At 67.1% G+C, this 109,240-nt stretch carries 98 protein-coding genes (1 of these 98 only partly in view); 55 read left to right on the forward strand and 43 right to left on the reverse strand.

The features are described 5' to 3' along the window. Positions 1 to 742 carry the 3' portion of a type I glyceraldehyde-3-phosphate dehydrogenase gene (locus tag MLE42_RS02645; RefSeq protein ID WP_243286321.1) on the forward strand. It extends 269 nt beyond the left edge of the window, so the window shows 742 of its 1,011 coding nt (coding positions 270-1,011); its start codon lies beyond the left edge, outside the window; the stop codon is at positions 740 to 742. Between the two features lie 40 nt (positions 743 to 782). Here the strand turns inward: MLE42_RS02645 and MLE42_RS02650 are convergent, their stop codons facing one another. Beyond that, positions 783 to 2,033: a BaiN/RdsA family NAD(P)/FAD-dependent oxidoreductase gene (locus MLE42_RS02650; RefSeq protein ID WP_243286322.1), complete on the reverse strand. Its 1,251-nt coding sequence runs from the start codon at positions 2,031 to 2,033 to the stop codon at positions 783 to 785. A 23-nt stretch (positions 2,034 to 2,056) separates the two neighbouring features. Beyond that, complete coding sequence (locus MLE42_RS02655) at positions 2,057 to 3,508, reverse strand: serine/threonine-protein kinase (RefSeq protein ID WP_243286323.1); 1,452 nt, start codon at positions 3,506 to 3,508, stop codon at positions 2,057 to 2,059. A 58-nt stretch (positions 3,509 to 3,566) separates the two neighbouring features. Here MLE42_RS02655 and lipB point away from each other — a divergent pair, with 58 nt between their 5' ends. From lipB to MLE42_RS02670, 3 genes are all read left to right on the forward strand, one after another. After that, a complete protein-coding gene (lipB, locus tag MLE42_RS02660; RefSeq protein ID WP_243286324.1) occupies positions 3,567 to 4,694 on the forward strand; it encodes a lipoyl(octanoyl) transferase LipB in 1,128 nt (375 codons plus the stop codon). 181 nt (positions 4,695 to 4,875) lie between these two features. Continuing rightward, the gene (locus tag MLE42_RS02665) at positions 4,876 to 6,015 is read left to right on the forward strand and encodes an acyl-CoA dehydrogenase family protein (protein ID WP_243286325.1); all 1,140 of its coding nucleotides are present in this window, start codon (positions 4,876 to 4,878) and stop codon (positions 6,013 to 6,015) included. 151 nt (positions 6,016 to 6,166) lie between these two features. Then, entirely contained in the window at positions 6,167 to 7,684 is a 1,518-nt protein-coding gene (locus MLE42_RS02670; protein ID WP_243286326.1) for a TolC family protein, read from the forward strand. 142 nt (positions 7,685 to 7,826) lie between these two features. Here the strand turns inward: MLE42_RS02670 and nadC are convergent, their stop codons facing one another. Then, positions 7,827 to 8,675 (reverse strand): carboxylating nicotinate-nucleotide diphosphorylase, encoded by an 849-nt coding sequence (gene nadC, locus MLE42_RS02675; RefSeq protein WP_243286327.1) that lies wholly within the window; start codon positions 8,673 to 8,675, stop codon positions 7,827 to 7,829. 58 nt (positions 8,676 to 8,733) lie between these two features. On the opposite strand from nadC, the gene MLE42_RS02680 reads away from it, so the two are divergent. Further along, on the forward strand, positions 8,734 to 9,510 hold the full coding sequence (locus tag MLE42_RS02680; RefSeq protein WP_243286328.1) for an enoyl-CoA hydratase-related protein: 777 nt from the start codon (positions 8,734 to 8,736) through the stop codon (positions 9,508 to 9,510). 60 nt (positions 9,511 to 9,570) lie between these two features. Here the strand turns inward: MLE42_RS02680 and MLE42_RS02685 are convergent, their stop codons facing one another. Both MLE42_RS02685 and MLE42_RS02690 read right to left on the reverse strand, forming a co-directional pair. Further along, positions 9,571 to 11,679, reverse strand: a complete 2,109-nt coding sequence (locus MLE42_RS02685; RefSeq protein WP_243286329.1) for a hypothetical protein — start codon at positions 11,677 to 11,679, stop codon at positions 9,571 to 9,573. 23 nt (positions 11,680 to 11,702) lie between these two features. Beyond that, on the reverse strand, positions 11,703 to 13,445 hold the full coding sequence (locus tag MLE42_RS02690; RefSeq protein ID WP_243286330.1) for a SpoIVB peptidase S55 domain-containing protein: 1,743 nt from the start codon (positions 13,443 to 13,445) through the stop codon (positions 11,703 to 11,705). 180 nt (positions 13,446 to 13,625) lie between these two features. Here MLE42_RS02690 and MLE42_RS02695 point away from each other — a divergent pair, with 180 nt between their 5' ends. Further along, positions 13,626 to 16,607 carry a TonB-dependent receptor gene (locus MLE42_RS02695; RefSeq protein ID WP_243286331.1) on the forward strand — a complete coding sequence of 994 codons (2,982 nt, stop codon included), beginning with the start codon at positions 13,626 to 13,628 and terminating at the stop codon, positions 16,605 to 16,607. A gap of 62 nt (positions 16,608 to 16,669) precedes the next feature. Continuing rightward, on the forward strand, positions 16,670 to 17,440 hold the full coding sequence (locus MLE42_RS02700; RefSeq protein WP_243286332.1) for a TIGR00282 family metallophosphoesterase: 771 nt from the start codon (positions 16,670 to 16,672) through the stop codon (positions 17,438 to 17,440). Positions 17,441 to 17,455: 15 nt separating this feature from the next. On the opposite strand, the gene aqpZ is transcribed toward MLE42_RS02700, so the two are convergent. From aqpZ to MLE42_RS02715, 3 genes are all read right to left on the reverse strand, one after another. Continuing rightward, positions 17,456 to 18,133 carry an aquaporin Z gene (gene aqpZ, locus MLE42_RS02705; RefSeq protein ID WP_243286333.1) on the reverse strand — a complete coding sequence of 226 codons (678 nt, stop codon included), beginning with the start codon at positions 18,131 to 18,133 and terminating at the stop codon, positions 17,456 to 17,458. A gap of 80 nt (positions 18,134 to 18,213) precedes the next feature. Further along, positions 18,214 to 19,029, reverse strand: coding sequence for a 3'-5' exonuclease (locus MLE42_RS02710; protein WP_243286334.1), 816 nt, complete (start codon positions 19,027 to 19,029; stop codon positions 18,214 to 18,216). Positions 19,030 to 19,031: 2 nt separating this feature from the next. Beyond that, positions 19,032 to 19,388 carry a hypothetical protein gene (locus tag MLE42_RS02715; protein ID WP_243286335.1) on the reverse strand — a complete coding sequence of 119 codons (357 nt, stop codon included), beginning with the start codon at positions 19,386 to 19,388 and terminating at the stop codon, positions 19,032 to 19,034. Between the two features lie 53 nt (positions 19,389 to 19,441). Here MLE42_RS02715 and MLE42_RS02720 point away from each other — a divergent pair, with 53 nt between their 5' ends. The 4 genes from MLE42_RS02720 to MLE42_RS02735 all read left to right on the forward strand — a co-directional run bounded on the left by MLE42_RS02720 (position 19,442) and on the right by MLE42_RS02735 (position 23,164). Beyond that, positions 19,442 to 20,128, forward strand: a complete 687-nt coding sequence (locus MLE42_RS02720; RefSeq protein WP_243286336.1) for an HAD family hydrolase — start codon at positions 19,442 to 19,444, stop codon at positions 20,126 to 20,128. A 139-nt stretch (positions 20,129 to 20,267) separates the two neighbouring features. Further along, positions 20,268 to 21,125 (forward strand): 3-hydroxybutyryl-CoA dehydrogenase, encoded by an 858-nt coding sequence (locus MLE42_RS02725; protein WP_243286337.1) that lies wholly within the window; start codon positions 20,268 to 20,270, stop codon positions 21,123 to 21,125. A 12-nt stretch (positions 21,126 to 21,137) separates the two neighbouring features. Further along, positions 21,138 to 22,208: a DUF3187 family protein gene (locus tag MLE42_RS02730; protein ID WP_243286338.1), complete on the forward strand. Its 1,071-nt coding sequence runs from the start codon at positions 21,138 to 21,140 to the stop codon at positions 22,206 to 22,208. 35 nt (positions 22,209 to 22,243) lie between these two features. After that, entirely contained in the window at positions 22,244 to 23,164 is a 921-nt protein-coding gene (locus MLE42_RS02735) for a class I fructose-bisphosphate aldolase (RefSeq protein ID WP_243286339.1), read from the forward strand. 84 nt (positions 23,165 to 23,248) lie between these two features. On the opposite strand, the gene MLE42_RS02740 is transcribed toward MLE42_RS02735, so the two are convergent. From MLE42_RS02740 to MLE42_RS02760, 5 genes are all read right to left on the reverse strand, one after another. Continuing rightward, positions 23,249 to 24,421, reverse strand: a complete 1,173-nt coding sequence (locus MLE42_RS02740) for a serine hydrolase domain-containing protein (protein ID WP_243286340.1) — start codon at positions 24,419 to 24,421, stop codon at positions 23,249 to 23,251. 85 nt (positions 24,422 to 24,506) lie between these two features. Continuing rightward, positions 24,507 to 26,084, reverse strand: coding sequence for a peptide chain release factor 3 (locus tag MLE42_RS02745; protein WP_243286341.1), 1,578 nt, complete (start codon positions 26,082 to 26,084; stop codon positions 24,507 to 24,509). A 70-nt stretch (positions 26,085 to 26,154) separates the two neighbouring features. Beyond that, entirely contained in the window at positions 26,155 to 26,586 is a 432-nt protein-coding gene (locus MLE42_RS02750) for a VOC family protein (RefSeq protein ID WP_243286342.1), read from the reverse strand. A gap of 62 nt (positions 26,587 to 26,648) precedes the next feature. After that, positions 26,649 to 28,721: a S9 family peptidase gene (locus MLE42_RS02755; RefSeq protein ID WP_243286343.1), complete on the reverse strand. Its 2,073-nt coding sequence runs from the start codon at positions 28,719 to 28,721 to the stop codon at positions 26,649 to 26,651. A gap of 139 nt (positions 28,722 to 28,860) precedes the next feature. After that, positions 28,861 to 31,299, reverse strand: coding sequence for a sodium-translocating pyrophosphatase (locus MLE42_RS02760; protein WP_243286344.1), 2,439 nt, complete (start codon positions 31,297 to 31,299; stop codon positions 28,861 to 28,863). A gap of 443 nt (positions 31,300 to 31,742) precedes the next feature. Here MLE42_RS02760 and MLE42_RS02765 point away from each other — a divergent pair, with 443 nt between their 5' ends. The 9 genes from MLE42_RS02765 (at position 31,743) to MLE42_RS16345 (ending at position 40,317) form a co-directional block, all read left to right on the forward strand. Continuing rightward, on the forward strand, positions 31,743 to 32,438 hold the full coding sequence (locus MLE42_RS02765) for a succinate dehydrogenase cytochrome b subunit (RefSeq protein WP_243286345.1): 696 nt from the start codon (positions 31,743 to 31,745) through the stop codon (positions 32,436 to 32,438). 16 nt (positions 32,439 to 32,454) lie between these two features. Further along, on the forward strand, positions 32,455 to 34,374 hold the full coding sequence (locus tag MLE42_RS02770) for a fumarate reductase/succinate dehydrogenase flavoprotein subunit (RefSeq protein WP_243286346.1): 1,920 nt from the start codon (positions 32,455 to 32,457) through the stop codon (positions 34,372 to 34,374). Between the two features lie 11 nt (positions 34,375 to 34,385). After that, positions 34,386 to 35,171 carry a succinate dehydrogenase/fumarate reductase iron-sulfur subunit gene (locus tag MLE42_RS02775; RefSeq protein WP_243286347.1) on the forward strand — a complete coding sequence of 262 codons (786 nt, stop codon included), beginning with the start codon at positions 34,386 to 34,388 and terminating at the stop codon, positions 35,169 to 35,171. A gap of 153 nt (positions 35,172 to 35,324) precedes the next feature. Next, entirely contained in the window at positions 35,325 to 36,002 is a 678-nt protein-coding gene (locus tag MLE42_RS02780) for a response regulator (protein WP_243286348.1), read from the forward strand. Next, the gene (locus tag MLE42_RS02785; protein WP_243286349.1) at positions 35,995 to 37,350 is read left to right on the forward strand and encodes an ATP-binding protein; all 1,356 of its coding nucleotides are present in this window, start codon (positions 35,995 to 35,997) and stop codon (positions 37,348 to 37,350) included. The genes MLE42_RS02780 and MLE42_RS02785 overlap by 8 nt, the downstream gene beginning before the upstream one ends. A 116-nt stretch (positions 37,351 to 37,466) precedes the next feature. Further along, complete coding sequence (locus MLE42_RS02790) at positions 37,467 to 39,023, forward strand: hypothetical protein (RefSeq protein WP_243286350.1); 1,557 nt, start codon at positions 37,467 to 37,469, stop codon at positions 39,021 to 39,023. A gap of 23 nt (positions 39,024 to 39,046) precedes the next feature. Next, complete coding sequence (locus MLE42_RS02795; protein ID WP_243286351.1) at positions 39,047 to 39,361, forward strand: hypothetical protein; 315 nt, start codon at positions 39,047 to 39,049, stop codon at positions 39,359 to 39,361. Positions 39,362 to 39,474: 113 nt separating this feature from the next. Then, positions 39,475 to 40,107 (forward strand): hypothetical protein, encoded by a 633-nt coding sequence (locus MLE42_RS02800; RefSeq protein WP_243286352.1) that lies wholly within the window; start codon positions 39,475 to 39,477, stop codon positions 40,105 to 40,107. Between the two features lie 21 nt (positions 40,108 to 40,128). Then, positions 40,129 to 40,317, forward strand: coding sequence for a 4Fe-4S binding protein (locus MLE42_RS16345; protein WP_420843066.1), 189 nt, complete (start codon positions 40,129 to 40,131; stop codon positions 40,315 to 40,317). Between the two features lie 47 nt (positions 40,318 to 40,364). On the opposite strand, the gene gnd is transcribed toward MLE42_RS16345, so the two are convergent. After that, the gene (gene gnd / locus MLE42_RS02805; RefSeq protein WP_420843058.1) at positions 40,365 to 41,390 is read right to left on the reverse strand and encodes a phosphogluconate dehydrogenase (NAD(+)-dependent, decarboxylating); all 1,026 of its coding nucleotides are present in this window, start codon (positions 41,388 to 41,390) and stop codon (positions 40,365 to 40,367) included. Between the two features lie 41 nt (positions 41,391 to 41,431). On the opposite strand from gnd, the gene MLE42_RS02810 reads away from it, so the two are divergent. Next, entirely contained in the window at positions 41,432 to 41,881 is a 450-nt protein-coding gene (locus MLE42_RS02810; protein WP_243286354.1) for a MarR family winged helix-turn-helix transcriptional regulator, read from the forward strand. Then, positions 41,878 to 43,713: a chloride channel protein gene (locus MLE42_RS02815; protein WP_243286355.1), complete on the forward strand. Its 1,836-nt coding sequence runs from the start codon at positions 41,878 to 41,880 to the stop codon at positions 43,711 to 43,713. Before MLE42_RS02810 ends, MLE42_RS02815 begins: the two co-directional genes overlap by 4 nt. Here the strand turns inward: MLE42_RS02815 and MLE42_RS02820 are convergent, their stop codons facing one another. Further along, complete coding sequence (locus MLE42_RS02820) at positions 43,714 to 45,606, reverse strand: APC family permease (protein WP_243286356.1); 1,893 nt, start codon at positions 45,604 to 45,606, stop codon at positions 43,714 to 43,716. Positions 45,607 to 46,053: 447 nt separating this feature from the next. Between MLE42_RS02820 and kdpF the strand changes: the two genes are divergently transcribed. Genes kdpF through kdpC form a run of 4 tightly spaced genes read left to right on the forward strand, consistent with a single transcriptional unit; the run spans position 46,054 to position 50,526 of the window. Then, positions 46,054 to 46,146, forward strand: a complete 93-nt coding sequence (kdpF, locus tag MLE42_RS02825; protein ID WP_243286357.1) for a K(+)-transporting ATPase subunit F — start codon at positions 46,054 to 46,056, stop codon at positions 46,144 to 46,146. Continuing rightward, positions 46,143 to 47,849 (forward strand): potassium-transporting ATPase subunit KdpA, encoded by a 1,707-nt coding sequence (gene kdpA, locus MLE42_RS02830; RefSeq protein ID WP_243286358.1) that lies wholly within the window; start codon positions 46,143 to 46,145, stop codon positions 47,847 to 47,849. Before kdpF ends, kdpA begins: the two co-directional genes overlap by 4 nt. After that, the gene (gene kdpB, locus MLE42_RS02835; RefSeq protein WP_243286359.1) at positions 47,846 to 49,924 is read left to right on the forward strand and encodes a potassium-transporting ATPase subunit KdpB; all 2,079 of its coding nucleotides are present in this window, start codon (positions 47,846 to 47,848) and stop codon (positions 49,922 to 49,924) included. Before kdpA ends, kdpB begins: the two co-directional genes overlap by 4 nt. A gap of 8 nt (positions 49,925 to 49,932) precedes the next feature. Next, a complete protein-coding gene (gene kdpC, locus MLE42_RS02840) occupies positions 49,933 to 50,526 on the forward strand; it encodes a potassium-transporting ATPase subunit KdpC (protein ID WP_243286360.1) in 594 nt (197 codons plus the stop codon). 129 nt (positions 50,527 to 50,655) lie between these two features. On the opposite strand, the gene MLE42_RS02845 is transcribed toward kdpC, so the two are convergent. Further along, on the reverse strand, positions 50,656 to 52,023 hold the full coding sequence (locus tag MLE42_RS02845; protein ID WP_243286361.1) for an outer membrane beta-barrel protein: 1,368 nt from the start codon (positions 52,021 to 52,023) through the stop codon (positions 50,656 to 50,658). Between the two features lie 484 nt (positions 52,024 to 52,507). On the opposite strand from MLE42_RS02845, the gene MLE42_RS02850 reads away from it, so the two are divergent. From MLE42_RS02850 to MLE42_RS02870, 5 genes are read left to right on the forward strand one after another with little or no spacing between them, the layout of a single operon-like run. Further along, the gene (locus MLE42_RS02850; protein ID WP_243286362.1) at positions 52,508 to 55,192 is read left to right on the forward strand and encodes a sensor histidine kinase; all 2,685 of its coding nucleotides are present in this window, start codon (positions 52,508 to 52,510) and stop codon (positions 55,190 to 55,192) included. Beyond that, positions 55,189 to 55,887, forward strand: coding sequence for a response regulator (locus tag MLE42_RS02855; protein WP_243286363.1), 699 nt, complete (start codon positions 55,189 to 55,191; stop codon positions 55,885 to 55,887). The genes MLE42_RS02850 and MLE42_RS02855 overlap by 4 nt, the downstream gene beginning before the upstream one ends. A gap of 58 nt (positions 55,888 to 55,945) precedes the next feature. After that, positions 55,946 to 56,938 carry a UbiA-like polyprenyltransferase gene (locus MLE42_RS02860; protein ID WP_243286364.1) on the forward strand — a complete coding sequence of 331 codons (993 nt, stop codon included), beginning with the start codon at positions 55,946 to 55,948 and terminating at the stop codon, positions 56,936 to 56,938. Positions 56,939 to 56,998: 60 nt separating this feature from the next. Beyond that, the gene (locus tag MLE42_RS02865) at positions 56,999 to 57,976 is read left to right on the forward strand and encodes a M23 family metallopeptidase (protein ID WP_243286365.1); all 978 of its coding nucleotides are present in this window, start codon (positions 56,999 to 57,001) and stop codon (positions 57,974 to 57,976) included. Between the two features lie 17 nt (positions 57,977 to 57,993). Continuing rightward, entirely contained in the window at positions 57,994 to 58,455 is a 462-nt protein-coding gene (locus tag MLE42_RS02870) for a bactofilin family protein (RefSeq protein WP_243286366.1), read from the forward strand. Positions 58,456 to 58,626: 171 nt separating this feature from the next. Here the strand turns inward: MLE42_RS02870 and ruvB are convergent, their stop codons facing one another. After that, complete coding sequence (gene ruvB / locus MLE42_RS02875; protein ID WP_243286367.1) at positions 58,627 to 59,640, reverse strand: Holliday junction branch migration DNA helicase RuvB; 1,014 nt, start codon at positions 59,638 to 59,640, stop codon at positions 58,627 to 58,629. A 111-nt stretch (positions 59,641 to 59,751) separates the two neighbouring features. On the opposite strand from ruvB, the gene MLE42_RS02880 reads away from it, so the two are divergent. Both MLE42_RS02880 and ispF read left to right on the forward strand, forming a co-directional pair. Next, positions 59,752 to 61,281, forward strand: a complete 1,530-nt coding sequence (locus MLE42_RS02880; RefSeq protein WP_243286368.1) for an ATP-binding protein — start codon at positions 59,752 to 59,754, stop codon at positions 61,279 to 61,281. After that, positions 61,278 to 61,769, forward strand: coding sequence for a 2-C-methyl-D-erythritol 2,4-cyclodiphosphate synthase (gene ispF / locus MLE42_RS02885; protein WP_243286369.1), 492 nt, complete (start codon positions 61,278 to 61,280; stop codon positions 61,767 to 61,769). Before MLE42_RS02880 ends, ispF begins: the two co-directional genes overlap by 4 nt. On the opposite strand, the gene MLE42_RS02890 is transcribed toward ispF, so the two are convergent. Beyond that, positions 61,766 to 63,115: a CCA tRNA nucleotidyltransferase gene (locus tag MLE42_RS02890; protein ID WP_275975645.1), complete on the reverse strand. Its 1,350-nt coding sequence runs from the start codon at positions 63,113 to 63,115 to the stop codon at positions 61,766 to 61,768. The genes ispF and MLE42_RS02890 overlap by 4 nt on opposite strands. Next, a complete protein-coding gene (locus MLE42_RS02895; RefSeq protein ID WP_243286370.1) occupies positions 63,115 to 63,597 on the reverse strand; it encodes a GNAT family N-acetyltransferase in 483 nt (160 codons plus the stop codon). The genes MLE42_RS02890 and MLE42_RS02895 overlap by 1 nt, the downstream gene beginning before the upstream one ends. A gap of 53 nt (positions 63,598 to 63,650) precedes the next feature. On the opposite strand from MLE42_RS02895, the gene MLE42_RS02900 reads away from it, so the two are divergent. Together MLE42_RS02900 and MLE42_RS02905 are read left to right on the forward strand one after the other, a co-directional pair. Continuing rightward, positions 63,651 to 64,553: a thiamine pyrophosphate-dependent dehydrogenase E1 component subunit alpha gene (locus tag MLE42_RS02900; RefSeq protein WP_243286371.1), complete on the forward strand. Its 903-nt coding sequence runs from the start codon at positions 63,651 to 63,653 to the stop codon at positions 64,551 to 64,553. A 123-nt stretch (positions 64,554 to 64,676) separates the two neighbouring features. After that, positions 64,677 to 65,846, forward strand: a complete 1,170-nt coding sequence (locus MLE42_RS02905; RefSeq protein WP_243286372.1) for an acetate/propionate family kinase — start codon at positions 64,677 to 64,679, stop codon at positions 65,844 to 65,846. Positions 65,847 to 65,910: 64 nt separating this feature from the next. Here MLE42_RS02905 and MLE42_RS02910 read toward each other — a convergent pair whose 3' ends face one another. Then, a complete protein-coding gene (locus MLE42_RS02910) occupies positions 65,911 to 66,366 on the reverse strand; it encodes a hypothetical protein (protein WP_243286373.1) in 456 nt (151 codons plus the stop codon). Positions 66,367 to 66,681: 315 nt separating this feature from the next. Between MLE42_RS02910 and MLE42_RS02915 the strand changes: the two genes are divergently transcribed. From MLE42_RS02915 to MLE42_RS02940, 6 genes are all read left to right on the forward strand, one after another. Then, positions 66,682 to 67,902, forward strand: coding sequence for an efflux RND transporter periplasmic adaptor subunit (locus MLE42_RS02915; protein ID WP_243286374.1), 1,221 nt, complete (start codon positions 66,682 to 66,684; stop codon positions 67,900 to 67,902). 111 nt (positions 67,903 to 68,013) lie between these two features. Next, on the forward strand, positions 68,014 to 68,700 hold the full coding sequence (locus MLE42_RS02920; protein WP_243286375.1) for an ABC transporter ATP-binding protein: 687 nt from the start codon (positions 68,014 to 68,016) through the stop codon (positions 68,698 to 68,700). Further along, entirely contained in the window at positions 68,697 to 69,947 is a 1,251-nt protein-coding gene (locus tag MLE42_RS02925) for an ABC transporter permease (RefSeq protein ID WP_243286376.1), read from the forward strand. Before MLE42_RS02920 ends, MLE42_RS02925 begins: the two co-directional genes overlap by 4 nt. Continuing rightward, positions 69,940 to 71,253 (forward strand): ABC transporter permease, encoded by a 1,314-nt coding sequence (locus MLE42_RS02930; RefSeq protein WP_243286377.1) that lies wholly within the window; start codon positions 69,940 to 69,942, stop codon positions 71,251 to 71,253. The genes MLE42_RS02925 and MLE42_RS02930 overlap by 8 nt, the downstream gene beginning before the upstream one ends. Positions 71,254 to 71,274: 21 nt before the next feature. Beyond that, positions 71,275 to 71,700, forward strand: coding sequence for an alternative ribosome rescue aminoacyl-tRNA hydrolase ArfB (gene arfB / locus MLE42_RS02935; protein WP_243286378.1), 426 nt, complete (start codon positions 71,275 to 71,277; stop codon positions 71,698 to 71,700). Between the two features lie 24 nt (positions 71,701 to 71,724). Continuing rightward, a complete protein-coding gene (locus tag MLE42_RS02940) occupies positions 71,725 to 72,156 on the forward strand; it encodes a DUF6526 family protein (RefSeq protein WP_243286379.1) in 432 nt (143 codons plus the stop codon). Positions 72,157 to 72,188: 32 nt separating this feature from the next. Here the strand turns inward: MLE42_RS02940 and MLE42_RS02945 are convergent, their stop codons facing one another. Both MLE42_RS02945 and MLE42_RS02950 read right to left on the reverse strand, forming a co-directional pair. Then, the gene (locus MLE42_RS02945) at positions 72,189 to 72,392 is read right to left on the reverse strand and encodes a hypothetical protein (RefSeq protein WP_243286380.1); all 204 of its coding nucleotides are present in this window, start codon (positions 72,390 to 72,392) and stop codon (positions 72,189 to 72,191) included. 176 nt (positions 72,393 to 72,568) lie between these two features. Continuing rightward, the gene (locus tag MLE42_RS02950) at positions 72,569 to 73,453 is read right to left on the reverse strand and encodes a DUF1684 domain-containing protein (protein WP_243286381.1); all 885 of its coding nucleotides are present in this window, start codon (positions 73,451 to 73,453) and stop codon (positions 72,569 to 72,571) included. A 60-nt stretch (positions 73,454 to 73,513) separates the two neighbouring features. Between MLE42_RS02950 and MLE42_RS02955 the strand changes: the two genes are divergently transcribed. After that, entirely contained in the window at positions 73,514 to 74,485 is a 972-nt protein-coding gene (locus MLE42_RS02955; RefSeq protein WP_243286382.1) for a DUF1028 domain-containing protein, read from the forward strand. An 18-nt stretch (positions 74,486 to 74,503) separates the two neighbouring features. Here the strand turns inward: MLE42_RS02955 and lspA are convergent, their stop codons facing one another. From lspA to accC, 6 genes are all read right to left on the reverse strand, one after another. Then, complete coding sequence (lspA, locus tag MLE42_RS02960) at positions 74,504 to 74,995, reverse strand: signal peptidase II (protein WP_243286383.1); 492 nt, start codon at positions 74,993 to 74,995, stop codon at positions 74,504 to 74,506. Next, positions 74,995 to 77,790 (reverse strand): isoleucine--tRNA ligase, encoded by a 2,796-nt coding sequence (gene ileS, locus MLE42_RS02965; RefSeq protein WP_243286384.1) that lies wholly within the window; start codon positions 77,788 to 77,790, stop codon positions 74,995 to 74,997. Before ileS ends, lspA begins: the two co-directional genes overlap by 1 nt. 135 nt (positions 77,791 to 77,925) lie before the next feature. Continuing rightward, a complete protein-coding gene (mscL, locus tag MLE42_RS02970; protein ID WP_243286385.1) occupies positions 77,926 to 78,315 on the reverse strand; it encodes a large conductance mechanosensitive channel protein MscL in 390 nt (129 codons plus the stop codon). A 56-nt stretch (positions 78,316 to 78,371) separates the two neighbouring features. Beyond that, a complete protein-coding gene (locus MLE42_RS02975) occupies positions 78,372 to 79,466 on the reverse strand; it encodes an OmpA family protein (RefSeq protein WP_243286386.1) in 1,095 nt (364 codons plus the stop codon). A gap of 311 nt (positions 79,467 to 79,777) precedes the next feature. Next, positions 79,778 to 80,299, reverse strand: coding sequence for an acyl-CoA carboxylase biotin carboxyl carrier protein subunit (locus MLE42_RS02980; RefSeq protein ID WP_243286387.1), 522 nt, complete (start codon positions 80,297 to 80,299; stop codon positions 79,778 to 79,780). Positions 80,300 to 80,309: 10 nt separating this feature from the next. Further along, positions 80,310 to 81,797 carry an acetyl-CoA carboxylase biotin carboxylase subunit gene (accC, locus tag MLE42_RS02985; protein ID WP_243286388.1) on the reverse strand — a complete coding sequence of 496 codons (1,488 nt, stop codon included), beginning with the start codon at positions 81,795 to 81,797 and terminating at the stop codon, positions 80,310 to 80,312. 174 nt (positions 81,798 to 81,971) lie between these two features. Between accC and MLE42_RS02990 the strand changes: the two genes are divergently transcribed. Next, entirely contained in the window at positions 81,972 to 82,415 is a 444-nt protein-coding gene (locus MLE42_RS02990; RefSeq protein ID WP_243286389.1) for a hypothetical protein, read from the forward strand. Positions 82,416 to 82,434: 19 nt separating this feature from the next. On the opposite strand, the gene coaBC is transcribed toward MLE42_RS02990, so the two are convergent. Further along, positions 82,435 to 83,643, reverse strand: a complete 1,209-nt coding sequence (coaBC, locus tag MLE42_RS02995) for a bifunctional phosphopantothenoylcysteine decarboxylase/phosphopantothenate--cysteine ligase CoaBC (RefSeq protein ID WP_243286390.1) — start codon at positions 83,641 to 83,643, stop codon at positions 82,435 to 82,437. An 85-nt stretch (positions 83,644 to 83,728) separates the two neighbouring features. Here coaBC and MLE42_RS03000 point away from each other — a divergent pair, with 85 nt between their 5' ends. The 7 genes from MLE42_RS03000 (at position 83,729) to MLE42_RS03035 (ending at position 90,020) form a co-directional block, all read left to right on the forward strand. Beyond that, on the forward strand, positions 83,729 to 84,013 hold the full coding sequence (locus MLE42_RS03000; protein ID WP_243286391.1) for a DNA-directed RNA polymerase subunit omega: 285 nt from the start codon (positions 83,729 to 83,731) through the stop codon (positions 84,011 to 84,013). A gap of 182 nt (positions 84,014 to 84,195) precedes the next feature. Beyond that, on the forward strand, positions 84,196 to 84,861 hold the full coding sequence (locus MLE42_RS03005) for a TetR/AcrR family transcriptional regulator (protein WP_243286392.1): 666 nt from the start codon (positions 84,196 to 84,198) through the stop codon (positions 84,859 to 84,861). Next, the gene (locus tag MLE42_RS03015) at positions 84,858 to 85,850 is read left to right on the forward strand and encodes an HlyD family secretion protein (protein ID WP_275975647.1); all 993 of its coding nucleotides are present in this window, start codon (positions 84,858 to 84,860) and stop codon (positions 85,848 to 85,850) included. The genes MLE42_RS03005 and MLE42_RS03015 overlap by 4 nt, the downstream gene beginning before the upstream one ends. Continuing rightward, entirely contained in the window at positions 85,850 to 86,770 is a 921-nt protein-coding gene (locus MLE42_RS03020; RefSeq protein WP_243286393.1) for an ABC transporter ATP-binding protein, read from the forward strand. Before MLE42_RS03015 ends, MLE42_RS03020 begins: the two co-directional genes overlap by 1 nt. Continuing rightward, on the forward strand, positions 86,767 to 87,741 hold the full coding sequence (locus MLE42_RS03025; protein WP_243286394.1) for an ABC transporter ATP-binding protein: 975 nt from the start codon (positions 86,767 to 86,769) through the stop codon (positions 87,739 to 87,741). The genes MLE42_RS03020 and MLE42_RS03025 overlap by 4 nt, the downstream gene beginning before the upstream one ends. Beyond that, complete coding sequence (locus tag MLE42_RS03030; protein WP_243286395.1) at positions 87,738 to 88,880, forward strand: ABC transporter permease; 1,143 nt, start codon at positions 87,738 to 87,740, stop codon at positions 88,878 to 88,880. Before MLE42_RS03025 ends, MLE42_RS03030 begins: the two co-directional genes overlap by 4 nt. A 9-nt stretch (positions 88,881 to 88,889) precedes the next feature. Further along, on the forward strand, positions 88,890 to 90,020 hold the full coding sequence (locus tag MLE42_RS03035; RefSeq protein ID WP_243286396.1) for an ABC transporter permease: 1,131 nt from the start codon (positions 88,890 to 88,892) through the stop codon (positions 90,018 to 90,020). A gap of 26 nt (positions 90,021 to 90,046) precedes the next feature. Here the strand turns inward: MLE42_RS03035 and MLE42_RS03040 are convergent, their stop codons facing one another. Further along, positions 90,047 to 90,778 carry a DODA-type extradiol aromatic ring-opening family dioxygenase gene (locus MLE42_RS03040; RefSeq protein WP_243286397.1) on the reverse strand — a complete coding sequence of 244 codons (732 nt, stop codon included), beginning with the start codon at positions 90,776 to 90,778 and terminating at the stop codon, positions 90,047 to 90,049. Positions 90,779 to 90,945: 167 nt separating this feature from the next. Between MLE42_RS03040 and MLE42_RS03045 the strand changes: the two genes are divergently transcribed. Further along, on the forward strand, positions 90,946 to 91,674 hold the full coding sequence (locus MLE42_RS03045) for a pyridoxine 5'-phosphate synthase (protein ID WP_243286398.1): 729 nt from the start codon (positions 90,946 to 90,948) through the stop codon (positions 91,672 to 91,674). Continuing rightward, positions 91,671 to 92,489 carry a DUF4388 domain-containing protein gene (locus MLE42_RS03050; protein ID WP_243286399.1) on the forward strand — a complete coding sequence of 273 codons (819 nt, stop codon included), beginning with the start codon at positions 91,671 to 91,673 and terminating at the stop codon, positions 92,487 to 92,489. The genes MLE42_RS03045 and MLE42_RS03050 overlap by 4 nt, the downstream gene beginning before the upstream one ends. A gap of 7 nt (positions 92,490 to 92,496) precedes the next feature. On the opposite strand, the gene MLE42_RS03055 is transcribed toward MLE42_RS03050, so the two are convergent. Together MLE42_RS03055 and MLE42_RS03060 are read right to left on the reverse strand one after the other, a co-directional pair. Next, a complete protein-coding gene (locus tag MLE42_RS03055; RefSeq protein ID WP_243286400.1) occupies positions 92,497 to 93,183 on the reverse strand; it encodes a fumarylacetoacetate hydrolase family protein in 687 nt (228 codons plus the stop codon). 10 nt (positions 93,184 to 93,193) lie between these two features. Then, positions 93,194 to 94,114: a tyrosine recombinase XerC gene (locus tag MLE42_RS03060; protein WP_243286401.1), complete on the reverse strand. Its 921-nt coding sequence runs from the start codon at positions 94,112 to 94,114 to the stop codon at positions 93,194 to 93,196. 31 nt (positions 94,115 to 94,145) lie between these two features. On the opposite strand from MLE42_RS03060, the gene MLE42_RS03065 reads away from it, so the two are divergent. Further along, positions 94,146 to 95,972 (forward strand): AMP-dependent synthetase/ligase, encoded by a 1,827-nt coding sequence (locus MLE42_RS03065; protein WP_243286402.1) that lies wholly within the window; start codon positions 94,146 to 94,148, stop codon positions 95,970 to 95,972. Positions 95,973 to 95,978: 6 nt separating this feature from the next. Here MLE42_RS03065 and MLE42_RS03070 read toward each other — a convergent pair whose 3' ends face one another. From MLE42_RS03070 to aroC, 9 genes are all read right to left on the reverse strand, one after another. Then, positions 95,979 to 96,485, reverse strand: coding sequence for a protein-tyrosine phosphatase family protein (locus MLE42_RS03070; RefSeq protein WP_243286403.1), 507 nt, complete (start codon positions 96,483 to 96,485; stop codon positions 95,979 to 95,981). Between the two features lie 145 nt (positions 96,486 to 96,630). Further along, positions 96,631 to 98,001: an oxygen-independent coproporphyrinogen III oxidase gene (hemN, locus tag MLE42_RS03075; RefSeq protein WP_243286404.1), complete on the reverse strand. Its 1,371-nt coding sequence runs from the start codon at positions 97,999 to 98,001 to the stop codon at positions 96,631 to 96,633. After that, entirely contained in the window at positions 97,998 to 98,987 is a 990-nt protein-coding gene (gene hemE / locus MLE42_RS03080) for a uroporphyrinogen decarboxylase (RefSeq protein ID WP_243286405.1), read from the reverse strand. The genes hemN and hemE overlap by 4 nt, the downstream gene beginning before the upstream one ends. A gap of 71 nt (positions 98,988 to 99,058) precedes the next feature. Beyond that, positions 99,059 to 100,315, reverse strand: a complete 1,257-nt coding sequence (gene hemL / locus MLE42_RS03085; protein WP_243286406.1) for a glutamate-1-semialdehyde 2,1-aminomutase — start codon at positions 100,313 to 100,315, stop codon at positions 99,059 to 99,061. Beyond that, a complete protein-coding gene (gene hemB, locus MLE42_RS03090; RefSeq protein WP_243286407.1) occupies positions 100,312 to 101,289 on the reverse strand; it encodes a porphobilinogen synthase in 978 nt (325 codons plus the stop codon). The genes hemL and hemB overlap by 4 nt, the downstream gene beginning before the upstream one ends. Then, positions 101,283 to 101,972: a uroporphyrinogen-III synthase gene (locus MLE42_RS03095; RefSeq protein WP_243286408.1), complete on the reverse strand. Its 690-nt coding sequence runs from the start codon at positions 101,970 to 101,972 to the stop codon at positions 101,283 to 101,285. The genes hemB and MLE42_RS03095 overlap by 7 nt, the downstream gene beginning before the upstream one ends. After that, positions 101,969 to 102,847: a hydroxymethylbilane synthase gene (gene hemC, locus MLE42_RS03100; protein WP_243286409.1), complete on the reverse strand. Its 879-nt coding sequence runs from the start codon at positions 102,845 to 102,847 to the stop codon at positions 101,969 to 101,971. Before hemC ends, MLE42_RS03095 begins: the two co-directional genes overlap by 4 nt. Next, positions 102,844 to 104,007: an NAD(P)-binding domain-containing protein gene (locus MLE42_RS03105; RefSeq protein WP_243286410.1), complete on the reverse strand. Its 1,164-nt coding sequence runs from the start codon at positions 104,005 to 104,007 to the stop codon at positions 102,844 to 102,846. The genes hemC and MLE42_RS03105 overlap by 4 nt, the downstream gene beginning before the upstream one ends. An 84-nt stretch (positions 104,008 to 104,091) precedes the next feature. Next, positions 104,092 to 105,216, reverse strand: a complete 1,125-nt coding sequence (gene aroC / locus MLE42_RS03110) for a chorismate synthase (RefSeq protein ID WP_243286411.1) — start codon at positions 105,214 to 105,216, stop codon at positions 104,092 to 104,094. Positions 105,217 to 105,545: 329 nt separating this feature from the next. On the opposite strand from aroC, the gene MLE42_RS03115 reads away from it, so the two are divergent. Continuing rightward, the gene (locus tag MLE42_RS03115) at positions 105,546 to 106,991 is read left to right on the forward strand and encodes a capsule assembly Wzi family protein (RefSeq protein ID WP_243286412.1); all 1,446 of its coding nucleotides are present in this window, start codon (positions 105,546 to 105,548) and stop codon (positions 106,989 to 106,991) included. Here the strand turns inward: MLE42_RS03115 and MLE42_RS03120 are convergent. Continuing rightward, on the reverse strand, positions 106,988 to 107,968 hold the full coding sequence (locus tag MLE42_RS03120) for a glycosyltransferase (RefSeq protein WP_243286413.1): 981 nt from the start codon (positions 107,966 to 107,968) through the stop codon (positions 106,988 to 106,990). The two genes, MLE42_RS03115 and MLE42_RS03120, sit on opposite strands and share 4 nt — an antisense overlap. Positions 107,969 to 108,114: 146 nt before the next feature. Between MLE42_RS03120 and MLE42_RS03125 the strand changes: the two genes are divergently transcribed. Continuing rightward, entirely contained in the window at positions 108,115 to 108,780 is a 666-nt protein-coding gene (locus tag MLE42_RS03125; RefSeq protein ID WP_243286414.1) for a class I SAM-dependent methyltransferase, read from the forward strand. Positions 108,781 to 108,857: 77 nt separating this feature from the next. Here MLE42_RS03125 and MLE42_RS03130 read toward each other — a convergent pair. Then, positions 108,858 to 109,240, reverse strand: a 383-nt coding sequence (locus MLE42_RS03130) for a GDP-mannose 4,6-dehydratase (RefSeq protein WP_243286415.1), incomplete at its 5' end; no start/stop codon positions are given.

Consider the following 109,240-nt stretch of genomic DNA (forward strand, 5'->3'; position numbering starts at 1 on the left):
GGGCACGCGCCTTGTGGTGGAGGCCAGCGGCCGCTTCACCCGGAACGTCGACGCCACCCGGCACCTCAAAAACGGTGTGTCGCACGTGGTGATCAGCGCCCCCAGCCCCGACGCGGACTACACCGTCATCGCCCCGGTGAACGGATCCGGGCTCGACCTGGCCCGCCACCGGGTGATCTCCAACGCGAGCTGCACCGCCCACGCCACGGCCCCCATGCTGAAGATCCTGGACGACGCCTTCGGCCTCGACCATGCGGGCATGAGCACCGTGCACGTGGTCACCAACGACCAGCGCCTCCTGGACCTGCCCCACAAGGATATGCGCCGCGCCCGGGCGGCGTTCCTGAGCATCATCCCCACCACCTCGAGCGCCTTCGGGGCCCTGCACCGGGTCATGCCGGATCTGCCCCCCGCCTTCGACGGTGTGGCCCTCCGGGTTCCCACCCTGAACGTCAACCTGGTGGACGTGGTGGCCACCCTCCACCGCGAGGCCGATGCCGCCGCCCTGAATGCCGCCTATGCCTCCGCCGTGGCCGGTTCATGGAGGGGCCTCGTGGACCTGGCCCCACCCCACGCGGTCAGCAGCGACGTCACCGGCCGGGCGGAAAGCGTGCTCATGGACCTGGAGCTCACCATGACCCTCGGTCCGCGCTTCGTGAAGGTCTTCGGCTGGCACGACAACGAGACGGGCTACGCGGCCCGGCTCTGCGAGCTGGTCCTGGATCTGGCGGGAAGGATTTAGATTGCCCGACCAACCCTCGACGGGGTCTTGTTAGGCGCTCTCAGATCGTCCCCGCCGCGTAGCCGGTGCTGAAGGCGGCCTGGAGGTTGTAGCCGCCCACGGGGCCGTCGAGGTCCAGCAGCTCGCCGCAGACCCGCAGGTTCTCCCAATCGCGCAGGGCCATGGTGCGCGGATCCACGGCGGCCAGATCCACGCCTCCCGCCGCCACCTCGCCCCGGGCCAGGGGAACAGGCTGGGGCGCGCCGAGCGGCAGGGCCGTGACGAGGCCCACCAGCGTCCTTCGCCCGCCCCTGGAGAGATCCTTGAGCATGAGGTCGCGGCCGATCCCCGCCTCCGCCAGAAGATCCTCCACCAGCCGCTCCGGCAGGCGCCGCTGAAGCCACGTGGCCGCCCGCAGGCGCGGGTTGGCGTGGGTCTCCGCCTGGAGTGCAGCGTCCACCGCCTCCGGCGCCTCGAGGAGGCTTGCGTGCGCCAGCCAGGCCGCGCCCTCGCGGCGGGCACGCTCCACGGCCTGACTCAGTTCCAGGGCGGCGGGGCCGCTGATGCCGGGCCTCGTGAAGAGGACGTCCCCCGCGAAGGCGGCAAGCCGGCGTCCGGCGGGCCCCGCGCACAGGCGCAGCTCTCCGTTTCTCAGGGCCACGCCCTCCCAGGCGGGACGTGGCCGCGCCAACGGGATGGGCGCCAGCGCCGGAAACCAGGGCTTCACGGGGACGCCCAGCTCCCTCAGCCACCCCAGCACCTCCCCCCGCGTGCCGGTCTCGGGATAGCTCGCCCCTCCGGTGGCGAGGATGACGTGATCCGCCTCCAACCGCGCCTCGCCCACGCGCAGGGCAGCCAGGCGCGACGGACCTCCTTCCGGCGCGGTCGTGCGAGCCTCCAGCGCAGTCACGCGGGCCCCTGTGCGCACGTCCACACCCAACCGGCGCACGAGGGTCTCGAAAGCGGCCACCACGGCCGCGGCGCTGCCGGGGCGGTCCAGAGGGAACACCCGGCCGTTCTCCCGGGTGTAGGTCTCCACGCCCTCCCGGCGCAGCAGGTCCAGCACGGCCCCATTGCCGAAGGCATGCAGGGAGGGGCGCAGGAAGCGGGCCTGGTCCGTGGAGAAGGCCGCCAGCAGGGCCTTCGGCGAACCCTCGTGGGTGATGTTGCACTTGCCGCCGCCGCTGATGCGGAGCTTCACGCCCAGCCGCCCGTTGGCCTCCAGCAGCGTCACTGCATGTCCCTGCGAGGCGGCCCGCCAGGCCGCCACCAGCCCCGCCGCACCGCCTCCCACCACGATCACCTTCGCCATGGGTCCATCATGACGGAGCGCGCCTACTGGAAGATCCCCTTGAAGAACTTCCGGATCTTTCCGTCACCGGCGCCCTTCTTCCCCCGGTGCTTCTGGAGCTGGATGGGATCCGGCAGGGTCCGGTGCCGCTCGGGAACCGCCATCCAGGGCTGGTACCCCTCCAGCTCGAGCCGAAGCTGGTGGCTGCCTTCCCCGGGAATCTCGATGGCGGCAGGGGTCTTCCCCTTGGGTTCTCCGTCCAGCAGGATCGCGGCGCCCGCCGGCTCCGTGGTCACCTGGACCTGGAAAGGCGCTGGCTGAAGCCGGAGAGCCAGGTCCTTGTCCTCCGCCTTCAGGTGATAGGCCAGGGGCAGATAGTCCGGCTTCTCCAGGCGCAGCAGGTCCGCCTTCCCCTTCACCACCACCTGGCGCAGCGGGGTCCGCCCCAGGGACGTTCCATCGAGGAACACCTCGGCGCCCCCGGGCTTCGATTCGATGGACAGCACCCGGCTGGGCTCGGGCCGAAGCACCAGGAACCCAAGCGCGAGGGCCGCCAGGAGGGCGCCCCCAGCCCAGAGCCACCGGCGCTGTGGAGGGGCGGCGGCCGGGTGTTCGAGCCTCAGCGTGCCCGTGGCCTTCACTGGAGCTGTGGAGGCCAGCTGGGCCAGGTGGGCCGCGCGGCGCTCCGAAGGCATGGGCAGCGCCTCGATGAGGGCCGCCAGGAAGGAGGAAAGGTCCGGGTACCGCTTCTCCGGGTTCTTGTCCAGGGCCTTCCCGAAGACCTCGGCCAGGCCGGAAGGGAAATCCGGCGGCCAGACCGGGGCCTCGTGCACGATCCGGTAGAGGGTCGCCCCCACACTGTCTCCCGCGAACGGGAGCGTGCCTGTCAGCATCTCGAAGGCCGTGAGCGCCAGGGCCCAGCGGTCGGCGGCCGGGGTGGCCCTCTCGCCGTTCAGCACCTCCGGGGCGGCGTAGGCCGGCGTGCCCAGGAAGGTCGACGTGGTGGTCAGCCGTCCCGTCTGGTCGCCCCGGGCGATGCCGAAGTCCATGAGTTTCAGGCGTCCGTCCCTGGCCACCATGAAGTTGTCGGGCTTGATGTCCCGGTGGAGGATCCCCAGGGCATGCACAGCGGCCAGGGCATCCGCGGCCTGGATCAGCAGACCTGCCGTCTCGTCGGGGTCCAGCGGACCGCGCCGGATCCGGTCCGACAGCGATTCTCCCTCCACGTACTCCATGACGAGATAGGGCCCGAGGTCCTGCGCCTCGCCCACGTCGTAGACCGTGATGGCGTTGGGATGGTTCAGCCGGGCTGAGATCTCCGCCTCGCGCTTGAAGCGGAGCAGCACCTCCGCGTCGCCGGTGCCTTCCCGGACAACCTTGATGGCCAGGGCCCGCTTGAGCAGGGGGTCCTCCGCCAGATACACCATTCCCATCGCGCCAGAACCAAGCGTGCCGAGGACCTTGAAGCGGCCAATGGTGGAAGGATCCAGACTCATCCTTCCAACGATCATGCCAGAGGCGGAGCCGGCCCGTCGCCCCGGCTACACTCGAGGCATGTCCGAAGTCGGCTTCTCCAATCCACGTCCCGCCCAGCTCCGCCGCTTCGGACGGGTGTTCTACCCCGCGGGCCTCCGCATGCAGAAGGCCCTGGCCGCCCATGTGAGCCAGCCGGGAAATCCCGACCAGCTCGTGCTTCTGGAACACGATCCCGTCTTCACGCTGGGCAGAAACGCCACGCCAGCCGACATCCACATGAGCGACGATTTCCTGACCGCCCAGGGTGTGAGCGTCCACCGCACCGATCGGGGCGGCGAGGTCACCTACCATGGTCCCGGCCAGATCGTGGCCTACCCCATCTGCAACCTCCGGGGCGGCCGCGAGGACGTGGGCCGCCTGGTGCGCGGGCTGGAGGAGGCCATGATCCGCACCGCGGCGGACTTCGGCGTGGTGGCGGACCGGCTCAAGGGCGCACCTGGCATCTGGGTGGAGACCCCGCGGGGCCTCGAGAAGCTGGGCGCCATCGGCCTCCACCTGAGCCGCTGGATCACCACTCACGGCATCGCCTTCAACGTGCGCCCCAACCTGGACCACTTCCGCTGGATCACGCCCTGCGGCTTCACCGACAAGGGCGTCTGCAGCCTCCAGTCGCTGCTGGGCGAGGACGCGCCCACCTGGGAGGTCGCGGCGGACCGCCTCCAGGGCCACCTCCTCACCTTCCTCGCCATGGACCTGCAGCCGGTCCGCGAACCCAGCCGCAGCGTCTCCGCCATGACCTGGCGCCGCGGCGCGGCGGGCCCCGAGATCCTGATGATGCTCCGCGTCCCGGCGCACGGGCTCTGGTGGCAGAGTGTCACCGGCATGATGGAGCCTGGCGAGACGCCCGAGCAGACCGCCCACCGGGAGCTGATGGAGGAGACGGGCCTCACCGGCACGCTGCGCCCTTTGGGCCTCTCCCACAGCTTCTGGGTGGACCCCGCCATCGTGCGCTTTCCGGATGCGGAGCCCAGGTTCAACACGGAGACCTGCTTCTCCATGGAGGTGTCCGCCGAAACCCCCGTCCGCCTGGAACCCCTGGAGCACAGCGAGTTCAAGTGGTGCGCGCCCGATGAGGCCCTGGAACTCATGAAGTGGGAGGGCTCCAAGGCCGCGCTGGGGCTTCTGAGGAAGACCCTCGGCTGCTGAACGGATCCCGTTTCGGGAAGGAAGCGGCCTCCTGCGGCCGTCCACCGCATCCCCCTCCCGGAAAGCTGGAGGTTCCCCAAGCCCGGGCATGGGCGGTCTGTGATTCCACCGCCCGTAGGGCGCGGCGCCAAGGGCACCCGTTCCTGCCTTGCTAACCTGGGATGTTCAACCGGAGCCTCCCATGTTCCCCCAGTTCACCGAGGACCAGACCGCCATCCGCGACGCCGCGCGGGACTTCGCGATGTCCGAGATCGAACCCGGAGCTTCGGCGCGGGACGCCAGCGGCGAGTTCCCCGGTGACATCGTGAAGCAGCTCGGGGAGATGGGCTTCATGGGCATGACCGTGCCCGAGGCCTACGGCGGCGCCGGCGTGGACTTCCTCAGCTACATCCTGGCCCTGGAGCAGGTGGCCTACGCCGACGCCTCCGTGGCCGTGACCATGAGCGTGAACAACTCCGTGGCCTGCGGGCCGATCCTGGCCTTCGGCACCGAAGCCCAGAAGCAGAAGTACCTCAAGCCCATGGCGAACGGCGAGATGATCGGCGGCTTCATGCTCACGGAGCCCGACGCGGGTTCCGACGCCGCGGCCCTCAAGACCCGCGCCACCCGGGTGGACGGCGGCTGGAAGCTGAACGGCGCGAAGGCCTGGATCACCAACGGCGGCGTGGGCCGCTACTTCATCACCATGGCGCGCACCGACCCGGACAAGGGCAAGAAGGGCATCAGCGCCTTCATCCTCGACGCGGATCAGCCGGGCGTGGTCATGGGTCGGCCCGAGGCCAAGATGGGCCTCCGCTCCAGCAAGACCGTGATGGTGGCCCTGGAAGACGCCTTCGTGTCCGAGGACGCCATGCTGGGCAAGCCCGGCGATGGCCTGAAGGTGGCCTTCGGGGGCCTCGACGGCGGGCGCGTGGGCATCGCGGCCCAGGCCCTGGGCATCGCCCAGCGGGCCATGGACGAGAGCGTGGCCTACGCCAAGGCCCGCATGTCCTTCGGGAAGCCCATCGGCGAGCACCAGATGATCCAGACCTACCTGGCGGAGATGGAGGCGCGCCTCCAGGCCGCCCGCCTGCTGGTCTACCGTGCCGCCGCCCTCAAGGGGGCCGGCAAGCCCTGCACCGTGGAGGCCGCCACCGCCAAACTCTTCACCACGGAAAGCGCCGTGTGGATCTGTGACCGGGCCGTGCAGATCCATGGTGGCTATGGGTACTCCCGGGAATACACCGTCGAGCGGCTCTACCGGGATGTCCGTGTGACCACCATCTACGAAGGCACCAGCGAGATCCAGCGCATGGTCATCGCCCGCGAGATTCTGAAGTAGGCGATCTTTTCAACGCACGATGAAATAACACTTGCCCTCATCTTGCGAGGGAGGCATCCTGCTTGTGCGGGGCTACCTAAACGGGCCTGCAGGCTGGTCCGTAGGCACCTTGTCCCCGTGGCGGCTCTTTTTGTTCCTCTAAGGAGTGGTGATGACGCGTCCCCTGATCCTCCCGGCCCTGTTGGTGGCCTTCTCCCTGGTGGCGCAAGAAGCTCCCAAGGCGGATGCGGGCGCGCCCGCCGCCGCGAAGCTGACCCTTCAGGCCGCCATCGAGACCTCCCTGAAGAACAACCTGCAGGTGCAGATCGCCGTCGAGACGCGCGACTTCACGCGAGCTGGCCTGATGATCGAGCAGGGCGCCTTCGACTGGAACCTCACCAGCGGCCTGAGCGTGAGCAAGACTCAGGACGGCTTCCGCTATCCCAACGGAGACGGCACTTTCGGAACCCTGGAGGGCACGGCGTTCAACCGGAGCCTGACCGTGGGGTCCACCAAGGCCTTCGGCTGGGGCGGCAACCTGAGCCTCAGCTACGCGCCTCTGTACAGCTTCCACACCGGCAGCCTCTACACCGGCTCCACGACCAATCCCTACGACGGAAGCTTCTCGGCCACCTACTCCCAGAGCCTGCTCCGCAACTTCGGGCGCGCGACCACCGAGAGCCGCCTGATCGTGGCGCGCAAGAGCGCCCAGGCCGCGGATCTCAATTTCCAGCTCTCCATCATCAGCCTGGTGGCCAGCACCGAGTCCCTCTACTGGGACGTGGTCTTCGCCCAGCGCAATCTGGAGAACAAGCAGCAGGCCCTGGCCCTGGCCCAGAAGCAGCTCAACGAAAACCAGATCCGCGTGCAGGTGGGCACCCTGGCCCCGATCGAGGTGACCTCCTCCGAAGCCTCGGTCGCCCAGGCCCAGCAGGACATCATCTCGGCCGAAGCCCAGCTTCTTAATGCCAAGGACGCCTTGATCCGCGCGCTCTATCCCTCCTCCGAGCGCCCCCTGAACCTGGAACCGGCCGATGCCCCCAGCATCAAACCCCTGGAGCTGAATGAGGCCGCGGCCGAGAAGCAGGCCCTGGCCAACCGCATCGAACTCAGGACCGCCCGCCTCGACCTGGAATCCAAGCAGGCCCTGGAGACCGCGGCCAACAACCGCATCCTGCCCCAGCTGGACGCCTTCGCCACTTACACCGGCAACGCCGCCTCCCAGATCCCGTCGGAAGGCCTGGCCGCGGTCAACAAGGACCTCACGAAGGGCACCTACCCCGGCTACACGGTGGGCCTCCAGTTCTCCATGCCCATCCAGAACCGGGCAGCCCGGGGCAATCAGGCCCAGGCCCGCGCCAACCGGCGCCAGAGCGAGCTGACCCTCCGCGACCTGGAGCTGGGCATCACGCTTGAAGTGCGCCAGGCCTTCCGCAACCTGGACGCCTCCGGCAAGGGCGTGGTGGCCGCCGAGAAGACGCGCATCTTCCGAGAAAAGGACCTCGAGGCCGAGCAGAAGAAGTTCGAGAACGGCATGAGCACAAACTTCCTCGTGCTCTCCAAGCTCAACGACCTGAACACCGCCAAGGGCAATGAGCTGCAGGCCCAGATCACCTACGCCAAGGCCGTGACCGCCCTGGAGAAGGCCCTGGGCCATCTGCTGGAAGCGCGGAAGCTTGAGGTGAAATAATCCTGCCCGGGGGCCCCCTTGCAGCACATGCGCTGCAAGGATCTAAGGGCGCACTGCGCGCACACCCCCGGACCCTCGCGAAGAAGCCCGGCAAAGCCGGGCTTCTTCTTGTCCCTTGTTTCCGAGGGGTGGAGGCTGCTGCTCAGTCCATCCGCAGGCTGAGGTCCACGGCCGGAGCGCTGTGGGTGAGCGCCCCCACGCTGAGGAAGTCCACGCCGGTCTCCGCGACGAGGCGGGCCCGCTCCAGGGTGATGTTTCCGCTGGCCTCCAGGAAGATCCGCCGGCCGCTGCGGTCCCGCAGGGCCACCGCCTCGCGCATCTGGTCGGTGGGCATGTTGTCCAGCAGCACGCCGTCCACGTCCGGCAGGTCCAGGCACGCCTTGAGCTGCCCCAGGTTCTCGACCTCCACTTCGATCTTCAACAGGTTCGGGGCCGCCCGGCGGGCGGCCTCCACGGCGGCGCGGACCCCGCCGGCCGCGGCCAGGTGGTTCTCCTTCAGGAGCACACCGTCACCCAGGGTCAGCCGGAGGTTCACGCCCCCGCCGCAGCGCACGGCGTACTTCTCGAGCAGCTTGAGGCCGGGCGTGGTCTTGCGGGTATCGAGGATGCGCGCGCCGGTGCCTTCCACCGCTTCCACGAACTTCCGGGTGAGGGTCGCCGTGCCGGACAGCCGCTGGAGGAGGTTCAGCATCACCCGCTCCGCCAGGAGGATGCCGTGGCTGGAACCGCGCAGACGCATCACCTCGGTGCCCGGGCCGACCCGCTGGCCGTCGTTTCGTGCCAGATCCGCGTTGAGGTTCGGACAGGTGAGCCGGAAGGTCTCCACCGCCATGGGAAGTCCCGCCAGCACCAGGTCGCCCTTGGCCACCACCCGGGCGGTCATGGGCCGGTCGGGCACGGCAGCCGTGGTCCAGTCCTGGGTGCCCCAGTCCTCCCGCAGGAAGGCGCGCAGCTGGTCGCGGTAGGCTTCGGGGTGCGGGGGATGGAACATCGGTCACTCCGGCCCCAGCTTACAATGCTCGACACCGATCCCAAACCAGGAGCCTCCCATGTCCTTCGTCCTCGTCGAGAAAACCGACCGCATCGCCTGGGTCACCCTCAACCGGCCCGAGAAGCTCAATGCCCTCAACAACGAGGTGCTGAAGGAGCTGGAGCTGGTCTTCGCAGACCTGGAACAGGATGCCGAGGTGGGCGCCGTGGTGGTCACGGGCGCCGGGGAGAAGGCCTTCGTGGCCGGGGCCGATATCGCCGAGCTGAAGACCCTCGACACCGCCAGCGCCCGGGTCCAGGCCCTGCGCGGGCAGGCCGTGTTCCAGCGGATCGAGTCCATGCCCAAGCCCGTCATCGCCGCCGTGAACGGCTTCGCGCTGGGTGGTGGCTGCGAGCTGGCCCTGGCCTGCCACATCCGCATCGCCAGCGAGAACGCCAAATTCGGCCTGCCCGAGGTGAGCCTGGGCATCATCCCCGGCTACGGCGGCACCCAGCGCCTGCCCCGCCTCGTGGGCAAGGGCGTGGCCCTCGACATGATCCTCAGCGCCGAGATGACCCCCGCCGCCGACGCCCTGCGCATGGGCCTCGTGAGCCGTGTGGTCGCGCTGGCGGACCTCAAGGCCACGGCGGAGAAGCTGGCCAAGACCATCCTCTCCCGGGGGCCCCTGGCCCTCCGCAGCGCCCTGGCCGCCGTCAACGAAGGCATCGAGATGCCCCAGGACCAGGGCCTTCAGTACGAGGCCGCCCTCTTCGGCCTTCTCGCCTCCTCCCAGGACATGCAGGAAGGCATGGGCGCCTTCCTGGAGAAGCGCGCGGCTCAGTTCAAGGGCTTGTAGTCTTTTTTTCACCGCAGAAAAGCGGGGCCGGGTGGCCCCGCTTTTCTGCGGTGAAAACGGTTAACGCTTGGCGCCCACCGCGCCAAGCGTGACCGCGGCTGTCTGCTCGTTGTTGTTCTGGTCCGCGACCTTCACGAGGACGCGGTCGCCGCGGACGGCATCCCGGGGCACAACCACGTCGAAACGCTCGTCTTTCTGGTCGAAGACCCGGTCCTCCGGCACGATCTGCAGCCAATGCTCCCCATCGGCGCTGACGGCGGCCTCCTTCAGGGTGGAGGTCTCGTCCCGGGCCACGAAGCGGATCCGGACGCCCTCACCCTCGGGCGTGGCGCTCAGCTCGGAGATGGTGGGCGGTGTGTGGTCGATGATGAAGGGGGCAGTCCGCCAGAGGCTGGTGAGGGCGACGTTGAAGGCTGCCGTCGGCGCGTCCGAAGCGGTCACTTCGAGGCGGTACCGGCCATCGGGCACGGGCAGGGTGTCGAAGCTGAAGAACTTCTCTTTCCAGGCCTTTTCCAGAAGGATCGGCGCGCCCCGCTCGGGCACGAGCCGGATGGCGAACTGGAGGGTGTCGGCGTTGGGGTCGTTCACGCGGAACACGAAGCTCTGGGCGCCGCGGCGGAAGCTGCGCTTCTCGGCGCCCATGTAGCCCATGGCTGGGATGAGCTTCTGCGTCTCCAGGGGCACCCGTTCAATGCCGATGTCATCCGGGGGCGCCGTGCGCGTGATGACCAGGCCTGGCGGCATCGTGTCCACGCCCTCCCAGATCGGGGCCAGGTTCCGGTGGGCCCAGTGGACGGTCACGGTCTCCACCACCGGGGTGGCGCCGCCCCGGGTGCTGCTGAGGCGCAGACGGAACTGGGCGAACCGAGAAGACGGCAGGGCCGGACGCTCGCCGCTGCGCAGGGGGGGCGTCCAGGGGCTCCAGGTGGCATCCGGCGTCTCCGTGCTCCCCGTGCGGAACTGGAATTCCACGTTGGTGCCCGATGGCGTGTCGGCATCAAGGTAGGCTCGGCCCCAATCCGCCAGGGGCGCTCCTTTGAGGATCCGGGATTCGACGGTGCCCTCGGTGGCCTGGGCTTCGGACAGCAGGTGCAGCTCGGCGGGGTTCGAGCCCACCACGAGAAGATCCCCGCCGGAGGGCAGGAAGGCCGTGGCCTGCGCCGTGCCCAGCTCCTGCACCACGGCGAAGGGATCCGTATCGCGCACCTTGCCGAGGGGCAGAGAGAAGAGGCGGGAACGGTTGCCCGTGCCCACCAGCAGCTGGCCCTTCCATGGGGTCAGGGCGTAGACCTGGCTCTGGGCGCTCTGCCACAGGGTCTCGGGCACCCGATCGCGGTCCAGGCGGATGACGGCCGACCGCGTGGCCGCCGCGGTATCCGCCTGGAGATAGCCTTCGCGCCGTTCCAATTGGCCAGTGCTGAACTTCGGCGTGAGCCCATTGTCCGCGCCGACGTAGAGCTGCCCATCGGCCACGGCCAGGGCGCGCACCTCTTCAAAGGGTGTATCCATCAGCGTCTCGAGGCGATCACCCTGGCGGCTGTAGCGGAGCACCAGACCTCGGCCATGGCTGCCGAGGTACCAGCCTCCCTGCCCGTCCGGCGTCAGGGCCGTGAACGCCGTCTCGTCCGCCAGTTCCGCCAGGCGGCGGCTCGATCCGCTCCGGGCCTGGACCAGCACGGCGCCCTTCTCGGAACCACCCGCGGCGATGACAGCATCTCCATCCACCGCCAGGGCCCAGACGATGCGGGCCTCGATGTCCGCGAAAGGCTTCACGTCGCCGGAAGGGGACACGCGGAAGAGCTTCCCCTCCCCCGTGGGCGCCACGATCAGATCCTGGCCCAGGCGCGCCAGGGCGAACACGATGCCGCCCTTCACCTGGCCCAGGGGCTTCACCTGGCCACCGGTGTAGTGGAAGAGCTTGCCGTCCGTGCCCGCGGACAGGTACGCACCCCCAGAACCATCCGGAACGGCTGCCCAGATCACGCCCTCGGGCAGCTGGCCCACGCGACGCAGGTTCGGCGCCAGGCGCAGCCGGCCGTCGGCCCCGATGCGAACGCCGTGGGTCTCGGACCCCAGCCAGTCGTTGAACCCGGAGAAGGTGGCCACGGGCTGATCCGCCAGAGCCGCCACGCCCACGACAGCGGAGAGAAGGAAAGTCATCCAGCGCATAGAGCCCTTTCGATTCATGTCCATCACTCGATTTCCACGTCCAGCTGGCTCAGCCCCCGCACCTCGCGGTCGAGCGGCAGGACGGCCCGGCCCACGATCCGCCGCTGGAGCTTGTTGTCGCTACTGGCCCCGTCGCCGCTGACCAGGGTCGCCACCGTGGGCGGAATGCCCTCGATGCGGCTGCCGCGAAGCCCGGCGCCGGGCTGACTCTGCACCAGCAGCGCGTAGGCGTGGTTGTTCCGGAGGGCCCCGTTCAGGAGGCGTACCACATCCCCCAGGTTGGCCACCTCGATCATGCGCTCATCCGGATCGGCCGCCATGAGGCTGAATCCATCGCCGACCATGAGGGTCGCCTTGCCCTTGGCCGCGGAGGAAGGCACCTGGATGTTGAAGGTGGCGGTCTCGCGCACGCCCTGGATGTTCTGAAGGGTGACCAGCACCGGAAGGATCTCTCCCCGCTTCGCCCGGGCCTTGAGGAGACGGACACCCGCGATGGCCGAGAGATCCAGCCGCTCCTCCGCCTTGATGGTGAGGGAGATCCCTTCGAACACCGGCTTCTCGAAGGGATTGAGCGTGATGGCCTGGAGCATGGCCCCGACGTACTGGGAGAGGCGCGAGGGGTTCAGGTCCGCGATGACGTTCTCGATCAGGATCGCCGGGTGCCCGGCCAGCTTGATGTTGCCCTGCATGGACAGGCTCTGGAGCCCGAGGCCCCGGGTGTGGGCGTCCAGGGTCTGCGCCACGGCCGTGGCCACCAGGGCCGGGGTGGCCACAGGGTGGTCCATCAGTTCGAACCGGAAATTCAGGGTGCGCTTGCCCCCCAGGTTCAGGCCGATCCGGAGGGGGACCATCCGCGCCTCGGCCCCCAGCAGCCCCGCGACACCGGAGCTGCGGTCCAGCCGCAGGGCGCCGATGGGCGCCACGGGCATGGCCATCTTGAAGGAGCTCTGGTAGCTGGCCACGGTGCTCGCCACCGTGGCGGACCAGAGGGGCAGGTCCACGGACCCGAGGTTGAACAGCTGGTGCCCGAAGAGCAGCACCCGCTTGCCCGAGATATAGGTGATGGTGCCCGCGGCGGCCAGGTCCAGATCGCCCTGCATGAGCGTGACGGCCGCCATGCCTCCCGGTTCGAGGGGGCTGGCCTCCTCCCGCGCGCCCCCGGATAGGACCGGCGCGGCGGCGAAGGCGACCGGGAACCCGGCCCAGAGGCGCCGGGCTTCGGGCCCGAGCGCGCTGCCGACGATGGACATGGGCACGGCCTGGGGATCCGGCTCGCCCATCAGCGTCCGGAAATCTAGCATCTGCCCAGAGAGGGCCGCCTTGAGGACCTTGGGTGGCTCCAGCTTGGGCAGGATCAGGGGCGTGCGGCTGGGCGGGGTTTCCGGGATGTCCCGGAGCTGGTCCAGCATCTCGGCGATGGGGGTGATGCCGCCGATGGCCTCCTTCTCGAAGAGGATGCCCGTGCTCAGCGCCCCGATGAGTTTCCCGTCGATGTAGCAGGGGCTGCCGCTCATGCCGGCCAGGATCCCCGTGTCGGTCAGCGGCCCTCCAGAGGCCCTGACCATGATGCGGCTTTTGCCTGGGGCGGCGTTCCGTTGCACCCCCAGCACTTCGAACTCGAAGCGCTCAATCTTGCCGCCCTGGAACACCGTCCGGCCGTACCCCTTCATGCCCGCCCGGATCTCTGCGACCGGAAGGGTGGCGGGCCCCTGGCCTGCCAGGGGTACCAGAGAAAAGAGGGCGAAGGCGAGGGCGACCAGTTTCATTGATATCTCAAGGAATGTATGAAGCCTAGCAGGACAGTCCCGATGACCGGGACGGCCGCCGGCCGGGCGCCCCTGTGAATTTCAGATGCTGCATGTGACTTTTTCGTTCCTTGACCAACAGATCCCTTTTAATGCGATGCCCCCCGTGGCTATTCTTTGGGGAACACGGAGGAACTTCTCATGCGATCAAGGCATTTCGCCGGCTCATCCCTTGTGGCCCTGCTCGTGGCGGCGGCCCCCATCATGGCCCAGGGTGTCTCCACCCAGCTGGGTGGTCGCGTGCTCGATAACCAGGGCGCTGGCGTCGCCGGAGCCACGGTGGTCATCCGGAACACCGAGACCGGCCTCACCCGCACCCTGCAGACCAGCGCCGAAGGCCGCTACCTGGCCACCCTTCTGCCGGTGGGCCCCTACACCGTCACCGTCACCAAGGCCGGTTTCCAGACCGCGAGCAACGTCAAGGTGAACCTGAACCTCGGCGATGCCGCCCCGCTGACCATCAAACTCGCTCCCGAGACCGGCGCCACCGTGGAAGTGATCGCCGCCACCGCTCAGGTGGACACGGAGCGCGCCAGCGCCGCCGCCATCATCTCCCCCGACAACCTCACCAACCTGCCGGTCTTCAACCGTAACTTCACGAACCTGGCGACCCTGGCTCCCCAGGTCGTGGTGGACAGCAGCCGCGGCAACCTCGCCATCGCCGGCCAGCGCGGCGTGAACACCTCCATCAACATCGATGGCGGCGACAACAACGAGCCCTTCTTCGGGGGCGCCACCGGCGCGGCCGAGGGCAAGACGCCCTTCACCATCTCCATCGAGGCCATCCGCGAGTACCAGGTGATCACCGACGGCGCCAGCGCCGAGTTCGGCCGCATGGGCGGCGGCTATGTGAACGCCATCACCAAGAACGGCACCAACGACCTGAGCGGCAGCCTCTTCTACTACCAGCGCCCCCGGGGCTGGGTGGAAGCCGGCCCGACCCTGCGTCAGCCCAATGGCACCACCACCACGAATCCGGTCGGGGACTTCCAGCAGGAGCAGTTCGGCTTCAGCGTGGGCGGCCCCATCCTCAAGGACAAGCTGTTCTACTTCGTGGCCTACGACGCCCAGCGCCGGAAGGATCCCATCCACCAGGTCTGGGGCGGCAGCCGGCCCGTGACCCTGGACCCCGCCACCTACCCCAATGATGCGGTGCTCCTGGCCAAGGCCGGCGACTACTCCGCCAAGGCGGATTCCGACGTCTACTTCCTCCGCTTCGACTGGAACCCCACCGTCGACCACAACATCCAGTTCCGGATCAACCACTCCAAGTTCAAGGGCGTCACCGGCGCCAGCACCATGGCCTCCTCCGAGAACCTGGCCTCGGATGACGTCACCACCGACGCCTACGTGCTGCAGTGGAACTGGGTGATCAGCGGGAACTGGATGAACGAGTTCCGGGTGAGCCATACCAAGGACGACATGCCCCGCTCGACCTACTCGCACCTCCCGGAGGTCAGCATCAGCAACGTGGGCTACTACGGCGCCTACCCCTTCGACCGGACCTACAACACCAAGCGCACCCAGATCCAGGAGAACATCAGCTACGTGACTCCCACCTTCCAGGTGAAGGCGGGCGTGGACTACAACGACATCAACGTGTCGGAGTTCTTCGCCGGCAACTGGCAGGGGGTCTACCAGTTCAACTCTCTTGCTGATTTTCGCAATGGCCTCTGGAGCTATTACCGTCAGAACTTCGGCCTGAACAGCCCCGTCCAGCAGGCTGGCCTCTTTGACACCAGCTACAAGCAGATGGCCGCCTTCATCCAGACCGAATGGCGCCTCACCGACACCTTCAAGCTCGGGGCCGGCATCCGCTGGGACCGCCAGGAGAACCCGGACTACCCGATCCTGAACATGGGCGACCCGCTCGCGAACCCCATGCCCATCACGGCCAAGATCCCCTCGGACAGCCAGTTCTCGCCCCGCGTGTCCTTCACCTGGACTCCGGCCTTCGACCAGGGCAAGACCGTGATCCGCGGCAGCGTCGGCCGCTACGTCAGCACCACGCCGGCCGTGTTCTTCTACCAAGCCTATGCTGCCAACGGCGTCCGCACGGGATCCAAGGATTTCCAGCCGGGTGATGCCGCCACCTATGGCATCCCCATCGGGGCCTCCTTCAACGCGGCGAACCCCTATTGGATTTCCTCCCTGCCGACGGGCGTGACCTTCACAGGATTCAACATCTGGACCTTCAACCCGGACTTCAAGAACCCCTACACCGACCGCGTGAACATCGGCGCCGAGCGTCCCTTCTTCAACGACTTGGTGCTCGGTCTATCCGCCACCTACGCTAGGGGCAAGCAGCTGGAGCGAACTGCAGATCTTAACCTCGGAACACCGACTCCCAACGCTTATGGGCGCCTGATGTACCCTTCCACTCTCACGACTACAACGGTCGGAGGACGGACCACCATCTCCTGGACGCCAATCCGGCCAAATGCCAACTACGGCACCATGGGAATGTATTTCTCGGATGCTACCAGCCTCTACCACGCCTACACGGCCAGTCTGAAGTACCACAAGGATGGCAGCGCTTTTGACGCCCAGCTGTACTACACCTACGCCATCAACAAGGACAGCGATTCCAACGAGCGCAACTACTCGGGCATCAGCATCCAGGATGCAGGCCTTCTGGGGAACCAGTGGGGCTATGCCGACACGGATCGCCGCCAGGTGTTGACCGGCTACTTCAGCTTCCTCGACAAGCAGGTTACCGGAATCCTCGCGTCCGTTTCTGTGCGCTACCAGACCGGGACCCCCTATACCTTGACGTACAGTGCCGATGTGAACGGTGACGGGAATACCACAAACGATCGTTACTTCCAGAATGGCGTCGACACGGGCCGTAATACCCAGCGAGCCGGATCCACATTGACTTTCGACCTTGGGCTTCGTCGAGACATCGAATTTACCAAGCGGATCAAATTGACCCTGTCGGCCGACGTATTCAACCTGTTCAACCGCCAGGACACCTACCTGTCAAACAGGACTCCCTCGGTGCCCAATACCACGACCTCGAATGTCTCCACGGTTGACGCGCAGCAGCTTGCACTCAACCCGCAGCAGAACTGGACCGGCTCCGCCCGCCAGATCCAGGTCGGCGCACGCTTCGCCTTCTAGTCCCACCCGCACTACGAAAGGGCGGCGCTCCGGCGCCGCCCTTTTTTCGCTAGGCTGGAAGCATGAAGATCCTGGCGCTGGGCGATGTGGTGGGGGAACCGGGGCGGCGGCTGGTGGAGGCCTTCGTGCCCGAGCTGCGCCGGGAGACCGGCGCTGACCTCGTGATCGTGAACGGCGAGAACGCCGCCCACGGCCACGGCATCACCGACACCATCGCCCGGGAGTGGTTCGACCGCTTCGGCGTGGACGTCATCACCACGGGCAACCATGCCTTCGACGTGAAGGGGATCGAGAGCTACTTCCGCCTGGAGCCCCGCCTGCTGCGACCCGCCAACCACCCCCCCGACACACCGGGGAACGGGTGGGTGAAGCTGCATACGCCCTCGGGAGCCGAGGTTCTCGTCATCAACCTCATGGGCCGGGTGCACATGCCCGCCTGCGACTGCCCCTTCCGGGGCGTGGACAGCATCCTCCAGAAGGAGCGGGCCGACCTGGTCATCGTGGACATGCACGCCGAAGCCACCAGCGAGGCCCAGGCCATGGGCTTCCACCTGGAGGGCCGCGCGGCGGCCGTCCTGGGAACCCACACCCACGTGCCCACCCTGGACGCCAAGGTGCTGCCCGGCGGCACGGCCTACATCACCGACATCGGCATGACCGGCCCCTACGACGGAGTCATCGGCATGAAGAAGGAGGCCAGCATCGGCCGCTTCCTCAAGGTCCAGCGCCCCAAGTACGAAGTGGCCGAAGCCGACCTCCAGCTCCACGCCGTGCTGGTCACCACCGAGGGCCGGAAGGCGATCAGCATCGAGCGGATCCTGAGGAAGCTGTAGAGATCTTCGAGGGGTTCAGTCCTCGAGCTTGGGGAAGAGCCAGCCCGCAATGGCCGCCCCCAGGAGGGGCGCCACCCAGAAGAGCCAGAGCTGGCCGAGGGCCCAGCCGCCGACAAACAGGGCCGGTCCCGTGCTGCGGGCGGGATTCACGGACGTGTTCGTCACCGGGATGCTGATGAGGTGGATGAGGGTGAGACAGAGGCCGATGGCGATGGGCGCGAAACCTGGCGCGGCCTTCTTGGCGGTGCTGCCCAGGATCACCATGAGGAAGAAGAAGGTCATCACCACTTCAGTCAAGAAAGCCGCGCCCAGCCCGTACTTGCCAGGCGAGTGGTCCGCATAGCCGTTGGCCGCGAAACCGCCGATGGCGGACCCGTTGCCCGTGGCGATGACGTAGAGGATGGCCGAGGCGACCACGGCCCCCAGCACCTGCGCCAGCCAATAGCCGGTCACATCCTTGTAGGGGAAGCGTCCGCCCACGGCCAGGCCCAAGGTCACGGCTGGGTTCAGGTGGCAGCCGGAGATGGGGCCAATGGCGAAGGCCATGGTCAGCACCGTGAGCCCAAAGGCTAGGGCGACACCGAGGAAGCCGATGCCCACGCCCGGGAAGGTTGCGGCCAGCACGGCGCTGCCACACCCACCCAGCACCAACCAGAGGGTCCCGAAGAATTCCGCCGCAAGCCTTTTGTTCACACATCCTCCATGGAAGAAAAGCGTGATGGCCGGAAAGCTGGGGCCAGTCTAGCCGTCTCTTCGAAGGATTCAAGCAGGAGTCAAGCGAGCCGAGTCCACCCCTCCAGGTAGAGGTTAAAGGCCGGATCCGCCTCGGCCTTCTGACGGACCAGGGCGCGGATCTGAGCCTCCTCGGCCTCCATCTGCTCGGGCGTCAGGTGGCCCGAGAGCGTCATGGCCCGCAACCACACCAGGAAGGTGGTGAGGGCGTCGAACTGGTTGTAGCGGACGATGCCGGTGATGTCCCCCGCCCGCCAGAGGTCGATGACGCTCTTGCCGTCGGTGCCCAGCTTGCCGGGAATCCCGCAGGCCGTGGCCAGCTCGTGCAGCGTGGACGAGGCCTTCCCCCAGGCGCCGGTGATCTCGCGGAGGTCGATGTGCTGGTTTCCGTAGCGATCGAAGAAGTCGCCCGGTGCCCACTTCTCCGCGCTGCGACCCAGGCCCGGGATGGACAGACGGTGCACCATGGCGCGCTGCACGAGGATGGGCATATCGGCATCCCGGGAGTTGAAGCCCACCAGCTGGGGCTTCTTGTCCCCCAGGGCCACCAGGAAACGGCGCAGCAGGTCGTCCTCGGCCAGGGCCTCCGGCCCCTCCGGGAGCGCGAAGAGCTTGTGCTGGACGTCACCGTGCCGCACTGTGCGGATCACCGCCGCGATGGACACCACGCGGCAGAGGATGGTCTTGAGGTAGGGCCGGGGCTCCGTCTCCGTGGCCCCGCCGTAGGCCCAGAGGCGCTCGGTCACCTCCTCGTCCGGCATCTCCTTCGGAAGGTCCAGCACCCGCCGTCCCGTGGCTGGGTCCGGCACCCACTCGGCATCGAAGGCGAAGATCTGGTGGTGCGGAGGGCGCAGCATGGCTACTTCTCCAGCGCCCATTTCCCGCCGCCGCCCACCGCGCAGGCCAGGCCCACGAGCAGGCGGAAGAGGGCGGGCAGGTTCGACAGGGGCCCGGCGCCGTGCATCCAGCCGTGCACCAGTGGCCAGCCCAGGACGGCCACGAGAATCCCGCCCGCCAGGGCCACCCACACGCCGAGCAGGATGAGGGCGCCGCACACCAGCTCGCCCAGGGCCAGGCCCCATGTGGAGGCCTGGGCGAAGCTGATGGCCCCGTGGGCGCGGCGGAGGATCTCGAAGCCGTGAAGCACCGCCATGCCGCCCACGGCGAGACGCAGCAGGAAGAGGGCCCAATCGGTGCGGGTCTTGGAAGCGGCCATGAATACCTCGGAAAACTTCCATTGTAGGCTGGGGATTCTCCACGGAAACCGCCATGCGCCCCACCCTCGCCTTCGACGCCGACGACACCCTCTGGCACAACGAGACCCTCTACGCCGAGACCCAGGAGGCCTTCCGGGCCCTCTTGCGCCCCTTCCACGACGACGCCTGGATCGATGCCCGCCTCCACGAGACGGAGATGCGCAACCTCCGCCGCTACGGCTATGGCATCAAGGGCTTCACGCTCTCCATGATCGAGACGGCCCTGGAGCTGACCGAGGACCGCCTCGACGGAGCGGGCGTCCGGAAGGTGCTGGAGCTGGGCCAGGCCATGCTGGACAAGCCCGTGGAGCCCCTCCCGGGCGTGGCCGAGGTCCTGGGACAGCTGGCCGGGGCTTTCGACCTGATGCTCATCACCAAGGGCGACCTCTTCGACCAGGAGACCAAGCTGGCGAAGTCCGGCCTCGGACATCACTTCTCGCGGGTGGAGATCGTCTCCGAGAAGGACGAGGCGACCTACGCGGCCCTCCTCGGGCGCCACGGCCTCCAACCCCAGGCCTTCACGATGGTGGGCAACTCGGTGAAGTCCGACATCCTGCCGGTATTGGCCCTGGGCGCGCGCGCGATCCACATCCCCTACCACCTGACCTGGGCTCATGAAGTGGTCGCCACCCCAGTGGAATCCCCCTTCCCCGTGCTCGATTCCATCCTCGACCTGCCCGCCCTGCTCGCAGGCTGGTGACCCTGTCCTCCGCTATGCTGGGGGAACGGAGGATTCCATCTCGGTATCCGCTCCGCGGATACGCGAGACCTCTCCTTGCAAGGTTGCGCAGTCTCCGTTCCTCAGCCCCTTCAGTCACCTTCCCAAACAAGAGGTCGTTATGAGCATCCAGAACATCGGCGTCATCGGTGCGGGCCAGATGGGCAACGGCATCGCCCACGTCTTCGCCCAGGCGGGCTTCAGCGTGCTGATGCAGGACATCAGCGACGCCTTCGCCGCCAAGGGCGTGGCCACCATCGACAAGAACCTCCAGCGGGGCGTGGACAAGGGCAAGATGAGCGCCGACGAGAAGGCCGCCGTCCTGGGCCGGATCCACACCACCACCAAGCTCGAGGACCTGGCTGCCTGCGACATCGTCATCGAGGCCGCCACCGAGAAGTGGGAGGTCAAGAAGCAGATCTTCGAGACTCTGGACAAGGTCTGCAAGCCCGGCGTCATCCTGGCCAGCAACACCAGCAGCATCTCCATCACCAAGCTGGCCGCGGTCACCAGGCGCCCCGAAGCCTTCATCGGCATGCACTTCATGAACCCGGTTCCGGTCATGCAGCTCATCGAGGTCATCCGCGGCCTGGCCACGGGCGATGCGACCTTCGACGCCGTGATGGAGCTGTCGAAGAAGCTGGGCAAGACCCCGATCCACTGCAACGACTTCCCTGGCTTCGTCAGCAACCGTGTGCTGCTGCCCATGATCAACGAAGCCATCTACGCGCTGTACGAGGGCGTGGCCTCGATGGAGAGCATCGACGGCATCATGAAGCTGGGCATGAACCATCCCATGGGCCCTCTCACCCTGGCGGACTTCATCGGCCTGGACACCTGCCTCTTCATCCTCAACGTGCTGCACGAGGGCCTGGGCGATCCCAAGTACCGCCCCTGCCCCCTGCTCATCAAGTACGTGGACGCCGGCTGGCTCGGCAAGAAGAGCGGGCGCGGCTTCTACGACTACAGCAAGGCCTGATCTCCGCGAGCCATGCCACGCCGCGCGGCTCTTGCCTTCGTGGCCTTCCTGGGACTGGCGGCGGAGGAGCCCCTCCACGAGATGGGCCCCTTCCCCACCCGGGAGATGTTCCCCCTCTACCTGCCCACCATGGCCTACCAGCCGGTGGACCCCGTTCCCCTGGGGCGGGGCCGCTGGCGGTGGGGCCTGCACTGGATCGAGGCCAACACCTTCCAGTTCTCGGACATCTTCGAGCAGTATGCCCCGCGGGACGCCTCCGGCCGCGTGGCCGTGACCGAGGCGGTGTTCGCCTCAGCCGCCGCCGCTTTTCCCGATCTCCCGACCCTGTACTACTTCGACGAGGAGATCGCCCGGTTCGAGCTGGAGGGAAGGTACGGGCTGTCGGACAAGACCGACCTGTGGTTCCGGCTGCCGGTCCAGAACCACACGGGGGGCTTCCTGGATCCCCTCATTGAGGGATTCCACAGGATCGGGTTCGAGCAGCCCGGACGGGATCGCGTCCTGAAGAACCAGGTGGCCCTCGCGGTGGCCCAGTACGGCAAGGTCGTCTTCTACAACGATGAACGCATCCTCGGGAAGACCCAGGATCCGGTCCTGGGGCTCACCCACCGTCTACTGGCGACGCCCACGTGGACGCTCTCCGCCGCGGTCAGCCTCAAGCCCCCCCTCACCCATACCTACGACGCCTTCCGGTCCGGGTGGGACCAGACCTACGGGATCACCGGTGCCTATAGGCCGGAGGGGCGGCATGCGTTCTACTTCGGCGGAGCCTTCGTCCGCCGGCCCCACGGGAGCCCGGAGTACACGGCCATCGGGTTCCGGAACGGGGTCGGCGCCCATGCCACCTGGGAATACCGGCGCTGGCGGCGGGTCCAGCCCTTTCTCCAGCTCTACTGGCAGAGCGGCTACCTGCCCCGGCGGCCCTCCCAGCACTTCGACCAGCCCAGCCTCCAGCACGATGCGGGAGTGCACTGGCACTGGACGCCCCATACCACCCTGACCTTCCGCTACCTGAACAACATCTCCCACTGGGGGAACACCGCGGACATGGGCCTTGGCGCGAGCCTGACGGCGCATTTCTAGGTAGAATGGGCGTTTGAATCCATGCGAGGTGCCCCATGGCCACGGCCAAAGTCCGCGAGATCCTGTCCTGGTACAGCTCCGAAAACCCCGGCGTGAAGGCCAACCTGGCCCGGATGATGAACACCGGCCGCCTGGCGGGCACCGGCAAGTTCGTGATCCTGCCCGTGGACCAGGGCTTCGAGCACGGCCCCGCCCGCAGCTTCGCGCCCAACCCGGCCGGCTACGATCCCCGCTACCACGTGGAGCTGGCCATCGAGGCCGGCTGCAACGCCTACGCGGCGCCCCTGGGCTTCATCGAGCACGTGGCCTCCGACTACGCCGGCGACATCCCCCTCATCCTCAAGCTCAACAACAGCGACATCCTCAGCAAGGGCCACGAGCCCTGCAGCGCCATCACGGGCAGCGTCGAGGACGCCCTGCGCCTGGGTTGCGCCGCCATCGGCTACACCATCTATCCCGGCAGCGGCGACCGCAACATCCAGTACGAGAGCCTGCGTGAGCTGATCCTCGAGGCCAAGGCCGTGGGCCTGCCCACCGTCGTCTGGTCCTATCCCCGGGGCGCCGGCCTGTCCAAGGAAGGCGAGACCGCCGTGGACGTGGCCGGCTACGCCGCTCAGATTGCGGCCCAGCTCGGTGCCCACATCATCAAGGTGAAGCCCCCCAAGCAGCACCTTGAGGTGAAGGAAGCCGCCGCCGCCTTCGAGAAAGCCCAGATCCCCGTCGAGACCCTGGCGGATCGGGTGAAGGAAGTGGTCCGTAGCGCCTTCAACGGTCGCCGCATCATCATCTTCAGCGGCGGCGAGGCCAAGGGCACCGAGGCGGTCCTCCAGGAAGTGGCTGAGCTGGCCAAGGGCGGTGCCTTCGGCAGCATCATGGGCCGCAACGCCTTCCAGCGGCCCAAGAAGGAAGCCATCGAGCTCCTGCATGCGGTGATGGATATCTTCGCGAAGGTGTAGCTGTCGCTCGGAACGCTGTACGTTCCTGGATGGAAAGAGCGGCGCATTCGCGCCGCTCTTTCGTTTGGCGTCATTCCTGGGTCATCAATCCGCGGTCGCGACGATCTCCCGGAAGAACGCGTTGACCTGGCGGGCCACCTTCAGGTCGCCGTAGGCACCAGCGGTGATGACCACACAGAGGTCCAGGTCAGGCGCGACGAAGATGCGCTGGCCGCCATTCCCGAAGGCCGCGGCCCAGGGCACGGCCCGGCCATGCCAGGCCGCGGAGCCAGTCCACCAGAGGTACCCGTAGCCTGTGTCGTCGAAGCCGGTGCGGAGCCGTGGTGTCAGAGAGGCGTCGATCCAGGCCGAGGGCACGATCTGGCGACCCCGCCATTGGCCTCGGTTCAGGACCAGGCGGCCGAGCTTCGCCATGTCCCTGGGCCGCATCCGCAACCCCGTGTAGGCCATGGGCCTCCCGAGGAAATCCCCCACCCATTCCACATCCCTGATCCCCAGGGGCTCGAACAAGGCCGTCCGCGCATACTCCGTCCACGGCATGCCCGTGGCACGCGAAAGGATGTCCGCCAACAGCAGGGCGCCCCCGCTGTTGTAGTTGAAGACTGTTCCGGGCGCCGCCGCCACGGGACGGCTCAGCGGATGGTAGGTCGGGGTCCACTTCCACATCAGCTTGTGCTCATCGTCAGGCCCGTCGCCACCTTCATGCCAGGCTAGGCCGCTGCTCATCCCGAGGAGGTGCTCCAGCGTGATGGTCCGCCGCTCCGGCGAGGCCAGCTCCGGGAATTCCGGATAGAACTCGAGCACCGGGGTGTCCACGCGCTTCAGCCTCCCCTGGGCCAGCGCCACCCCCACCAGTAGGTCGATGACGCTCTTGCCCACGGACCGCGCGTCGTGCCGCACCTCGGGACCGAAGGCCCGCGTGTGGGCGAAGAGGCTGTTCACGGTGCGGTCCCTGCCCGTCCGGTAGGCCTCTGCGACCAGCCGGCCGTGCCGCTCGACGACCACGCCATGGAGGTTGGCCTGGCTGCCCATCATCTCCATGAGAAGGGCGTGAAAGCGGGCGGGATCAAAGCCGGCCTCGGCAGGACTCAGCCGCTGCCAGCCGTCCCCCGCCAGAGCCGGCGTATCGAAGGGCGCGCTTGGCGATGGGGCCTCGGCATGGGCCAGCGCGGGCAGCAGAAAGAGGACCCACCCGAGGAACCACCTTCGACGCCGCCTTGCCACCTGGATGGAACCGCGTCCCCTGGATGGCGTCATGGCAGGCTCCTCTCCTCTCCACCGACGGGTGGGAACAGGATGGTATCTGTCACGTGTGCCGCCCGGACGACGGCGTGGTGACAGATCAAGGTCTTTTCTTCGCTGGGTGCTCCAGGAACACAAGGCCCGGCGACTTCTCCGCCGTGGTCCTTCGCTGCCAGTCGTTCTCGAAGAGGATGGCGGGGTTGCCCTCGGTGTCTTCCACCAGCTCGCCCCAGAACTTGCTGGGCTCGGGCCAGCCGCCTTCAAGCCAGCGGGCCATCTGGAAACCGCGGGGCTCCAGCAGCACAGGGCAGGCGTACTCGTCCTTGAGGCGGTGCTGGAGCACCTCGAACTGGAGGCGGCCGATGGCGCCGAGGATGGGCAGGGGCGCGCCGCCCTTGGGCCAGAAGACCTGCACCACGCCTTCTTCCGCGATCTGGCTCAGGCCCTTCAGGAAGCCCTTGCGGGCGCCGGGGTCCGCCAGGCGCACGGAGGCGAACTGCTCAGGCGAGAAGCGGGGCACGGCGTGGAACTCGATGGGACCGGCGGCGCTCAGGACGTCGCCGATGCGGAACAGGCCGGGGTTGATGAGGCCCAGGATGTCTCCGGGGTAGGCCTCATCCACGATCTGCCGCTCGCGACCGAAGAACATGTGGGGGTAGTTCAGCTTGATGGATTTCTTCTCGCGAACGTGAAGGGCGTCCATGCCCCGGTCGAACTTCCCGGACACGATGCGGGCGAAAGCCACGCGGTCCCGGTGGGCCTTGTTCATGTTGGCCTGCACCTTGAACACGAAGGCGGTGAAGGGTTGCTCCGGCCCCACTTCGCCGCCGTTCATCAGGGGCCGCGGGCCCGGCGCGGGGGCAAGCTCCAGGAACTCTTCCAAGAATTCCGCCACGCCGAAGTTGTTCACGGCCGACCCGAAGAACATCGGGGACTGCTCGCCGCGCAGGAAGGCTTCCCGGTCGAAGGACGGCAGCACGTGATCCATGAGATCCACGTCATCCTTGAGCTGCTGCAGCTCGGCGGGTGTCAACAGGGCGGCGATCTCGGGATCGTCCAGACCGCCCTTCCCGGCCACGCGCGCCTTCTGGCCCGCCTTGGCCCGCTCGAAGACCTGGATCTGGCCCGTGGCCCGGACGTAGACACCCTTGAAGTCCGTGCCAGAACCGATGGGCCAGGTCATGGGCACGGCGTGGAGACCGAACAGCTCCTCCACCTCGTCGATGAGCTCCACGGGCTCGCGGCCAGGGCGGTCCAGCTTGTTCACGAAGGTGAAGATGGGCAGCTTGCGTTCATTGGCCACGCGGAACAGCTTCTTGGTCTGCTCTTCCACGCCCTTGGCGCAGTCCAGGAGCATCACCACGGCGTCGGCGGCCGTAAGCGCCCGATAGGTGTCCTCGCTGAAGTCCTGGTGGCCCGGCGTATCCAGCAGGTTGATGGCCCGGCCGTGGTACTCGAACTGCATGGCCGCGGAGGTGACGCTGATGCCGCGTTCCTGCTCGATGCTCATCCAGTCCGAGTGGGCCGCCGCCCCGCCTTCGCGGGCCTTCACGCTGCCCGCCCGGTCGATGGCGCCGCCGTAGAGCAGCAGCTTCTCCGTCAGCGTGGTCTTGCCGGCGTCGGGGTGGCTGATGATGGCGAAGGTTCGCCGCCGCTGGATCTCATCGGAGAGGGACATGGGGTTCCGGAACAAAGAAAGGCGCGGCGGATGCCGCGCCTTTCCATTGTCCCCCGACCGGAGGGGAGACTCAACCCCGGGCCGCCATCCGGCGCTGGACCTCGGCCTCGCCCACATCCTCGATGTGGGTGGCGATCCACCACTGGTTGCCCCACGGGTCCTGCACGCCGGCATTGCGGTCGCCGTAGAACTGGTCGGCGGGTTCCGTGAGCGAGACCCCGCCGGCCGCCATGGCGGCCTGGTACACCGCATCGGTGTCGGGGACATAGAGGTAGAAGCCCGTGGGCATCGGCTTCCATGGCTCCCGGGCCTGGGCCAGCATCACCATGGAATCGCCGATGCACACTTCGGCATTGGCGATGGCCCCGTCCGGGCGTACCGCCCGGCTGCGTTCCTCCGCGAGGAAAGCGGCTCGGAGAAAGGCGATGAAGCCCTCCCCATCCGGCACGATCACGTAGGGCGTGACCGTGTGGTATCCAGCCGGAACAGGTGAAACAGCCATGGCCCACCTCATCTTTCCCAGGTTCCAGAGGGCGCTGATGCGCCCTCTGGAACGATGCGCGGCTATTTGGCGATGCCGACCTGCCGAAGCATCCACGCCGCCTCGAAGGCCTTGTCCTTCAGGGCGTCGTAGCGGCCCGAGGCGCCGCCATGACCCGCTGGGTCCATCTTGATCTTCAGCAGCAGCGGGTTGGCGTCGGTCTTGAGGGTGCGGAGTTTGGCCACGTACTTCGCGGGTTCCCAGTACATCACCTGGCTGTCGTTGAAGCTGGTGGTGACGAGGATGGCCGGGTAGGCCTTCTTCGCCAGGTTGTCGTAGGGGCTGTAGGCCCGCATGTAATCGAAGGCGGCCTTCTCGTTGGGATTCCCCCACTCCAGGTATTCGCCCACGGTGAGGGGCAGGCTGGCGTCCATCATGGTGTTCATCACATCCACGAAGGGCACGGCGCTGTGGACGGCCTTGAAGAGGTCGGGCCTCATGTTCGTGACCGCCCCCATGAGCAGGCCACCGGCGCTGCCGCCCTCGATCACCAGGCGGTCCTTGCTCGTCCACTTCTCCTTCACCAGGTAGTCGGCGGCATCGATGAAGTCGGTGAAGGTGTTCATCTTCTTCATGAGCATCCCATCGTCGTGCCAGGCCTCGCCCATCTCGTTCCCGCCCCGGATGTGGGCGATGACATAGACCATGCCCCGGTCCAGCAGGCTGAGGCGGGGGATGGAGAAGGTGGCGGACATGCCGAAGCCGTAGGAGCCATAGGCATACAGGAAGAGCGGTGCGGAGCCGTCGGGTTTCACGCCCTTCTTGTAGACCACGGACAGAGGCACCTTCGCCCCGTCCCGGGCCGTGGCCCAGAGGCGCTCCGTGGCGTACTGGGACTTGTCGTAGCCGCCCAGCACCTCCGTCTCCTTCAGGAGGGTCTGCTTCCCGGAAGCCATGTCGCAGTCATAGATGCTCTGGGGCGTGATCATGGACTGGTAGGCGAACCGGAAGGCCCTGGCGGTGTATTCAGGCGTCCCACCGGGGAAGGCCGCGTACACCCGCTCGGGGAAGGCCACCTCCTTCCAGTCGCCGGTCTTGACGTCCTGGATCCTGAAGCGGTCCAGGCCTTCGTGCTTCTCGGCCACCACCAGGAAGTCGCGGAAGGGTTCGAGGCCCTCGATCAGCACATCCGCCCGATGGGGGATGAAGGTCTTCCAGTGCTTGGGATCCGGCGTCGCCACCGGGGCCGTGACCAGACGGAAGTTCTTCGCGCCCTTGTTGGTGCGGATGTAGAAGGTCCCCTCCCGGTGCTCCACGTCGTACTTGTGGCCCTTCTCCCGGGGCAGGAGGACCTTGAAGGCACCGGTGGGCTTGGATGCGGCCAGGTACCGGGTCTCCCAGGTATCCGTGGACTGGCTTTCCATCAGGAGGAACTTCCGGTCCTTCGTCCGCCCCACCCCGATCCGGTACAGCTCGTCCTTCTCCTCGTAGATCAGTTCCGGCTTGCCACCCTTGAGGTCCAGCCGCCAGAGCTGGTTGGAGCGCTTGGTGACATCGTCCTCCGTGACGAAGAGGAGGTGCCGGGAATCCGCCGCCCAGGTGAAGGAGGTCACCCGCTCCGCGAGTGGGCTGCTGACCTTGCCCGAGGCCAGATCCTTCGTGAAGAGCTTGTACTGGCGGAAGCCCGTGGCATCAGTGCTGTACAGCAGGGTGCGGTCGTCGTCGCTCACGGACATGCCGCCCAGGCCGAGGAACTTGAGGCCCTTCGCCAGCTCGTTCTGATCCAGCAGGACCTCCTCGACGGCCTTCTCGTCATAGGCCCCGTCCTTTCCCGCCTTCCGGCGACACTGGATGGGGTACTGCTTCCCTTCTTCCGTGCGGGCGTAGTAGTAGAAGGCTCCGCGACGGACAGGGACGCTGAGATCCGTCTGCTTGATGCGCCCCAGCATCTCCTTGTAGAGGGCCTCGGAGAAGGGCTGGAGGTCCTTGGTCATGGCCTCGGTGTAGGCGTTCTCCGCATTCAGGTAGGCCACCACCTCCGGATTGGCCTTCTCCCTCAGCCAAAACCAGGGATCGTTCACCGCCTCCCCATGCCAGAGGCTCGCGTGGGCCTTCTGGGGGGCGACGGGGGGCTTGGGGGCAGGATCGGCAGCCATGAGCAGTCCGCAGGCGAGCAGGGTAACTGGAATATGAAATAATCGGTGCATGGATATACCCTCACGACACAAGGTATCACACAAGAAGGGGCCCTGCAGGGCCCCTTCTTGTATTCGTACGTCTTGACGGCGGCAGGTGCTACTTCGCCTCCACGACGGGGATGCGCATGCCATAGAAGGAGCGCCACACGAACACCGTCGAGATCAGGAAGAAGACCAGCGCGGCGACGTGAGCCGTGGCGGGGTTGAGGGTGATGGCCAGCTCCACGGCCAGGAGGCCGAAGAGGGTCGTGAACTTGATGACCGGGTTCATGGCCACCGAGGAGGTGTCCTTGAAGGGGTCGCCCACGGTGTCACCCACGACGCAGGCGTCGTGGAGCTCGGTGCCCTTGGCCTTCAGCTCGGTCTCCACCAGCTTCTTCGCGTTGTCCCAGGCGCCGCCGGCGTTGGCCATGAAGATGGCCTGGTAGAGGCCGAAGACGGCGATGGAGATCAGGTAGCCGATGAAGAAGTAGTGGTTCACGCAGGCGAAGGCCAGCGTGGAGAAGAACACGGCCAGGAAGATGTTGAACATGCCCTTCTGGGCGTACTGGGTGCAGATCTCCACGACCTTCTTGGAGTCCTCCACCGAGGCCTTCTCGGCGCCGGCGTCCAGGTTGATGTTCTGCTTGATGAATTCCACCGCGCGGTAGGCGCCCGTGGCCACGGCCTGGCAGGCCGCGCCGGAGAACCAGAAGATCACCGCGCCGCCGGTGATGAGGCCCAGCAGGAAGAGTGGGTTCAGCAGGGACAGACCCTCCTGGACCGCCATCTGGCCCGGCAGGTTCGGCAGGACGGAGCCGTACTTCGCGGACAGCACCTGGATGATCGAGAAGATCAGGGTGGTGGCGCCCACCACGGCAGTGCCGATGAGCACGGGCTTGGCAGTGGCCTTGAACGTGTTGCCGGCGCCATCGTTCTCCTCGAGGTACATCTTGGCTTCCTCGAAGTCGGGCTTGAAGCCGAAGTCCTTCTGGATCTCCGCCTCGATGCCGGGGAGCGTCTCGATGGTGGAGAGCTCATAGACGGACTGGGCGTTGTCGGTCACGGGACCATAGGAGTCCACAGCGATGGTCACCGGGCCCATGCCCAGGAAGCCGAAAGCCACGAGGCCGAAGGCGAAGATGGCGGGGGCGGCCATGAAGGCGCCCAGGCCGAAGGTGGACACGTAGTAGGCCGCGCCCATGAGGACGACGATCGTGAGGCCCATCCAGTAGGCGGAGAAATAGCCCGCCACCAGGCCACTGATGATGTTGAGCGAGGCGCCGCCTTCCTTGGAGGCCGTGACGACCTCCCGCACGTGGCCGGAGTTGGTGGAGGTGAAGACCTTCACGAGTTCGGGAATCAGCGCACCGGCCAGGGTGCCGCAGGTGATGATCGTGGAGAGCTTCCACCACATGCCCCCACCGAGAATGCCGTCGGGAAGATGGCTGATCAGCAGGAAGGACAGGACATAGGTCATGACGATCGACAGGATCGAGGTGAGCCAGACAAGGGAAGTCAGCGGGTGCTCGAAGTTGAACTTCTTGGACTCGCCATACGTGGCCTTGGCGATGATGCCGTTGATCCAGTAGGAGACGGCGGAGGTCACGATCATGCCCACGCGCATGACGAAGATCCACACGAGCAGGGCGACCTGGATGGCCTGGTATCCGGGACCGGCGGTCACCGGGTTGACGGCGAGCAGGATGAAGGTGATGAGCGCGACGCCCGTGACGCCGTAGGTCTCGAAGCCATCCGCCGTGGGGCCGACGGAATCTCCCGCGTTGTCGCCCGTGCAGTCGGCGATGACGCCGGGGTTGCGGGCATCGTCTTCCTTGATCTTGAAGACGATCTTCATGAGGTCGGAGCCGATGTCGGCGATCTTGGTGAAGATGCCGCCCGCGATGCGGAGGGCGGCGGCGCCAAGGGATTCGCCGATGGCGAAGCCGATGAAGCACGGACCGGCGGCGTCACCGGGGATGAAGAGCAGGATGGCCAGCATGAGGACCAGCTCCACCGAGATGAGCAGCATGCCGATGGACATGCCGGCCTTGAGGGGAATGGCCATGGTGGGGAAGGGCTTGCCGCCCAGGCTGGCGAAGGCCGTGCGGGAGTTGGCGAAGGTGTTGATGCGGATGCCGAACCAGGCCACCGCCACCGAGCCGAGGATGCCGACGATCGAGAACAGGAGGACCACGATCACCTGCGGCCAGCTCATGGCCGGGTGGGCCAGGAACCGGAAGTAGGCGACCATGATCACCGCGATGAAGGACCAGAGGATCGCGATGAACTTGATCTGGGTCAGCAGGTAGGTCTTGCAGGTCTCATAGATCAGCTCGGAGATCTCGAGCATGGACTTGTGGACCGGAAGGTTGCGGATCTGGGAGTACTGCACCAGGCCGAAACCGATGCCGAGCAGGCAGATGAAGAGGCCGATGAGCAGCAGGTTGTGGCCCGTCATGCCCATGAAGCTGCCCTGCAGCGCGGGGATCTTCAGTTCCGCCTCGCCACCCGCGAAGGCCGGGGTGGAGAGCAGAAGGGCGAAGAGCGCCGTCATCCCCCCCTTGAAGAGTCTGGTCGATGCCAGAGAGTCAAGGAGACGTTTCATCGTCGCCATGGTTATTCCTCCAGATGGGTTAAGGAGAGGGAGAATGGAAAGCTGGATCGGCTGGAAGCAGGACGGACATGGTGGCCTGTGCGGAAGCTGCACGAGCCCCACGCGGGGGCGATCCACCAAAGATCGTGTCTAGATCGGGCTTGATTTTAGCGGACCGGGGATTGCAAACGCAAGACTTCAGGCCGGCCTCCGACCAAGGTCCCAGCAGGGTGGGACAGGACGATGCCCATTGTCACAGCTTGCCTTGCTCCAGCATTAGCGCTTGGGAATCGAGGATCGTCCGAAGATAATCGGGTCAGATATGGCCCCGCCATTGAAAGAGGGCCCCGCCGCCAGACGCGGGCGCTCCGACCCACCTCCCCGTTTTTCAAAGGAGTCACCCTATGTCCGTTGCTGAACAGAGCATCGCGGGCGCGGAAGCACGCGGCCACGGCTTCCTGGCCTCGTCGGTCGGCCGCAAGGTCGTCATGGCGGCCACCGGCGTCATCCTCTTCGGATTCGTCACGGTCCACATGCTGGGCAACCTGACGTCCTACATGGGTGCCGAGGCGATGAACCACTACGCCGAGTTCCTGCACACCATGATCCACGGCATGGGCATCTGGGTGTTCCGAGCGGTGCTGCTCACCGCGGTCGGCCTCCACATCTGGGCCGCCACGACCCTCACGCTGGACAACATGGCCGCCCGCCCCGTCGGCTACCGGAACCAGAAGAACATCGCGTCCACCTGGGCTTCCCGCACCATGCGCTGGAGCGGCGTCATCCTCGCCGCGTTCATCGTCTACCACCTCCTGCACCTCACCACCGGCACCGTCCATCCCAACTTCGACCGCGCGAACCCCTACGCCAACTTCGTGAACGGCTTCAAGGTTCCTGCCGCGGCCGCCTTCTACATCGTGGCCCAGCTCTGCCTGGGCCTGCACATGTGGCACGGCGTGTGGAGCTGCACCCAGAGCTTCGGCCTGGCCCATCCCCGCTACGACAGCCTGCGGCGCAACTTCGCCACCGGTCTGACCGTCCTCGTGGTGGGTGTGAACATCTCCTATCCCATCGCCGTCCTGACCGGCTTCATCCACTGATCCCAGGGAGCGCTCCATGGAACTCAATGCCCGAATCCCAGACGGCCCGATCGACAAGAAATGGGAAAAGCACAAGTTTGATCTCAAGCTCGTGAACCCGGCCAACAAGCGCAAGTACAAGGTGCTCGTGGTGGGCTCCGGCCTGGCCGGTGGCGCCGCCGCGGCCTCCCTGGCCGAGCTCGGCTACGAGGTCGAGTGCTTCTGCTACCAGGACAGCCCCCGCCGGGCCCACTCTATCGCCGCCCAGGGCGGCATCAATGCCGCCAAGAACTACCAGAACGATGGCGACAGCGTGTACCGCCTGTTCTATGACACGGTGAAGGGCGGCGACTTCCGCGCCCGCGAGGCCAACGTGCATCGCCTGGCCGAGGTCAGCAACAACATCATCGACCAGTGCGTCGCCCAGGGCGTCCCCTTCGCCCGGGAATACGGCGGCCTGCTGGACAACCGCTCCTTCGGCGGCGCCCAGGTGAGCCGCACCTTCTACGCCCGCGGGCAGACCGGCCAGCAGCTGCTCATCGGCGCCTACCAGGCCCTGGAACGGCAGATCGGGCTGGGCAAGGTGAAGATGTTCCCCCGCCACGAGATGCTGGAAGTGATCGTGGTGGACGGCGTGGCCAAGGGCATCGTCGTGCGCGACATGGTGACCGGCGAGGTCACATCCCACGTCGCGGATGCGGTCTGTCTCGCGACGGGCGGCTACGGCAACGTGTTCTACCTGTCCACCAACGCCAAGGGCTGCAACGGCACGGCCGTCTGGCGCGCCTACAAGAAGGGGGCCGCCTTCGCGAACCCCTGCTTCACGCAGATCCACCCCACCTGCATCCCGGTCACCGGCGACCATCAGAGCAAGCTCACGCTCATGTCCGAGTCGCTGCGCAATGATGGCCGCATCTGGGTGCCCAAGCGCAAGGAGGACTGCGGCAAGCCCGCCTCTCAGATCCCCGAAGAGGACCGCGACTACTACTTGGAGCGCAAGTACCCCTCCTACGGCAACCTGGCTCCCCGCGACGTCTCCAGCCGCGCCGCCAAGCAGGTCTGCGACGAGGGCCGCGGCGTCGGGCCCACCCGCTTGGGTGTCTACCTCGACTTCAGCGACGCCATCAACCGTCTCGGCGCCAACAAGATCGAAGAGAAGTACGGCAACCTCTTCGAGATGTATGAGCGCATCACGGACGAGAATCCCTACAAGACGCCCATGCGCATCTTCCCGGCCAGCCACTACACCATGGGCGGCCTGTGGGTGGACTACGACCTCATGAGCACCATCCCCGGCCTCTTCGTGCTGGGCGAGGCCAACTTCTCCGACCACGGCGCCAACCGCCTGGGCGCCTCGGCGCTCATGCAGGGCCTCGCCGACGGCTACTTCGTGATCCCCTACACCATCGGCGGCTACCTGGCCGGCATCAAGCCCGGCACCCGCATCAAGGCCGACGATCCCGCGGTGAAGGCCGCGGAGCAGGCGGTCACCGACCGGACGGACAAGCTCATGTCCATCGGCGGGAAGGAGACCCCAACCCACTTCCACCGCGAGCTGGGCAAGGTCATGTGGGAGATGTGCGGCATGGGCCGCAACGAGGCCGGACTGAAGAAGGCCCTCGAGCTCATCCCCCAGATCCGCGAAGAGTTCTGGAAGAACCTCCGCATCCCCGGAACCGGGAACGACGTGAACCAGTCCCTCGAAGCCGCAGGCCGCGTGGCCGACTTCCTGGAGATCGGCGAGCTGATGTGCCTGGACGCCCTCGAGCGCCGCGAGTCCTGCGGCGGCCATTTCCGCGAGGAGTGGCAGACCGAGGAAGGAGAGGCCCTCCGCGACGACGAGAACTTCGCCCATGTGGCCGCCTGGGAGTACAAGGGCGAAGGCCAGGCTCCGGTGCGCCACACCGAGCAGCTCGCCTTCGAGAACGTCCACCTCGCGACCCGCAGCTACAAGTGAGGAACTGAGCCATGTCCAAGCACCTCAATCTCACCCTCCATGTGTGGCGGCAGAAGAACGCCAAGTGCGACGGCAAGTTCGTCGAGTACCCCGCCGAGAACATCAGCCCCGACATGTCCTTCCTGGAGATGCTCGACGTCGTGAACGAAGGCCTCATCCGCAAGGGCGAGGAGCCCATCACCTTCGACCACGACTGCCGCGAGGGCATCTGCGGCACCTGCAGCATGGTGATCAACGGGCGCCCCCACGGTCCCCGCGAGCGCACCACCACCTGCCAGCTGCACATGCGCAGCTTCAAGGACGGGGACAGCATCACCCTCGAGCCCTGGCGCGCCGAGGCCTTCCCGGTCATCAAGGACCTGATGGTGGACCGCGGCGCCTTCGACCGCATCATCGCGGCCGGCGGCTTCATCAGCGTGCCCACCGGCTCGCCCCAGGACGCCAACGCCCTGCCCATCCCCAAGCAGAGCGCCGACCTCTCCATGGATGCGGCCGCCTGCATCGGCTGCGGCGCCTGCGTGGCCGCCTGCCCCAACGCGAGCGCCATGCTCTTCGTGTCCGCGAAGATCAGCCACCTGGGCCACCTGCCCCAGGGCCAGCCCGAGCGCCACATCCGCGTCCGCGACATGATCGCCCAGATGGATGCCGAGGAGTTCGGCACCTGCACCAACCACGGCGAGTGCGAAGCCGCCTGCCCCAAGGGCATCAAGATGGAGAACATCGCGCGCATGAACCGCGACTTCATCAAGGCCAGCCTCACCTACCGTCCCGCCACCAGCGGCGGCGGCGTGGGCTGAACCAGCCCTGCCCCGAGAGGAACGCCCGGCAACTGCCGGGCGTTTCCTTATCGGGAAACTGTGCCATCCGGCCCACCGCTCCGGAGCACCCTTCAGGCGCTCGAAAAGGCCGTTTTCCCCTATCCTGGGCCCTTGGGACAGAGGTGAAGCGGCATGAGGCTCCTGTTGGTCGAGGATGATGAGCGGGCTGCGACGGCCCTGGAACGAAGCCTCCGGGAGCAGGGATTCTCCGTCGAAGTGGCACTGGATGGGGTGAACGGCTTGGCCGCCGGGAAGTCGTCCTCCTTCGACTGCCTCATCCTGGACGTGATGTTGCCTGGGATGGATGGCTTCTCCCTCCTCTGGGAACTGAGGGCGGCCGGCGTGCAGACACCCGTCATCTTCCTGACGGCCCGGGACGCCCTTCCCGACCGAGTCCGGGGCCTGGAGCTGGGTGGAGGGGACTACCTGGTCAAGCCGTTCGCCTTCTCGGAACTGCTGCTGCGGATCAACAACCTGCTCGCCCGCGGAACCTCCGCCACACCCAAACCCTGGGTCATCGGAGACCTCACGGTGAACCCCTTCCAGAGGAAGGTCTACCGTGGGGCGGACCGCCTCGACCTTAGCTCGCAGGAATACGCGCTGCTCGAGCTCCTCGTCCGGAATGCCGGGCACATCGTGACCCGGACCCGGATCGCCGAGGAGTTGTGGGACCTTTCCTATCAGGGCGATCCGAACCTGGTGGACGCCGCTGTCCGCCGGCTGAGGAAGAAAGTGGATGATCCCTACCCACGCAAGATCATCCAGACCCGGCGGGGCGTGGGCTATCTGGTCGAGCCTGGCCATGATTGAAACCCTGCGCCGGTCGATGCTCCTGCACCTGGCCCTGATCTTCGCCGCGGGGATGTCCTTGGTGGTGGGCGGCGCGGGGCTGTACCTGCATGCCTCCGTGACCCACGCGGTCTATGCCCAGGTGAACCGGGATCTGATTGATTCCGCCCGGCTGACCCTCCACCGGCTCGAAGAAGACAAGATGGGGCTGGACAAGGAACTTCTGGATCTCGGAGACAACGTCTACCTGCGCGTGATGAGGCCCTCGCGGGAGGTGGTCCTCGAAAGCAAGGACATGTCCCAGCTCCTGCCGAGGGAAGCCCCGGTGCCGCTGGGCTCATGGCTCTGGTGGGAGAGCCCCCGCAAGTCGCCTATCCGGGTCAAGGTCGTCTCCTTCCGCTACCAGGGCGGATGGATCCAGCTCGCCAGGGACATGCACCCGGAGGAAGGGGTCCTGAAGGACTTCAGGAGGTCCCTCCTCGTCCTCCTGTCCATCATCCCGTTCGCATCCGCAGCCCTGGGTTTCGGCCTGCTCAGCCTGGGCTTCCTGCCCCTCGAACGCCTCCGATCCAAGGCGGGGGACATCGGTCCCGAGACGCTGCAGTCCCGCATCGATCCCTCGCCCTTCCCGAAGGAGCTCGACCCGCTCGTCCAGACCGTGAACCAGGCCCTGGGCAAGCTGGAGTCTGGCTTCACGCGCCTTTCCGAGCTGAACAGCGACCTCGCGCACGAGCTGCGGACGCCCGTGCATGCCCTCCGGCTGGAGTGCGAGAGCCTGCTCTCCCGCGGGGATCTCACAGAGCAGGCGATGGATCAGCTCGAGTCCATGATGGAGACTCTGGTCCACATGGGAGCCGTGATCGAGCAGATGCTCGTCCTGGCCAGGTTCGAGGATCCCTCCACCAGCATCACCCCTGTCCTTCTCCAGGCGGGTGCCCTAATCCGGGAGGCCGTCGCGCCCTTCGAGCCCCTGGCCGAGGAGAAGGGGCTCGCCATCGAACTGGCCTCGTCGCGGGGGCTGTCGTTCATGGGCGATGCGACCCTGCTCAAGCGGGCCCTGCACAACCTGCTTGGGAATGCCATCCGGCACGCGCCCGAAGGCTCGCGGATCCGCCTTTCGGCGTTGCGGGAGGGCGATGCCGCGGTGCTCGCAGTGTCCGACCAGGGGGAGGGCATCCCGGCCGGTGTGTTGGGCCAGCTCGGCAGGCGCTTCGTCCGGGAGGACGCCTCGCGAAGCCGCCAAAGCGGGGGCGCCGGCCTAGGCCTCGCCATCGTCCACGGCATCGCCCGGCTCCACGGAGGAGCGCTATCCCTGCAGAGCACGGAGGGCCGTGGCACCGTGGCGAAGATCACAATCCCGACACCCTGACCGAATCGTCAGGTTCGCATCATCGGCCCATCAGGTTCGGGCTGTATTCCTGTGGACACAAGATGGGCCCGGATCCTCCGAGGTTCCTTCCCCCCCCACTCCACAGGAGGAAGACCATGCACGAACCCCGACGTTTAGCGTTGGCCAAGGCGGTCAGGAAGGCTCTGTCCTTCGCCGCCCTGGCTGCCCTGGCCATGCACCTCATGCCCGTGGCCAAGGCCGTTCCCTCGTTCTCCCGCCAGTACGGCCAGAAGTGCTCGGCCTGCCACAATCCCTGGGGTGGCCTCACGCCTGCGGGCGCAACCTTCAAGCTCAGCGGCTACCGGGCCATGAACGGCCGGGACCTCAAGCCCGTCAATCCTGAGATCGAGATCACGAAGGACTTCAGCCTGCCAGGTTCCCTGCCCTTGTCCATCATCACGGGCGTGGGCCTCGAGAGTCGCACCGAAAAGCGAGAAGCGGCCGTGGGACGGTCCCCCGAGGTCACGTCCAAGGGCACGTCACTCGCCCTGGAAGACCTGAGCATCTTCCTAACCTCCTCCATGGGCAAGCACTTCGCCTACTTCATCGAATTTCCCATGTACGAGACCAAGGCCTGGGAATTCACCCCCACCGGCAACTACGAAGCCCGCTACAACACGAACCCCGACCGGCAGATCAAGTTCGCCACGGAGATCCCCAGCTTCGAGGTGGCTAAGTTTTTCTGGAACAACCTCTTCGGCGATGCCGCGCCGCGTGACAGCGTGAACCTGCTCGCCGGCATCACGCACCCGCCCTTGGCCTACTCACCCGGCAAGGTCCGGCTCTCGGTCAATCAGTACCTGGTCTACGAGAGGACCGCGCTCGACCTGATCAGCCCCCGGAAGGTGGAGGACGTGGTGGGCGGTGAACCCAACGACTCCATATTCCGCTTGAGCGAACCCCAGGTCCTGGCGGAAGCCTTCGGCATGCTGACCTTCGGCAAGCCGGTCACCGACGTGGGCAAGAAGGAGACCTTCTGGGCCGAGTACCACGTCGGCATCTCGAACGGCGCGAACGGCAAGGCGGCGAACAATGCCACGCCCAGCTGGTATGGCCGCTGGGTCATGCGCTACTACGGCCAGTCCCTGGGTGTCTTCGGCTGGAAGAGCACGGACTCCTACAGCGACAAGATCCGCGCCACCGCGTCCCTGGCGAACCCCAGCGGCATCATGTCCGGCCTCAACAACCCGAACCAGGTGACCCGCTTCGGCCCCGACATGACCCTGAACCTGGCGCCCTGGGGCATCCCCGTCAACCTGGAGAACCAGTACATGGTCAACCGGGAAAGCAACCCCATGGGCTTCGGGAAGGCGTTCAAGTGGAAGGGCGGATTCCACCAGATCAACTACCGCCCCACAAGCACCCAGGCCCTGTACGCGCGCTACGACTACCTCAAGGGCGATCCCTATGACGACACCAGCGTGACCCTGAACGGCAACACCGGCATCACGCGCTCCACCCCGAAGGAGAGCGACTGGATCTTCGGCTACCAGCGCATGATCCAGGAGCACATCAAGTGGGTGTTCGAGTACCGGCACCACCAGTTCGATGACCTGGCCCTGGGCGGCGTCATCCCCACGCTCGGGGTTGCCACCAACCCGGCCCGGCTGACCGACGACGGGTTCACCGCGAAGTTCATGTTCGGCTTCTGATCCTGCGCCGAGAGGATGACACCATGCGTTCGACTTCCCTCCTCCCACTGATCTCCGTCGCGTTCCTTGCCACGGCTGCTCCCGCCTTCACGGCGGAAGACAAGACCGCGGATCCAGGTGCCCAGGTGTTCCAGGGCTCGTGCCTGACCTGCCATAAGGGGAACCAGTCCCTCGACCAGGTTCGCCTGACGCGGGACAAGTGGAAGGAGGCAGTCGATCGCATGGCGGATTCGGGCTTCCTGGATCCGGTCCCCTCCAAGGAAAAAGTGAACCTCCTCCTGGATTACCTGGCGAAAGAAAAGGGCCCAGTCGATCCTGGGAACGCCTCCAAGAAATAGCCGCCCCTTTCCTGGCACCGCCTGGGCGCCGGCCAGCCGGTGCCCAGGCAGGCCACGCCCTGCCCCGGCCAGGACCAGCACCCTCTTGGCGCCTTCCCGCAGAGGATGGATTCATGAACGAGCACGACATCGCGAAGGGCCTCGAGGTCTGGGGCCTCCAGACCCTCCTGGATGCTTCGATCCTCTTGGGGATCCTGGCCTCCGGCTTGCTCCTCGCCCAGGGCTACTATCGCGGGCTCAACCGCCACCTGAGCCTCCGAGTGTCCCGGGAACTCTGGGATCTGCTCACCGTGCTGCTGCCGGACCTGATCCTGGCGGCCCTCTTCCTGGTGGGCTACGCAGTCCTGAATCCCGACATCATGGCGGACATCAAGATGGCCGTGCCCTTCTACCCGCTCGCCACCCTGCTCTTCGCCTGGGCCTTCATCCTCCGGTTGTTCAAGGGGGGCCACGAGGCCGGATCTTCCGCGTTCCACCGAGCGCTCCGGCTGACCCTGATCGCCAACGCCATCAACATGGTGGGCTTCACGTTCATCGCAGAAGCGGCCAGCGAGGAATACCTCGTCCATCACGCCAGCCCTGTCTGGACCTACCTGAAGACCCACTTCCGCTCCAACGCGGACCCCGTTGGCCTCGAGGTCTCCCAGGGCACGTTCTATATCTGCTTCCCCATCCTCCTCCTTCTCGGCGCGTGGGGCGTGAAGTTGGCTCTGGCAGGCATGAAGGCCCGCCAGAGCCAGGACTGACCCGTAGGTTGGGCCTGGACCCTGGACGAGCAGGCCTGCGCAGGTTGCGGCATCTGCGTGGACCTGTGTCCCCACGGCGCTCTGGAGATGGCCCCAAGCCAGGTCCGCCCTGCGGCCGTCCTGGGCACCTGCACGGGGTGCATGGCCTGTGCGGAGGACTGCCCACTCGACACCATCATCCTCTGGCAGAGCGCCCTTCCCTGCCCCTAGGACACCCGGAGCACCCCACAGGGATCGCGCCTCGAAGACCGGCAGCTTCACTTTTCCTTGATCGGATGGCCACCAAATTCGTGGCGCATCGCCGCCACCAGCCGGTCCGAGAACGACTCGGCATCGCGCGAGCGCAGCCGCTGAATCAGCGCCTGGGTGATCACGGGCGCCGGTACGTCCAGATCGATCGCTTCGTCCACCGCCCAACGGCCTTCCCCGGAATCCGCCACGTAGGGGGCGATGCCGGCCAGGCCGCCCGGCTTCGCCAGCGCGCGGGCGGTCAGGTCCAGCAGCCAGGAGCGCACCACGCTCCCGTGCCGCCAGATCTCGGCGACCTGGCTCACATCCAATCCGAATGCCTCCTTGTGCTGGAGGATCGAGAAGCCTTCCGCGTACGCCTGCATCAGCCCGTACTCGATGCCGTTGTGAACCATCTTGGCGAAGTGGCCCGCGCCGCACGGGCCGACCCGGCCCCAGCCCTCACCTCCTTCGGGAGCCAGGCTCTCGAAGATCGGCCGCAGCCGCTCGATCACCGCCGGATCGCCCCCCACCATCAGGCAATAGCCCTCGGTGAGCCCCCAGACGCCCCCGCTCGTCCCGCAGTCCAGATAGTGGATCCGCCTTCCCGCCAACGTCGCCACCCGGCGCAGCGTGTCCTTGTAATGCGAGTTGCCCCCGTCGATGATCACATCCTCCACTGAGAGCAGCGGCAGCAGGGCGTCGATCGTCTGGTCCACCTTCTCCCCGGCGGGCACCATCAGCCAGAGGACCCGCGGCCCTGGCAGGCCGCCCGCCAGCGTCTCCAGGGACCCGGCGACGTCGAGCCCGTGGCCTTGCAGGCGCGCGCGGGCCCCGTAATCCGGGTCGAAGCCCACCACGCGGTGGCCGGCTCCCGCAAGGCGCCGGGCCATGCCCGCACCCATCCTGCCCAGCCCGATCATGCCGATGTCCATGGTGGCGCTCCTTAGGTGTCGATTCCGGCTCCATGAATGGTGAGCCCATGTGCAACGGTGTTGCCACAGCCTCTCCACTTGGGCTATTCTCGAATTGTATGGGATCCCAAACAAAAACACCTCCAGGCAGCGATCCGACCACCCGGCGGGTCTTCCAGGCCTTGCGAGCCATCGTCAGGGACCTGCGCCTGGCCTCGACCTCCTGTGAGAAACAGTTCGGTCTGAGCGCCGCCCAGCTGTTCGTCCTTCAGGCCCTCCGCGATCAGCCAGGCATGAGCCTGGGCGAGGTGGCGGCCCGTACGGTCACAGACCAGAGCTCCGTATCGGTCGTGGTCAGGAAGCTCCAGGAGAAGGACCTGGTCCAGAAGCATGTCTCCGCCGAAGATGGGCGCCGGCTGGAGCTGTCCCTGACGGCCGCCGGGCAGCGCCTGACCGGGCAGACGCCTCCCACAGTCCAGGACCTGCTGATCCGGCGCATCGCGGGCCTGGAGTCCGGGGACCGGACCCGGCTGGCCGAGCTGCTCGAGCACCTGGTACCCCCGAGCCTGGAGGCCCGGCCGATGTTCTTCGAGGATCCGCCGCGCCCGGCACGGGGAGGGAGGAAGCCATGACGGGCGCGCCATCACCGTTGCAGCAGCCTGGGGAAGGCCTCCCCGTGGCCCCGAGTCTCGCGCCGACCCTGGAGAATGCCCGGATCCCCCTCGAGCGGACCGTCGTTGATGGCCGGGTCGCCCTCATCAGCCTGCTCGCCCTCGCCCTGGGCGTGGCCGCGGGGTACCTCGCGGAGCTGCTCGTCCGGCTCATCGGGCTGGTCACCAACCTCGCCTACCACCACCGCTTCTCGACGGAGTTCGCCTCGCCGGCCGGGCACCACCTCGGCTGGCCGGCCATTTTCATCCCGGCCGCAGGAGGCATCCTCGTCGGCCTGATGGCCCGGTACGGATCCCGGGCGATCCGGGGGCACGGCATCCCCGAGGCGATGGAACAGGTCCTGCTCAACGAGAGCCGCATCCCGGCCCGCATCACCTTCCTCAAGCCCCTCTCCGCCGCCATCGCCATCGGCACCGGCGGCCCCTTCGGCGCGGAGGGCCCCATCATCGCCACCGGCGGCGCCCTCGGCTCCCTCCTCGGGCAGGTCCTCTCGACCACGGCGCTGGAGCGCAAGACCCTGCTGGCGGCTGGCGCGGCGGCCGGCATGGCGGCCACCTTCGGATCCCCGGTCTCCGCGGTGCTCCTCGCCGTGGAGCTGCTGCTCTTCGAGATGCGGCCGCGCTCCATCATCCCGGTGGCCCTGGCCAGCGTGGCCGCCACCGGCGTCCGTTTCTCGCTGGTCGGCATCCGACCGGTCTTCCCCATGCCCACGCTGGCCACCCCCGGCGGGTCCGCCCTGGCCATCTACATCGCCCTCGGCGCCTTGGTCGGCCTGGCCTCGGTCTACGTGACCCGGGCCATCTATTGGATCGAGGACGGCTTCGAGCATCTGCCCATCCACTGGATGTGGTGGCCCGCCCTCGGCGGACTGGCCGTCGGCGGCGTCGGCTACTTCGTCCCCCACACCATGGGCGTGGGCTACGACAACATCCAGGCCATCCTTTCGGCGAACCTCCTCGGGACCGGTCTTCTGGTCCTGTGCCTGGCCAAGTTCCTCTCCTGGTCCATCGCCCTCGGCAGCGGCACGTCCGGCGGAACGCTGGCTCCCCTCTTCACCCTCGGTGGCGCCCTGGGCGCCCTCCTGGGCGGCCTCATCGCCGCGGCATTCCCGGAGGCAGGCGTGGACCCCCGGATCTGCGCGCTGGTCGGCATGGCCGCCATCTTCGCGGGCGCTTCCCGGGCCATGCTCGCCTCCGCCGTGTTCGCCTTCGAGACGACCCTGCAGCCCCTGGGCCTCCTGCCCCTGCTGGGCGGATGCTCCGCCGCCTACCTGATCTCGGCCCTGATGATGCGGAACAGCATCATGACGGAGAAGCTTGCCCGACGCGGCATCCGGGTCCCCGAAGAATACTCGGCGGACTTCCTGGATCAGGTCCTGGTCCAGGATGCGGCCTCCAGCCCCGTGGTGACCCTGGAGGCGGACCAGTCGCTCGATTCGGTACGGTGCTGGATCGAAGCCGGAGCTGACGGTGCCTCCCACCACGGGTTTCCCGTGGTCGACGGAGATGGCTCTGTGATCGGAGTGCTCACGCGGCGGGACCTGCTGGAGGCCTCCCATCCTCCGGATGCGCCGGTCCGGGACCTGGTCCACCGGGAACTGGCCGTGGCCTTCGGGGGAAACTCGCTCCGCCAGGCGGCCGACCACATGGTCCGCGAGGCCGTGGGACGCCTTCCCGTCCTGGACGCGGAGTCCAGGCTGGTCGGCATCCTCACGCGGAGCGACCTGCTGGAGGCCCACACGGCGAGGCTGGCTTCCTCGGAGGTTCCGAAGCGCACTTTCCGGGCCGGATAGTCACTCCACCAGTGGCTCCACGTGGTAGGGGATGGAGATCACGATGGTCTTGGGCTTCAGGAGCAGGGTGCCCTTGATCCGCCAAGCTGTCTGGTTGTGCAGGAGGTTGGCCCACCAGTGGCCGGTGACGAACTCCGGCAGGATGACGGTGGTGGTGAACTCCGGTTCCGCTTTCCGCATGCGGTCCAGCTCATTCACGATGGGCTCGACGATCTTGCGGTAGGGGCTGCGGATGGACCGGAGGGGAATCCCCTCGCAGTACATTGGCCAGTCGGACCGCAGCTTCTCCAGAGCCGCGCTGTCACGACCATGCTCATCGGGGAAGTCGATGGTCAGGGCCTCTACCTCGCCATGTCCGGCGATGACCTTCGCATAGTTCAGGGCCTGCACCACGCCAGCGTGGATCCCGGAGACCAGCACGACCACCCGGTTGCGGCGGGGCCCGAGGAAGTCCACCCGGCTGGCCGCGAGGATGGATTTGACCCGGATGTAGTGCCGGTGGATGTTGAAGAAGGTCACGACCATCAGCGGCACGAGTACGATGACGATCCAGGCGCCGTGGGCGAAGCGCGTCACGGCGATCACCAGCATGACGATGAACGTGGTGATGGCGCCCAGGCCGTTGATAAGCGCCTTGATCTGCCAGCCGGCGCCCTTCAGCCGGAACCAGCGGCGCACCATGCCCGTCTGGCTGATGGTGAAGCCGAGGAAGACGCCCACCGCATAGAGGGGCAGCAAGTGGTCTTCCTTCGCGCCGAAGAGCAGGACCAGGAATCCAGCGGCCAGGGACAGGATGAAAATCCCGTTGGAGAAGACCAGGCGATCCCCCTGGCTGGTGAACTGGCGGGGCAGGAAGCCGTCCCGGGCATGCAGCGCGGCCAGGCGTGGAAAGTCCGCATAGGCTGTATTCGCCGCCAAGGCCAGGATGGCCATGGTGAAACCGGTGGTGGTGAGGTAGACGAGCTTCGCGAACCCGTGCTCCGCTCCGCCCAGGGTGATCCTGGTGAGCTGGGACAGCAGAGTCTCGGACGCATCCGGGTGGTAGGTCAGGCCATAGTGATTCGTCAGATAGGTGATCCCCAGGAACATCGTCCCGAGGAGCGCCACCATCCAGGTCATGGTCTTCGAGGCGTTGCGCGACACGGGGTCCTTGAAGGCCGTGACGCCATTGCTGATGGCCTCCACCCCTGTGAGGGCGGTGCAGCCCGCGCTGTAGGCCCTGGCCAGCAGCCAGACCGCGGCCAGCCGCGAAGTGCCTTCCAGATGGACTGACGCGACGTGGGTGGCGGCCACTTCATGGCCCGTGGCCACGTTCCAGAAACCCTTGATCAGCAGGCCCACGATGCAGATCACGAAGCCGTAGGTGGGCAGAGAGAAGACCAGGCCACTCTCCTTCACACCCCGCAGGTTCATGAGCGCGATGAAGGCGATGATGCCCTCGGCGAGGAATACGCGGTGGGCCTCCAGCCCGGGGAAGGCGGAGACGATGGCCGAGACGCCCGCGGACACGGACACGGCCACGGTCAGGATGTAGTCGATCAGAAGGGAGGCGCCGGCGGTCTGCGCCGCGGCCTCGCCGAGGTTGTCCTTGGCCACCAGGTAGGCGCCTCCACCACTGGGATAGGCGTGGATGGTCTGGCGGTAGCTCACGTTGAGGATCAGCAGCAGGCCGACAATGCCGAGGGACACCCACCAGGACCACCCGAGCACCCCTGCCCCGAACACCGCAATCGCGGCCGTGAGGGGCGCCATGATCTCCTGGGTGCCGTAGGCCACGGATGAAAGCGCGTCCGAACTGAACACGGCCAGGGCGATGGGGTTGCTGATCCGGGTCTCGTGGCTTTCTTCGCTGGCGAGGCGGCGGCCCAGGAGAATGGTTCTGTAATTGGGCATGACCGGGGTTCCTGGGATAGTGGGTCCAGACGGGATGACGATGGGACCGACCCGGTCCGCCTGCCCCGAGGTCGGGCCAACCGACAAGAATGGCCAGGAATGGCGTTAAGAATGCGTTAGGAATCCAAGCAGGAAAGGCTGCCCCGGCCGCAACTCGAAAAGTCCTCCTCGATTCCTAACAGCACCTTAACGGGGCTCAAACCATGCTGGCGGACCGGGTGGTTCCACGCAGCCCGGATCACCCGCAGGAGTATCTGTGCACCTCGTGATGCCATGGTTCCTCCCACTCGCCACGCTGGCCGCCTGGCTGGGCCTCCGGGCCGCGCGTACTCTGTGGAGCGAGGGAGAAGGCGGACGCGCGAGCGGCTGGTGGATGCTGATCCTGATGCTCCTTCCACTCCTCTTCTGGTTGATCGCCCAGATCCAACCCCGGGAAGGAATGCTCCGATGAACCCCACCCTTCTGCTCGCCTCCCTCCTGGCGCTAGGCCTTCTTGGCTACCTCACCTTCGCCCTGCTGAAGCCGGAGGCGTTCCAATGAGCCATGCCTGGTCCCAGAATCTGCTGTACCTGGCCCTGCTCCTGAGCCTGGCCTACCCCGTGGGAACCTATATGGCCAGGGTTCTGGAGGGCGAGCGCACCTTCCTCCACCCGATTCTGCGCCCCCTCGAACGAGGCCTCTATCGCCTCATGGGCATCCACGAGGGCGAGGACATGGGCTGGAAGGCCTACGCTTGGTCCATCACCCTCATCAAGCTCCTCGGCCTGGCGGCGGTGTTCCTCCTGATGAAGACCCAGGCCGCCCTGCCCCTGAATCCCGAGCACCAGGCCGATGTGGCCACGGGCCTCTCCATCAACACGGCCGTAAGTTTCATCACCAACACCAACTGGCAGGCCTACAGCGGTGAAACGACCCTCAGCTACCTCACCCAGATGCTGGGCCTGACAGTACAGAACTTCATCTCGGCAGCGACCGGCATCGCGGTGCTGGCTGCGCTGATCCGGGGAATCACCCGCCGCAGCGCCACAGGCCTCGGGAATGCCTGGGTCGACTTGGTGCGCAGCACCCTCTACATCTTCCTGCCCCTCTCCTTCGTCCTCGCCCTCTTCCTTGTCTCCCAGGGCGTCATCCAGAACCTGTCCTCCTATCTCCACACCTCAGGCGGACAGGTGCTCGCCATGGGCCCCGCGGCCTCCCAGGCCGCGATCAAGATGCTCGGCACCAACGGCGGCGGGTTCTTCGGCGCCAACGCCGCCCATCCCTTCGAGAACAGCTCGCCGCTCTCGAATTTCATCCAGATTCTGAGCATTCTCCTCATCCCCGCGGCTCTCTGCGTGACCTTCGGGCACATGGTGAAGGATCGCCGCCAGGGCTGGGCGTTGCTGGCTGCCATGACCGTGATGTTCGTCGGGGCCCTGGCCGTCTGCACGCAGGCCGAGGTGAATGGCAACCCCGCCCTGGACCGCCTGGGAGTGAACCAGGTGGCAAGTGTCGATCAGCCTGGCGGCAACATGGAGGGCAAGGAGCTGCGGTTCGGCCCCGGCGGATCTGCCCTATGGGCCACCGCCACCACGGCAGCTTCCAGCGGCTCCGTGAACGCCATGCACGACTCCTTCACGCCCCTGGGTGGCCTGGTTCCCATGTGGCTCATGCAGCTTGGCGAGGTGGTCTTCGGCGGCGTCGGGTCGGGGCTCTACGGCATGCTCATGTTCGCCCTGGTCGCCGTCTTCATCGGCGGCCTCATGGTGGGCCGCACCCCGGAATACCTGGGCAAGAAGGTGGAAGCCTTCGAGATGAAGATGGCCTCCATCGCCATCCTCCTGCCTTGCGCCGCCGCGCTGATCGGGACGGCCATCTCCGTGCTCGTTCCGGCGGCGGTGGCCTCCGTGAGCAATCCCGGGCCCCACGGCTTCAGCCAGATCCTCTACGCCTGGAGCAGCGCCTCCAACAACAACGGCAGCGCCTTCGCCGGCCTCAACGCCAACACGCCCTTCTACAACGATGGCCTGGCCGTCGCCATGCTCCTGGGCCGCTTCGGCGTGATCTGGCCTGTGCTGGCTGTCGCCGGCTCCCTGGTGAAGAAGAAGCACACACCCGAGGGCCTGGGCACCCTGCCCACCCACACCCCGCTCTTCGTCGGCGTGCTCATCGGGGTCGTGCTCCTGGTGGGCGCCCTCACTTTCATTCCCGCCCTGGCCCTCGGCCCCGTCGCCGAGCACCTGACCCTGAGGAGCATCCGATGACCTCCCATTCGCGGCAGGATAGGCCCCTCTTCGAATCCACCATCGTGCGGCGCGCGGTGCTGGACGCCTTCCGGAAGCTGAGCCCCCTTCACCAGCTCCGGAATCCCGTGATGTTCACCGTCTGGGTCTGCAGCGCCTTCGCCACGGGCCTCTGGATCCAGGCCCTGGCCGGCCAGGGAGAGGGACGGCCAGGCTTCATCCTGGCCATCTCCCTCTGGCTCTGGTTCACCCTCCTCTTCGCCAATTTCGCCGAAGCCATGGCGGAGGGCCGGGGCAAGGCCCAGGCGGATTCCCTGCGCCGGTCCAAGCGCGACGTGAAGGCCAGGCGGCTGCTCGGGCCCGACCGGAAGGGGCCGCACGAGGTGGTCGGTGCACCGGTCCTGCGCATCAACGATCTCGTGCTCGTGGAAGCTGGCGAGACCATCCCCGGTGATGGAGAAGTCGTCGAGGGCGTGGCTTCGGTGAACGAAAGCGCCATCACCGGCGAGAGCGCCCCGGTCATCCGAGAGAGCGGCGGCGACCGCTCCGCCGTCACCGGGGGAACCCTGGTGCTCTCCGATTGGCTGGTGATCCGCATTTCATCCAATCCTGGTGAGAGTTTCCTGGATCGCATGATCGCCATGGTGGAGGGTGCCAAGCGCCAGAAGACACCCAACGAGATCGCCCTCGACATCCTCCTGGCAGGGCTCACCATCGTCTTCCTGTTGGCCACGGCCACCCTGTTGCCTTACTCCGTCTTCTCCACCAAGGCCGCCGGACAAGGGCATCCCGTGACGCTGACTGTGCTGGTCTCGCTGCTCGTCTGCCTCATTCCCACCACCATCGGCGGTCTGCTCAGCGCCATCGGCATCGCCGGCATGGACCGCATGATCCAGGCCAATGTCATCGCCACCTCCGGCCGGGCCGTGGAGGCGGCGGGCGACGTGGATGTGCTGCTGCTGGACAAGACCGGCACCATCACCCTCGGCAACCGGCAGGCCGTGGCCTTCCTGCCCGCCGATGGTCTGGACTTGAAGAACCTGGCGGATGCGGCCCAGCTCTCCTCCCTGGCCGATGAAACACCCGAGGGACGCAGCATCGTGGTGCTGGCCAAGGAACAGCACGGCCTCCGCGAGCGTGACCTCCATGCCCTGGACGCCCACTTCGTGCCCTTCACGGCCCAGACCCGCATGAGCGGCGTGAACCTGGGCACGCGCCAGATCCGCAAGGGCGCCGCCTCGGCCATCGAAGCCTACGTCCAGTCCCATGGCGGCACCTTTCCGGACGACCTGCGCCGCACTGTCGACCAAATCTCCATGGCGGGCGGCACCCCGCTCGTGGTGGCCGAAGGCGCGCACGCCCTGGGCGTGATCCAGCTCAAGGACATCGTGAAGGGCGGTATCAAGGAGCGATTCGCGGAGTTGCGGGGGATGGGCATCAAGACGGTGATGATCACCGGCGACAATCCCCTCACCGCCGCTGCCATCGCCGCGGAAGCCGGGGTGGATGACTTCCTGGCCCAGGCCACGCCCGAGGCGAAGCTCAAGTTGATCCGCGAATACCAGGCCGGCGGGCGCCTCGTGGCCATGACGGGGGACGGCACCAACGACGCGCCGGCCCTGGCCCAGGCCGATGTGGCCGTGGCCATGAACAGCGGCACCCAGGCCGCGAAAGAGGCCGGGAACATGGTGGATCTGGACTCCAATCCCACCAAGCTCATCGAGATCGTGGAGATCGGCAAGCAGATGCTCATGACCCGCGGTTCGCTGACCACCTTCAGCATCGCCAACGATGTGGCTAAGTATTTCGCCATCCTGCCCGCGGCCTTCGTGGCCACTTACCCGGCCCTGGGCGCGCTGAACATCATGGGTCTGCACAGCCCCGAGAGCGCCATCCTCTCGGCCGTGATCTTCAACGCCCTCATCATCGTGGTGCTCATCCCCCTGGCGCTTCGTGGCGTGACGTACCGGCCCGTGGGGGCGGCCCAGCTGCTGCAGCGGAACCTGCTGCTCTACGGAGCCGGCGGCCTGGTGGTGCCCTTCATCGGCATCAAGGCCATCGACTGGCTGCTCGTCGCGCTTCACCTCGCCGCGTAGGAGATCCCATGAACCTCCAGCTCCGCCCCGCCCTCGTCGCCTTCATCGCGCTGTCCGCCATCACCGGCCTGGCCTATCCCCTGGGAGTCACCGGGCTGGCTCAAGCCGCCTTTCCCCATCAGGCCGGGGGCAGCCTGATCCGCAGGGATGGCCAGGTGATCGGCTCCGAGTGGATCGGCCAGTCCTTCACGGCTCCACGCGACTTCTGGGGCCGCCCTTCCGCCACCGTCGACGCCCAAGGCAGGCCCCTGCCCTACAACGGCGCCAATAGCGGCGGGTCCAACCTGGCGCCCAGCAGTCCGGATCTCCGCAAGGTGGTTCAGGACCGGATCGCCGCCCTCCGGGCTGCGGATCCGGATGCAGCGAACCCCATTCCCGTGGATCTCGTCACCGCATCAGGAAGTGGGCTGGATCCGCACATCAGCCCCGCGTCCGCCTCCTATCAGGCGCATCGCGTGGCCAAGGCGAGGGGCCTCGACGAGGCCAAAGTGCGCGAATTGATCGCGGCCCACACCGAGGGCCCCCAGCTGGGCATGCTGGGCGAGGCCCGGGTAAACGTGCTGAAGTTGAACCTCGCTCTGGACGAGGTTCCAGCGAAGTAGAGCGGGACTCCTGGCGAGCCCGCCCAGCTTCCAAAGCCGAGGCTGTTCGTGCCGCAGCCTCCATGGCCAAGCCGAGGCACAGGAATAGCTCGACGCAGGGCACGAATACCGGTGTCGTGTCCCCTGCGGTCAGAACTTCACGAGCATGGCCAGGGTGATCCGGCTTTCGGTCTTGCGAAGATCCGGAGCCCAGCCCGCGACCACGGATCCGGGGGCGCCCTGGTTGCCGCCCGGGGGGGTCACCCCGCCGGGGCCTGAGAAGTAGGGCACGTCGGCACCACGGCGATTGAACTCGCTGCGCATGGTGATGAACTGACTGGGCATGTAGTCGTAGGTGATCGAGTAGTCCCAGGAATGCCATCTGTCCCCGGGGTTCTCCGTGAAGTAGGGCGTACCCGAGGCGGCCGTGGCCCCGTTGATGGGCGGCATCAGCACCAGGTAGCGGCCCGGATTCGTGATTTCGCCTCCGCCGATGGTGAGGGCGTGGCGGTCTCTCAAAAACCAGAGGCGGTTGTAGAACATCCATCCCGAGAAGGTCTGCTTGGGGTTGCTGGGATCATTGCCGCTCCGGCTCACACCACCGCCCTGCTCATCGCCCAGGTCGAAGGTGAACGAGAAGGCGGCCTTATCGAGGAAGGAACCAGGCTCATCGTAGTACTTCACCTGGATGCTGTTGTCCGTGTGCCGGCGGGTGCGCTTCCGGTTCCCTGGCGCATCGGCGCCAAGGAAGTAGTTGTTGGAGACGACACTGAGGTTCCCGTTGGGGCGCCAGTTCAGGGAACCGCCGATGCCGGGCGTGTTGTTGAACATGTTGTAGGACTGCCAGCCGTTGGTGAGCCAGAGTTCCAGCTTCAGCCTGTCGCTGGGGAACAACTGGACGCGGACGCCATTGAAGAACCATGGGGTGTTGGAGGAGACGTAGGAGGGCTGGTAGGCCCAGTTGTCGAAGTTGTAGTAGCTGAAGAGGCCGATGTAGGACATGAAGATGCCCGCGTCGAGGTTGAGGCCGCCCATCACGTCCCAGTGGTAGCCGCCGTAGGCTTCGGAGACATAGCGGTAGGCGTTGTCCGTCTGCCACTGGCCCTTGGCGGTGCTGGCGTCGTTGCGGGGTGTCATGGTCGAGTACATCCCGAACTGGGTCATGATCCGGCCGCGGACGTTCTCCCAGTGGAAATCACCGCCGATGCCCAGCTGCTGCACCTGGACTTCATTAGTCCGGCCCAGTTCGCTGGAGCCCACCAAGGTGTGGTCCTGGGGATGATTGAAGTCGTAGACCGTGTTCACGTCGGCCCTGAACTCCCCCGTGAAGGCTTTGGTCTCGAGAACGGAGTCCTTGGTTCGGGGGGTTCCGTTCAGCCAGGCGAAGTCCGCGAAGGCGAAGGGCTCGGCCGCGTTGACCGGCCCAGCAGCAGGAACCGACCGGGCCTGAGGCGCATCCGGCGCCTGCGCCATTACCAGAGGAGCGGCAAGCAAGAGCATCAGCATGGGCGATTTCATTACGACTCCAGGGACTCGGCGCTGCACGCCAGTCCGACAGGATGGCCAGAGTCCGTGTTAAGGCGGCGCTAAGACCGGGTGAATCCCGCTGGGGAAGGGTGAGGGACCATCACGCGGGATACCCTAGCGCCCGGAATCACCCGGGCCTTCTCCGTCCGGGATTCGTTGATATTTACGCCTTCTTAATGCAAGCCGATGGCATCCTACCGCCGCTTTGACACCCGCCCATCAAGGCAGGCTGATTCGGTTTCCGTTAACAACCGCGTCTCCGCGGAACCGTCCCGGCACGGCATGGGACGATGCCCCGACCGATCATGGCCTCGGCAGGAGGCTCGACATGATTGAGGCGTCCATCTTCGACAATGGCGACGGGTTGGACCGCGGAAATGCCCGTATCCCTCGCGCGGAAGGCGACAGACGTGATCACGGTTGACACCCCCATTCGCGCCATGACAGGCGACTTGGTTCCGGATAGGTTTAGGTCATGAGCCCCGAGCGCCCCGATCCCGATGCCCTGCTGCGCAAGGTGCAGGATGAGGAGGAACGGGCCAGCCGGGCCAAGCTGAAGGTATTCTTCGGGGCCGCCCCGGGCGTCGGCAAGACCTACGCCATGCTTTCTGAGGCGCGGGAACGGAGCGTGGAGGGGGTCGACCTCGTCGTCGGGGTCGTCGAGACTCATGGCCGGAGTGAGACGGCCGCCCTGACAGAGGGGCTGGAGATCCTGCCCCGAAAGGAACTGGCCTACGCCGGTCAGTTCTTTCCCGAGTTCGACCTGGACGCTGCCCTGGCCCGCCGGCCAGCGCTGATTCTCGTGGACGAACTGGCCCACACCAACGTGATGGGCTCCCGGCACGCCAAGCGCTGGCAGGACGTCATGGAGTTGCTGGACGCAGGCATCGACGTTTACACCACGATGAACGTCCAGCACCTGGAAAGCCTCAAGGACGTCATAGCCCAGATCACCGGCGTCACAGTTCGAGAGAATGTCCCGGATACCGTCATGGAACGGGCAGACGAGGTCGAGCTGGTGGACCTGGCCCCGGAGGATCTGCTCGTCCGGCTCAAGGAGGGCAAGGTCTACCTTCCAGAGCAGGCCCGTCATGCCCGGGAGCACTTCTTCCGCAAAGGCAACCTTCTCGCCCTTCGCGAGCTGGCCCTGCGCCACACGGCGGAGAACGTCGACGCCCAGATGCGACGGTACATGGAATCGGAGGGCATCCGGAAGACCTGGGCCGCCGGAGACCGGCTCCTGGTCTGTGTCGGTCCGGACGGGCTCTCCGAGCGGCTCATCCGCGCCACACGCCGCATGGCGGGGTCCCTGGGGGCCTCTTGGGTGGCCCTCTACATCGAATCACCCCGGCACTTCAAATTCAGCGAGGAGGAGCGGAACCGCATCGAGGAGAACCTCCGGCTGGCCGAGAAGCTGGGTGGGGAAACGGTCGTCATCGAAGGCGGCGGCCGCACGGACGAGGACATCCTCGCCTTCGCTCAGGACCGCAACATCACCAAAATCGTGGTGGGCAAGCCTTCACGTCCAAGATGGCTTGAGGCCTTCGCCGGTTCCCCGGTGGATGACCTCATCCGCCACAGCGGGGACATCGACATCTACGTCATCACCGGCGAAACAGCGAAACAGATGGGCCCGTCGGGCCTCAGTCCCCGGATCACGAGCCCCCTGCGGAACTACCTGCTCAGCCTCATCACGGTGGCCCTCGCGACAGCCGTCGCCGGCCTGGTCTTCCGGCGCACGGAACTGGCGGACATCGTGATGGTCTACCTGCTGGGGATCCTCGTGGTCGCCACCCGCTTCGGCCGCGGCCCCTCGCTGCTGGCCTCGGTCCTGAGCGTCGCGGCCTTCGACTTCATCTTCGTGCCCCCTTATTTCACCTTCGTAGTATCCGACTTCCGCCACGTGGGGACCTTCTCCGTGATGCTTCTGGTGGGTGTGGTCATCGGCAACCTCACCGAGCGGATTCGGGCCCAGGCCCGCCTGGCTCGCGGCAGGGAACAACGGACGCAGGCCCTCTTCCGCCTGGGGCAGGGACTGGCCCACAGCGCCGGGTCCACGGCTCTGGTGGCCGCCGCAATCCAGACCGTCGCGGCCCAGTTCCAGAGCCATGCGGTGGTGCTGCTTCCTGATGGCTCCGGGCACCTGGAGGCGCCCGCGCATCACTTATCCTTCCCGCTGAACGACCAGGAACGGGGCGTGGCCCAGTGGGTCTTCGAGCATGACGAGCCTGCCGGACTGGGCACGGTCACCCTCCCCGGGGCCCGTGCCACCTACCTGCCACTCAAGGGATCCAAGGGCCCCCTGGGCGTGATGGGTGTGCTTCCGGATGGCGCCCCCCGCTGGGTGGAGCCGGACCAGCGCCAACTGCTGGAAGCCTTTGCCACCCAGACCGCCCTGGCCCTGGAGCGCTCCCTCCTGGCCGAGCAGAGCGCTGCAGATCGCCGGCGGGCCGAGGAGGAACGCCTGCGGAACGCCCTGCTCAGCTCGGTGTCGCACGACTTGCGGACCCCTCTGGGCGTCATCACCGGCGCCGTGAGCACGGTCCTGGAGACGCCCGACCTCTCCGACGCCACCCGGCGAGACCTCCTGACCTCGGCCCAGGAGGAGGCCCAGCGGCTGCACCGCCTCGTCAGCAACCTGCTGGACATCACACGCCTCGAGGCCGGCGCCCTGGAGCTCCGCACCGAGTGGATCCCCGTGGAGGAGGTGGTGGGCGCGGCCCTGGATCGCCACGAGCTGGGCGTGGAATCTGCACGGGTGAAAGTCCACCTTCCCGACGACCTGCCATTGGTGGCCATGGACCCTGTCCTCATGGAGCAGGTGCTGGTGAACCTCCTCGACAACGCACTGAAGTACTCGCCGCCGGGTTCGCAGGTGGACATCAAGGCCTGGGCCGCAGGGAAGTCCCTCACCTTCTCCGTGGCGGACCGGGGCCCTGGGATCGCCCCCGGGGAGGAAGTGCGGATCTTCGAGAAGCTGGCCCGGGGCGAAGCCGCCGCGGGCCGCCCGGGAGCGGGGCTTGGGCTGGCCATCTGCAAGGGCATCGTGGCAGCTCACGGGGGCCGGATCCAGGCGGTCAACCATCCCCAGGGCGGCGCCCAGTTCCTCGTGAGCCTTCCCCTGGGCACGCCTCCGTCCATGCCCGAGGAGGGCGCATGACAATCGCCCTCGGCCCGCAGGTCCTTCTGGTTGAGGATGAGCCCCAGATGCGCCGCTTCCTCCGGGTGGCCCTGGAGAGCGGTGGGTACCGCTACCTCGAGGCCGCCTCGGGCCAGGAGGGCCTGACCCTGGCCGTGCAGCACCGGCCGGACGTGATCCTGCTCGACCTCGGCCTTCCCGACATGGACGGCCTCGACCTCATGACGCGGCTTCGGGAATGGAGCCGCACTCCGGTCATCATCATCTCCGCCCGGGGGCGGGAAACCGACAAGATCGGCGCCCTGGACGTGGGGGCGGACGACTACCTCACCAAGCCCTTCGGCACCGGCGAGCTGCTGGCCCGCATCCGGGTCGCCCTGCGCCATGCGGATCCCGGGGCGGCCGAGGATCCCCTGTTCACCCTCGGGCGATGGCGGGTGGATCTGGCCCGGCGCCAAGTCCTGGTCGCAGGCCAGGAAGTCCACCTCACTCCGCTTGAGTACCGGCTCTTCACCACCCTGATCCGGCACGCGGGGCGGGTGGTCACCCACCGCCAGCTCCTGAAGGAGGTCTGGGGGAACGTGGCCGGGGCCCAGCCTCTGTACCTCCGGGTCTACATGGCCCAGCTCCGGCACAAGCTCGAAGAGGATCCCTCCCGGCCGCGCTACCTGCAGACGGAGCCAGGTGTTGGGTATCGGCTGAGGACGGAGGATTAGAGCACCTCCCGGAACCCGACGCGAGACACCGATCTCGATTCGCTGGATCATGTCTTCAATGGACAGCACGACGCGCCCCCCCGAACAGCCCACCGGATCCGCCCCGACCGGAACGGACCTGCCCGAGCCGGAGGCCGGGGAGCTGTCCGCGCAGCCGGTCGTACCGGGCCGCTCCTCCTTCAGGCACATGATGGAACTGCTCGACATGATCAAGTTCGAGCACACGGTCTTCGCCCTGCCCTTCGCCTTCCTGGGGGCCCTGGGGGCGGCCCAGGGAATCCCGCCCCTCCGCACGATCCTCTGGATCCTCGCGGCCATGGTGGGGGCGCGCACGGCGGCCATGACCTTCAACCGCCTGGTGGACGTGGACGTGGATGCGGAGAACCCCCGCACCGCCGGCCGGGCCCTGCCCGCGGGCCGAGTCTCCCGGGCCGGCGCCATGCTCCTGATGGGGGCGGGCATCGTCGTCTTCGGCCTGGCGGCCGGCGCCCTGGGACCCCTCACCTGGGCCCTCTCGCCGCTGGCCCTCGTCATCATCCTCGGGTACTCGCTCTGCAAGCGCTTCACCTCCTGGGCCCATGTGGTGCTGGGTCTGTCCCTCTCCGGGGCGCCGCTGGGGGCCTGGATCGCCGTGTCCGGCCGCATCGAGGCCCCTGCCCTGTGGCTTTCCGGAGGCGTCCTGGCCTGGACCGCGGGCTTCGACATCCTCTATTCCCTCCAGGACCAGGCCTATGACCGTGACAAGGGGCTGCATTCCATGCCCGTCTGGCTGGGCACTGGCGGCGCCCTGGCCCTCTCCCGCGCCTTCCACCTTCTGGCCCTGGCGGCCTGGGCCATGTTCAACGTCCACATGGGCAGCCATCTGATCTCCTGGGCCGGATGGGCCACCGTGGCGGTCATGCTCGCGAAGGAGCAGTGGCTGGTCCGGGGCGGCGACCTGTCACGCATCGACCAGGCTTTCTTCACGTTGAACAGCCTCGTGGGGCTCGTGTTTTTCCTCGGCCACGTCTTGGAATGGTGGCTATCGCGCTCGCTCCTGGCTCCGGTCTAGATCGTTCGTTGTAAGAAGACGAGTCGATCCATCGCGGATTCCCAGGTATGCTGAGGGGCCATGTCCACTCACCAGCCCGAACGCCGACTCGCCGTGCGCTCCAGCCGCCCCGATCCCGTGGGGTGGCTCACCGTGATGGTCGTCTTCAGCCACCGCACCCTCCGCTGGTCCCTCACCCGCCGGATGATGCTCTGGGGAATCGGCCTGGTGGCCGGGTTCTCGGCCCTGGCCATGATCGGCTCCGGCTACGGATTCTGGGCCACCAAGAAGATCATGAGCTTCAGCCGGCTCCAGAAGGAGACGGTGGAGCAGCAGGAGCAGCTCCGATCCTCCCTGGATCAGGCCCAGGCCCTCGAAGCTGAGGTGACGACCCTCCGGCAGCAGCAGACGGAGCTGCTGAAGCTCCTGGACCCGAAAGCCTCCACCGCTTCGCCCCTGCCCCCGCCACCCGGGCAGCCCGTGCAGTCCGCCACCCCGCCGCCGCCCGGCACCCAGGAGAAGCTGTCCCGCCTCAAGCAGGACCTCGACTACACCACCAAGCAGGCGGCCGTCGTGCGGGCCAGGATGGAGCCCGTGCTTCGGGCCTGGGCGCATACGCCCTCCATCCCGCCCACGGCCGGCTACCTGAGCTCGGGGTTCGGTGTGCGCGTCAATCCCTTCTCCCGCCCCAACGAGGAGGGGGATGGCCTGCTGGGCTACCACACGGGCATCGACATCAGCAACTCCCTCGACACGCCGATCCAAGTCACCGCTGACGGCGAGGTGGAAGAAGCCGGCTGGATGGACCGCTACGGCTGGGGCGTCCGCGTGCGGCACAACAACGAGCAGGAGACGCTGTACGCCCATATGAACCACGTGAACGTCAAAGCCGGGCAGAAAGTGTCCCGCGGAGATATCCTGGGCACCATGGGACGCTCGGGGAACGCCACCGGGGTCCACCTCCATTACGAAGTGCGGCTGAACGGCAAGCCCACGAATCCCCAGCCCTACCTGCGTCTCCAGCGCCAGTGGATCCGGGCGCTGCGAAAGTCGTCCTGACCGCGAAGGAGTAAACCATGTCTGTCTTCCGCAACACCAAGTCCAAGCCCGACTCCGCCCCCGCCATCCACTCCCTGCTGGGCAAGGATGTGGTGCTCACGGGAGAGATCCACACGGGCTCCCAGAGCCTGCGCATCGAAGGCACCGTGGAGGGGATCATCCAATCCACCGGCGAGATCTCCATCGCCCCGGGCGGCATGGTGAAGGGAACCATCTACGCCAAGCACCTCGTGGTGACCGGCCGCGCCGAAGGGACCATGAAGATCACGGAGTGCCTGGAGATCCATGGCACGGGCTACGTGGAGGGGGACGTCGAGGTCGGCTCCCTGGTCGTCGACGAGGGCGGCACCCTCCAGGGCGTCTGCGTCCGCAGGGACCAGACCCGCACCCTGGAGCTCGCGAACGCCGCCAAGGGCGGGACCCTCGCCATGTCCCCAACCGGGCCGCAGGTTCAGGACACGATCGACGCCAAGTTCTGATCAGCGGAACAGCGGCCCCGGATCGGACTTCACCCCCAGGTAGGCGTAGGCTGCATCGGTGGCCTTCCTTCCCTGGTGGAGGGACCCGTGTCCGCAAGCGCGGCCCGCAGGGCCAAGCGAGCGGGAGGACAGCGCGGTGCGCTGTCCGATCCACGGGAGCGGAGCACGCCCCTATCGGAACAGCGGCCCCGGATCGGACTTCACCCCCAGGTAGGCGTAGGCTGCATCGGTGGCCTTCCTGCCCTGGGGCGTGCGATCCAGGAAGCCCACCTGCATGAGGTAGGGCTCCACCAGGTCCTCGAGCGCCCCCTCATCCTCCCCCAGGGCCGCGGCCAGGGTCCGCAGGCCCACGGGGCCCCCCCGGTGCTTGTGGCAGATGGCCTGGAGATACTCCCGGTCCAGACCGTCCAGGCCAAGGTCGTCGACCTCGTGGAGCTTCAGGCAGGCCTCGGCGGATTCCACGGTGATGGTCCCGTCCCCCTTCACCTCGGCGTAGTCCCGGCAGCGCCGGAGCAGGCGGTTGCAGATGCGCGGCGTCCCCCGGCTCCGGCGGGCGATGGCCTCGGCGCCCTCCGGGGCCAGGTGGATGCCCAGGAGGTCCGCCGACCGGCGGGCGATGATGGCCAGATCCGCCCGGGTGTAGAACTCCAGGCGATGAACCATGCCGAAGCGGTCGTGCAGGGGTTTCGAGATGAGGCCGGCGCGCGTGGTGGCGCCCACCAGAGTGAAGGGCCGCAGATCCACCTTCAGAGTCTGGGCGCTGGGCCCCTGGCCGATGAGGATGTCCAGCTTGCGGTCCTCCATGGCCGAATAGAGCATCTCCTCGATGGGTGCCGACAGGCGGTGGACCTCGTCGATGAAGAGGAACTCCCCCGCCTCCAGGTTCGTGAGAATGGCCGCCAGGTCTCCCTTCTTCTCCAGCGCCGGGGCTTGGATGACCTTGCAGGGCGCGCCCATCTCGTTGGCGAGCACGTGCGCGAGGGTGGTCTTGCCCAGCCCCGGCGGGCCGAACAGGAGCACATGATCCAGCACCTCCCCGCGCTTCGAGGCGGCCTGGAGGGCGATCTCCAACCGGGCTTTCACCTTGGCCTGGCCGATATATTCCTGAAGGCGTTGCGGCCTCAACGAGTATTCAACGGGGTCCTCCAGGTTCGTGGAGGGATCGAGGTCGGGATGCCGGTGCATGACTTCTATTCCCTCACGGGACTTCCACTTGTGTCCAGCCGATGGCCGGATAATCTTGGGTTCGCAGTCCTATCCCCCCCTTTATCCCATGAAGCCTGCCCGGGAGATGCCGTGGCCCAGCGCTACCAGCTCCTGATTCGAGACCGGCACGGGTTCGAGCGTTCCGTGCCCCTGGCCCGCTCCGTCACGGTGGGACGGCAGAGCCTCTGCGACGTGGTGCTTTCCGACAACATGATCAGTCGCAACCACTTGCGCCTGGAGCTGCAGGACGACACCTGGTGGGTCGAGGATCTCAAGACCACCCATGGCAGCTTTTACATGGGCCAACCGCTGACAGAGCGCCGGGCCTGGGAACCCGGGACCCCCCTGCTCCTGGCGGACAGCGCCTACACGCTGACCCTGGTCCGCACGGACCACAGCAGCTCGGAGATCCATCTCCAGGCCATCCTCGATGCCGCCCAGCTCCTGGCCCAGGAATCCGATCTCGAGGACATGCTCGAGCAGTCCCTGGACCGTCTGCTCAGCATCTCCGGAACGGACCGGGGCTTCCTCATGCTCCTGGAGGATGGCGAGCTGGCCTGCCGGGTCCAGCGCAACCTGGGCCAGGAGCTAGAGGGCCAGATCCAGCTGTCCATGTCCAGCGTCCACAAGGTGTTCGAGACCGGCGACCCCATCTGGATCCTCAACGTCGCCGAGGACGGCCAGCTGCTCAGCCAGCACTCGATCCAGCGGCTGGAGCTGAAGACCATCCTCTGCCTCCCTTTGCTGCTCCAGGGGCGGCGCATCGGCGTGGTCTACCTCGACAGCCGCCGTCCCATCATCGAACCGCCGGACCGGCCGACCTTCGAAGCCATCGTCTCGCTCTGCGCCATCGCCATCGAGCGTTCGAGGCTGTCCGAGGAGAACCTGCGCAGCCACGTGCTCGCCACGGTGGGACAGGTGGCCAGCTCCATCGTCCATGACTTCAAGAACGGCCTCTTCGTGCTTCGCGGCCATGCGGACCTGCTGGAGCTGTCCACCGAGGACACCAAGGTCCGCCACCACTGCCGCAAGATCCTGGAATGCGTGGATCGCCTCACGCACCTGAGCCAGGACGTGCTCGATTTCGCCAAGGTGCGGGAGCCCCGGAGAGAGACGGTGGATCTCCGGCCTTTCCTGGAGGCCGTCATCGAGCCCCTGGTGCCCCGCGCCGCCGAGATGGGCGTGACCCTCCTGGCTGAGGGCCCGCCCTGCCTGATCAAGCTGGACCCCGCGCGGTTCACCCGGGTCATGGAGAACCTCCTGGCCAACGCCATGGACGCCACCGTCGGCATGAGCGGCGAGATCCACGTGCACTGGATCCAGACCACGGGCGGAGTTCAGATCCGGGTGAAGGATCAGGGCCGCGGCATCCCCAAGCGCGTGGTCAAACGGATCTTCGAGCCTTTCTTCAGCTACGGGAAGAAGAAGGGGACGGGTCTCGGCATGGCCACCGTGAAGAAGATCGTCGAGGAGCACGGGGGCACCCTGGAATTCCTCAGCGAGGAGGGCCAGGGGACCGAGGTCATCATCCTCCTGCCGGACCATCCCATCACGGAGGACCACCGGCTGCCGGACGAGTCCACAGGAGAGCACCGCAACCTGGGGGCAGAGCGGGTATGAACGCGTTCCGCACAGGCATGGGGTTCGACGTCCATCGCTTCGCGGCACCGGAGGAGGGCCGCCCGCTGATGCTCATGGGCTGCCACATTCCCCACGACCGGGGCTTGGCGGGCCACAGCGACGCGGATGTCATGCTGCACGCCCTCATGGACGCGCTCCTGGGCGCCGCGGGCCTGGGCGACATCGGCCAGCATTTCCCCGACACGGATCCCGCCTATCAGGGCGCCGACTCGGCAGGCCTGCTGGAGCGGGTGATGGGCGATCTCGCCGAGCGGGGCTGGCGGGTGGTGAACGCCGATGTCTGCCTCATCGGCGAGCGGCCCAAGATCGGCCCGCACCGCCAGGGCATGCGGGATCGCATCGCCCCTGTGCTGGGCATCCACAGCGAGGCCCTGAACGTGAAGGCCACCACCACGGAGAAGCTGGGCTTCACGGGGCGGGGCGAAGGCCTCGCGGCTCAGGCCGTGGTGCTGATCGAGAGGCGCTAGGGCTTCTCGAGCCTCCGGCGGACCAAGTCCGCGAGGGCCTCCGGCGTGTTGAGCGACGGGTCCTCCAGCACAGCCTCCAGCAGATTCCGCTGGAGCTCGCCCAGCCAGGGACCGCCTCCGCGTCCAGCCAACGCCATGAGCGCCGCCCCGTCCAGGACCAGGGCCTTCACCGAGAGGGGTGGGACAGCGGCGGCGATGGCTTCGAGGCGGGTCAGGATAGCGACGTGCTCCTGTTGCCGGGCCTCCACCTCCAGGCCCTTGGCCCGTTGATCGGCCAGGCGGAACGCCCCCCAGCGCGCCAGGGTCAGCCCATCCTCGTCGAGCCGACGCAGGAAGCGCCGGCAGGCCGCATCGCTCCAATCCGCGGTCGGATGAATGCCATGGTGCCGGACCAGGGCCAGGACGTCGCGCCGGAGCGCGTGGGAGGCCCTGAGCCGTTCCAGGATGGCGCCGGCGAGCTCCAGGGACTGGGCCTCGTGCCCATGGAACCTCGCCTCACCTCCCTCTCCGAGGGTGCGGGCCCCGGGCTTGCCAGCATCATGCAGCAGGCCGGCCCAACGCAGCCCAGGCTCGGCCGGAACCAGGCGCGCCACCTCGAGCGTGTGATGCCAGACATCCCATCGGTGGTGCCGGTTCTGCCCGCAGCCGATCATGGGACGCAGCTCCGCCATCCAGAGGTCCAGCAGCCCCGTCCGCGCCAGAAGATCCAGCCCCCGGTGGGGTTCGGCCCCGCAGAGCAGCTTGGTGAGCTCCGCAAGAACCCGCTCCGCGGCCACCTTGCGGGCCACCTCCAGCCGTTCGGGAATGGCCGCCAGGGTTCCGACTTCCACCTCGAAGCCCAGTTGGGCCGCGAACCGGCACGCCCGCAGGGTGCGGAGACCGTCCTCGGCGAAGCGGCGCAGCGGATCGCCCACGGCCCGGAGGGTCCGCGCCTGCAGGTCAGCCCTGCCGCCGAAAGGATCCACCAGGTCGCCGCCGCCCACGGGGAGGGCCATGGCATTGATGGTGAAGTCGCGACGGGACAGGTCTTCCTCCAGGCTGACGCCCAGTCGCACCGTCTCGGGATGCCGCCCGTCCAGATAATCCCCATCGCTCCGGAACGTGGTGATCTCGATGGGCCGGTCCTCCAGCAGGACGGTGACCGTGCCGTGCTGCAGCCCCGTGGGAATCGCCTTCAGGCCCGCGGTCCGGGCCCGGTCCATCACGGCCTTCGGCATCAGCTTCGTGGCCAGGTCCCAGTCCGCGTGGGGACGCCCCAGCAGCTCATCGCGGACGGCGCCGCCGACCACCACCAGCTCCGCCTCAGGCCCCAGGGCCTCCTCGAGGCGGCGCAGCGGGGCCCACATCAATCCGCGCCCCGCGCCAGCCGGGCCAGGGCTTCGCCCTCCACGCGGCAGGTGAGCCAGGGCCGCATGACCTTGGCGCCATGGGCCTCGTAGAACTCGATGGCCGGCGTGTTCCAATCCAGCACCTGCCAGACGAAGCGGGTCCAGCCCTCCTTCACCGCCAGGGCCGCCAGGTGCTGGAGCAGGGCCTTGCCGATGCCCTTGCCCCGGAAGACCGGGCGCACGAAGAGGTCCTCGAGGTAGATGCCCGGCTTGCCTTCCCAGGTGCTGAAGTTCAGGAACCAGAGCGCGAAGCCCGCAGGCTGGCCATCCCACTCCGCCATGGTCACCCTCACCAGAGGGTGCTCTGAGAAGGCGTACCGATGGATGTCCGCCTCCGTGGCGACTGCCGCTTCCGGCTCCCGCTCGTAGTCCGCCAGCTCGCGGATGTACTGCAGGATCAGCGGGGCGTCGGAAGGAACGGCAGGGCGCAGGTTCAGCATGGGTCTATGCTAACCGGATGGACCGCGACACCGCCCTCCGCCTTCATGAGGCCATGCTCCTGACCCGGCTCACGGAAGAACGGCTGGTGAAGCTTTTCCGCCAGGGCAGAACCCTCGGCAGCATCTATCGCAGCCTGGGCCAGGAGGCCACCTCTTGCGCCACGGCCCTGGCCCTCGGGCCTGATGACGTGATCGGCCCCATGATCCGCAACCTGGGTTCCATGCTGGTCCGGGGCGCCACGCCCCTCGAGATCTTCCTCCAGTACCTGGGCCGCGCCACCGGTCCCACCGCAGGCCGGGAGCACAACAACCACTTCGGCGCGGTGGAAAGAGGCATTCTGGCCCCCACCTCCATGCTGGGCGCCCTCATCCCCGTGATGGCGGGCGTGGCCCTCAGCTTCCGCCAGAAGGGCGAGCGGCGCGTGGCCATGACTTGGATCGGCGATGGCGGCAGCTCCACCGGGGCCTTCTACGAGGGCCTCAACTTCGCGGTGGTGCAGCAGCTTCCCCTGATCGTCGTCGGGGAGTCCAACGGCTACGCCTTCTCCACGCCTCCGGAGCGCCAGATGGCCGGGCGGATGTCGGCCCGGTCCCAGGGGGCCTTCACGCTCACGGTGGACGGCAACGACGCCGCGGAGGTGTATGCCGCCAGCCTGCAGGCTCGCCAGCACTGCCTCGAGGGCAAGGGTCCCGTCTTCCTCGTCTGCGAGACCTTCCGAATGAAGGGCCACGCCGAGCACGACGATCAGCGCTACGTGGATCCCCAGCTTCTGGCCCAGTGGGCCGCCAGGGACCCCCTGCCCCGCTTCGAGGCCTGGCTCGCCCGGAAGCGCTGGACCCCAGATCCCGACCTGCGCACCCGGCTGGAAAGCCAGCTTCTCGAAGACGCAGAGATCGCCCTGGCGGCCCCCTGGCCCGACCCCGCCACCTTGAATGCAGGGGTTTTCTCCACCTGAAGGTCGGCCTTCCCCTGATTCGCCCCCTCCTTCAGGCCCGACCGGCATGACGACCCATTCATCCACAATGAGCCTTTGGTCACGTGACTTGGGCGCTAGACTTTCCCTGTTATGGGGGATGACGTGTACGTTCTCGTTCTGAATGCAGGCTCTTCCAGCCTCAAATTCAATCTCTTCGACATGGTGAAGGAGGTCTCCATCGCCGAGGGCATGGCGGAGCGCATCGGGTTGGCTGAAGCCAACCTGATCAGCACCCTCGATGGAGAGAAGCGGAAGGAAACCCTTCCCCTTCCCAGCCACAAGGAGGCCCTCGAGGCCATCCTGGAGCGGCTCCACGCCAACGTGCTCCACGACACCCCTGTCCATGCCGTGGGCCACCGGGTCGTCCATGGGGGACCGAAGTACGGGGACTCGGTGCTCGTGACGGACGAGGTCCTCCAGGACATCGAAGCCTTCGCCATCTACGCGCCTCTGCACAACCCCGCCAACGCCCTGGGCATCCGCGTCGCCAGGACGGCTTTCCCGGACATCCCCCACGTGGCGGTCTTCGACACGGCCTTCCACCACAACATCCCGGATCACGCCCGCACCTACGGCATCCCCTACGAGCTGAGCCAGAAGTACGGCATCCGCCGCTACGGGTTCCACGGCACCAGCCATGCCTACGTGGCCGCCCGGACGGCCATCCTGCTCTGCCGGCCCCTGCGCTCCCTCAAGGTCATCACCTGCCACATCGGCAACGGCACCAGCATCTGCGCCGTAGGCCAGGGCAAGAGCATGGACACCAGCATGGGCATGACGCCGCTCCAGGGCGTGATCATGGGCACCCGCTGCGGCACCATCGACCCCAGCGTGGTGGAGATGCTCATGGAGCACGAGCACCTGGACTACTCGGCCATCACGGACCTGCTGAACAAGAAGTCCGGCCTGCTGGGCATCTCCGGCGTCTCCTCCGACTTCCGCGAGATCGAGCTGGCCGCTGACAGCGGCAACGACCGCGCCCGCCTGGCCCGGGATCTCCTGACCTACAACGTGCGCCAGTTCATCGGCTCCTACGCCACGGTCCTCGACGGCGTGGACGCCATCACCTTCACCGCCGGCATCGGCACGCACAGCACCTATGTCCGCGCCAAGGTGTGCAGCAAGCTGGGCTTCCTGGGCGTGAAGCTGGACCCCGAAGCCAACGAGCACGGCACCGGCGAGCGCATCATCAGCACCCCGGATTCCCGCGTGGTGGTCACGGTGGTACCCACCAACGAGGAACTGATGATCGCGCGGGAGACTGTGCGGTAACGTTCCTCCTGGCTCACGAAAGCGGCCCCCGTCCGGGGGCCGCTTTCGTGAGGAGAAGGAAGGCCTACTTACCCTTGGCCTCCATGCGCTCGCCCTTGCGCTCGAGGTGTTCGCCCCGGTGCTCCTTGCGCTCGCCCTTCCTCTCGTTCCTGGCCCCGCGCCGCTCCTGACGCTCGCCCTTGGCATCCTGGGCCGCGCCCACCGCCTCGCGGCGTTCGCCCTTGCGCTCCAGCGCCTGGCCGGCCTTCACGTCGCCTTTGGCCTCGAGGGCCTCCCCCCGCTTCTCCATCCGGGCCCCCTGGGCCATCTTGCGATCACCCTGGCGCTCGTTGCGGGCGCCTCGACGCTCCTGGCGCTCGCCCTTGCGCTCCTGCCTCTCACCCCGGCGCTCCACGCGCTCGCCCTGCTTCTCCACCTGCTGGCCGGTGGTGGGCGGGGGCACCGGAGCCTGGGCCATGAGGGAGGCGCCGATGAGTCCCGCCGCCACGATGAGGGCCACGCGCTTCTGGATGTTGGACATGGTTTGCTCCTGGTGCGGCCGGGCCGCGAAGGGGAATCGTCCCGGGATGGCCTGATGCCGTCCTCGTGCCAATTCACAACCTGGTTAGGCCCGAGCCATTTGGAGAAGGTTTAACCGGTCCGGTGTGGATCGTTGCCTCAAGCCCTGTGGCGGGGTGCCACAGGGAGGTTCCCCCTTCCGACCGGTCCGTTGACCGGTCCCGGTCCACCGGCCGCCGGTTCCCGAAGGAGATCCTCCCTAAACGACCCCAGACTCTGTTCCGTAGGCCATCCATCATTCCGGCAGGTCCGGCATCTTTCCCATCAAGGGGGTTCCATGCGAAAGCGATGGGTCATTGTCTCCGTGGCCGGAGTGGCTTTGGCGGCGGGCATGTTCTTCACCCTCAAGGGCGGCGACGGCAAGGGCAAGAAGGCGGAGGCCTCCACCCCCTTCCGGCTGGGCAAAGTCCAGGCCGAGGATCTCCAGGTGAGCGTCCGCGAGGTGGGCGTAGTGGACCCCCTGACCAAGGTGGACGTGAAGTCCACGGTCTCGGGCCGCATCGTAGGCCTCAAGGTGCGGGAAGGCGCCACGGTGAAGGCCGGGGAAGTGCTGGCCGAGGTGGAACCCGATGTGAACCAGGCCCAGACCCTCTCGGACGTGCAGGGCAGCGTGTCCCAGGCCCGGGTGAGCTTCCGGAACGCCGAGCGGGACTTCTCGCAGCAGTCCGAGCTCTACAAGTCCGGTCTGATTTCCGACCAGGCCTACCGCAGCGCCAAGACCACCCGGGACCTGGCCGAGGAGGCCTTCAAGAGCGCCCAGACTCGCTACCAGATCGTGGAGGACCGGGGCATCCCCATCAGCGGCAACGCCTCCACCCAGAAGGCCCGGGTCACCGCCCCCATGAACGGCGTGGTCATCAAGAAGGGCGTGGAGCTGGGCGACACCATCACTTCCGGCGTCAGTTCCTTCAATGCGGGCACGGTGGTGTTTACTGTGGCGGACCTCAAGTCCCTCATCGTGAGGGTGAACCTCAACGAGGTGGACATCGCCAAGGTGAAGGTGGGTCAGACCGTGCGCATCACCCTGGACGCCTATCCCCAGAAGGCCTTCACGGGCAAGGTGCGCTTCGTGGCTCCCGCCGCCGACCTGGTGGAGAAGATCAAGGTCTTCAAGGTGGAGGTGGCCCTGGATGAGCTCACGGAGGCCTTCAAGACCGGCATGAGCGCCAACGTGGAGATCCTGGGCGAGAAGCGCGACAAGGCCGTGAGCGTGCCGCTGGAGGCCCTCCAGCGCCGCGACGGCCGGACCGTGGTCTACCGGCTGAAGGAGAATCTCCCTCCCCAGGACCTCGCCAAGGCCAAGGAAGGCCTCAATGGCCGGGGCAAGTTCATCTGGCTCTCGGATCACTGGAAGGAGTACTTCGACGTGGTGCCCGTCCAGGCCGGCATCGCCACCCTCGAGCGGGTCGAGATCCTCTCCGGCCTCAAGGCCAACGATCAGGTGAGCCTGGAGGATCCCAGCAAGAAGAAGGTCGAGAAGGACGACGAGAACAACTAACGCTCCGCGCGGGGACCGCTTGCTCGCTCTGCTCGCGAAGTCCCCCCGCACCCCCGCCCCTCGGTCGGCATCCGCCTCCCTCCGGGCCTCAGCTACTCCTCAGGTGCCACCATGTCCAGCATCATCCAGACCCAGGGCCTGACGAAGGTCTACGGCGCCAATGGCACGGCGGTCCACGCGCTGCGAGGCATCGACCTGACCGTGGCCAAGGGCGAGTTCGTGGCCCTCATTGGGCCCTCGGGCTCGGGCAAGTCCACCCTCATGGCCATCCTCGGCTGCCTGGACCTGCCCACGGACGGCACCTACACGCTGGACGGCCGCCAGGTCCAGGGCCTTTCCGGAGGCGAGCTGGCGCGGATCCGCAACGAGAAGGTGGGCTTCGTCTTCCAGAGCTACAACCTGCTGCCCAAGGCCAGCATCGCCCGCAACGTGGAGCTGCCCATGCTCTACGCCGGCGTGGGCCGCAAGGAGCGGCGCGAGCGGGCCCTGGCCCTGCTGGAGAAGGTGGGCATCGCCGACAAGGCCGACAAGCTTCCGGGCACCCTGTCCGGCGGCCAGCGGCAGCGCGTGGCCGTGGCCCGGGCCCTGGCCAACGAACCAGCCCTGCTGCTGGCGGACGAGCCCACCGGCGCCCTCGACTCCAAGACCGGCGCCGAGGTGCTCGGCCTCTTCCGCGAGTTGCACCAGCAGGGCAACACCCTGCTGCTGGTGACCCACGACCCCTCCATCGCCGCCCAGGCCGAGCGGCAGGTGGAGATCAGAGACGGTCTCATCGCCCACGGAGAGGGTGCCGCGTGAATACCTCCGGCGCTTTCCGCGAGCGGCTGCTCGGGGCCTGGGTCGAGATCCAGGAGAACCTGGGCCGCTCCGTGCTCCAGGCCATGGGTGTGCTCCTGGGCGTGGCCTCCGTGCTGGGCGGCTTCTCCATCTCCGACAGCCAGCGCAAGCGCGCCGACGAGATGTTCGTGAAGATGGGCGGCCTGGACAAGCTCAACGTGCAGCCCAAGGCCGCCGTGCGCGACGGCCGGCCCACGGCCCTGCAGCAGGCCAACCTGGGCCTGAGGGACGAGGACGCGGTGGGTGGTGAAGCCCTGAAGGCGGACGCCATCCACGGCGTGAGCCGCCAGAAGTTCGCGCGGGTCCGGGTGGTGTCGGCCTACGGGGACCAGGACCGCCAGATCAGCGGCATCGGCGGGGACTTCATCCCGGCCAATGGCTACGGCGTGGCCCGGGGACGGGCCTTCTCCGCCAGCGAAATGGACACCGGGGCCCCCGTCGTCATCCTCGGCACCGAGGCGGCCCAGGTCTTCTTCCCCAAGGGTGACGCCCTGGGCCAGACCTTGCGCGTGGGATCGGTCCCGGTGACCGTCATCGGCCTGTTCGAGGAGCGGGTCTTCCGCTTCCGCGAGGGGCAGCGCAACCAGTTCTGGTGGCGCAACCGCATCATCGCCGTGCCGGCCAACCTCGTGCAGCGGCGCATGAATGGCGATGCCTACCGCCGGGTGGACCGGGTCACCTTCCGCATCCCCGATCTGGGCGCCATGGGCGGTTTTGCCAAACAGCTCTCCGACCTCCTCAAGGCCAATCACCGCCTCCAGGAGGACTTCCGCCTGGACGACGTGGCCGCCCGCATCCGCCGCCGCAACAGCCAGGGCGACGTCTACGACATCATCTTCCTGTTATCTGGCGTGCTGGCCCTGGTGGGCGGCGGCATCGTCAACGTGAACATCCAGATGGCCGGGCTCAAGGAACGGGTCCGCGAGGTGGGTGTGAAGATGGCCATCGGCGCCTCAGGCCGGGAGATCTTCAAGGGCTTCATGACGGAGGCCCTGCTGCTCACGGCCCTGGGCAGCCTGGCGGGCCTTGCGCTGGGCGTGGGCTTTTCCTGGGTTATCACGAAGAGCCTGGGCATCCCCCTCTACATGACGCCCGCCAGCTTCCTCTGGGCCTACGGCCTGGCGGCAGCCTTCGGGTTCCTCTTCGCGCTCTACCCAGCTTGGAAGGCCTCGCGCCTGTCTCCCATGGAAGCCCTGCGCTATGAGTGACGGAACCTTCATCCTCCGCTCCCCCGGCCCTTCCCTCCTGGATGGCGAAGCGCCCGCGCCCGCCCCGAAGGTGCGCGGCTTCAGCCTGGGCATGCTCTGGGAGGTGGTCCGCACGGGCCTGGTGGAGCTGTGGGCCCACAAGGTCCGCAGCATCCTCACCCTCACCCTCCTCATGCTGGGCGTCTTCGCCCTGGTGGTGATGACCTCCGTGCTTGATGGCGTCATGGACAAGATCAGCACCGGCTTCGCGGGCATGAGCTGGGACGGCACCGTGCGCGTCGCCCCCAAGACCGCGGAGACCGCCGAGGAACGCAGCCGTTTCGTCATGAGCCCCGGCCTCCGCCAGGAGGATCTGTCGCGGCTCACGGCCCCCCACCCCAAGGTCGTGGCCTTCCTGCCCCGGGCCCAGCGCACCTCGTCGGTCCGCGTCACGGGGGACACGGAGCGAATCTTCGTCACGGGCGTCACTCCCGATTACGCGGTCTGGATGAACCGGCCCATCGGTTTGGGCCGCAACCTCACCGAGGACGACCAGCGCCGCCGGTCCACCGTCGCCGTGGTGGGGGCCACCCTGGCCGCCAAGCTCTTCAGCGGCGCCGATCCCGTGGGCCGCGACCTCGTGGTGGAGGGTGTGCCCTTCCGCATCGTGGGCGTCCAGGCGCCGGGCCAGATCTTCAACGAGGAGAACTACACCGACGCCAACGGCATCCTCATCCCGCTGGAAGCCTACATGGACCGCATGGACCCGGCCCACAAGCTGGCCCAGGTCACCGTGAAGCTGCGCCGGGCCGACGACGCCGGCGAGGTCTCGGCCATGCTCCTTAGCCGCGTCCGCCAGGCCCACCACGGCATTGAGGACGCCGAGATCGTGGACCTGGATGCCGAAGCCGCCCGGGCCTACCAGAACTTCCTGGAGCAGATGCACGGCTGGCAGGTGGTGCTGCTGAGCCTTGCCGGCACGGTGCTTCTGGTGGGCGGCGTGGGCGTGCTGTCCGTCATGCTCATCAGCTTCAGCGACCGCCGCTTCGAGATCGGCCTGCGCAAGGCCCTGGGCGCCTCGGACCACGAGATCTTCATCCAGTTCCTGCTGGAGGCGGTGGTGCTGGCGGCCATCGGCGCCCTGCTGGGCACGGTCTCGGGCGGCCTGCTCTGCCAGGCCCTCTCCGCCAGCTTCCCCTACGGCCTGGTGGTGAACCCCGTCGGCCTCATCACCGCCTGGATCGTGGCCCTGGCGCTGGCCCTGGTCTTCGGCCTCTACCCCGCTTTCCGCGCCATGCGGCTCAGCCCCATGGAGGCCATGCGCTGAAAGGGGCGCTAGCATCGAGGCATGGCTGATCCCATCCACGTCACCGCCACCGTCCGCATCCCCGGCGAGGCCATCCGCTTCAAGGCGGTGCGGGCCGGGGGCGCGGGTGGGCAGAACGTGAACAAGGTGTCCTCCAAGGTGGAGCTGCGCATCGACCTCGCCGCCATCGAGGGCCTGCCCGAGGATGCGCTGAGCCGCCTGCGCCTGGCCCAGCGGAACCGCCTGGATGCCGAGGGCCTCTGGATCGTCGTCAGCGACCGCACCCGCGACCAGCTCAAGAACCTGGAGGATGCCCGGGAGAAGGCCGCCGCGGCCGTCCGCGCCGCCCTGGTGCGGCCCCTGGCCCGCCATGCCACGCGGCCCACGCGGGCATCGAAGGAGCGCCGCCTTGAGACCAAGAAGCGGGCCTCGGCGCTCAAGCGGCGGCGAAGCGGGCCTCTGGAGTAACCTGGAAGCCTCCCGGGAGATGACATGTCCGCGCCCCAGACCTACGCGACCCACCGCCGCTTCGATCCGCTGTACCACTTCGTCCTGCTCCCCTTCTTCCTGGTGACGGTGATCGCCACCATCACCACCTTCGTCCGGCGCCCGGCCCTGGCCACGTTCTGGATCGCCCTCCTGGCCCTGGCCGTGACGCTCCTCGCCTTGAAGGCCCGCGTCTACGCCCTCCGGGTGCAGGACCGCCTCATCCGCCTGGAGGAGCAGCTGCGCTTCGCCCGCCTCCTGCCCGAGGAGCTGAAGGCCCGCATCCCCGAGCTGAGCGCCAGGCAGTGCGTGGGACTCCGCTTCGCCTCCGACGCGGAAGTGGCGGACCGCGTGCGCGAGGCCCTACAGGAGAACCTCGACGGCGAGGCCATCAAGAAGCGGATCCAGACGTGGCGGCCTGACGAATACAGGGTCTGAGCCAGCCTCGGCGAGGACAGACCGCCGGAGGCCTAGGCGACCACGCCCTCCTGCTGTCCCTTCAGGAGCTCCCTGCGCATGGCCTCGGCAATGAGGGCGGCCACATCCGATCCAGCCTCATCGCCGGAGGCGAGGCGGGCGTGCTGCACCCGCTGCGCGATGGCGATGCAGGCCTCGACGGTCACCTTCTCGACCACCTTGGCGGGTGCTTTGGCGTGCGTGTTTCCGGGCGGCATGGTTCCTCCGGACTTTATTGGGGCTGTTGGGTGTTGGTACAGAAGATAACACGCACGCAAAAACAATCAATGCATCTATTTTCCCATTTTAGGTCCGCCCAACGACCTATTGGAGGGACCCCGGGCAAGTCGCTCGGCGGGCCGAGTCTCTGGTGGGCAGCCCTTGGCCGGGCGCTTCAATGGCTGCCGTAGTCCTTCTCGCCAGCCCGGACCGCCAGGCGGAGCTCATTCCGCTTTGGCGGCAGGGGGCACGTGGCGAAGTGCGAGAAGGCGCAGGGCGGGTTGTAGGCCCGGTTGAAATCCAGCACCACCTTCCCGTCCTTCGGCATGGCGGTGGTCAGGAAGCGCCCCGCTGGGTAGGTCGCCTTCCCGCTGGTGGCATCCCGGAAGATGATGAACAGCTCGGGGTGGGCCGGATCCTCGATGACGGGCTCCAGGGTGTAGGTCCGGCCCTTGATCTTGAAGCGCAGCAGACCCGGCGCCGCCATGGGCTCGGAGGTGCCCAGCACCGTGGGGATGGCCCGGGTCTGTGGCGTGGCGTAGGGCAGGAAGTCCGCTTCGATGCGCCAGGCGGCGTCGACCGGAAACCGCGCCACGCCGTGGAAGGCCTTGCGCGCGGGAGCCTCGGGGTCCTTCATCCGGATCCCGAACCGGTCCCCCCGGCGAATGACGTAGAAGGTGATGCGCCCAGCCCGCAGCAGATCCGGCTTGCCGTCCACATCCGCCTTCAGCGTGGCTTCAGCCACGATCTGCCCGTTGATGAGGATCCCGCTGTCCGCCATGAGGCGGATCCGGACCTGGCCCCCCTCCAGGATGAATGTGCCCGCCTGGGCGGGGGCGGTCCCCTCCGGCAGCAGCACCGTCGATCCCGGCGCTGTGCCCAGGGTGTTCTCGCCTGGCTTGAGCCAGTCAAGGCCCACCAGGGTCAACCAGCCGTCCTCCGCCGCCAGCCGGGCGGATCGTTCCGCATGCCAGGCGTTCACCGTCTTCACGTAGGCCTCTGGCGGCGGAGCCGCGTCCAGCATGAAGCAGAAGGTGGCGAGGACCAGTGCGCGGCGCATGGAACCATCGTACCAGTGACGGGGTAGGATGGTGGGCGCCCCCATCCCACCGGAGTTCCCATGCGTCTGTTCGTCGCCGCCCTCCTGTCGCTCACGCTCCCCGCCCATGCGGGTGAGGTCCCCCGCCGCCCGGTGCACACCTACTCCATCGTGGCGCGGGACGCGGTTACGGGGGACCTGGGTGTGGCCGTCCAGAGCCACTGGTTCTCCGTCGGATCCTCCGTGCCCTGGGCGGAGGCCGGCGTCGGTGCGGTGGCGACGCAGAGCTTCACCGATCCCACCTACGGCGCCCTGGGCCTGGCCCTCATGAAGGCCGGCAAGCCCGCGCCGGAGGCCCTCAAGGCCCTGCTGGCGGCGGACCCCGATCGCGAGGTGCGCCAGGTGGCCATGGTGGACGCCCAGGGCCGGGTGGCGGCGCACACGGGGGCCAAGTGCATCCAGGCCGCGGGGCACGACCTGGGCGAAGGCTTCACCGTGGAGGCCAACCTCATGGACAAGGCCACGGTCTGGCCAGCCATGGCCAAGGCCTTCCGCACCGCCAAGGGCGACCTCGCGGACCGCCTGCTGGCGGCCCTGCGGGCGGCCCAGGCCGAAGGCGGGGACATCCGCGGGCAGCAGAGCGCCGCGATCCTCATCGTGAAGGGCAAGGCCTCGGGCCAGCCCTGGAACGACCGCCTCTTCGACCTCCGGGTGGAGGACAACCCGGATCCCCTGAAGGAGCTGGGACGCCTCATCCAGCTGCGTCGGGCCTACCGCCTCATGGACGAGGGCGACGGCTACGTCACCGCCGCCAAGTGGCCCGAAGCCAAGGCCGCCTATGCGGCCGCGGCCAAGCTCGCGCCCGGCGTCTGGGAGATGCCCTTCTGGCAGGCGGTGGCCCTGGCCTCCAGCAGCAAGCTGGAAGAGGCTCTGCCCATCTTCAAGCAGGTCTTCGCCGCCGAGCCCTTCTGGAAGCGCCTCGTGCCCCGCCTGGCCGAGGTGGACCAGCTGCCCAGGGACCCGGCCCTGCTGAAGGCCATCGAAGCCCAATAGGCCCTTTGTGGAGGTCCTTTATCCGTTCGCCTGGGGATGCGCCGTTTTCGGCGCCAGCAGCATCCGCACCCCGTAGAGGACGGCCCCCATGAGGATGAAGCTGTCGGCCACATTGAAGGTCCAGTAGTGCCACGTGCCGAAGATGAAGTCGAGGAAGTCCACCACCGCGCCCCTCACGAGCCGGTCGACGCCGTTCCCCAGGGCGCCGCCGAGGATGAAACCCAGGGCCACGCGATCCCAGGTGGATGTCGCCTCCGCCAGGAAGTGCTTGCCGAAATAAGCCAGGGCCGCCACGCCCGCGAGGCCGAAGACTGCGAATCGGGCGGGCTCCGGCATCCAGGTGAGGCTGCCGAAGATGGCGCCGCGGTTGAACCCCAGGGTCAGGTAGAAGAATCCCTTGATGACCGGCAGGGATTCGCCTTCCTTCAGAAGCCCCAGGATCCAGGCCTTGGAGCCCAGATCCGCGGCCAGAACGGAAGCGGGAAGCAGCAGCCAGAGCAGGCGGCGCATCAGGCCCCCACCACGCCGGCGCAGCGCGTGCAGAGGGCCGAATCCTCGCCCTTGCCGTGACCACCCTTGCGGTTCCAGCAGCGAGGGCACTTATTACCACCGTGGGTGCCAGCGATAACTCCTGGAGCGAAATTCACGCCCGGGTCGACGACTCGAGTGAGGCCTGAAACGACCAACAGTTCGTCGAGTGGTTCACCAATACTGTCCAGCAATTCCCAATCTGATTGGTCCTTCAAGGTGACCTGAACATCGGCGTCCAGACTTGTTCCAACGGCCTTGGCGACCCGAAGGGGTTCCATGGCCGCCTGAACCACCTCGCGCATTTCCCAGAGCTTTTCCCACCTGGGATCAACGGCAGCGCCGTTGATCTCGGGGAACCGCTGCTCGTGCACGCTGCCTGCGCACCCGGGGATCTGCTCCCAGGCCTCGTCGGCGGTAAAGCTCATGACGGGAGCGAGGAGGGTGCTGAGCCCCCTGGCCAGCACCCAGCAGGCCTGGCGGCAGCTGCGGCGGCGGGGGGAATCCAGCGCGTCGCAGTAGAGGCGGTCCTTGATGATCTCGAAGTAGCGGCCCGACAGCTCTAGCTGGCAGAACCCCAGCAGGGCCTGGGTGGCGCGATGGAACTCGAAGCGGGTGTAGGCGTCGCGGACCTCCCGGGCCATGCGGCCGAAGGCGGCCAGCACCCAGCGGTCCAGAGGCGCCAGCTCAGCATCCGGCACCGCGTCCCGGGCGGGATCGAAGTCGGCCAGCGCGCCCAGGAGGAAGCGCAGGGTGTTGCGGGTCTTCCGATACGCATCGGCGCTGCGGTCGAGGATTTCCTTGGAGATGCGGATGTCCTCGCTGTAATCGCTGCTGGCGGCCCACCAGCGGAGGATGTCGGCACCCAGAGTCTTCAGGATCTCCTCTGGCGTGATGACATTGCCCAGGCTCTTGGACATCTTCTGTCCCTTGCCGTCCAGCACGAAGCCGTGGGTGACCACCTGCTTGTAGGGCTTGGTGCCCGTGGCGGCGAGGTTGAAGAGGAGCGAGCTGTGGAACCAGCCCCGGTGCTGATCCGAGCCCTCGAGGTAGATGAAGTCCCCGTAGTCGGCGCGGTTCAGCTCCGGATGGGATTCGCACACCACGGAGGCACTGACGCCGGAATCGATCCAGACATCCAGGATGTCCGTCTCTTTCTGGAAGGCCGTGGATCCGCACTTGCACGTGCTTCCCACAGGTACGAGCCCGTCCACGGGCAGGTTGGCCCAGGCCTCGATACCGCCCTGTTCGATGGCGGCGGCGGCGGCCTCGAAGATGCTGTCGGCCACCAGCGGCTCGCCGCAGGCCTCGCAGCGCAGGACGGTGATGGGCGTGCCCCAGGCGCGCTGCCGGCTGATGCACCAGTCGGGGCGCCCGGAGATCATGGCGTAGATGCGGTTCTGGCCCTGGGCGGGAACCCACTGGGTCTGCTCCACGCCTTCGAGGCCCAATTCCCGCAGGCTGCGGCCCTTCCCGTTGAGTTCCGAATCCATGGTGATGAACCACTGCTCGGTGGCGCGGAAGAGGATGGGCGTCTTGGTGCGCCAGCAGTGGGGGTAGCTGTGGGTGAGCGTCTCCTCGTGGAGCAGCGCTCCGATGCGGCGGAGCTTCTCCACCACCAGGGGGTTGCAGTCGAAGATGTTCTTCCCCTCCAGCTCAGGGTCATTCACGGCCGGCAGGAACTTGCCATCGGGGCCCACGAGCTGGAGCAGGCCCAGGTGGTGGGCCAGATTGAAGTCATCCACGCCGTGATCCGGCGCTGTGTGCACCAGGCCCGTGCCGGTGTCGGCGGTGACGTGGTCGCCCAGCAGGACGGGGCTGTCCCGATCGATCCAGGGATGGCGCGCCACCAGGGTCTGGAATTCCTTCCCCTTGCGGATCTCCACCGTGTGCAGCGGCATCCCGAGCTTCTTGGCGAAGTCCTCGCGCAGGGTCACCGCCACGATGTAGTGGCGGCCGTCCGCGCGGACCACGGCGTACTCCAGGTCCGGGTGCATGGCCACGGCCAGGTTGCTGGGCAGGGTCCAGGGCGTGGTGGTCCAGATGGGCAGGAAGAGCGGGGTGGGCAGTTCCATGTGCTTCGCCGCGGTGTCCATCACGGGGAAGGCCACGGTGATGGCGGGGCTGGTCTTGTCCGCGTACTCGACTTCGGCCTCGGCTAGCGCCGTGCGCGCGCCATAGCTCCAGTGGACCACCTTGAGCTTGCGGGTGACGGAGCCGCTCTCGAAGAGCTTGGCCAGGTGGCGCACCGTCTCCGCCTCGTAGCGGGGATCCATGGTCACGTAGGGCTGTTCCCAGGCGCCGAGCACGCCCAGGCGCTGGAAGGCCGTGCGCTGGGTGTCGATCCACTTCTGCGCGTAGGCCCGGCACTTCTGGAGGAACTCCGCGCGACTCAGCTCCCGGCGCTTGGGGCCCAGGTCCTTCTCGACGGCGTGCTCGATGGGCAGACCGTGGCAGTCCCAGCCGGGCACGTAGGGCGATTCGTAGCCCTCCATCCACCGGGACTTCACCACCACGTCCTTGAGGATCTTGTTCAGGGCGTGGCCCATGTGGATGGCGCCGTTGGCGTAGGGCGGGCCGTCGTGGAGGATCTCGCGACCCCTGCCCTTCCCGGCCGCGTTGTCAGCTTTGCGCTTGGCCTCGATGCGGGCGTACAGGTTCTCCGCCTTCCAGCGCTCCAGGCGCTTCGGCTCGCGCTGCGGCAGGTCCGCCTTCATCGGGAAATCGGTCTTGGGAAGGAAGACCGAGTACTTTTTGACCGGAGCCTGCTCGCTCATCGGCGCCCTCGTGCGTCGGAGGGGCGCACCCGAGCGCCCCTGAGGTTGAACATTCAGTTCACCACGGAAACCCTTGCGATTACAAGGAAAAGGGCCCGGAAACCGGGCCCTCTGGAATGGTTGGGAGACGATCGGTCAGAGCTGGCTGGTGCAGTGCTTGCAGCGGGTGGCCTTGAGGGGCACCTGCTCCAGGCAGGCCGGGCATTCCTTGGTGGTGGGGGCGGCCGGTGCCTCCTCCTTCTTCATGAACTTGCCCAGGAACTTGACCAGGACGAGGAAGACCACCAGGGCGATGATCAGGAAGTTGATGGTGGCGCCGAGCACGGATCCGATACGGAACTTGCCGAGGACCCACTCCTCCCATTTGATGTTGGCGGGCAGCACGTAGCTCACCAGGGGCATGACTAACCCGTCCACGAAGGCGGTGACGATCTTGCCGAAGGCACCACCCACGACCACGGCGATGGCCAGGTCGACCACGTTCCCCTTCATGATGAAGGCCTTGAATTCGTCTTTCAGGGACATCGCGTTCCTCCAAGACAAAAGGGGGCGGGGACCCCAAGGCCCCCGCCCTTCAACGGCTACTTCTTAGGGGCGGACTCCACGGTCTCCGTGGTGATCTGGCGGACCTCAGCCTTGGCGCCCTTCACCTTCACGTCGATCTCAACGCGGCGGTTCTTGGCCTGGCCTTCCTTGGTCTTGTTGTCGGCGATGGGCTTGTCGGGGCCCACGCCCACGGTGGTGACCTTGGCGGCGGGGATGCCGGAATCCACCAGGACCTTGGCCACAGCATCGGCCCGGCGCTTGGCCAGGGCCTTGTTCACGGCCTTGCTGCCGGTGGAGGAGGTGTGCCCGCTGACTTCCAGGGTGTAGTCACCCGGATAGGCCTTCAGGCCGTCGGCCACCTTGCGGATGGCGGCGGTGGCGTCAGGACCCAGATCGGCCTTGCCGTTGGCGAAGTGCAGCACGGCCTCATCGAGGACGATCTTGGCCGGCGGAGGCGGCACGGGCTTGGCCACTTCCTTGGGCGGCTCGGGCGCCGGGGGCGGCGGCGGCGGAGGAGCCACGGGTTCAGGCTTGGGCTCGGGCTTCGGCTCGGGAGCCGGCGGCGGGGGGGGCGGAGGCGGAGCAGGAGCGGCCTTCTTGCCGCCGCCCCAGGTGTAGCCGAGGCCCAGGGTCGCCAGGTACTCGGTGCGGGACTTGGGCAGTTCCACGCGGACCGCCTTGGCGCTGATGTCCATCATGAAGTTCTCGGCCAGCTTGCCCATCACACCGAAACCGCCGTGGTAGTTGAAGCGGGTCGTGGCTTCGCCCTTCCCGGAGTAGGGGGAGTCCACACGGGTTCCGCCGATGCCCAGGGCCGCGTAGGGATACCAGTTCTCCGCGCCGGGGCGGAAGTTGAAGAGGCCCGAGGCCAGCAGGTGGGTCTGCTTGGCCGAGCCGATGCCGAAGGGGTTCGGGTCCAGCTGCAGATCATTCTGGAGCGCCCGCAGGTCGAGGCCCCACCGGTTGGTGTACCAGTGCCCCACGCCAATCCCGTAATGCATCTTGTCCTTGAGGTTGGCGTCATTCTCGAAGATCGTCTGGCCCAGGTGGCCCATGACCCAGGCCTGACCCTCTTGGGCGGACAGGGTGATTGCCGACCCAGCCAGCAAGAAAAGGAGCGTTTTCTTCATGCTACCTCCACTAATGGTGATTCGCATCACGCCATAAACCTAGTCCTGAAATCTCTCTTACATCAACAAAAAAAGAATCTAGACCCATTTTTATGGGTGTTCCGAGTGCCATTAGATGTATCGCGGGACGATAGGAAATAGTCGTTTTCACCCACTTGTCCCAAGCGAGTCGGTCGGCTAAATATGCCTTGAAGTTCAAGCCCGCAGGCCGAATCGACCACCCTTGTCACCCTGGGGTAGGTCCCTTGGTGATGGCCGGTGCCACGGCCTCGTGCTCGCGATATGACTCTGGCCGGGGGTGAGCCCCTCTGTCACCCCTCCGGCGCCACGGTGATGAGCGACGCCCCCGTCTCCACGGTGGCGCCCTCCTGCACATGCACGGTCGCGACGGTTCCGCTTGTGCTGGCCTTCAGCTCGTTCTGCATCTTCATCGCTTCCATGACGAGGAGGGTCTGGCCTTCCTGGACGAGGTCGCCCGGGCTCACGAGAAGCTTCACGATCTTGCCGGGCATGGGGGACACCAGCAGGCCACCCGCGGCCCCGGCGCCACCGCCGCCGGACAGGAGGGCCCGCCGGGGATCCACGAGTGCGAACTCGTAGGCCCCGTCGTAGAGCATGGCCCGGTAGGCGTGGGTGTCCGGGTCCGGCGCTTTGGCCTGGTCCAGACGGACCTCCACGGAGCGGCCATCCAGGATGATCGAGTAGCAGCCCGGCTCGAGTTCGATGATGTCGATGGGGTGGCTCTGGCCTTCCCAGACCAGCGTGGTGGCGCCGTCCTGGTGGAGGAGCTCCACGTCGTGGGAGTCCTTGCCGATGTGAAGGGTGCGTTTCATCTCATCCTCCCTACAACCGGTTGAACCGGCCCCAATGCTTCCAGGCGTCGGGTTTCCCGTCGGCGCAGGCGGCGGGCTGGGCGGCGCGGCGTTGCTCGGTTTCCAGTTCCTGGAGCAGGGCGGCCGCCACGGCGAACTTCAGGTCGGGCCCCTGCCCCTTCCGCTTCCAGAAGGGCTTGTCGAGCATCCCGGTGTGCAGCGCACCCTGCCGGAACGGCTCGTGCTCCATGAGGGTCTCGTGGAAGGCGATGTTGTGGCGGATGCCGCCGATGCGGTACTCGCCCAGGGCCGCCCGCATGCGCTCGATGGCCTCCAGGCGCGTCGGACCCCAGGTGCTCAGCTTGCTGATCATGGGGTCGTAGAACATGGGCACCTCGGCCCCCTCGTAGACGCCCCCGTCGTCGCGCACATTGCGCCCGCTGGGGGTGCGCAGGAAGGTGATCCTCCCGGGGCTCGGCATGAAGTTCTTGTCCGGGTCCTCCGCATAGACGCGGCACTCGATGGCCCACCCGTTCAGCGGGATCTCCTCCTGGGTCATGGGAAGCCTCTCACCCCGGGCCACGAGAATCTGCCACTTCACCAGGTCCAGGCCGGTGATCCATTCGGTGACGGGATGCTCCACCTGGAGGCGGGTGTTCATCTCCAGGAAGTAGAAGTTGCGGTCGGCGTCCGCCAGGAACTCCACGGTGCCGGCGCCCACATAGTTCACGGCCCGGGCCACCTTGAGGGCCGCCTCGCCCATGGCCTTGCGCATATCCGGCGTCACATGGGGGCTGGGCGCCTCCTCGATGACCTTCTGGTGGCGGCGCTGCACGGAGCACTCGCGCTCGTGCAGGTAGACATGGTTGCCGTGCTTGTCGGAGAAGACCTGGATCTCGATGTGGCGGGGCTGGACGATGGCCTTCTCCACGTACACGCTGTCGTCGCCGAAGCTGGACAGAGCCTCGCCCCGGGCCCGGGCCAGGGAGCTGGCGAACTCCTCGGGCTTGTGGACCAGGCGCATGCCCTTGCCGCCGCCGCCCATGGCGGCCTTGAGCATCACGGGGAAGCCGATCTTCTGGGCCGCGACGAGCAGCTCCTCGTCCGCCATGGTCTCCTGGATGCCCGGCACCACGGGACAGCCCGCGGCGATGGCCACCTCGCGGGCGGCCGTCTTGGAGCCCATGCTCACGATGCACTCGGGACGGGGCCCGATGAACGTGATGCCGGCGGCCTCGAAGGCCCGCGCAGCCTCGGCGTTCTCGGACAGGAAGCCGTAGCCCGGATGCACTGCGTCGGCTCCGCTGCGCTTGCAGACATCCAGGATCTTCTCCAGCACCAGATAGCTCTCCCGGGCCGCGGCCGGGCCGATGAAGTAGGCCTCATCCGCCATGCGGACGTGCAGGGCGCCACGGTCGGCTTCGGAATACACGGCCACCGTGGGAATCCCCATCTCGCGGCAGGTGCGGATCACACGAACTGCAATTTCCCCGCGGTTCGCAATCAGGATCTTGGTCACGGCCATCGGCTCAACCTCGCTTGTTGGAATCGAATCGCAGGCCTGCGCAGGGACCTGCCCCCGACCGCTCCCTCGCTCCGCTCGATCGCGGAGGGGTCAACGTCCCCGCGATTGGCGATCAGGATCTTGGTCACGGGCATGGATGGGCCTCGTCTTCGGGCATGATGGTGGGCGATGCGATTCTTCAGACTAGCAAACCCGCTGCTCTCCATCACGCTCGGACTCCTGACAGTCCGGTGCGGGCGCAAGGGCGATCCCGTCCCCAGGCCCCGGGCCGCGGCCCAGGCCATGGAGGCGCGGCTGGAGGGGCTCCGGAAGATCCGGCTGGTGCTGCCTTCCACTGACGTGAACGGCGTTCCGCTGGCAGGCGTGGAATCCCTGCGGGTGCTCTACCTGCCCCTTGGCCTGACCAAGCCCACCGCCGAAGAGGTCTTCAACCGGGGCGAGGTGGTGCTGGAGCGCCGGCGCCCGGACCTGCCAGGACCTGGCGAAGCGCTGACCATGGACCTGAAATCCCTCCACCGGCCCCCCGGTTGGATCGTGATCGTGGCCGTACGGCTGGGTGAGGTCGCCGGCCGGCCCAGCGACGTGCTCCCCTGGATGGATCCGGCCCTCTGAGGAGAGGACCGGATCACGGCTATTGAACGGTTCCCCGGCCCTCGATCTGGAGGCTCCACCACTGCACCACCGCCCGGGCCAAGGCATCCTTGGGCAGGGGGCCGATGGGAACCTGGGGCCCCTGGGCGGTGACGGGGGTCAGGGTGTTGGTCTGGTCACCGAAGGCGCGTCCTCCCTGAACATCGTTCACCAGCACGCCGTCCAGCTGCTTCTTCTGCAGCTTGCTCGCGGCATGGGCCAGGTGGTTCTCGCTTTCGGCGGCGAACCCTAGGATCCACTGGCCGGGCCGCCGGGCGGCCGACAGGGTGGCCAGAATGTCCGGCGTGCGGACCAGGATCAGGTTTTCAGGCCCCTCCCCTTTCTTCACCTTTTCGGGTGCGGAAGTCTCCGGGCGCTGATCCGCCACCGCTGCGGCCCCCACCAGGCCATCCGCCCTGGACCAGCGGGCCTGGCAGGCCGCCAGCATCTCCTGCGCGCTGCGGACGCGGGCCGTCTCCACCCCCCAGGGCGCCGGCAGATCGCCGCCCAGCACCAGCTGGACCTGCGCGCCCGCGTCGCGGAAGGCCCTGGCCAGTTCGATCCCCATGGCGCCAGTGCTGCGGTTGGTCAGGGTGCGCACCGGATCCAGGTCTTCGCGGGTCGGCCCGGCGGTGATGAGGACTATCTTCCCGTTCAGGCTGCGGAGCTTGGCGGCGCCGTGCATCAGGATGGCTTCCGCGATGGTGTCCACCTGGGCGAGCTTGCCCGATCCCTCCTCGCCGCAGGCCAGGAGGCCATCATCCGGGTCCACCACCGCGTGGCCGAAGGAGCGCAGCCGGGAGAGATTGGCCTGGACGGCGGGGTGGGACCACATGCCCGTGTTCATGGCCGGGGCCCAGAGGACCGGTGCCCTCGTGGCCAGCAGCACCGTGCTGAGCAGGTCCGAGGCCAGTCCGTTGGCCGCCTTCCCGAGGATGTCAGCCGTGGCGGGCACCACTGCCACCAGATCCGCCCAGCGGGCCAGTTCGATGTGCTCGATGCTCGGATTGGCGCGCCACTCGCCCTGGTCCGGGTTCGCCCCGTAGCAGGGCTCGCCCGTGAGGCTGCTGAGGGTCAGCGGGGTGATGAACCTGGCGCCGGCCTCGGTGAGGATGCAGCGGACCCGGTGGCCCTGGTTGGTCAGCAACCGCGCCAGATCAGCGGACTTGTAGGCGGCGATGCCGCCCGGGATGCCGAGGATGATCTGCATCGGGGCTCCTGGAACGCTCCATGCTACTCCACGCTCGTTGATCCATGGCTCCACAGGTGTTATGCTTCCTGGTTCGGAGTGGCCCATGACCCAGCGCACCATCGTCCGTGTCCCGGAAGAAATCGGTAACAAGTACCGCTTCGTCGTCGTAGCGGGCAAGCGCTGCGACCAGCTCCAGCGCGGCGCCTTCCCCAAGGTCGAAGTGGTCGTGCCCGTGAACAAGCACGGCCAGGCCCAGGACGCGCCCAAGCTCGCCTCGTTCTGGGGCCAGGTGGCCATGGCCGAGGTCGAAGAGAACCGCATCGCCTTCGAGGAGCCCGAGATCATCACCATCGAAGACACCACGGTGGTCCCCATCTCCGGCGAATAGGCACCAGAGCTTGCGGCCAGGCCCCTGGGTCCCCCGGGGGCCTGACCATGTACCGCTCAAATTTCCACACATGATGAAATAACCCTTGCCAGACCCCGGGCGTGGATCCCATGATTCAACATTCGTTGAATTGGACTCCCATGCCCCATGCCCCTCGCCCTCGCGGACCCAAACCCATTCGGATGGACCCGGACCGGATCCTGGATGCGGCCCAGGAGGTTTTCGCCCGGGATGGCCTCCGGGCGGCCAGCCTGCGCGCCATCGCCAAGCAGGCCGGCTGCGACCCGGCCCTGATCTACTACCACTTCGACAGCAAGGAGGCCATGTTCACCGCCCTGCTGGCCCGTCGCTTCCCTCCCATCCTCCAGGAGCTCGAGGTGGTGGCGGCGGCCGATGATCCGCGCCCCACCGCCCTCAGGCTCTGGGAGGTCGTCCGGATCTACCACCGGCACCTCAAGGCCGACCCGGCGATCCGTTCCCTCATCCGGGGGGAGATCGTACGCGGCGCCGAGGGGCTCTCGGGCCTCATCGAGGTGCGGATCCGTCCCATCGTGATGGCCATCCGGAGCATCCTCGACCAGGGCATCACGCGAGGGGACCTGCGAGCGGACCTCCATACCCTGCTGGGCACCTTCTTTCTGGCGAGGATGCACCTCGAGATCCTCGACTTGCTGCCCACCGTGCTCCCCCGCCTCATGGGGCTGCCCCATGACCAGGCCGTGGAGACCGGTCTGCACGTCTGGTTCGACCTGTATTGGCGGGGCATCGCCCGGGATCCGCTCGCCCCCTTGCCGCCCCTGCCCGAGCTCGCGGCAGCCCCCCTCGCCATCAAGGAGACCCGTCCATGAGACCGACAGACCGGCATCTTCCCATCGCCATGATGGTTCTCCTCGGTGGAGTGGCCTTTCTGGCCACCGGCTGCGGGAACCATCAGGCGAACCGCCTCAAGCTCTCGGGCAACATCGAAGTCATCCAGGTGGAGGCCAGCTTCCGGGTCGCCGGGAAAGTGATCGAGCGCCCCGTGGATGAGGGCCAGGCCGTCCAGGCCGGTCAGCTCCTGGCCCGGCTCGACGCCCGGGACCTGGAACAGCAGGTGGCCATGCGCCGGGCGGACGCGGCCACGGCCAAGGCAGCCCTGGACGCCATGCTGGCCGGATCCCGCAAGGAGGAGATCGCCGCGTCCAAAGCCGCCCTGGAGCAGGCCCAGGCCGACCTCCGGAGGTTGGAGCCCGACGAGGCCCGCATCCGGGACCTCCAGCAGAAGGGCATCCTCTCGGTGCGCGACTACGAGGCCAGCCGAGCCTCCCTCGAGGCCGCCCGCGGCAAGGTCCAGCAGGCCGATCAGCAGTACACCCTCGTGCGGAAGGGCCCCCGGAAGGAGGACATCGACCAGGCCCGCGCCCGCTACGACCAGACTCAGCAGGCCCTGGCGCTGGCCCAGACCCAGCTGGGCTACGCCACCCTCACGGCTCCGAGCGCAGGGGTGATCCTCTCCAAGAACGTCGAACCCATGGAGTACGTCTCGCCGGGCACCGCCGTGGTGACCATGGCGAACCTGGGGCAGGTCTGGCTGCGCGCCTACGTGGAGGAGACGGACCTGGGCCGCGTGAAGGTGGGCCAGAAGGCGTTCGTCACGTCCGACTCCTTCCCCGGGAAGCGCTATGAGGGCCGCGTGGCCTTCATCGCCTCCGAGGCCGAGTTCACGCCCAAGACCGTCCAGACCCGCAAGGAGCGCACGAAGCTGGTCTACCGCATCAAGATCGACATCCCCAACCCGGCGATGGAGCTCAAGCCCGGCATGCCCGTGGACGCCGAGATCGCCCTGGACGGCCGGTGATGGAGACCGTCCGGACCCAGGCCCTGACCCGCCGATTCGGGGAGCTCGTGGCCCTCGATCAGCTGACCCTGGCCGTGGAGGAGGGGGAGATCTTCGGGCTCGTCGGACCAGACGGCGCGGGCAAGACCACCACCATGCGCCTGCTGACCGGGATCCTCGAGCCCAGCTCAGGCGAGGCGTGGGTCGACGGGCTGCACGCGGTCCGGGATGCAGAGGCGATCAAGGACCGCATCGGCTACATGGCCCAGCGCTTCGGCCTGTACCCCGACCTCACGGTGCAGGAGAACATCGATTTCTACGCCGATCTCTATGAAGTCCCGAAGGCCGGTCGGAGCGAACGACTCGAGCGGCTCCTGGCCTTCAGCAACCTCACACCCTTCCGGCGCCGCCTGGCGGGCAACCTCTCCGGGGGCATGAAGCAGAAGCTGGGGCTCGCCTGTGCCCTCATCCACACGCCTCGGGTCCTCTTCCTGGACGAGCCGACGAACGGCGTGGATCCCGTCTCCCGCCGGGATTTCTGGCGCATCCTCTACCAGCTCCAGCAGGAGCGGGTGACGATCTTCGTCTCCACGGCCTACCTGGACGAAGCGGAGCGCTGCAACCGGATCGGCCTGCTCCACCAAGGCCGGCTCATGGCCTGCGACACCGTGGACGGCGTGAAGGGCCTCCTGAAGGGTTCGCTCCTGGAGGTCCGCTGCGAGTCCCCCCGGCGGGCGGCGGTCCTCCTTCGCGCTGGAAAGCTCGGAAGTGTGGCCCTCTTCGGGGACCGCATCCATGTCCTGGCCGAAGATGCGGATCGCGGACGCGCCGGCGTGGAGGCGGTCCTGCGCGCCGAGGGGCTCGCCTGCCATGGCGTGGAGGTGATCGAGCCCACCCTCGAGGACATCTTCACCTCCGCCCTGCCCAGCGGTGCCGCATGAGCGCCGCGCCGGGCACGTTCGCGGTCACGCTGCGGGACCTGGAGCGGCGGTTCGGGGACTTCGTGGCCGTCAACCGCGTCAGCCTCGACGTGCGCCAGGGCGAGATCTTCGGCTTCCTGGGACCCAACGGCGCCGGCAAGTCCACCACCATCCGCATGCTCTGTGGGCTCCTGGAGCCCTCCGGCGGCCAGGGCACGGTGGCGGGTCTCGACATCCGCACCCAGCGTGAGGAGATCAAGCGCAGCATCGGCTACATGAGCCAGAAATTCAGCCTGTACGACGACCTCACGGTGGAGGAGAACATCGACTTCTTCAGCGGCATCTACCGGGTGTCTCGGGAGAAGAAAACCGAGCGGAAGGCGTGGGTCCTCGACATGGCCCACCTCCAGGAGCACCGCCGCACCCGTACGGGCCTGCTGCCGGGCGGCTGGAAGCAGCGTCTGTCCCTGGGCTGCGCCCTGCTCCACGAGCCCCGGGTGCTCTTCCTGGACGAGCCCACGTCGGGCGTGGATCCCCTGAGCCGACGGTCCTTCTGGGACCTCATCTACCAGATGGCCAGCGAGGGAGTCACGGTCTTCGTCACCACGCACTACATGGAGGAGGCCGAATACTGCGACCGCCTCGGCCTCATCTACCGGGGCGAGCTCGTGGCCCTGGGGACGCCGGGCGAGATGAAGGGCGGCCTCATGGCCGACCAGGTGCTGCGCGTCTCCTGCGGCCGCTCCCATGAGGCCCTGGGCGTGGCCGCGGCCGTGGCGGGCGTCCGGGACGCGGCCCTGTTCGGGCGGGACATCCACCTCATGACGGAAGACGCCGAGGCCCTCGCGCCCCGTCTCCGCCGAACCCTCGAGGAGGGCGGCTTCCAGGTGGGCGCCGTGGAACGCATCACGCCTTCTCTGGAGGACGTCTTCGTCTCCCTCATCGAGGCCCGCGATCGCGCGGACGGCGCGCAGAAGGAGTTCAAGGCATGAGCGGCCTCAACTTCCGCCGTCTCGGCGCCGTGGCACGCAAGGAGTTCATCCACGTCCTGCGGGATCCGCGCGCCCTGGGCATCGCCATCGTGCTGCCCATGATCATGCTGATGATCTTCGGGTACGCCCTGACCATGGACCTGGACCGGGTTCCCCTGGCGGTCTGGGACCAGAGCCGCACGCCCCAGAGCCGGGAGCTGGTGGCCCGCTTCGAGGGGTCGCGCTACTTCTCCGTCGTGGCGCGGCCGGGCTCCTACGGGGAGGTGGAGGGCGACCTCGCCCGGGGGCGGACGATGATGGCGGTGGTGCTCCCCGTCGAGTTCGGGCGGCGGGTCGCCTCCGGCCGGAAGGTCCAGGTTCAGGTGCTGACCGACGGCAGCGACGCCAACACCACGACCCTGGCCATCTCCTACGCCGAAGCCATCGTGCGGAACTACTCCCAGGAGATCCTGGTGGAGAAGACCCAGCGCGTCACGGGCCGGCTTCCGGCCCTGCCTCTGGATCTGCGCTTCAGGGCCTGGTTCAACACGGACATGGAGTCCAGGATCTTCATCGTGCCCGGGCTCATCGCCGTGATCATGATGCTCATCGCGGCGCTCCTCACCTCGCTCACGGTGGCGCGGGAGTGGGAGACGGGCACCATGGAGCAGCTCATCTCCACGCCCCTCCGGGGGAGCGAGCTGATCCTGGGGAAGCTCGCTCCCTACTTCGCCATCGGCATGGTGGACATGCTGCTCTCCGTGCTGGCCGGGCGCTTCCTGTTCGACGTGCCCATCCGGGGCAGCCTGCTGCTCCTGTTCGCCGTTTCCGCGATCTACCTGGTGGGAGCGCTCTCCCTGGGCATCCTCATCAGCGCCAAGGCCAAGACCCAGCTCCTGGCCAGCCAATTCGCCTTCGTGGCGACCTTCCTACCGGCCTTCCTGCTCTCGGGCTTCATGTTCGACATCGGCAACATGCCCAAGGCCCTGCAGGCGGTGACCTACCTGATCCCCGCCCGCTATTTCGTGGCCTTCCTCCGCGGCCTCTACCTCAAGGGGACCGGCCTCACGGAGCTGTGGCCCGAGTGTCTGCTGATGGTCGCCTTCGGCGCCCTGATGCTCCTCGCCGCCATCCGCAGCTTCAAGAAGCGCCTGGCCTAGGAATCGACCATGCTCGAACGCCTCTACCACATGCTCGTCAAGGAGTTCATCCAGGTCCTCCGGAATCCGAGGATGCGGGCCGTCCTGTTCGTCATGCCCGTGGCCCAGATCATCATCATCGGCTACGCGGTGAACACAGACGTGCGCCATGTGCCCATGGCTGTCTACGACCTGGACCGCACCCCTGCCACCCGCGACCTCATCGCCCGCTTCGAGGGCTCGGGGTGCTTCGATGTCGTCCGGCGGATCACCTCGGAGCCGGAGATCCAGAAGGTCCTGGATTCGGGCGAGGCGAAGGCCGTGCTGCGGCTCAACCGGGGCTTCGCCGAGGCCCTGTCCGGGGGTGGCAGCGCCCAGGCCCAGTTCCTCCTGGACGGCTCGGACTCGAACACGGCCAGCGTGGCACTGACCTATGCGTCCAGGATCTCGGCCGACTTCAACCGGTCGCTCCTGGAGCAGCGCTTCGCCCGCTCGGCCGGTGTGCGCCTGGACGCCGAACCCGTCACCCTGGCCACCCGCGCCTGGTTCAACGCCAACCTGGACAGCCGCAACTACTTCGTGCCCGGCGTCCTGGCCATGCTCGTGGCCGTGCTCTCGATCATCCTCTCCAGCATGTCCATCGTGCGGGAGCGGGAGGTGGGCACCATGGAGCAGATCATGGTCACCCCCATCGGACGCCTGGAGTTCATCCTGGGCAAGACCATCCCCTTCGCGGTCATCGGCTTCGCCGACGTCGCCCTCATCGCCCTCATCACCGTCTTCTGGTTCCGGGTCCCCATGCTCGGCTTCCCGCCGATCCTGTTCCTGGGCACGGGCCTGTACCTGCTGAGCACCCTCGGCGTGGGCCTCTTCATCTCCACCGTGAGCTCCACCCAGCAGCAGGCCATGATGACGGCGTTCTTCTTCATGCTGCCGGCCTTCATGCTCTCGGGCTTCGTCTATCCCATCGCCAACATGCCCAGGGTGGTGCAGCTGCTCACCTACCTGAATCCCCTGCGGTACTACCTCGTGATCATCCGGGGCGTGTTCCTGAAGGGGCTGGGCCTGGAGGTGCTCTGGCCCCAGATGCTGGCCCTGACCGCCCTCGGAACCATCATGCTGCTGCTCGCCGCCGGGCGCTTCCGGAAGACCATGGGCTGAGACCTCGACCCATCCTGGACCGACCCTCAGGCGAAGGCATAGCTCTCGAGGCTGAGGCTGCCCAGCTGCCAGCCTTCGAAGACCGGATCGGGCGCGGATCGGGCCGCGCCGACGGCCACGAACAGGGGGTCCAGGTGCTCGGAGGTGGGCACGGATTCCGCCGCCCCGGGCGCCTTCCGCCAATCCACCAGGGCCTTGAGGTCTCCGGCTTCCAGCCGGCCGCGCACCCAGGCCTGGAAAGCCAGGCCCCAGGGCTGCGGGGCGGAAGCATCCTGCCAGTCCAGGCGGCGGAGGTTGTGCACCACGCCCCCGCTGCCCACGATCAGCACACCGGATCGCCGCAGGGGGGCCAGGGCCTGACCTGCGGCCAGGAGTCCTTCTGGAGTCCGGGGTCGAGGCAGCGACAGCTGCACCACGGGAACCTCCGCGTCGGGGACCAGGTACCGCAGGGGCACCCAGGCACCGTGATCGAGAGGGCGATGATCATCGAGCTCCGCCTCCAAACCCGCGGTGTTCAGGAGGCCGGCGGCCTCGGCGGCCAACTCGGGGGATCCCGGCGCTGGGTAGTCGAGGGTGTAGAGCTCCCCGGGGAAGCCACCGAAATCATGCATGACGCCCGGCGTCTTCGCGGAGGAGAGCCGGATCGACCCCGCCGCCTCCCAGTGGGCGGAGCAGACGAGAATGCCCCTCAATGGCGGCAATCGGAGGCCGAGGGCGGACACGGCCCTGCCCCAGGCGCCGCCTTCCAGGGCCAGCATGGGTGATCCATGGGCAAGGAACAGGGTGAGGAGAAGCGGGGAGTCAGCCATGGAACAAGCATGGTTCCAAAAATGAATGTTTCAACTCCTTTTTTTGAAATTCACGCTCGGCCTTTCTGCGGCCGATTGGAGGGTAAGCTAAGAGGCATCAGCTACTGGAGCCCGCATTGAACCTCAGGCTTGGCGTGAATATCGACCATGTGGCCACCCTCAGGCAGGCCCGGGGCGGCCACGAACCCGAACCCGTGGCGGCGGCCCTGCTGGCCCAGAGCGCCGGGGCCCACGGCATCACCGTGCATCTCCGAAGCGATCGCCGCCACATCCAGGACCGTGACCTCCGCGTCCTGAAGGAGGTCCTCGCCATCCCCCTGAATGTGGAATGCGCCGCGACGCCGGAGACTCTGGAAGCGGTGGTCCCGTTCCGACCCTCCTGGATGACCCTGGTGCCCGAAAGCCGGGAGGAACTCACCACCCAGGGAGGCCTGGACGCCATCTTCCTCCAGGGCATGCTGCGCCCGGTCATGCGGGAGCTCCGCAGCGCGGGGATCCACGTGAGCCTGTTCGTCGATCCTGTGCTGGACCAGGTGAAGATGGCGGCCAAGCTGGAGGCCGACGCGGTGGAGCTGAACACGGGGATCTACAGCGACCTGCCCATGGATTCCGACCCGACGCTGGAACTGGGCCGGATCCGCGACGCGGCCCGTCTGGGCAGCCGGCTGGGCCTGCGCATCCTCGCCGGGCACGGCCTGACCCTCCAGAACGTGGGGCCCATCGCCGCGATCCCCGAGATCGAGGAGCTGAACATCGGCCACAGCCTCATCGGACGGGCGGTGCTCGTGGGCCTGGAACGGTCCGTGGAGGAGATGCTGGCCGCCATGGCGGAGGCCAGGCCTTGAGCAATCTCCGCGGTACCCTGGAGAGCATTTCCCTCACCGATGTGGCGCAGCTCCTGCACGCCAACCGGAAGACGGGCATGCTCCAGGTCACCTCGGGGAAGGTCAGCGGCGTGCTCTACTTCTCCGGTGGCGAGGTGATCCACGCTGAGACCGTGGCGGCGCGGGGCGAGACGGCCGCCTTCGAGATCCTGGAATGGGTGACCGGCCACTTCGAGTTCCTCGCCACCCAGATCCAGGCTCCGGCCTCGATCCGTCGCACGGTGCCGGACCTGCTCATGGACTCCGCGCGTCTTCAGGACAGCCGCCGGCGGCTCCATGGCATCTTTCCCAGGCTCACGGCGGTGCCCTGGCCCACCCTGCGTCCGCCTCAGCTCCTGGAAGGCATCAAGGTGTTCGCCGAGGATCGCCGGGTCATGCCCTTTTTCGACGGCTACCGCGACTTCCAGGACATCATGGCCGCCACAGGGCAGAACGATGTGACCGTGCTGCAGGCGGCCTCCCTGCTCAAGGAGGCGGGCCGTCTTGAAGTGCTGGAGCCGGACGCCCATGTCACCGTCGCCGAGCTGAAGACCGGTCTTTTCAGGAAAGGCGACCACCTCGGCCTTCCCGCCGCCATGGAAGGCTGGTGGACCGTTCTCGGCCCCTATCGTCACGGTGTCAGCAACCTGAGGGTCATCTGGCCCAAGGGGCCGGCCGTGGAGCGGGTGGAATTCATGCCCGGGCTCGCCGAGAAGCACGTGGCCATCCCCCGGGAGCTGATGCAGGCCTGGGGGCTCTCCGAGGGCGCCCACGTGAAGGTGCGGCCCGCACCCTGATTCGAGATCAGATCAGGGTGATCGCCAGGTCGCCGATGCCCTCGATGCCGCAGGTCACGCGGTTCCCGCGCACCAGCGCCCCCACGCCCGAAGGCGTGCCGGTGAAGATGAGATCGCCAGGCGCCAAGGCCACATAGGCGGAGAGGTGGGCGATCACCTCCGCCACGTTCCAGGTCATCTGCGCCAGGTCGCCGCGCTGGCGGTCGACACCGTCCACGGCCAGCCAGATGGCGCCAGTGGCCGGATGGCCGCAGCGCGAGGCCGGCATCACCGCGGACACGGGCGCCGACTGGTCGAAGCCCTTGGCCATCTCCCAGGGCTGGCCCTTGTCCTTGAACTTGGCCTGGAGGTCCCGGCGGGTGAGGTCGATGCCCACGGCATAGCCGTACACGCAAGCCAGGGCCTTCTCCGCGGGGATGTCCCGTCCGCCGCCGCCCAGGGCCACCACCAGTTCCACCTCATGATGCAGGTTGGAGGTGAGGGGCGGGTAGGCGATGTCACCGCCGCGCGGCACCACCGTATCCGACGGCTTCCCGAAGAAGAACGGAGGCTCCCGGTCCGGGTTCCCGCCCATCTCCCGCGCGTGGTCCGCGTAATTCCGACCCACGCAGTAGACCCTGCGCACGGGAAACTGGCCGTCGATATCCAGGACCGGAAGCGTCGGTGCGGTGGGGGCGGGAATGACGAATGTCATGGTGGAGCTCCTAGCCTTTCGCCCGGGGATGGGCTTTTTCGTAGGTCCGGGCCAGCTCTTCCAGGCCCAGATGAGTGTAGCGCTGGGTGGTGCTAAGGCTTGCGTGGCCCAGCAGTTCCTGGATGGCGCGCAGGTCCATCCCGCGGTTCAGCAGATGCGTGGCGAAGCTGTGCCGAAGGGCATGGGGACTCACCCGCGATCGCACCGCCGCCGCCTCGAGGGCAGACCGCAGCAGGGCCCGCACGCTGGTGGGCGTGAGCCTTCCGCCCCGCTGGTTGAGGAAGAGGGCCGGGCTCGGGGGCAGTTCCTTCTGCGCGAGGAAGGCGGACCTTAACCCCAGGTAGGCATCCAGGATGGCCGCCGCCTGCGCGTGGTAGGGCACCAGGCGCTCCTTGCGCCCCTTGCCCAGCACCCGCAGCGTCCGCTGCTCCATGAGCAGATCCTGCAGGTCCAGGCCCACCAGCTCGGACACGCGCAGGCCCGAGGCGTAGAGCAGCTCCAGCAGGCAGGCCAGGCGCGCCGACGGGAAGTCCACGGCGGGAGGAAGATCCAGCAAGGCCTGACTCTCGCCCTCCGTGAGGAAGGCGGGCAGGCGCTTGGGCTGCTTGGGATTCCGCAGGCCCGAGGCGGGGTTCTTCGAGATGCGCCGGGTCTCCCACAGCCAACGGAAGAAGGTGCGGGCCGTCGAGAGGATGCGGGCCTGGCTCGCCGGATCGAGGCCCCGGTCCCCCAGCTCCAGCGCGAAGCCCCGCACCGTGCGCGGGCTCACCTCCCAGCCACCCCACCGGCAGCGGACGGCGTGGTCCAGCAGTTTGTCCAGATCACCCGTCTGGGCGCGAGCGGTGTGCGGCGACACGCCCCGGGCACGCTGCTCCAGGTGGAAGGCCTGGATGCCCTCCCCCAGCGGTACCGCGCCCTTCCCTGCTACCATGTCCACACATCCCCAAGTGTCTGGAGTCATTGTGGCGCAGCCAGTAGAGACCATTGCCCAGCTTTTCTATGCCGCTGCGGAGAGGAACCTTCCGGACGCGCTGGCGTCCAAGCAGAACGGGGTCTACGTGCCCATCTCCCACACGGAGGTGGTGGTCCGGGTCGAGCGACTGGCGCTGGCCATGGCGGCCCATGGGCTCAAGGCCGGAGACCGGGTGGCCTTCCTGTCGGAGAACCGCCCGGAGTGGGCCATCGCGGACTTCGCCTGCGCCATCCAGGGCATTCCGGATGTCACCATCTACGCCACGCTGAACGCCGAACAGGCCGCCTACATCCTCAAGGACAGCGAGGCCCGCTGGGTGCTCTGCTCCACCCGCGAGCAACTGGACAAGGTGCTGGGCCACTGGAGCGAGCTTCCCCGCCTCGAGGCCGCAATCCTGATCGACGGTGAGTTGCCCGCGGACACGGGCCGCACCCTGTTCCTGTGGTCCGACCTCCTGCGCGAAGGAGAGGCCATGGAGGCCCGCCGTCCCGAAGTCCGCGCCTGGGGCGAGCAGCGGAAGCCCTCGGACATCCTCACCCTCATCTACACCTCCGGCACCACTGGGGATCCCAAGGGCGCCATGCTCACCCACGGCAACCTGGTGTCCAACGTCCTCGCCTCCCGCGCGACCGTGAGCAACATCGGGGAGGGCGAGCGGGCCCTGAGCTTCCTGCCCCTCACCCACATCTTCGAGCGCATGGCCGGCCACTTCCTGTGGTTCCATGCCGGCGCCTCCATCTACTACGCCGAGAGCGTCGCCACCGTGGCGGCCGACATGCTCGAGGTCCGCCCCACCCTCATGGCCTCGGTCCCGCGCATCTACGAGAAGATCTTCGCGAAGATCTACGACACGGTATCGGCGGGCAGCTTCATCAAGCGCCTGATCTTCCACTGGGCCATGCTGGCGGGCCGCCAGGCCGTGCCCTACCTCATGAAGGGCCAGGAACCGCCTTCCTGGAAGGGCATGTGGTACCGCACCGCCAAGGCCGTCGTCTTTGAGAAGATCCGCCAGCGCACCGGCGGGCGCCTGAAGATCGCCATCAGCGGCGGCGCCCCCCTGGGCGGCAAGATCATGGAGTTCTTCTGGATCATCGGACTGCCCATCCTCGAAGGATACGGGTTGACCGAGACCAGCCCCGTCATCACCGTGAACCGTCTGGGTGACGTGATTCCCGGCTGCGTGGGGAGGCCGCTCTACCAGGACTGGGAAGGGCGTCCCTTCGTGAAGATCGCGGAGGACGGCGAGATCCTGTGCCAGGGGCCGAACATCATGGTGGGCTACTGGAACAATGAAGCGGCCACGCGGGAGGCCATCGACGCGGACGGCTATTTCCACACCGGCGACATCGGCCACCTCGACGACCAGGGCCGTCTTTACATCACGGACCGGAAGAAGGAGCTCATCGTCACCAGCGGCGGCAAGAAGGTGGCCCCTCAGCCCATCGAGAACATGCTCAAGGTGGACAAATACATCTCCCAGGCCGTGCTCATCGGCGATAAGCGGAACTTCATCAGTGTCCTCATCGTGCCGAACTTCGACAGCCTGGTCCGCTGGGCCGGCTACAAGAAGATCACCTTCAAGAGCCACGCCGACCTCATCCAGAACCCCCTGGTGTACGCCAAGGTCGGCAGCCGCGTCGAGCGGATCAACGAGCGTCTCTCGAACTACGAACGCATCAAGAAGATGACCCTCCTCTCCGAGGAGATGACCCTCGAAGGTGGCCAGCTCACCCCTTCCCTGAAGGTGAAGCGCCGCGTCATCAATGAGATGTACGCCAAGCAGATCGAGGCGATGTACCAGGACTCCAGAATCTGAACCGGCTCAGGTCCGGCCCTGCCGGGCCAGATAGCGCCGCACGGCCTCCTGGGTCTCCGGGGCCTTCATGCCGGCTTCGGTGGCGATCCGCATCGCCTCGGCCACGGGCATGCCCTTGTCGAGCACCAGCCATGGGCAGACGGCGGCGGCGGCACGGTTGCCATTGCTGCAATGGACGACGACCTTCGAGCCCTTCGGCATGTCCCTCAGCACCGACCTCAGGAAATCGAAATCCGCGGCGGGGGGCGTCTTGCTGATGGCGTACCGGAGGTAGTGGATCCCCAGATCCTGCAGGCGGGAGGATTCGGACTCGCAGTCCAGATCAGGCTCGTCGTCCCGGCGGAGGTCGATGACGTGGGTGATGTGCTCCTTCTTCATGGCCACGCACGTCGCCGGATTGGGCGGTCCCTTCAGGACGAAGACGCCGGAGCGCACTTCCACCGAGTTGGGGATGGCCGACTCCCCGGCCTGGAGCACAAGCGCCGGGAGCAGGAGAAGCATGGTCCGGAACATGGAACCCTCCGCGAGATCGCCTGGATGTCCAGGCCGGTTCGCGGAGACCACCGGAGGGGCCTTCGGCTGCGGAGCCAAGGCCCGGGCGGGCGGGTCTCCACAGTCCTTAATGTAGGCCTTGTGGTCAGCTATTCAATGCCGGACGTCACACTGTCCTGGAAAAAGGCGTCTTGGCGCTGAGCTTGGCCAGGTAGGCATCGAAAGGCTGCACCAGGTTGCGCACGAAGCGCCGGCCGAGCTGGGTGATGAAGATGCCCTCGGGCCGGACCTCCACGGTGCCCTGGGGAACCTCCTCCTGGAGCTGGGCGACGGCATCGGCGAACAGGACGGGACCGTCCACGTCGAAGCGCTGCTTCAGGTCGGCCCACCTCAACTCGAAGTGGCCCATGAGGTGGTGGATCACCCAGCGGCGCAGCTCATCGTCCTCGGAGAGGCGATGGCCCTTGTGGACCGCCAGGTGGCCGTCCGTGATGCTGCGCTCCCACTTGGCCAGGATCTTCTCGTTCTGGGAGTAGACACCCGCCACATTGGAGATGGCGCTGGGGCCGAAACCCACCAGGTCCGTGCCGGCGGCCACCGCGTAGCCCATGAAGTTGCGGATGAGGCGGCCCTCGTTCACGGCCTTGGCCATGGGATCGTTCGGGTGGGCGAAGTGGTCCATGCCGATGGCCACGTAGCCCGCCTTCTCCAGGATGTCCGAGGCCAGGAGGAGCAGGTCCAGGCGCAGATCCGGGGAGGGCAGCGTCTCGGCGGGGATGCTCCGCTGGAAGGGCATGATGCTGGGCAGGTAGGCGAAGCCATAGATGGCCATGCGGTCCGGCGACAGCTCCAGGGTGGACTCCAGGGTGCGGCGGAAGGTGTCCATGGTCTGGCCGGGCAGGCCGTAGACCAGGTCCAGATTCACGCCCTCGAAGCCCAGGTCCCGGCACTGCTTCATGGCCGTCAGGGTGTGGTCCCAGGTCTGGCCGCGGGTGATGAGAGCCTGCACGTTCTCGTCCAGGTCCTGCACGCCGAAGGACACCCGGTTGAAGCCCAGCTTGCGGAGTGTCGGCAGCTGATCAGGCTCCAGGAAGGTGGGATCCACCTCGATGGCGATCTCGGCCCCGGGCTGGAACTCGAAGCGCTCCTTGAACAGGTTGAAGGTGCGCGTGAGGTCCGCCGCCTTCAGGTAGGTGGGCGTGCCGCCGCCCCAGTGCAGCTGGAGGGCCTTGCGGCGGTCCTTCAGGCGGGAGCAGACGAGATCCAGCTCCTTCGTCACCGCGGCGAGGTAGGCCTCCACGGGATCGTACTGGGGGCTCACCACCACGTTGCAGCCGCAGTAGGCGCACCGGCGCGGGCAGAAGGGGATGTGCAGGTAGAGCGACAGGGTCTCGTCCTTGCGGGCATCGGCGCGCTCCAAGGCCGAGAGGACCTCGGGCTCCGGGAAGTCGTCGGACCAGGCCGGCGGCATGGGGTAGCCCGTGTAGCGCGGCCCGGGCCGGTCGTAGCGGCGGATGAGATCGGCGAGCTGGTTCATGCCTTCACCTCGTCAAGGACGGCCGCGACCACGGCGGGATCGGTTTCGGGCACCAGCCCGTGGCCCAGGTTGAAGATGTGGGGATGGCCCTTCATGGCGTCCACGATGGCCCGCGCCTTCCGCTTGGCGGTATCCGCCCCGGCCAGCAGCGCGATGGGATCGAGGTTGCCCTGGAGCACCATCTTGGGGAAGCGGCGGCGGGCCTCGGTGATGGGCACCTGCCAGGGCACCGCCAGCCCCTTGCAGGGCAGCTGGTTGAGGCTGTCCGGCAGGTAGCCCGTGCGGGCGAAAAAGAGCGTCGGGGCGGCGGTGACCTGGGACAGCGTGCGCTCCACCACCGGCAGAGCGAAGGTGGCGTAGTCGTCCGCATCCAGCTCGCCAGCCCAGGTGTCGAAGAGCTGCACGCCCTGGGCGCCAGCTTCGATATGCAGGTTCAGCAGGCGGGCCGCGGCGTCCGCCAGCTTGTCCAGCCACTTGCGCGCCAGCACCGGCTCCTGGTGCAGGAAGGCCTTGGCCTTCGCCCAGGATCTGCTTCCCCTCCCTTCGATGCCGTAGGCCAGCAGGGTCCAGGGGGCGCCGGCGAAGCCGAGCATGGTCACCTTGGCGGGCAGCTCCTTCTTCACCTTGCGGATGGCCGTGCAGACCGGCTCGAACACCGACTCGTCGAGGGGACGGTTGATGTCGATCTGGTCCAGCGTCTTGCCGATGCGCGGCCCGCCCTCTGGGATCGTCACCTCGCAGCCCAGGGCGTCGAGGATCACGAGGATGTCGCTGAAGATGATGGCGCCATCGATCTGGGGGAAGCGGCGGATGGGCTGCAGCGTCACTTCCGCGGCCAGGTCCGAGTCGTTGAGCAGCTGCTCGAAGGTGGCCTTGGCCCGCACGGCGCGGTACTCGGGCAGGAAGCGCCCGGCCTGGCGCATGAACCACACCGGGGGCTTGTCGAGGGCTTCGCCGTTCAGGACACGGAGGAGGGGCTGGGTCATCACATCACCAAAAACATGTCATCACAGAAACCAGGGAAGGCGCGCGGGGAAATGACCAGCGCCTCTGAGAATCAGGCAAAATCCTTGGCCACGGCGGCCACGGCCTGCTTGAAGTGGGCCAGCTCTGGCTCGCCGTGGGCGGCGCCGAGGAAGGCCACTTCGTAGCCGCTGGGCGGCAGGTAGACGCCCTGGCCCAGCAGGGCCTTGTGCAGGCGGTTGAAGGTGCTGATGGCCTCGCCCTTCACGGCGTCGCTGCGGCGCACACCGTCCTGGAACAGGGGCCACAGCAGGCTGCCGTAGCGGGGGCAGTGGAGGCCGGGGATGGCCTCGAAGGCGGCGGCCCACTTGGCGGCGTTGGCTTCCAGCTCGGCGTAGAAGGCCGGGGTCAGTTTCTCCATGGTGGCGAGCCCCGCAGCCATGGCCACAGGATTGCCCGACAGCGTGCCCGCCTGGTAGACGGGGCCGTCCGGCGCCACCACGCCCATGATGTCCTTGCGGCCGCCGTAGAGGCCCACGGGCATGCCGCCGCCGATGATCTTGCCGTAGGTGGCCAGGTCGGGCGTGATGCCCAGGCGTTCCGCCGCGCCGCCGGGGGCCACGCGGAAGCCGCTGATGACCTCGTCGAAGATGAGGACCACGCCGTGCTTGGTGCAGAGCTCCCGCAGGCGCTTGAGGAACTCGGGCCGCTGGAGCAGCAGGCCGTTGTTGGCGGGGATGGGCTCGATGATGGCCGCAGCCAGCTCATTGCCGATCTCGGCGAAGGTGCGCTCCAGAGTCTCCAGGTCGTCGAGCGTGACCACGGAGGTCAGCTCGGCGATGCCCTTGGGCACGCCCGCGCTGGTGGGGGCGCCGAAGGTGATGAGGCCCGATCCCGCCTTCACCAGCAGGCCATCGCTGTGCCCGTGGTAGCAGCCCTCGAACTTCAGGATGCGGTCCCGGCCCGTGAAGCCGCGGGCGGCGCGCAGGGCGGACATGACGGCTTCCGTGCCCGAGGACACGAAGCGCATCTTCTCCACGAAGGGCACCATCGCCTTGATCTTGCGGGCCAGGGCCAGCTCGCGGCGGCTGGGCGCGCCGAAGGTGAGGCCCTCCTTCATGGACTCGGTCACTGCCGCCAGGATGTCCGGATGGGCGTGACCCAGGATCAGCGGACCCCAGGACATGCAGAGGTCGAGGAAGCGCTGCCCGTCCTCGTCTTCAAACCAGGCGCCGCTGGCCTTCTTGAAGAACTTGGGCGTGCCGCCCACGGCCCGAAAGGCCCGCACGGGGCTGGAGACGCCTCCGGGGAAGTGGGTCAGGGCTTCGGCAAACAGGGTGTCGTTGCTCACGAGATCCAGCCTTTCTCCACGGCCTCGCGGCCGGCGTAGGTGACGATCATGTCGGCGCCGGCGCGCCGGATGGCGATGAGGTGCTCGTACATCAGCTGGTCGCCGTTCACCCAGCCCAGGCGGTCGGCGGCCTTCACGCTGCTGAACTCGCTGGACACGTGGTAGGCGCAGATGGGCGCCAGGGTGCGCTCCCGCAGGCGCCAGATGAGGTCCAGGTTCGGCAGGGCGGGCTTGACCATGAGCATGTCCGCGCCCTCGTCGATGTCGAGCAGCGCGTCCCGCAGCCCCTCGCGGGCGTTGCGGGGGTCCATCTGGTAGGTCTTGCGGTCGCCGAATTTCGGGCTGCTGTGGGCGGCCTCGCGGAAGGGGCCGTAGTAGGCGCCGGAGTGCTTGATGGCGTAGCAGAGGATGCTGGTCTGGGTGAAGCCGTTCTTGTCCAGGAGCTCGCGGATGGCGCCGGCCCGGCCGTCCATCATGTCGCTGGGGGAGGCCACATCGGCGCCCGCCTCGGCGTGGCGCAGGGCCATCTCGGCCAGGATGGGCAGGGTCTCGTCGTTGCGCACCACGCCGTTCTCGTCCACGATGCCGCAGTGGCCGTGGCTGGTGCAGCCGCAGAGGCAGACATCGGTCATGACGATGAGGTCCGAGCCGAAGGCCTTCTTCAGCGCCTTCACAGCCACGGGCACCACGCCGTTGTGGTCGCAGGCGTAGCGGGCATCGGGGGTCTTGGAGGCATCGTCCGGCACGCCGAAGAGCAGCACGCTGGAGAGCCCCTTCTTCAGATCCTTCTCCACCTGCCGGACCGTCTCCTCCACGCCGGCATTGACGATGCCGGGCATGCTGGCGATCTCGGTGCTGCCCGCCTGGGGCGTCACGAAGTGGGGCTGGATGAGGTGGCGCGGCCGGAGATCGGTCTCGGCGACCAGGTTGCGCATGGCGGCGCTGGTGCGGAGGCGGCGGGAGCGGTTCAGCATGGGGACTCCTCCTTCTTCAGGTGCTGCGCGAGCATGGCCCAGAGCAGGCTGGGCTTGGGTTCGCAGTGGGCGTGCGCGGGCGCACCCGCCCGCGCGAAGGCTTCGGCGGTGGCCTCGCCCCAGGCGAAGCGCTGCACGTCGAGGGCGATGGGCGCGAGGATTTCCGCCTGGAAGGGGCTCAGGGCGAGCACGCCCGCCACGTCCGGCAACGGCGGGAAAGGATCGCGGGCCACCTCGCGGTGGGTGATCCAGGGATGGATCCGCCAGGCGCTTCCCCGGGTCGCCGCTTCCAGGTACTCGCGGCTCCGCTCACCCCGGGCCAGGATGAAGTCGCCGCCCTCGGGGAACCGGGTGCGAAGGAGGTCCCACAGAGCCTCGGCCCGGGCCTCGGCGGGGAGGTGGATCTCCAGGTCCTCCCGTCCCAGGGCCTCGGCCGTGCCAGCCCCCTGGAGCAGACAGACCGTTCCGGCCGGGAGAACCGCAGAGGCGACCTTGGCGCCGGCGGGACTCAGGGCCACGAAGGCCTGGGCCGCTTCGAATGGCATCGGGAGGGCCTGGGCCATGACCTTCAGGCTGGTGAAGGCATAGGGCACGGGCTCCCAGCCGGCTTTGCGCACCGTGTCCGCCAGCGGATGCTGGGCGGGCCTGGCCAGAGCCAGGCGGGGCGCGGCCGCGGAGGTCATGACAGGCCGATGCCCTGGAGGACGGTCTTCAGCAGGGCCGCGTCATTGGTGCCTCGTGCCTCGGCGCGGCGGAGCTCCCCTGCCGGCGCGTAGGCCGCGCGGAGCAGCAGGGTGCCGTCCGCCTGCGGGGTGGCCAGGGCGCCCAGGGGCTGCTGGCAGCCGCCGCCGATGCCAGCCAGGACCTGGCGCTCCAGTGTGACGCAGCGGGCGGTCATGGCGTCGTGAACCTCGGCCAGGACCTCCACGAGATCCGGCCGATCGGCCCGGGCCTCGGCCAGGAGGGCTCCCTGCCCCGGCGCCGAAGGCAGCTCCTCGGGCGTCAGAGGGCGGACGGTGAGGCCGGACAGGTCGAGCCCCAGGCGCTTGAGGCCGGCCGCGGCCAGGAGCGTCGCATGGAGGGGCGCGTCCCGCAGGACGCCGTCCCGCACCCGCTGGAGGCGGGTCTGGACGTTGCCGCGGATCCAGGTGAACTGCGCCTTGGGGAAGAGCTGGCTGAGGACGCGCTCGCGCCGCACGGCGCTGGTGCCGATGGTGAGATTCTCGGGCGCGTCCGGTCGCATCACCAGCCAGTCGGAGGGGTCCTCCCGCTTGGGGATGCAGGCGGAGACGATGCCCGCGGGGCGCTCAAGGGAGACGTCCTTCAAGCTGTGGATGAGGAGGTCGGCCGCGCCGGCGGCCATGGCGTCCTCCAGTTCCTTGGTGAAGAAGCCTCCGCCCACCTGCTTGTCCAGGGGGCCCTGCAGCCACTGGTCGCCGGAGGTGGAGAACTTCCGCCAGGACACTTCGTAGCCCTTCGATTCGAGGAACCTCACCAGAGGCTCGGCCTGGCCCACGGCCAGGGCGGATCCGCGGGTGGCGACGGTGACGTGCTTCATGATTTGGCTGCCTCTCCGTTCGGGTCCGGTTTGGGCTGGGTCTGGATCAGGGCCCGGAAGGCCAGGGTCCGGCCCCTGGTCAGGATTTCCTTGAGGGCCTCACGCTGGCTCTCGTCCAGCCCTTGCATGGAATCTTCAAGGGCCTTCACTTCGGCCTCCAGGGCTCCCCAGGCGGAATCCAGGCGCTCCTGGGCGGAGGCCAGGTGGCGCTTGTGGCCCCGCGCATGGGCGCGGTGGCGCAGGCGGCCGGCGGCCCCCACCAGGAAGGCCTCGGCCTTGGTGGCTGCCTCGGCGCGCTGGGCCCGGGCGGTGGCGGTCTGGGCCAGGAAGGCCGAGAGGTCCACACGATGCACCCAGGGCAGCTGCTCCAGGCCGGGCTCGGAATCCGGCGGCAGGGCCAGGTCGAGGATGCGGAGGAGGGGACGCTTGAGGGTCTGCCATGCGTCCAGGGTGAAGATCGGCTCGGGCGCGGCCGTGGCGCTCACGATGGCCTGGAATCCCGCAGGGTCGCGCTGGAGCACGGGCAGGTCCACCACCGCCAGGCCCAGGGGGTCCGCCAGGTCGTGGGCCTTGCTCTTGGTGCGGTTGGCGACGGACACCTTGAAGCCGCGCTCCGGCAGGCGCTCGGCCAGGTACTGGGTCATGGGGCCCACGCCCACCAGGGCGATGGCGGAGCCCTCCGGCAGCCCCTCGCAGAGGTGCTTGAGGGCCACGGTGGCCACGCTCACGTTGCCATCGGCCAGGCCAAGGCGGGACCGCAGGCGCTGGCCTTCGCGGATCACGTCCTCGAAGACCGCCTGGGCCTCGTCGCCGGCCACACCCACCTGGCGGGCCTGCTCGAGGGCGTCCTTCATCTGGCCAGGGATCTCGCGATCACCCAGGTTGGCGGACTCCAGCCCCGCAGACATGGCGAGCAGGTGCACCCAGGCCTCTTCGCCTTCATAACGGCGCACGCCCATCCCCGGATCCAGCGCAGAGGGGTCGCCACCCCACACCATCCAGAGCACGCGCTGGCAGGTGGCCAGGTACACCAGCTCCCGGGCACCGGTGGCACGCTGCCAGTCCCGCAGGCGGGCCGGCACGCCATCTCGCACCACATGCTGGGCCACCTGCTCCAGGTCATGGATGGGAGCGTGGAAACTGAGGAGGACGGGTTCCATATCGGATCCGATTGTCAATTGGCCCTGGGCGGGCAAGGTCATCAGTTCGTCATGGCGCCACGAACGTGGCGGTCATCACAACGATCATCCCCGGAACAACCCCTCGATGGCCTGCCAGTCCCATTCCGCCAGCGGGGCCACCGAGCCCTCCCGAAGCGCCTGCTGGGTCAGCCAGGCGTCGTAGACCACCAGGGCGCACATGGCTTCCGCCACCGGCACAATGCGCGGCGCGATGCAGGGATCGTGGCGCCCCTTGGTCGAGATGTCCGCGGCATGGCCGTCGCGGTCGATGGTCTTCTGAGCCTTCGAGATCGAGCTGGTGGGCTTCACGGCCAGGCGCACCACCACCGGGGCGCCGGTGCTGATGCCGCCCAGGGTGCCGCCGGCGTCGTTCTTCAGCGGCCCCTCCGGTCCCAGCGGGTCGTTGTTCTCGCTGCCGCGGCGGCGGGCGCTCTCGAAGCCCGCGCCCAATTCCACGCCCTTCACGGCGCCGATGGACATGCAGGCCAGGGCCAACAGCCCGTCCAGCTTGCCGAAGGCGGGGTCACCCAGCCCCACGGGCAGCCCTTCGATCCACACCTCGCAGACGCCCCCCACGCTGTCCCCGTCGGCCAGGGCGGACTCCACGGCAGCGCGCTGAGCCGGGAAGGTCGCGGGATCCGCCACCCGGAGAGGATTCGATTCCACGAAGGCCCAATCCACTTCGGTTCCGCCGATGCCCGCGATCTCGCGGTTGAAGCCGCGCACCGTCACGCCCAGCTCGGCCAGCCGCTGCCTGGCCCAGGCGCCGGCGGCCACGCGGGCCAGCGTCTCCCGGCCACTGCTGCGCCCGCCCCCGCGCGGGTCGCGGATCCCGTACTTGCGGTCGTAGGTGAGATCCGCGTGGCCGGGCCGGAACAGATCCGAGATGGCCTTGTAGTCACCGCTCCGCTGGTTCTCGTTGAACACCACCAGGGCAATGGGATGGCCGGTGGTGCGTCCCTCGAAGACACCGCTGAGCACCTGTACGCGGTCCGCTTCATTCCGTGGCGTCACCAGGTCCGACTGGCCGGGACGGCGGCGATCCAGTTCTCTCTGGATGGCCTCCAGATCGAAGGGCAGCCCCGGCTTCACGCCGTCCATCACCACCCCGACCGCCGCCCCGTGGCTTTCGCCGAAGGTGAGGATGCGGAAGGTCCGGCCGAAGGAAGAAGGGGAATCGAAGAGCATATAACCGCCTTTGCCCCAGGTTACACTCGGTAATCAGCCCATGGTCTGGATGGTCCAACCGCGGTCCGTTCCGCTCGACCGCCCCAGCTCTTCTCCGGATCTCCTCAGCGATGTCCATACGACCGCTCCGCCTTATTCTCCTTCTATCGGTATGTCTCGGCGGCCGAGAGGCTCTTTGCCAGACACCGATGGCCTCCGACCGCTCTGAGGCTGTTCATGATGAATGGCTTGCCTCGGCGTTAGTGCGCTCCCTCCCCTCCAGGCCATCGGAAGGCTTCAGTCTCTCGGCTGGATTGCTCTCGGTATCCAAAGATGCGGATGGGCCCTGGATGCCGCTGATCCATGGGGTGGGCCAAGGATCCGTCACCTCTGGGCACGGACTGATGGCAGGCGGAACGTGGAGCCGCGATGGATGGGAGATCTCTGCTCTCGGAACCGCCCTGAGGGACGTCGATGATCACCTGACCCGAGGCAGGCTGCTGGAGTTCAGCCTGGTGAAGCACACTCAGGGAGGATGGCGCTGGGGCCTGGAGAAACAGCCATTCCAGTGGGGCTACGGTCTGTTCGGAGGCTACCTGGTCGGGGACGCACACGATCCGGTCCCGAGGCTTGTCCTCGAAAGCCCCTCCGTGGACCTCCACCTGTTCGGCGTACCCCTCGGAAGCTGGGGGTTCGAGACATTCCTGGGACGCCTGGAGTGGGACAGGCAGGTCCCTGCATGGATATCCAACCCTGGGACGGTTCAGCAAAGTCTGGAGGCACATGGAGACATCCGGCGGCCCAACTTCAGTGGACTTCGCCTCAAGGCCGCCTTCGGACCGAATGTCGATATGAATTTCGGTGTCGTGTCCAGATGGGGGGGCGTCGACGCCCAGGGCCGCAACATCCTGAATGGCCTTTCCTGGTGGAACTACCCTTTGGGCTACCTGGGCGCCGAAAACATACTTGTGGCCGAAACCACTGGCAATGCCCAAAATCCGGACCCCTCCCAGCGATTCACGCCACCTTCCAGCTACCACAACATTTCCAATGCGGTGGCGAACGTGGAGCTCAGAATCCGCTTTCCAGAGACCGCAGCCCGGTGGTTCGGAGCCCATGGCATGGCCATCCACCTTTCCCGGGGCGCCAACAACGTGAACTGGCAGTGGAGAGACTTCCTGCGGCATCCGTTCTCCGCCTGGAGCCATGACCTCAGTTTCGCGGCCCGCAAGCTGGGGAATGGCAGGCTTGCCGGCTCCTCTCCCGATAGCCTGTGGGGCTGGGCTTACGCCGAAGCCACGCCGAGTCTCGTTCACATCAATGACACCATTGGAGTTCAATGGGTGTTCGACCACTGGGATCTAGGGTTCGAGCTTTCCGACCTCCACAATCAGCCTTACCCGGCTTCGACTTTCCGTACGTATGGGAATGGACGGTTCCTTTCCGGTCATTCCCGGTACGGGGACAGCCTGGGCCAGCCGCTTGGGGGGGAGGTCTACTCGCAGGGGGTCAGCGTCGGCCTTCGTTTGCCCGGCCAGGGCCGTATGCGCCTCCAGGTCCTGGACGCCATTCGCTTCGACCGCGATTCGCCCGAGACAACTTCAAATTTCACACCCGGCGAAGACGACCATTTCTACCACGTTCAACTAGAGGCCCAGTGGACCCTTTCGCTCGGGCGATTCGGTGGCAGTTTCGCCTTTGAACAGCACCAAGCCGACCTCTTCATTCCGGGGAACCGCCGCTCCAATTGGATCTTGAGCCTCGGCTATGCCGTCCGGGTAATGAACAGACCCTAGCCCATGGGAGAGGTGTCCAGCTTAGGTCCATGGCCATAGCGCCTGGGGTTCAGCAGGCGCTTGAGCTTCAGTCCCCAGAGGAAGCGTAAGGCTCTCATGATCGGCCTCTTGGAGGCGCGTAGGTTGATGAAATATAGGCTGTCTCTCCGTTGCAGCAGAAGGGAGACCAGACGCGGGGCCATCCAACTCTCCTGCCAGTCGTCCCAGGCGGCCAGGAGCGCCTTGAAGTATGGACGGTGGGAGCTTGGGTAGTCAGCCATGGCCGAAATCAGATCCCGGCGGCGGCTCAGCTCCAGCAGACGGAGGACCTGGGGCCTCTGCTGACGGGAACGCCCCGAAAGATCGGTCTGCGCGGCTGCATGCTGGCGGTAGTGGACCCAGGGTTCCGGAACGAAGACCACACCCTCGGTAGAAACGGCCACAAAGGCAAGCCACCAGTCATGGAAACATCCGGCAGGAAAGGGCAGCGCGCGTTCCATCAGGCTCCTGCGGATCAACATGGCGTGACCCGAAATGCAATTGGAGAACACGAAAGCCGCAGGATCGTGGCCTTGGTACATGTTGAGCACATCGGATGCCCTCTTCTCCAGAGAACGGCCATCAGCGCTCATGAAGAGCGAGTCGCAGTAGGCCAAGGCATGATCGCCGATGGCGTCATGGAGGCCTTTCAGTTTGGTGGGACACCACCAGTCATCCTGATCACATGGGGCGATAAAGGCGCCTTTCGTGAGGGTGAGGGCCTTCTCAAAATTTAATAAAAAGCCGAGATTTTTTTCATTAAAATATACTGATATTCGCTTATCCCGCGATAAATAATCCATTAAGATGTCCCGGGTACCATCCGTAGAACCATCATCTACAGCCACGATCTCCAAGTTCTCCCAATCCTGAGCGAGCAACGAGTCTAATTGCTTCGCTAGAAATGGAGCCCCGTTGTAGGTGCAAAGGGCGATGGAGATAAGTGGCTGTCTGGACATCGCGGTGGACTGCTCCCTCTTGAATGATGTATCTTGTTTCCCGGCTAACCAACTATCGTTTTGGATGGGGTCAGGCGAGCTATCTGCGAACTAGACGTGGAAGCTGTATTCGATATATTATAATACAATAATCTTCGGAGGAAATGGTGGCCCATCGGGAACAATTTGAGTTCATCCAGCATGTCCAATCCCTATTTCCAGAACGATTCACTTCGCAGCGCGTGCTGGAGGTGGGCAGTCTGGATATTAATGGGAGCGTCCGAAGTTTTTTTACCAATTGCGATTACATCGGGATTGACATCGCCGAGGGCAAAGGAGTCGATATCGTTTGTGAAGGCCAGAGATACGACGCGCCAGATGCATCCTTTGACATGGTAATTTCCTGCGAGGCTATGGAGCACAACCCCTTCTGGAAGGAAACCCTGGACAACATGATCCGCCTGGTGCGCCCGGGTGGCCTTGTGGTCATGACGTGCGCCACATTGGGGCGCGAAGAGCATGGTACCGCCGCCTCCGAACCGAGTTCCTCCCCCCTTACCGTGGAAAAAGGATGGAACTACTACCGCAATCTGACGCCTTCCGATCTCAAGGAGGTACCAGGCCTTAAACTGTTGGCTGGATGGGGACATGCCAGCAATTGGGATTCCTTCGACCTATATTTCGTCGGCATCAAGACGCCTGCACAGAACGATTCACTCGATCGCTTAAATAAATTATTTAGTTTCTACCGCAAGCGATTCTGGACAACGCTTAAATGGATTCGCCGTGCACCTCGTAAATATTTAATTCATATGTTCTTTGGCAAAAAATAGCACCCAACGCTAGATCGTAGGATTTTCCAGCACGGATCTCGGGTGACAGATGAGCCCGAGGTATCCCAACGCCTCGGCTATAAGTACCATGCCACCGTGTTCCGCAACCCCGTTTTGAAGGCCACCTCGGCCTTCCATGCCAGCTCGGCGCGGATTTTGGTGGCATCGATGGCGTAGCGGCGATCGTGACCGGCGCGGTCCTGGACAAAGGTCTTCAGCTTCCGGCTGGTGCCCTCCGCGCGCCCCAGATGCGCATCCACCAGGTCGCAGAGCAGATCGATGAGGGCCAGGTTCGTCTGCTCGTTATCGCCGCCCACACAGTAGGTCTCGCCTGCCGTGCCCTTGAGCATGACGGTCTCCAGGGCGGCGCAGTGGTCCTCCACGTAGAGCCAGTCTCGGATGTTCATCCCGTCGCCGTAGATGGGGATGGGCTCCCCCTTGGCCATGCGGGTGATGGCCA

The organism is Geothrix terrae (assembly GCF_022808775.1).
In the GTDB taxonomy this organism is placed as follows: Bacteria; Acidobacteriota; Holophagae; order Holophagales; family Holophagaceae; genus Geothrix; species Geothrix terrae.

Bases quoted from the DNA above. Each gene is read 5' to 3' on its own strand.
- kdpB (WP_243286359.1), top strand. From the start codon at position 47,846: ATGACCTCCCATTCGCGGCAGGATAGGCCCCTCTTCGAATCCACCATC.
- MLE42_RS02920 (WP_243286375.1), top strand. From the start codon at position 68,014: ATGTCCAGCATCATCCAGACCCAGGGCCTGACGAAGGTCTACGGCGCC.
- lipB (WP_243286324.1), top strand. From the start codon at position 3,567: ATGTCCGAAGTCGGCTTCTCCAATCCACGTCCCGCCCAGCTCCGCCGC.
- MLE42_RS02850 (WP_243286362.1), top strand. From the start codon at position 52,508: ATGAGCCCCGAGCGCCCCGATCCCGATGCCCTGCTGCGCAAGGTGCAG.
- hemC (WP_243286409.1), bottom strand. From the start codon at position 102,847: ATGAAGCACGTCACCGTCGCCACCCGCGGATCCGCCCTGGCCGTGGGC.
- MLE42_RS02730 (WP_243286338.1), top strand. From the start codon at position 21,138: ATGCCACGCCGCGCGGCTCTTGCCTTCGTGGCCTTCCTGGGACTGGCG.
- MLE42_RS02755 (WP_243286343.1), bottom strand. From the start codon at position 28,721: ATGGCTGCCGATCCTGCCCCCAAGCCCCCCGTCGCCCCCCAGAAGGCC.
- MLE42_RS02715 (WP_243286335.1), bottom strand. From the start codon at position 19,388: ATGGCCGCTTCCAAGACCCGCACCGATTGGGCCCTCTTCCTGCTGCGT.
- MLE42_RS02915 (WP_243286374.1), top strand. From the start codon at position 66,682: ATGCGAAAGCGATGGGTCATTGTCTCCGTGGCCGGAGTGGCTTTGGCG.
- MLE42_RS02770 (WP_243286346.1), top strand. From the start codon at position 32,455: ATGGAACTCAATGCCCGAATCCCAGACGGCCCGATCGACAAGAAATGG.
- MLE42_RS02655 (WP_243286323.1), bottom strand. From the start codon at position 3,508: ATGAGTCTGGATCCTTCCACCATTGGCCGCTTCAAGGTCCTCGGCACG.
- MLE42_RS02690 (WP_243286330.1), bottom strand. From the start codon at position 13,445: ATGAAACTGGTCGCCCTCGCCTTCGCCCTCTTTTCTCTGGTACCCCTG.
- kdpC (WP_243286360.1), top strand. From the start codon at position 49,933: ATGAACCTCCAGCTCCGCCCCGCCCTCGTCGCCTTCATCGCGCTGTCC.
- aroC (WP_243286411.1), bottom strand. From the start codon at position 105,216: ATGCTCTTCGATTCCCCTTCTTCCTTCGGCCGGACCTTCCGCATCCTC.
- coaBC (WP_243286390.1), bottom strand. From the start codon at position 83,643: ATGCAGATCATCCTCGGCATCCCGGGCGGCATCGCCGCCTACAAGTCC.
- MLE42_RS02860 (WP_243286364.1), top strand. From the start codon at position 55,946: ATGGACAGCACGACGCGCCCCCCCGAACAGCCCACCGGATCCGCCCCG.
- MLE42_RS02950 (WP_243286381.1), bottom strand. From the start codon at position 73,453: ATGCGCCGCGCACTGGTCCTCGCCACCTTCTGCTTCATGCTGGACGCG.
- MLE42_RS03115 (WP_243286412.1), top strand. From the start codon at position 105,546: ATGCCGCTGATCCATGGGGTGGGCCAAGGATCCGTCACCTCTGGGCAC.
- MLE42_RS02775 (WP_243286347.1), top strand. From the start codon at position 34,386: ATGTCCAAGCACCTCAATCTCACCCTCCATGTGTGGCGGCAGAAGAAC.
- lspA (WP_243286383.1), bottom strand. From the start codon at position 74,995: ATGCGCCGCCTGCTCTGGCTGCTGCTTCCCGCTTCCGTTCTGGCCGCG.
- MLE42_RS03070 (WP_243286403.1), bottom strand. From the start codon at position 96,485: ATGTTCCGGACCATGCTTCTCCTGCTCCCGGCGCTTGTGCTCCAGGCC.
- MLE42_RS03095 (WP_243286408.1), bottom strand. From the start codon at position 101,972: ATGACCTCCGCGGCCGCGCCCCGCCTGGCTCTGGCCAGGCCCGCCCAG.
- MLE42_RS02725 (WP_243286337.1), top strand. From the start codon at position 20,268: ATGAGCATCCAGAACATCGGCGTCATCGGTGCGGGCCAGATGGGCAAC.
- MLE42_RS02990 (WP_243286389.1), top strand. From the start codon at position 81,972: ATGCGATTCTTCAGACTAGCAAACCCGCTGCTCTCCATCACGCTCGGA.
- MLE42_RS02780 (WP_243286348.1), top strand. From the start codon at position 35,325: ATGAGGCTCCTGTTGGTCGAGGATGATGAGCGGGCTGCGACGGCCCTG.
- kdpA (WP_243286358.1), top strand. From the start codon at position 46,143: ATGAGCCATGCCTGGTCCCAGAATCTGCTGTACCTGGCCCTGCTCCTG.
- arfB (WP_243286378.1), top strand. From the start codon at position 71,275: ATGGCTGATCCCATCCACGTCACCGCCACCGTCCGCATCCCCGGCGAG.
- MLE42_RS02760 (WP_243286344.1), bottom strand. From the start codon at position 31,299: ATGACGGCGCTCTTCGCCCTTCTGCTCTCCACCCCGGCCTTCGCGGGT.
- MLE42_RS03060 (WP_243286401.1), bottom strand. From the start codon at position 94,114: ATGGTAGCAGGGAAGGGCGCGGTACCGCTGGGGGAGGGCATCCAGGCC.
- MLE42_RS02700 (WP_243286332.1), top strand. From the start codon at position 16,670: ATGAAGATCCTGGCGCTGGGCGATGTGGTGGGGGAACCGGGGCGGCGG.
- MLE42_RS02745 (WP_243286341.1), bottom strand. From the start codon at position 26,084: ATGTCCCTCTCCGATGAGATCCAGCGGCGGCGAACCTTCGCCATCATC.
- MLE42_RS03015 (WP_275975647.1), top strand. From the start codon at position 84,858: ATGAGACCGACAGACCGGCATCTTCCCATCGCCATGATGGTTCTCCTC.
- MLE42_RS02670 (WP_243286326.1), top strand. From the start codon at position 6,167: ATGACGCGTCCCCTGATCCTCCCGGCCCTGTTGGTGGCCTTCTCCCTG.
- MLE42_RS02865 (WP_243286365.1), top strand. From the start codon at position 56,999: ATGTCCACTCACCAGCCCGAACGCCGACTCGCCGTGCGCTCCAGCCGC.
- MLE42_RS03020 (WP_243286393.1), top strand. From the start codon at position 85,850: ATGGAGACCGTCCGGACCCAGGCCCTGACCCGCCGATTCGGGGAGCTC.
- MLE42_RS02975 (WP_243286386.1), bottom strand. From the start codon at position 79,466: ATGAAGAAAACGCTCCTTTTCTTGCTGGCTGGGTCGGCAATCACCCTG.
- MLE42_RS03025 (WP_243286394.1), top strand. From the start codon at position 86,767: ATGAGCGCCGCGCCGGGCACGTTCGCGGTCACGCTGCGGGACCTGGAG.
- MLE42_RS03105 (WP_243286410.1), bottom strand. From the start codon at position 104,007: ATGGAACCCGTCCTCCTCAGTTTCCACGCTCCCATCCATGACCTGGAG.
- MLE42_RS02740 (WP_243286340.1), bottom strand. From the start codon at position 24,421: ATGACGCCATCCAGGGGACGCGGTTCCATCCAGGTGGCAAGGCGGCGT.
- MLE42_RS03035 (WP_243286396.1), top strand. From the start codon at position 88,890: ATGCTCGAACGCCTCTACCACATGCTCGTCAAGGAGTTCATCCAGGTC.
- ruvB (WP_243286367.1), bottom strand. From the start codon at position 59,640: ATGCACCGGCATCCCGACCTCGATCCCTCCACGAACCTGGAGGACCCC.
- MLE42_RS02910 (WP_243286373.1), bottom strand. From the start codon at position 66,366: ATGTCCAACATCCAGAAGCGCGTGGCCCTCATCGTGGCGGCGGGACTC.
- MLE42_RS02800 (WP_243286352.1), top strand. From the start codon at position 39,475: ATGAACGAGCACGACATCGCGAAGGGCCTCGAGGTCTGGGGCCTCCAG.
- MLE42_RS02720 (WP_243286336.1), top strand. From the start codon at position 19,442: ATGCGCCCCACCCTCGCCTTCGACGCCGACGACACCCTCTGGCACAAC.
- MLE42_RS02710 (WP_243286334.1), bottom strand. From the start codon at position 19,029: ATGCTGCGCCCTCCGCACCACCAGATCTTCGCCTTCGATGCCGAGTGG.
- hemN (WP_243286404.1), bottom strand. From the start codon at position 98,001: ATGAACCAGCTCGCCGATCTCATCCGCCGCTACGACCGGCCCGGGCCG.
- MLE42_RS02815 (WP_243286355.1), top strand. From the start codon at position 41,878: ATGACGGGCGCGCCATCACCGTTGCAGCAGCCTGGGGAAGGCCTCCCC.
- ileS (WP_243286384.1), bottom strand. From the start codon at position 77,790: ATGAGCGAGCAGGCTCCGGTCAAAAAGTACTCGGTCTTCCTTCCCAAG.
- hemE (WP_243286405.1), bottom strand. From the start codon at position 98,987: ATGACCCAGCCCCTCCTCCGTGTCCTGAACGGCGAAGCCCTCGACAAG.
- MLE42_RS02845 (WP_243286361.1), bottom strand. From the start codon at position 52,023: ATGAAATCGCCCATGCTGATGCTCTTGCTTGCCGCTCCTCTGGTAATG.
- MLE42_RS03040 (WP_243286397.1), bottom strand. From the start codon at position 90,778: ATGCTGGCCCTGGAAGGCGGCGCCTGGGGCAGGGCCGTGTCCGCCCTC.
- MLE42_RS02900 (WP_243286371.1), top strand. From the start codon at position 63,651: ATGCTCCTGACCCGGCTCACGGAAGAACGGCTGGTGAAGCTTTTCCGC.
- MLE42_RS02785 (WP_243286349.1), top strand. From the start codon at position 35,995: ATGATTGAAACCCTGCGCCGGTCGATGCTCCTGCACCTGGCCCTGATC.
- MLE42_RS02945 (WP_243286380.1), bottom strand. From the start codon at position 72,392: ATGCCGCCCGGAAACACGCACGCCAAAGCACCCGCCAAGGTGGTCGAG.
- MLE42_RS02890 (WP_275975645.1), bottom strand. From the start codon at position 63,115: ATGTGGGCCCCGCTGCGCCGCCTCGAGGAGGCCCTGGGGCCTGAGGCG.
- MLE42_RS02680 (WP_243286328.1), top strand. From the start codon at position 8,734: ATGTCCTTCGTCCTCGTCGAGAAAACCGACCGCATCGCCTGGGTCACC.
- ispF (WP_243286369.1), top strand. From the start codon at position 61,278: ATGAACGCGTTCCGCACAGGCATGGGGTTCGACGTCCATCGCTTCGCG.
- MLE42_RS02930 (WP_243286377.1), top strand. From the start codon at position 69,940: ATGAGTGACGGAACCTTCATCCTCCGCTCCCCCGGCCCTTCCCTCCTG.
- MLE42_RS02650 (WP_243286322.1), bottom strand. From the start codon at position 2,033: ATGGCGAAGGTGATCGTGGTGGGAGGCGGTGCGGCGGGGCTGGTGGCG.
- MLE42_RS02855 (WP_243286363.1), top strand. From the start codon at position 55,189: ATGACAATCGCCCTCGGCCCGCAGGTCCTTCTGGTTGAGGATGAGCCC.
- MLE42_RS02795 (WP_243286351.1), top strand. From the start codon at position 39,047: ATGCGTTCGACTTCCCTCCTCCCACTGATCTCCGTCGCGTTCCTTGCC.
- MLE42_RS02750 (WP_243286342.1), bottom strand. From the start codon at position 26,586: ATGGCTGTTTCACCTGTTCCGGCTGGATACCACACGGTCACGCCCTAC.
- MLE42_RS02665 (WP_243286325.1), top strand. From the start codon at position 4,876: ATGTTCCCCCAGTTCACCGAGGACCAGACCGCCATCCGCGACGCCGCG.
- nadC (WP_243286327.1), bottom strand. From the start codon at position 8,675: ATGTTCCATCCCCCGCACCCCGAAGCCTACCGCGACCAGCTGCGCGCC.
- MLE42_RS03000 (WP_243286391.1), top strand. From the start codon at position 83,729: ATGACCCAGCGCACCATCGTCCGTGTCCCGGAAGAAATCGGTAACAAG.
- MLE42_RS02685 (WP_243286329.1), bottom strand. From the start codon at position 11,679: ATGCGCTGGATGACTTTCCTTCTCTCCGCTGTCGTGGGCGTGGCGGCT.
- MLE42_RS02820 (WP_243286356.1), bottom strand. From the start codon at position 45,606: ATGCCCAATTACAGAACCATTCTCCTGGGCCGCCGCCTCGCCAGCGAA.
- mscL (WP_243286385.1), bottom strand. From the start codon at position 78,315: ATGTCCCTGAAAGACGAATTCAAGGCCTTCATCATGAAGGGGAACGTG.
- hemB (WP_243286407.1), bottom strand. From the start codon at position 101,289: ATGCTGAACCGCTCCCGCCGCCTCCGCACCAGCGCCGCCATGCGCAAC.
- MLE42_RS02790 (WP_243286350.1), top strand. From the start codon at position 37,467: ATGCACGAACCCCGACGTTTAGCGTTGGCCAAGGCGGTCAGGAAGGCT.
- MLE42_RS03055 (WP_243286400.1), bottom strand. From the start codon at position 93,183: ATGACATTCGTCATTCCCGCCCCCACCGCACCGACGCTTCCGGTCCTG.
- MLE42_RS02870 (WP_243286366.1), top strand. From the start codon at position 57,994: ATGTCTGTCTTCCGCAACACCAAGTCCAAGCCCGACTCCGCCCCCGCC.
- MLE42_RS02980 (WP_243286387.1), bottom strand. From the start codon at position 80,299: ATGAAACGCACCCTTCACATCGGCAAGGACTCCCACGACGTGGAGCTC.
- MLE42_RS02765 (WP_243286345.1), top strand. From the start codon at position 31,743: ATGTCCGTTGCTGAACAGAGCATCGCGGGCGCGGAAGCACGCGGCCAC.
- MLE42_RS03030 (WP_243286395.1), top strand. From the start codon at position 87,738: ATGAGCGGCCTCAACTTCCGCCGTCTCGGCGCCGTGGCACGCAAGGAG.
- MLE42_RS02895 (WP_243286370.1), bottom strand. From the start codon at position 63,597: ATGCTGAACCTGCGCCCTGCCGTTCCTTCCGACGCCCCGCTGATCCTG.
- MLE42_RS02940 (WP_243286379.1), top strand. From the start codon at position 71,725: ATGTCCGCGCCCCAGACCTACGCGACCCACCGCCGCTTCGATCCGCTG.
- MLE42_RS02735 (WP_243286339.1), top strand. From the start codon at position 22,244: ATGGCCACGGCCAAAGTCCGCGAGATCCTGTCCTGGTACAGCTCCGAA.
- MLE42_RS03005 (WP_243286392.1), top strand. From the start codon at position 84,196: ATGGACCCGGACCGGATCCTGGATGCGGCCCAGGAGGTTTTCGCCCGG.
- MLE42_RS03120 (WP_243286413.1), bottom strand. From the start codon at position 107,968: ATGTCCAGACAGCCACTTATCTCCATCGCCCTTTGCACCTACAACGGG.
- MLE42_RS02695 (WP_243286331.1), top strand. From the start codon at position 13,626: ATGCGATCAAGGCATTTCGCCGGCTCATCCCTTGTGGCCCTGCTCGTG.
- MLE42_RS02955 (WP_243286382.1), top strand. From the start codon at position 73,514: ATGCGTCTGTTCGTCGCCGCCCTCCTGTCGCTCACGCTCCCCGCCCAT.
- kdpF (WP_243286357.1), top strand. From the start codon at position 46,054: ATGAACCCCACCCTTCTGCTCGCCTCCCTCCTGGCGCTAGGCCTTCTT.